Genomic DNA, 113,825 nt, shown 5'->3' on the forward strand with positions numbered 1-113,825 from the left:
TGTGCAGTACCTGTGGGAGCGGGTTTACCCCGCGAAGAGGCCAGTGCCGTTTCAGAGCCTTACACTGGCAAAGGTCGACTCGTTGCGCGCCTGGCTCAAGGCGGCCATCGGGCCGCTGTGCGGCGACAGGGTCATGGCCTGCGGGATCGGCATCATGGCCACCTGTTGCGCGGTATTGGAACCCACACGCTCGTCACGCGGCGGAATGCCGAAATACTCGCGGTAGCACTTGGAGAAGTGCGGGGTCGACACGAAGCCGCATACCGAGGCCACCTCGATGATCGACATCGGCGTCTGCTTCAGCAACTGCCGGGCGCGGATCAGGCGCAGCTTCAGGTAATAGCGCGATGGCGAACAGTGCAGGTACTTCTGGAACAGCCGCTCGAGCTGGCGGCGCGATACCGACACGTACACCGCCAGTTCATCCAGGTCGATCGGCTCTTCGAGGTTGGCCTCCATCAACGCGACGATCTCCTGCAGCTTCGGCTGGTTGGTGCCGAGCATGTGCTTGAGCGGCACGCGCTGGTGGTCCTGTTCGTTGCGAATACGCTCGTAGACGAACATCTCCGAGATCGCCGCCGACAGCTCGCGGCCATGGTCGCGGCTGATCAGGTGCAGCATCATGTCCAGCGGCGCGGTGCCGCCGGAGCTGGTAAAGCGGTTACGGTCCAGGGTGAACAGGCGGGTACTCATGTTCACCCGCGGGTAGGCCTCCTGCATGGCCGCCAGGCATTCCCAGTGCACGCTGCAATCGAAACCGTCAAGCAGGCCGGCGCAAGCCAGTGCCCAGCTGCCGGTGCACACCGCACCCAGGCGGCGCGACTGGCGGGCCTGGGCCTGCAGCCAGGTGACATGCTCACGGGTAACGGTGCGCTGGATGCCGACGCCGCCGCAGACGATGACGGTGTCCATCGGCGGGGCGCTGTGCATGGCCGCGTCCGGGGTGATCTGCAGGCCGTCGCTGGCCCACACCTGGCCGCCATCGACGGTCAGGGTGTGCCAGCGGTACAGCTCGCGACCGGACAGCTGGTTGGCCATGCGCAGCGGCTCTACGGCCGATGCCAGGGAAATCAGGGTGAAATTGTCCAGAAGGAGAAACCCGATGGACTGGGGGGTTGTGCGGTTCTGGGTTGGGTTCCCGGAGGTGTACGACGTCATCGCGATTTCTCCTCACACAAATGCAGGGTGTGTGCCTCAGGCGGGCACTGATTTTCTTGTTATGGCCCCCGGGTTCATGTGCAGGGGGCTTGTTTCCAATATCAACGCAAAGGCCGTGCCTGAAATTGAACGGCCATCCAAAAAAACCTGAAAACGACGCCTTCCTCCGGCAAATCAGGTACTTCGATCGCGTTGACTGGTCTTCGCAAAGCACCGTCCTAGCGCTTCGCATGCAGCAACTGAGCAATTTGGTGACACGCAATGTGCAGGTTGCCCAGAAACGACACTATTGAGTGTCACCGACAATGCTCGTACTGATAGCGACAGCCGACGATTGGTCAGCTCAGGTCACGCACTGAAACAGGGCACGGCGCACTTGAAACGTTCAAGGGCCTCATCGCGGATGACGCTGCTCCTACAGGGAATGCATGACCCTGCAGGAACGGATTCATCCGCGATGAGGCCCTCAAGGGGACTCGACACTCAGCATTCGATGGCGCTGACGGCCAGGCCACCGCGCGAGGTCTCCTTGTATTTGTCGTGCATGTCGGCCCCGGTGTCACGCATGGTGCGGATCACCTGGTCGAGGGAAATGAAGTGCTCGCCGTCACCACGCAAGGCCATCTGCACCGCATTGATGGCTTTCACCGCAGCAATGGCGTTGCGCTCGATGCACGGCACCTGGACCAACCCGCCAACCGGGTCGCAGGTCAGGCCGAGGTTGTGTTCCAGGGCGATTTCGGCGGCGTTTTCCACCTGCGGCGGGGTCGCCCCCAGCACTTCGGCCAGCCCGGCCGCGGCCATGGCACAGGCCGAGCCGACTTCGCCCTGGCAGCCAACCTCGGCACCGGAAATCGACGCGTTCTTCTTGCACAGGATGCCTACCGCAGCCGCGGCGAGGAAGAAGTCGACCACGCTGGATTCGGTTACCGCGTCACTGAAGCGCATGTAGTAATGCAGCACCGCCGGAATGATGCCGGCAGCGCCGTTGGTCGGCGCGGTGACCATGCGCCCACCGGCAGCGTTCTCTTCGTTGACCGCGAGGGCGAACAGGTTGACCCATTCCATGGCGCTCATGGTCGAGCCGATCACGTTGGGCTTGCCGATTTCCTGCAGGCTGCGGTGCAGCTTGGCAGCGCGACGCCGCACATTCAGGCCGCCGGGCAACGTGCCTTCGTACTTCAGGCCATTGTTGACGCACTCCTGCATGGCCTCCCAGAGCTTGTGCAGGCCGGCGCGGATCTCTTCCTCGCTGCGCCAGACCTTCTCGTTGGCCATCATCAATTGCGACACGCTGAGGTCGTTTTGCTTGCACAGGCGCAGCAGCTCGGCGGCGCTGTTGAAGTCGTATGGCAGCTCGGTCTGGTCGGCATCCAGCACGCCACTGGCAGCCTGGGCGGCATCGACCACGAAGCCGCCACCCACCGAGTAGTAGGTGTCGCGGTGCAGCTCGCCCTGCTCGCCTTCGGCAATCAGGGTCATGGCGTTGGGATGGTACGGAAGGTTCTCGTCCAGCAGCAGCATGTCGCGGGCCCAGATGAACTCGATGGGCAGGCGGTTATCCAGCAGCAGCGTGCCGGTTTCCCGCAGGTCGGCGATACGCGGCACGATCTGGGTCGGGTCAATGGCATCAGGCCATTCGCCCATCAGGCCCATGATGGTGGCGTTGTCGGTGCCGTGACCGATGCCGGTGGCCGACAGCGAGCCATACAGGCGCACTTCGATCCGCTTCACACGCTCCAGCTCGCCGCGTTCGCGCAGGCCCTGAACGAACAGGGCGCCGGCACGCATGGGGCCGACGGTGTGGGAGCTGGAAGGCCCGACACCGATCTTGAACAGGTCGAACACGCTGATGGCCATTGTCGAATCACCTCTTGCTGGGCTTGTCTCTGCGCGCCATGCGCAGGGCGGGGCAGCTGCTAGGCTGAAGCAGCAGGCCGCCTTGAATGCACGCATCATCGGGCTTTTGTCGTAGCCCTCGCCGTCTGCAACCGACGTAATTTTGTCCAGCAGCGCCGCACGATTCCGGCCCTCAGCACGCCGTTTTACGGCGGCCTGGTGACGTAAAAATGCGGCCGAGGGGGTGGAAAAATCCATAAGCGACATCGTCTGTACTGGATACGACCCGTTCCGTACTGGTTACGACTCCACCAGTAGGCGATTGCCCAGCGCTGGAGGATTATCGAAAGCGACTCGTAAAGCACGGCCACGCATCCTGCCCTCTGCAGGCCTTGTCGACCGGACACCCAGAATGCCCGGCGACCCACGCGAACCCGAAGACAAAATCCACAGGAGTCCATCCATGAAAGGTTCACTCTCGCTGTTGCTGGCTGCGATGCTGACAGCGCCCGTGCTGGCCCATGCCGCCGAGCCCGAGCAATGTCAGACGGTCAGGTTCTCGGATGTCGGCTGGACCGACATCACGGTCACCACCGCCACCACCAGCGTTGTGCTCGAAGCACTGGGTTACAAGACCCACACCACCATGATCTCGGTACCGGTGACCTACAAGTCGCTGGCCACCGGCAAGGACCTGGATGTGTTTCTCGGCAACTGGATGCCGACCATGGAGAACGACATCAAGCAGTATCGCGACGCCGGCACCGTAGAAACCGTGCGCGCCAACCTGGAGAACGCCAAGTACACCCTGGCAGTGCCCCAGGCGCTGTATGACAAGGGCCTGAAGGATTTCAGCGACATTCCCAAGTTCAAGAAGGAACTCGACAGCAAGATCTACGGCATCGAGCCGGGCAACGATGGCAACCGCACCATCCAGAGCATGATCGACAAGAACGCCTTCGGCCTGAAAGACGCCGGTTTCAAGATCGTGCAGTCCAGCGAGGCCGGCATGCTGTCGCAGGTCGACCGTGCGCAGAAGCGCGGCGAAGCCATCGTGTTCCTCGGTTGGGAACCGCACCCGATGAACACCCGTTTCAAGATGCAGTACCTGACCGGCGGGGACGACTTCTTCGGCCCCGAGTTCGGCAAGGCGACCGTATTGACCAACACCCGCAAGGGCTATGTGCAGGAATGCAGCAACGTTGGCCAGCTGTTGAAGAACCTGTCGTTCGAGCTCAAGGATGAAAGCACCATGATGGGCTATGTCCTGGACGACAAGATGAAACCCGAAGCGGCGGCCAAGAAGTGGCTCAAGGAAAACCCAGCCAAGCTGGATGCCTGGCTGGCCGGTGTGACTACCGTGGACGGCAAACCAGGCCTCGAGGCAGCCAAGGCCAAGCTGACGCAATAACGAAATATGCAATAGCGCTACCCCGGGGCCGGAGCGTGTCTGCCCCGGGTTGAGTTCAATCTATGCAGGTGGAAGCTCGCTATCATGCTTATCGATCAGAAAATACCCCTGGGACAGTACATCGCGTCGTTCGTCGAATGGCTGACCCAGAACGGCGCGAATTATTTCGACGCCATCGCCCAAGGCCTGGAGTTCATGATCCATGGCGTCACCAGTGCCCTGACCTGGTTCAACCCGTTCGTCCTAATCGCCCTGTTCGCCGCCCTGGCGCACCTGATCCAGCGCAAGTGGGCGCTGACCGCATTCGTTGCCCTGTCGTTCCTGCTGATCCTCAACCTGGGTTACTGGCAGGAAACCATGGAAACCCTGGCGCAGGTCACCTTCGCCACGGTGGTGTGCGTGGCCATCGGCGTGCCGCTGGGCATCGTCGCCGCACACAAGCCAATGTTCTACACCGCCATGCGCCCGGTGCTCGACCTGATGCAGACGGTCCCCACCTTCGTCTACCTGATTCCCACCCTGACCCTGTTCGGTCTGGGTGTGGTGCCGGGGCTGATCTCGACGGTGGTGTTCGCCATCGCCGCGCCGATCCGCCTGACCTACCTGGGCATCTGTGATGTACCGCAGGAGCTGATGGACGCCGGCAAGGCGTTTGGCTGCTCGCGCCGCCAGCTGCTAACCCGTATCGAACTGCCGCACGCGATGCCGAGCATCGCCGCCGGCGTAACCCAGTGCATCATGCTGTCGCTGTCGATGGTGGTGATTGCCGCCCTGGTCGGCGCTGACGGCCTGGGCAAACCTGTGGTCAACGCACTGAACACCGCTGATATCTCCCTGGGCTTCGAAGCGGGCCTGGCGATCGTGCTGCTGGCGATCATGCTCGACCGTATCTGCAAGCAACCGGACCTGCCGGCAAGGGGTGAAGCATGAGTATCATTCGATTCGAAGACGTCGACGTCATCTTCTCCAGCAAGCCGCGCGAGGCGCTGGCGCTGCTCGACCAAGGCAAGACCCGCGAGCAGATCCTCAAGGAAACCGGCCTGGTGGTGGGTGTCGAGAAGGCCAACCTGGACATCCAGAAGGGCGAGATCTGCGTACTGATGGGCTTGTCAGGCTCGGGCAAGTCGAGCCTGCTGCGTTGTATCAACGGCCTCAACACTGTCAGCCGCGGCAAGCTGTTCGTCGAACACGAAGGCAAGCACATCGACATTGCCCACTGCACCCCGGCCGAGCTGAAGATGATGCGCACCAAGCGCATTGCCATGGTGTTCCAGAAGTTTGCCCTGATGCCTTGGCTGACAGTGCGCGAGAACATCAGCTTTGGCCTGGAAATGCAGGGCCGGCCTGAGAAGGAACGGCGCAAGCTGGTTGACGAGAAACTCGAACTGGTGGGTCTGGCCCAGTGGCGCAACAAGAAGCCGGACGAACTGTCTGGCGGCATGCAACAGCGCGTGGGCCTGGCCCGGGCGCTGGCGATGGATGCCGACATCCTGCTGATGGACGAACCGTTCTCGGCACTCGACCCGCTGATCCGCCAGGGCCTGCAAGATGAGTTGCTGGGCCTGCAGGCGAAGCTGAGCAAGACCATCGTGTTCGTCAGCCACGACCTGGACGAGGCGTTGAAGCTGGGTAGTCGCATCGCGATCATGAAGGACGGGCGGATCATCCAGTACAGCAAGCCGGAAGAGATCGTGCTGAACCCGGCCGACGAATATGTGCGCACCTTCGTCGCTCATACCAACCCACTGAACGTATTGTGCGGCCGCAGCCTGATGCGCAGCCTGGACAAGTGCAAGCGGGTCAACGGCTCGGTGTGCCTGGACCCGGGCGGCGATTCCTGGCTGGACCTGGGCGAAGGCAACTCGATCAAGCGTGCGCGTCAGGGCCAGAACGGCCTGGAGATGCAGAACTGGGCACCGGGGCAGTCGGTGGAAGGCCTGGGCCGCAAGCCAACCCTGGTGCAGGCGGATATCGGCATGCGTGATGCGCTGCAGATTCGCTACCACACCGGCAACAAGCTGGTGCTGCAGGAAAATGACAAGGTGGTGGGTATTCTCGGCGACAGCGAGCTGTATCACGCGCTGCTGGGCAAGAACCACGGTTGATGGCATTGGGGCCGCCTTGCGGCCCATCGCGGCTAAAGCCGAGCCTGCAGGAGAACAGGTGTTCCTGTAGGCGCGGCTTTAGCCGCGATGGGCTGCAAAGCAGTCCCAATCACTGTTTCAGCGCACCACGATTCCGCGCGAAGCCATGTAGGCCTTGGCTTCCGGCACCGTGTACTCACCAAAGTGGAAGATGCTGGCCGCCAACACCGCACTGGCATGCCCTTCGAGAATGCCGTCAGCCAGGTGCTGCAGGTTACCCACCCCCCCGGACGCGATGACCGGAATACCCAGGGCATCGCTGATCGCGCGGGTGACGCCCAGGTCGAAGCCGTTCTTCATGCCGTCCTGGTCCATGCTGGTCAGCAGGATCTCGCCGGCTCCCAGGCCCTCCATCTTCTTCGCCCACTCCACTGCATCCAGCCCGGTCGGCTTGCGCCCACCGTGGGTGAAGATTTCCCAGCGCGGTGCTTCACCCGGCGCGGAAACTTTCTTGGCATCGATGGCTACGACGATGCACTGCGAACCGAAACGGTCGGCCGCCTCGCCGACGAACTCCGGGTTGAACACTGCGGCCGTATTGATCGAGACCTTGTCGGCACCGGCATTGAGCAGGTTACGGATGTCCTGCACGGTGCGCACGCCACCGCCCACGGTCAGCGGGATGAACACCTGGCTGGCCATGCGTTCGACGGTATGCAAGGTGGTGTCGCGGCCATCGACGCTGGCGGTGATGTCGAGGAAGGTGATTTCGTCGGCACCTTGCTCGTCGTAGCGACGGGCGATTTCCACCGGGTCGCCGGCATCACGGATGTTCTCGAACTTGACGCCCTTGACCACCCGGCCGTTATCCACGTCCAGGCAAGGGATGATGCGCTTGGCCAGTGCCATGGTTCAGTCCTCAGCCTTGGTAGTTGTCGCAGAAGGCCTGGGCCTCGGCAACATCGAGGGTGCCTTCGTAGATGGCACGGCCGGTAATGGCACCGATGATCCCCGGGGCCTTGGCGTCCAGCAGGGCCTGGATGTCGCCCAGGTTGTGGATACCGCCCGAGGCGATCACCGGGATCGAAGTCGCTTCTGCCAGCGCCTTGGTGAAGGGCACGTTGCAGCCCTGCATCATGCCGTCCTTGGCGATGTCGGTGTAGACGATCGCCGAGACGCCATCGGCCTCGAAACGCTTGGCCAGGTCGATGACCTGCACCGAGCTGACTTCGGCCCAGCCGTCGGTGGCGACGAACCCGTCCTTGGCGTCCAGGCCGACGATGACCTTGCCCGGGAAGGCCTTGCACGCTTCGGCGACGAACTCTGGCTGCTTGACCGCCTTGGTGCCGATGATCACGTAGCTGACGCCGGCCTTGACGTAGTGCTCGATGGTTTCCAGCGAGCGGATGCCACCACCGATCTGTATCGGCAGGGTCGGGTAGCGCTTGGCAATGGCGGTAACCACTTCACCATTGACCGGCTGGCCTTCGAAGGCGCCGTTGAGGTCGACCAGGTGCAGGCGGCGGCAGCCACCTTCGACCCACTTGGCGGCCATGCTCACCGGGTCGTCGGAAAATACCGTGGAGTCTTCCATGCGGCCCTGGCGCAGGCGCACGCAGGCACCGTCCTTCAGATCGATAGCGGGGATAATCAGCATCTTGGGAACCTGTCTGTTCTTGGGGTTTCAGGGCTTTTCGAGCGCCCACAGATCGCTTTCGATGCTGTCGAACCGCTCCTTGAGGTGCAGCTGAACATCGGCAATCGCCCTGTTGTAGTAATGGGGTGCAATTTCCTTGCTGAACACATCGAGGACCTCGGCCACCTCGAACGAACCCAGCGTCAACTCGAAACGGTCTTCGAGGAAGCGCTTGAGCGTGTCGAGCGCTGCGCGCTCCTGCTCGGGGGCCAGGGTGACGACCGGGGCCTTGGTCTTCGATCTGCTCATTTACCAGCGCCCGTCCCAGGCGACGAAGTTCTGCAGCAGCTGCAGGCCATGGGTATGGCTCTTCTCCGGGTGGAACTGCACGGCGAAGCGCGAGCCATCGGCCAGCGCCGCAGCAAAGTCGACGCCGTAATGGCCGCGCCCGACCACCTGCGCCGGCTTGCCGGCATCGATGTAGTAACTGTGCACGAAATAGAAGCGCGCACGGTCGGGGATGTCATGCCACAACGGGTGGTGGTTGGTCTGGCCGACCTCGTTCCAGCCCATGTGCGGCACCTTGAGGTGCTCGCCGTCTTCCTTGAGGTCCTTGCCGAAGAAGCGCACCTGGCCGGGGAACAGGCCAATGCAGTCGACACCGTCGTTTTCTTCACTGTGCTCCAGCAGTGCCTGCATGCCTACGCAGATACCCAGGAACGGGCGGTCCTGGCTGACTTCACGCACCAGGCTGTCGAAGCCCAGGCGGCGGATTTCAGCCATGCAGTCGCGAATCGCGCCCACACCGGGGAACACCACGCGATCGGCCTCGCGGATGACTGCGGCATCGCTGGTGACCAGTACCTTGCCGGCCCCTACGTGCTCGAGCGCCTTGGCCACCGAGTGCAGGTTGCCCATGCCATAGTCGATTACGGCTACCGTCTGCATTTACAGGCACCCTTTGGTGGAAGGCATCTGCCCGGCCATGCGCTCGTCGAGGGTGATGGCCATGCGCAGGGCGCGGCCGAAGGCCTTGAACACGGTTTCGATCTGGTGGTGGGTATTGTGGCCACGCAGGTTGTCGATATGCAGGGTCACCAGGGCGTGGTTGACGAAGCCCTGGAAGAATTCCTGGAACAGGTCGACGTCGAAGCCACCGACGGTAGCGCGGGTGTAAGGCACATGCATCTGCAGGCCCGGGCGACCGGAAAAATCGATGACCACGCGCGACAGCGCTTCGTCCAGCGGTACGTAGGCATGGCCGTAGCGGAAGATGCCCTTCTTGTCACCGATGGCCTGGGCAAATGCCATGCCCAGGGTGATACCGACGTCCTCGACGGTATGGTGATCGTCGATATGCAGGTCACCCTTGCACTCGATATCCAGATCAATCAGCCCGTGGCGGGCGATCTGGTCCAGCATGTGTTCAAGGAAAGGCACACCGATATCGAACCGGGCCTTGCCACTGCCATCGAGGTTGATCGAGCACTTGACCTGGGTTTCCAGGGTGTTGCGCTCGACGGACGCCTTACGTTCAACCATCACCAGCTCCGCAAAATCATTGGGCGAAAAGGGCTTCATTATAGGCCCAGAACGCGCCCGCTTGAAACGCGGATGACATATGGCAAGGCAAGGAACTCTGGGGATGGACGGGCCTACAGGTCTATACAACCTGGTACATGGGGCTGCTTTGCAGCCCATCGCGGCGCGAGGCCGCTCCTACACAGGATCGCGCACTCCCGACGCTCACGCGATCCCTTAGGAGCGGCCTTGCGCCGCGAAAGGGGCGCAAGGCGCCCCCAGGCTGGCACATCAATGGAACAGCACAGCCGTCTTCTGCAGGGTCACCCAAACACCCCAAGCCAGCGGCACGACCACCACCGCCCAGGCCAGCAGCACCAGCGGCAGGCTGCCCGGCGCTGCTTTCCACTCCAGCGACTGGACACCATCGGCGCCCTTGTCGTGGCTCAGCGCACGCTCGGCAGCCAGCTCGGCATCGCTCATGAAGTACTTGTCGGCCACCGGGCGCACCAGCGTGTTGCAGACAAAGCCCAGCACCAGCAGGCCGGCCAGGATGTACAGCGTCATGTCATAGGCTGCGGCACGTTCAACCCCGGCGGCCAGTTGGTATTCGCGCAGGTAGGTGATCAGCACCGGCCCCAGCACACCCGCCGCCGCCCAGGCGGTCAGCAGGCGACCGTGAATGGCGCCGACCATCTGCGTGCCGAACAGGTCGGCCAGGTACGCCGGTACGGTGGAGAAGCCACCACCATACATCGACAGGATGATGCAGAACGCCGCCACGAACAGGGCCACGTTACCCAGGTGCCCCATGTTCGGCACCAGGCTGTACAGGCCAACCCCGAGCGCGAAGAACGCGAAGTAGGTGTTCTTGCGGCCAATGTAGTCGGAGAACGAAGCCCAGAAGAACCGCCCACCGATATTGAACAGGCTCAGCAAGCCGGTGAAGCCGGCGGCGATCGCGGCAATTTGCGCCAGCTGGGCGCTGTTTAGTTCGCTGAAGCTCAACCCGTTGCCCAGCAGTTTCCCGGCGAACACTTCCTGCAGCAACGGCGAGGCCATGCCGAGAATGCCGATACCCGCCGAAACATTCAGGCACAGCACCAGCCAGATCAACGCGAATTGTGGAGTTTTCCACGCCACGCTGACATGCACGTGGCGGTCGGTGACCATGGTGTTGCCGGCTTTCTTCAGCGGCGCAGTGAAGCCTTCGGGCTTCCAGCCGGTCGGTGGCACGCGATACGCCAAGGCGCCGGCAGTCATGAACACGAAGTAGATAGCGGCCATGGCCACGAAGCTCTGCCACACCCCCACTTCCTGAGCGTTGCCGAAGTGCCCCATCAGCGCAGTGGCCAGCGGTGCACCGACCATGGCGCCGCCGCCAAAGCCCATGATCGCCATGCCGGTGGCCATGCCGCGTTTGTCCGGGAACCACTTGATCAGGGTCGAGACCGGCGAAATGTAACCCAGCCCAAGGCCGATACCGCCGATTACACCGGAGCCCAGCCACATCAGCCACAGCTGGTGGGTTTTTACGCCCACGGCCGAGATCAGCATGCCGCCACACCAGCACAGCGCCGAGACCAGGCCAGCCTTGCGTGGGCCGGCGTGCTCCAGCCAGCCGCCCAGCACCGCGGCCGAGCAACCGAGGAAGACGAAGAACAAGGTGTAGATCCAGCTCAGCATCGAGATCGGCCAGTCGCATTCGGCGCTGAACATGCGGGCCATGAAGCCCATGTCCGCCGCGCAGGCGACCGGGGCGGTGATGCCGAGGGCTTGCGACAGAGGTAGCCAGAACACCGAGAAGCCATAAGCCATGCCGATGCACAGGTGAATGGCCAGGGCGGCCGGCGGAACCAGCCAACGGTTGAAGCCCGGGCGGGCGATAATGCGCTCCTTCGACAGGAAGCCTGGCGCACTGACCAGGGCCCCCGCCGCGACGGTACTGCTCATGGGATCGAATCCTTCTTATATGGGGAGAGTGCAGCAAAGCGGCGCAAGGGTAGCAGCATCAAGTAGCGTGAAGGCAATCTGATATTGCAATTTTTTGCTCGGCTGAAACGGTCATGCTTGGTAACGGCCACACTTTCGGAACTGACGACGCCCAGGCTGTCGAAAGCCGTATCCTGTGCTTTACACGTAGGAAATGCCCTGTATCTCTTGTCGAATACGCAGGGACAACCACTGCAGCGCTATACTCTGGCGCTTGAATTTCAAACGGACTACAAGGACTCGCCCATGAAAGCGTTCGGCAAAATCCTGGGACTTGGGCTTCTCGGGTTGCTGCTGATCATCGTGGCGCTGGGCTTCGCCCTGACCCACCTCTTCGATCCCAACGACTACAAAGACGAGATTCGCCAGCTGGCTCGCGACAAGGCACACGTCGAGCTCACCCTCAACGGTGATATCGGCTGGAGCCTGTTCCCGTGGCTGGGGCTGGAGCTGCACGAAGCAAGCATCGCCACCTTGAACAAACCCAAGGAGCCGTTCGCCGACCTGCAGATGCTGGGCCTGTCGGTGCGTGTGCTGCCGCTGCTGCGCCGCGAAGTGCAGATGAGCGACGTACGCGTCGAGGGTCTGAACCTGAACCTGGCGCGTGACGAACAGGGCCATGGCAACTGGGAAGACATCGGCAAGCCGTTGCCCGCACAGGACGCCGGCGCGCAAGCCGATGCCCCGGCCCAGGCACCCGCCGAACAGCAACCGGCACCGGCTACCAGCGACGGCCGTGCGGTCAAGCTGGACATCGACAGCCTGACCGTGAACAACGCCCGCGTGCAGTACACCGATGCCAAGACCGGCCACAGCTATAGCGCCGAGAGCATCCAGCTGAGCACCGGCCCGGTCCACGAAGGCGCGAACATTCCGCTCAAGGCCAGCGCCTTCCTCAGCGCCAGCCAGCCGAACATCAAGGCCCGCACCGAACTGGCCGGCGAGCTGCGCTTCGACCGCAAGCTCAAGCGCTACAACTTCGAAGACATGCGCCTGTCGGGCGAAACCTCGGGTGAGCCAACCGGCGGCAAGACTGTAACCTTCGCCGCGCAGGGCCAGTTGCTGGTCGACCTGGGCGCCAATGTCGCTTCGTGGAGCGGCCTGAAAGTCTCGGCCAACCAGCTGCGTGCCCTGGGTGAGCTGAACCTGCGCGACCTGGACAAGACACCCCAGCTGAGCGGCGGCCTGTCTATCGCCCAGTTCGACCTGCGTATGTTCCTCGACAGCATTGGTCGCCCGCTGCCGGCCAGCAACGATCCGGCAGCCTTCTCCAGGCTGGAAATGGTCACCCGCCTGCAAGGCACGCCGCACAGCCTGGCCCTGGAAGACCTGGCCGTGAAGCTGGACGACAGCACCTTCACTGGCCGCGTGGCCATTGAAGACTTCGCCAGGCAGGCCCTGCGCCTGCAGCTCAAAGGCGATACCTTCGACGCCGACCGCTACCTGCCGGCCAAGAGCGAACAGGCCAAGGGCGCTACTGCCGCACGCCAGGCCGAGGTCAAGCAGCAGGAAGCCAGCGCGGTCGCCGGTGCAGGTACCACGCCGCTGCCCAACGCCCCGACCCAGGTTGCCTGGAGCGACGACAAGCTGCTGCCGGTGGACCGCCTGCGCGCCCTCGACTTGCAGGCTGACCTGGCCTTTGGCTCGCTGACCCTGGACAAACTGCCGATCGAAGACGCCCAGCTCAAGGCCGTCGGCCAGGGCGGCCTGCTGACCCTGCAAACCCTGCGCGGTGGCCTGTACAACGGCACGTTCGAGGCCAAGGGTACCGTCGATGTTCGCCCTGCCGTGCCGCAACTGGGCGTGAACACCAACATCCAGCGGGTGCCGGTAGAGCACTTCATCAAGACCGAGGGCAAGGAACAGCAGCCGCCGGTCAAAGGCCTGCTGACCCTGACCAGCGACCTGACCGCCACCGGCAACAGCCAGAAGGCCCTGGTCGATACCCTCAACGGCAACGCCAATTTCGTCATCAACGACGGCGTGCTGGTCAATGCCAACCTGGAACAGCAACTGTGCCAGGCCATTGCCACGCTCAACCGCAAATCGCTGAGCGGCGAACCTCGTGGCAAGGACACCCCCTTCCAGGAACTGCGCGGTAGCCTGGTGGTACGCAATGGGGTCGCCAGCAACCCGGACCTCAAGGCGCGCATCCCGGGCCTCACCGTCAACGGCCAGGGTGACCTCGACCTGCGCGTGCTGGGCATGGACTACAAGGTCGGCGTGGTTGTTGAAGGCGACCAGCGTGCCATGCCTGACCCGGCCTGCCAGGTCAACGAACGCTATGTTGGCGTTGAAGTGCCACTGCGTTGCCGTGGCCCGCTGGAGCTGGGCGCCAAGGCCTGCCGCCTGGACCAGGATGGCATGGGCAAGGTCGCTGCCAAGCTGGCCGGCAACCGCCTGCAGGAAAAGATCGACGAAAAACTCGGAGACAAAGTGAGCCCGGAAGTGAAAGACGCGCTCAAGGGGCTGTTCAAGCGATGACCCCAGAGCAGTTCTCCAGCGCTGTGCTGGATTGGTATGACGAACACGGCCGGCACGACCTGCCCTGGCAGCAGGGCATCACCCCGTACCGGGTGTGGGTGTCGGAGATCATGCTGCAGCAGACCCAGGTCAGCACCGTGCTCAACTACTTCGACCGCTTCATGCAGGCCCTGCCGACCGTGCAGGCCCTGGCCGAGGCGCCGGAGGACGAGGTGCTGCACCTGTGGACCGGCCTGGGCTACTACACCCGCGCGCGCAACCTGCAGAAGGCTGCGAAGATCGTGGTCGCGCAGCATGGTGGCGAATTCCCGCGCAGTGTCGAGCAGCTCACCGAGCTGCCCGGCATCGGTCGCTCTACCGCGGGCGCCATCGCCAGCATCAGCATGGGTATCCGCGCACCGATCCTCGACGGCAACGTGAAACGCGTGCTGGCCCGCTACACTGCCCAGGCCGGCTACCCTGGCGAGCCCAAGGTGGCCAACCAGCTGTGGGCCACGGCCGAGCGCTTTACCCCGCAGCAGCGCGCCAACCACTACACCCAGGCGATGATGGACATGGGCGCCACGCTGTGCACCCGCAGCAAGCCCAGTTGCCTGATCTGCCCACTGCGGCGGGGCTGCGAAGCGCACCTGCACGGCGAACAAACCCGCTACCCGGAACCCAAGCCGCGCAAGGCGCTGCCACAACGGCGCACGCTGATGCCGCTGCTGGCCAACCACGATGGCGCCATCCTGCTTTACCGCCGCCCGTCCAGCGGGCTGTGGGGTGGCTTGTGGAGCCTGCCGGAACTGGACGACATCGGCCAGCTCGACGACCTCGCCTACCAGCACGGCCTGCGCCTGGCCGAAAGCCGCGCCATGGACGGCCTGACCCATACCTTCAGCCACTTCCAGCTGGCGATCGAGCCCTGGCTGGTGCGCGTCGACCCGGTCGGCCAGCACGTGGCCGAGGCCGACTGGCTCTGGTATAACCTCGCCACCCCGCCGCGCCTGGGCCTTGCCGCCCCGGTGAAAAAATTGCTCAAACGCGCGGCCGACGAACTGATTGCAGGAGACGCCCGATGACCCGCACCGTGATGTGCCGCAAGTACAAAGAAGAACTGCCAGGCCTGGACCGCCCGCCCTACCCCGGCGCCAAGGGCCAGGACATCTTCGAACACATCTCGCAGAAGGCATGGGCCGACTGGCAGAAACACCAGACCATGCTGATCAACGAAAAGCGCCTGAACATGATGAACGCCGAGGACCGCAAATTCCTCCAGGGCGAGATGGACAAGTTTTTCGCCGGCGAAGAGTACGCCCAGGCGGAAGGCTACGTACCACCCTCGGAATGACCCCACGGAACGTAAGCGACGGAATTAATTTAAAATTTTTTCAAAAAGTCGTTGACGAGCGGTCTGAAAGTCTATTTAATTCACCTCGTCGCCCAGATAGCTCAGTCGGTAGAGCAGAGGATTGAAAATCCTCGTGTCGGCGGTTCGACTCCGTCTCTGGGCACCACCTTCAGCTTCTGGTGGTTGCAAAGTTACCCGAAGCGACAACAAGAAACCCGCCTGGTGCGGGTTTTTTGTTGTCTGTGTTTTTGCATTGATCCGCATCAAACAGCCACTTTTCGCCCACCTTCATAATCGATGATGGACTTTCGAATCGATTCTGCAAGGACCTCCATGAGCGAAGAATCCCCCCTCCTGCTCCCCGCCCCCAGCGAACCCGTTGCCGCACCAGCCCGCACCCGCCGCCCACGCCAGCGCAAGCCAGAGCCGAGCATCACCCGCGTCAGCCAGCAACCCGCAGCCCTGGAAGTGGCCACAGCACCCAAAGGCAGCAACGAAGACAGCACTTCAGCCCGCCTGCCAGAAAGCTACCCCTACCGCACCCGGCTGCGCCGCCAGGAGTATGAAAAGGCCAAGCACGCGCTGCAGATAGAATTGCTGAAGGTGCAAAGCTGGGTGAAGGAAACCGGCCAGCGCGTGGTGATCCTGTTCGAGGGGCGCGATGCGGCGGGCAAAGGCGGGACCATCAAGCGTTTCATGGAGCACCTCAACCCACGCGGTGCGCGCATCGTGGCCCTGGAGAAGCCTTCAGAGCAGGAAAAAGGCCAGTGGTACTTCCAGCGCTACATCCAGCACTTGCCCACGGCGGGTGAAATGGTGTTCTTCGACCGCTCCTGGTACAACCGCGCCGGGGTCGAGAAGGTGATGGATTTCTGCACGCCACTGCAGTACCTGGAGTTCATGCGCCAGGCGCCGGAGCTGGAGCGCATGCTGTGCAACAGCGGCATCCTGCTGTTCAAGTACTGGTTCTCGGTGAACCGCGAAGAGCAGCTGCGCCGCTTCATTTCGCGCCGGGACGACCCGCTCAAGCACTGGAAGCTGTCACCCATCGACATCAAGTCGCTGGACAAGTGGGAGGACTATACCGCCGCCAAGGAGGCGATGTTCTTCCATACCGATACGGCCGATGCACCATGGACGGTGATCAAGTCCGATGACAAGAAGCGGGCGCGGATCAACTGTATCCGGCACTTCCTGCATTCGCTGGACTATCCAGGCAAAGACCCTCAGGTGGCATACGCACCGGACCCTCTGCTGGTAGGCCGAGCGTCACGCGGCTTCGAAGAAGATGAGACGCCACAGTCGGCAGCCTGAAGCCTGGCCACGCGATCGACAGACACCCGCAGCCTGAAGACAGACTGCGGGTCGAAGCTTATGCGCCCGACATGGAACGAACATTCTCGAACGTGTCTTCGGTCATGTGCCCCATGTAAGAGATGCTGTGTAGCTGAACCTCGCTGCCGTGTTCCTTGCTCTTTTCGATAATTGCCACGATGTCAGCCTTGGTAATTATCTGCTCGTTGCAACTGACGAAACCGGTTGGATAGTAAACGCTACCATCGTCCATGTAGCCGTACAGGGTGACAAGATAAAAGTGCTTCATGATCCTCTCCTCCAGCGCAAACCTGTGCATTGTGCGGATGCCGTATTGGCCTAGCGACACGCTGCCAGCCAACAGGCGCGGCAGCGGGAGAGAACTTACGGAGGGTTCACGCCCGGCATAATCTGGATGCTTATCCCGGACACACCTCACCGAGCTACGTTGCGCCGGAGTGCGGCTTGGGTTTATCGGGCAATTGCGCTTCAATATGCGCAATTTCAGATAACAGGATTCCCCATGGCCACCCCTACCAAGCAACAGAAACGTGCCAAACGCGCTGCCAGCAAGGCCAAACAGAACCGCATGGTGCGCAGTGGCCAGGCGGTAAAGGCCAGCGCCGGTGACAGCGCCAGCGTCGAGCAGGTGTACAACAAGGCCATGGAGTCGGGCAGCTACGACGCGCTGTTCAAGAAGATGAAGGAAGCCCAGGAGGGCGGCCTGGTACCGATGATCTCGGTGTTCCTGGTAGACCCACTGCTGGGCCTGGTGCTCAAGGGGCACAAGGAAGAACACGCCACCGACTATATCGTGCTGGTGTTCAACGCCTACCGTAAGTGGCTGGACGGGGCCGATGAAGAAGCCACCATGGCCTGGCTGGAAAGCGACGAATTCCAGGCAGCCTATGTGGCAGCCTCGGAGCTGGTTGCCAAGCAGCAACAGCAGCAGAAGCAGTTTGGCTGACAGGGCTGTATTACCTGCCCGGTGATAGGGCCGCACCAGGCAATAAAAAAGGCCGCGCCCTGCACAGGACGCGGCCTTTTCATAACAGCCAGCGCGGATCAGTTATCCAGCGCCACCCGCCCGGCAGCTTCACGCTTGCGGTGCACCAGCAAGCCAGCCGCCACCACACCAATGCTCAGCAGCGCGGTCGCGATGATTTCGGCACGGTGGTCTTCACGCAGCGCCATCACCACCAGGATTGCAATGATGAAGGCAATGGTCGCCCAGGTCAGGCCTGGGAACAGCCACATTTTGAAGGTGATCTTCTCGCCACGGGCCTCACGCTGGGCGCGCATGCGCAGCTGTGAAACGGCAATCACCAGGTACACCAGCAGGGCAATGGCACCCGAGCTGGCCAGCAGGAACTCGAACACCTGGGCCGGGGCCACGAAGTTGGCGAACACGCAGAGGAACGCCGCTGCGGTGGACAGCAGTACCGCCACGTGCGGGGTCGCCGACTTGGTGGTGCGCTGGGCGATGGCCGGGGCGTCACCGCGCTTGCTCAGCGAGAACAGCATGCGCGACGAGGTGTACAGCGCCGAGTTCAGGCAGCTGGTGACGGCGATCAGCACGACGATGTCGACGATAAGCTTGGCGTTCGGCACACCGATGAGGCTCAGCACGGTCTGGTAGGAGCCGGTTTCGGCCAGCGCCGGGTCGTTCCACGGCACCAGGGCCACAACGAGGAAGATCGACACCAGGTAGAACAGGCAGATACGCCAGATGACCGAGTTGGTAGCACGGCTGATCTGCTTGCCCGGGTCCTTCGACTCGGCCGCGGCGATGGTGACGATTTCGGTACCCATGAACGAGAACATGGTGGTCAGCATGGCTGCCAGCACCGCGCCAAGGCCATTGGGCATGAAGCCCTGGGTGTCGAACAGGTGGCTGGCACCGCTGACCTGGCTGCTCGGCACGAAGCCGAACAAGGCAGCACAACCCACGGCGATGAAGCCGATGATCGCCAGGACCTTGAGCAGGGCGAACCAGAACTCGAACTCGCCATAGTTCTTCACGCTGCACAGGTTGGTCAGGGTCAGCGCCAGGGTTATGACCAGGGAGAACGCCCACAGGTCAACCGCAGGGAACCAGGCATGCAGGATGGCTGCGGCAGCGTTGGCTTCCAGCGGAATAACCAGCACCCAGAACCACCAGTAAAGCCAGCCGATGGTGAAACCGGCCCAGCGCCCGATGGCGCGGTCGGCATAAGTAGAGAACGAACCGGTGTCAGGCGAGGCGACCGCCATTTCACCCAACATGCGCATGACCAGCACAACCAGCGTGCCCGCGGCAGCATAAGCCAGCAGCACGGCAGGGCCGGCAGCGGCAATGGCGTGGCCGGAGCCAACGAAGAGGCCGGCACCGATCACGCCAGCGATGGACAGCATGGTCACATGCCGTTGTTTGAGCCCCTGAGCGAGGTCATTGGAATTGTTACCGCTCATAAAACTACCTTTGTAAGGAGGTGGACCACGCCGACTGCGGGTGTAAAGCGCACCAAGGGTTGACCTGGGCGTCGCTGCAATCGGCGGTTTCCTGCTGGCAATAAGCGCGCCATGTGCTGAAAGCATTCGTCAGAAAGCCCGGGAGGCCTTTCCACACGCGGTTCGGAGGGCTTTCGGCCAAGAGCTGACCGAAAGGGCATCAAACTGTCGGATTACTGAAATACCCACTTACAAACGCACCAAAGGTGCTCCTCGGTAACACCTTTGCACCGATGCAAAGCAAAAAAGTGCAACCTATGGGTACAACCCCATACCGTGCGAAGGCCTCCGCAGGCGAACCCGTTTTCTCGGGATCTGCTACCTTGTCAGTCCGGAACTACCCGCGAATGGTCTAAAACCGCTTCCATGAGCCGGCCAAAGCTGGCACCATCGCGCCTTTTTTCATCAAGGCTCTGGTGCTGGGCGAGACCTTCGCGGACATCCGCGCGACGTTGCGCTGCAGCGATGCGACAAACTGCCCCACCAGCGCCCCGAGCACCTGGCGCCCCTGTTGGCCGCCGCGATACCGCTATGCTAGCTTGGCGCTCGCCAGGAAGGCCGCCAACAGCTGGGAACGCACCCGAACACAATGAGGACCGCACATGGCTCAGGCCACGCCCGCGCTGGAAATCCGCAACCTGCACAAACGCTACGGCGAGCAGGAAATTCTCAAGGGCATTTCGCTGACCGCACGCGACGGTGACGTGATCTCCATCCTGGGGTCGTCCGGCTCCGGCAAGTCCACCCTGCTGCGCTGCATCAACCTGCTCGAGAACCCGCACCAGGGCGAAATCCTGGTCGCCGGTGAAGCGCTCAGGCTTAAGGCCGCCAAGAACGGTGACCTGGTCGCCGCCGACAATCGCCAGATCAACCGCCTGCGCAGCGAGATCGGCTTCGTCTTCCAGAACTTCAACCTGTGGCCGCACATGTCGATCCTCGACAACATCATCGAGGCGCCCCGCCGCGTACTTGGCCAGAGCAAGGCCGAGGCCATCGAAGCCGCCGAAGCACTGCTGAACAAGGTCGGCATCTACGACAAGCGCCACAGTTACCCCGCCCAGCTTTCCGGTGGCCAGCAACAGCGTGCCGCCATTGCCCGTACCCTGGCCATGAAGCCCAAGGTCATCCTGTTCGACGAGCCAACTTCGGCACTCGATCCGGAAATGGTCCAGGAAGTGCTAAACGTTATCCGCGCATTGGCCGAAGAAGGCCGTACCATGCTGCTGGTCACGCACGAGATGAGCTTTGCCCGGCATGTGTCCAGTGAAGTCGTCTTCCTGCACCAGGGCCTGGTCGAAGAGCAGGGATCGCCGCAGCAGGTGTTCGAGAACCCGACCTCGGCGCGTTGCAAGCAATTCATGTCCAGCCACCGTTAACGGAGCAATACATGCACACTTACAAGAAGTTTCTCCTGGCAGCTGCTGCCACGCTGGTGATGTCGGCCAACGCCATGGCCGCAGAAAAACTGCGCATGGGTATCGAGGCCGCTTACCCACCGTTCAACAACAAGGATGCCAGCGGTAACGTGGTCGGCTTCGACAAGGACATCGGCGACGCCCTGTGCGCCAAGATGAAAGTCGAATGCTCGGTCGTCACCTCGGACTGGGACGGCATCATCCCGGCGCTGAATGCCAAGAAGTTCGACTTCCTGGTGTCGTCGCTGTCGATCACTGACGAGCGCAAGCAGGCAGTGGACTTCACCGACCCGTACTACTCCAACAAGCTGCAGTTCATCGCGCCGAAGAACGTCGACTTCAAGACCGACAAGGCCTCGCTCAAGGGCAAGGTGATCGGCACCCAGCGCGCCACCCTGGCCGGCACCTGGCTGGAAGACAACTACGGCGATGACGTAGAGATCAAGCTGTATGACACCCAGGAAAACGCCTACCTCGACCTGGTCTCCGGCCGCATCGACGGTATCCTCGCCGACAAGTACGTGCAGTACGAGTGGCTGAAGAGCAAGGACGGCATGAACTTCGAGTTCAAGGGCGAGCCGGTGATGGACAGCGACAAGATCGGCATTGCCGTGCGCAAGGGCGACGACAAGCTGCGCAACGACCTGAACAAAGCCCTGGCAGAAATCAAGGCCGACGGTACGTACAAGAAGATCAACGACAAGTACTTCCCGTTCAGCATCGAATGACCCGCCCTGACTGGCGCGCCCTTGCGGCGCGCCAGTCCCTAGAATGACCTGCCCATGAATATCGACCTGCACGGATTCGGTCCGGCCATGATGGCCGGTACCCTGATGACCGTAAAACTGGCGCTTTGCGCCTTGCTGCTGGGCCTGGTGCTGGGCCTGCTCGGCGCCCTGGCCAAGACTTCCTCGGTCAAGCCTTTGCAATGGCTTGGCGGCTTCTATTCGACCCTGGTACGCGGCGTGCCCGAACTGCTGTGGGTCCTGCTTATCTACTTCGGCACCGTAGGCTTGATGAATGCCCTCGGTGAAGCCCTGAACATGCCGGGCCTGGAGCTCAGCGCCTTCGCGGCGGGGGTGATTGCCCTGGGCCTGTGCTTCGGCGCCTACGCCACCGAAGTGTTCCGTGGCGCCATCCTGGCAATCCCCAAGGGCCACCGTGAGGCCGGCCTGGCGCTGGGCCTGTCCAAGGGCCGCATCCTGTCGCGGATCATCCTGCCGCAGATGTGGCGCATCGCCCTGCCAGGCCTTGGCAACCTGTTCATGATCCTGATGAAGGACACTGCACTGGTGTCGGTGATCGGCCTGGAAGAAATCATGCGCCACGCGCAAATCGGCGTGACCGTGACCAAGGAGCCATTCACCTTCTACATGGTCGCCGCCTGCATCTACCTGAGCCTGACCATCATTGCCATGACCGGCATGCACTTCATGGAAAAACGCGCCGCTCGCGGCTTTGCGAGGGCCGTGCAATGAACTGGGAAGTGATCATCAAATGGCTGCCCCGCCTGGCCCAGGGTGCGACCCTGACCCTGGAGCTGGTAGCCATCGCCGTGGTGGCCGGGCTGATCCTGGCCATCCCGCTGGGCATCGCCCGCTCCTCGCGCCACTGGTACGTGCGCGCCGTGCCGTTCAGCTACATCTTCTTCTTCCGCGGTACGCCGCTGCTGGTGCAGCTGTTCCTGGTCTACTACGGCCTGGCGCAATTCGACGTGGTGCGTTCGAGTTCGCTGTGGCCCTACCTGCGCGATCCGTTCTGGTGCACGGTGCTGACCATGACCCTGCACACCGCCGCCTATATCGCCGAGATCCTGCGCGGTGCGCTGCAGTCGATCCCCAAGGGCGAAATCGAGGCGGCACGCGCACTGGGCATGTCGCGTGGCAAGACGCTGTTCTACATCATGCTGCCGCGCGCCGCGCGTATCGGCCTGCCGGCGTACAGCAACGAAGTGATCCTGATGCTCAAGGCCAGCGCGCTGGCCAGTACCGTGACCTTGCTGGAACTGACCGGCATGGCCCGTACCATCATTGCCCGGACCTACCTGCCGGTAGAGATCTTCTTTGCCGCCGGGGTGTTCTACCTGGTGATCTCGTTCGTGCTGGTACAGGGCTTCAAGCTGCTGGAGCGCTGGCTGCGTGTGGATGCCTGCCAAGGGCGCTGACATCTCCTGGCCTTCTTCGCGGGCGTGCCCGCGAAGAAGCCCTCAAACCCACCGCACATCCTTGCCATGCCAAGCCACCTCCACAGCCAGCACCTGAGCACCCGTTTCCAGGCCCTCGACCAGTTCCTGATCGAGCACCAGCGGCTGTGGAAACCCCGTCCCTTCAGCACCCTGCAGCTGGACTGGGAAACCGCATATCCCGAGCTTGCCGCCCACCTGCGCCAATGCTCCCTGGCAGACGCCGAAAGCGAAAGCACCGCCGCGAGCTTACCCGCCCCATTCCCACAGCTGGCCCGGCAAGCCCAACAGCTCTCTACCCTCGGCAACCTCCCGGCCACCGACCTTCGCCCCGCCGCCCACCGCCTCGACGTCGCCGTTCCCGGCCGCAAATGGCAGCAGATCGAAGCCTTCGCCAGCCACCTGAGCTTCCGCGCGCAGCCGCGCCACTGGCTGGACTGGTGCGCCGGCAAAGGCCACCTCGGCCGCCGCCTGCTGCAACCCGGCCAGCACCTGACCTGTCTGGAATACGACGCCGCCCTGGTCGCCGCCGGCCAGGCCCTGAGTGCGCACCATCATTTGCCGGCGCAGCACCTGCAGCAGGATGTGATGGCCGAGGACAGCGCCCGCCACCTGGCAGACGACAAAACCGTGGTCGCCCTGCACGCCTGTGGCGACTTGCATGTACACCTGATACAGCTGGCCAGCCAGCAAGGCTGCCGGCAACTGGCCGTGGCCCCTTGCTGCTACAACCGCATTGCAGCGCAACAGTACCAGGCGTTATCCACAGCCGCGCAAGCGTCCAGCCTGCAGCTGTCGCTGGATGACCTGGGCCTGCCGCTGAGCGAAACCGTCACCGCAGGCGCCCGCGTCCGGCGCCAGCGCGACGCCTCCATGGCCCGGCGCCTGGGTTTCGACCTGCTGCAACGCCAGCAACGCCAGAGCGCCGATTACCTACCGACGCCTTCGTTGCCTGTGGCCTGGCTGGAAAAGCCTTTCGAGCAATACTGCCGCGACCTGGCCGAGCTCAAGCAACTGCAACTGACCGGCAACCCGGACTGGGCAGCCTTGGAAGCAGCCGGCTGGCAACGCCTGGCCGAGGTCCGTAACCTGGAGCGCGTGCGCAACCTGTTTCGTCGGCCGCTGGAGCTGTGGCTGGTACTGGATCGCGCCCTGTTTCTGGAAGAACGCGGCTATAACGTGCAACTGGGCCTGTTCTGCGACTACCCGCTGACCCCACGCAACCTGCTGATCCTCGCCGAACGCGACCGTTAGCCGCAGTACAACCTGTGGATAACTCTGTGCACAAGCTTTTGATTAGCTGTTGGATCCAAGCGCTATTTCAAGCGGCCGACTTATTCCGCCCGGTACTTCAAGCCCAGTAAAAACAGGCGTTTGCGCAAAGACCGACGGCGTATCGATCCGGCATGCGTTTCGCGCAAGCCATCAATGCCACTTGTGCATAAACATTTGTTGTGGTTGGCACGAGGGGCGTTGTCTGCTCAATGCGCCTTGTTTTTGGCAATCTCGACATCGTTCATCAGCGCCTTGGCGATGCCGCACAAATAGTCGGCTGCACCGAGGAATTTGTGGTCATCTTCCATATCCCCCTCGCGCACCAGGTGCTTGATGTAGCCCCATCCACCGGGATACCGGGCTCGACGCGTAGCAGGTTGAGGGACGGGTTACCGGCTGCGAGGAAGGTTTCCACGCCGGCGGTGGTAACGGGTTCAATGATGGCTTTCTTCATGGCATAAATCCTTATTCGGGGAAGGCACTGCCATAAATCTTTCTCACGGATTTGGGTGGCAGCCGTACGCGGGGTGAGAAACCGGTCGAATAAGGAAGCCCGGCCAGACCGAAGTCTGCCCGCGTACGGCCACCATAGATGGGTAGCGCTTATTCGAGTCGGGTTCTCACACCCGGTCGCCAGAGCGACCCGAAAACGGTATCCGTGAGCCATTTCCCCGACAACAGCGATACTTCAGCGGCGCGCGTAGGATAGGTCCGAAGCACCCAAACCTTGAAGCATCTGGCCCCAAGTTCAGAATTGTCTGATCCCTGTCTCCAGTGCGGCGCGGCACCTTTGGGAACGCGATAACCCGCGAAGAGCCCTGGCCAGGCCACACAAGGCTAATGCTCGACCACCGCAACGGTGTATCATTCGCCCCCCAAATCATTAAAAAGTGACGTCGCGCGCTGCCCGCCAGCCCCGCGACCTTCTGGCGTTGCGCCAGAACCGACAATGGACTAACGGACTCGACCATCGTGACCCAGACCAAGCCCCTCGCCCTGTTGTGCCTCACCCTGGCCCTGAGCGCCTGCGCCAGCAGCACCCCGCCCCAACCCCGCAGCAGCCTGGGCTGGAACCATCCTGGCATGCAACTGGGCGGCGACAACGGCCTGCCCCTGCGCACCGAGAGCCCTTGCCGCAAGCGTGGCTGCGACAACGACAAGCTGTTCTTCAACCCGGGCAAAACCGAGCCAAGCGTCACCACCATCCACCGCGGCTGGTAGGAAAATTCTTCTTTCAGACCGGTAACTTAGGTCATTTGCGAACAATCGCAAGGAAGTGGTTTACAGGCGCCAACCGATCGTTATAATGACGCCCCACTGCCGGTATAGCTCAGATGGTAGAGCAACTGACTTGTAATCAGTAGGTCCCGGGTTCGATTCCTGGTGCCGGCACCATACGCAGTATCAAAGAAGGCTCACCGAAAGGTGGGCCTTTTTTGTTTTAAGTACACTCCGCTCGCTCCCTCCCCAGACTTGACCCCAGTCAAGCCCGCTCCAGACAAATGACTTAGCCTGAAGCCAGCCCCTCATCAAGGCAGCTCACCATGGCCAAGAAATTCCCCACAAATCCCAGCCACCCCGAACGCATCTGCTGGGGCTGCGACCTCTACTGCCCAGCCAAGGCACTGGCCTGCGGCAACGGCGCGAGCCGGACCATGCACCCCGCAGAACTGTTCGGCGAAGACTGGGACAGTTTCGATAACCAACTCGAAAAACCGATCGACCGCGAGCAGGGCACAGCCCCCAAGCACTGACAACACGTGCACAACATCGACGCCCGCCCAGGCCAGAGCCATGACAACCATGCAACAGTCTTTTACCGATTCCCCAGGTTTTCCCTAACCCTGCTTTGCCTATCCTAGGCCGGGTCATCCTGCCTGTGATGGACCCATGAAAAATTCCCTAACCAGCCGCTACGCCTGCCTCGCATTCTGCCTACTATTCACCCTCGCCAGCCTGCCGTTGCTACACACGCACACCTGGCTATGGCCCATCACGCTGATCACCACCTTGCTCAGCCTGGTCGGCCTCAACGACCTGCGCCAGAGCCACCATGCCGTGCGCCGCAACTACCCGATCCTGGGCAACATCCGCTACCTGATCGAAACCATCCGCCCGGAAATCCGCCAGTACCTGATCGAGGGCGACGACGACAAGCTGCCGTTTTCCCGCGCTCAGCGCTCGCTGGTCTACGCCCGGGCCAAGAACGAAAGCGCCGAGAAGGCCTTTGGCACGCTCAACGACGCCTACAAGCCCGGCTTCGAGTTCATCAGCCATTCCATGTTGCCGGTGAACACGCCGGACCCTGCTTCGTTTCGCATCGCCATCGGCGGGCCGCAATGCCGCCTACCCTATTCTGCATCCATCTTCAACATTTCCGCGATGAGCTTCGGCGCGCTCAGCGCCAACGCCATCGCGGCGCTCAACCGTGGTGCACGCATGGGCCGTTTTGCCCATGACACGGGCGAAGGCAGTATCAGCCCGTACCACCACGAACATGGCGGTGACCTGATCTGGGAAATCGGCAGTGGCTACTTCGGTTGCCGCACCGAGGACGGTCGCTTCGACCCGCAGCGCTTCGCCGAGCAGGCCCGCTCGCCGCAGGTGAAGATGATCGAGGTGAAACTCAGCCAGGGCGCCAAGCCGGGCCATGGCGGCATCCTGCCGGGGCACAAGGTCAGCCGCGAAATCGCCCAGACCCGCGGCGTACGCGAGGGTGAAGATTGCATCTCGCCGGCAGCGCACAGTGCTTTCCGCACGCCGGCCGAATTGCTGCAGTTCATTGCCAGCCTGCGCGAGCTGTCGGGCGGCAAGCCGGTGGGCTTCAAGTTCTGCCTGGGCCACCCATGGGAATTCATGGGTATCGCCAAGGCCATGCTGGCCACCGGCATTACCCCGGACTTCATCGTCGTCGACGGCAAGGAAGGCGGTACCGGCGCGGCGCCGCGCGAGTTCAGCGACAACATGGGCGTACCCATGCGCGAAGGGCTGATGTTCGTGCACAACACCCTGGTCGGCCTGAACCTGCGCTCCAGCATCCGCATTGGCGCGGCGGGCAAGATCGTCAGTGCCTTCGACATCGCCAGTGTGCTGGCTATCGGCGCTGACTGGGTCAACTCCGCGCGCGGCTTCATGTTCGCCATCGGCTGCATCCAGTCGCAGAGCTGCCACACCAACAAGTGCCCGACCGGGGTGGCCACGCAAGACCCGCTGCGCCAGCGGGCACTGGTGGTGCCGGACAAGGCTGAACGGGTTGCCAGCTTCCACCGCAATACCTTGCATGCGTTGGCAGAGATGCTGGCCGCTGCGGGGCTGGAGCACCCTTCGCAGCTCAAACCCAAGCACCTGGCGCGGCGTATCAGCCCAAGTGAAATCGGCTTGTTCTCGGACCTGCACACGTTTCTCAAGCCGGGCGAGTTGCTGGGGGGCTCGATTGAAAGCGAGTTCTATGCGCGGATGTGGCGGATGGCGCGTAGCGACAGTTTTGCGCCGGAGACAGGGGACGGGAAAGTGAAGGTTGCAGGGGTGCGGCGCAGGGAGGTGGAGCCGGCGTAACAGTAGAAGCCTGGGGCTGCAGCGCGGCCCCAGGCTTTGATGATCAGAAGATACTGATCGGGTACTCGACGAATACGCGGACTTCGTTGCCGTCGTCGTTGTAGCCGTTCTGCTGCACGGCGTTGTTGGTACGCACGAACGAGCTACGCAGCTTGATCGACAGGTCCTTGGCCGGGCCGTCCTGCACCACGTAACGGATCTGGTTGAAGATCTCGCGCTCTTTACCTTCGCCGAAGCCCTGCGGGTTGGCGACGTTGCGGGTATTGATGTTGTCACCCACCACGTAGGCCAGCTTGTAGGTCAGGCCCGGAATGCCGTAGGCACCGAAGTCCAGGCCGTAGCCCAGTTGCCAGGAACGCTCGTCTTCGGCGTTGAAGTCGGACCAGTACGAGTTGGCCAGGTAGATGGTCGAACCACCGTCACCCACGCCACCGGCGTTCTGGTACCAGCCGTAGTTGTAGCCGGTGCTGCCGGTGCTGCGCTGGTGGGCGATGGTGAACGAGTGCGCACCGTAGGCGTAGGTGGCGGCCAGGCTCCAGATGGTGTTGGAGTCGCCGTTCAGTTCGGCGCTCTTGACGAACTTGTTGTCGATGTCCGACTTGTAGCCGTTGAAGTCCAGGGTCAGAGACTGATCGCTGGCGATCGGGAAGACATAGTTCAGGCCCAGGTAGTGCTTCTTCATCACGTCTTCGTTGTCGGCGGTGTACAGCGAAGCGGTGAAGTTGTCGGTGAACTTGTAGCTGCCACCAAGCACGTTGATCGACTTCAGGCCACCACCGTCACGGCGCTCGGCGCTTTTGCGCGCTTCCTGGGTGAAGCGGCCAGCGTTCAGTTCCAGGCCCTGGATTTCCTTGGAGGTGATCAGGGTACCGGTGAAGCTTTCTGGCAGCAGGCGGGCGTCGTCGTACTGCAGCACTGGCAGTGCCGGCATCTGGTCACCGTACTTGAGCACGGTGTTGGAGATGCGGAACTTCACTGCAGCGCCACCACGGGCCAGGTTGTGCGGCGAGTTGGCGTTGCCGTTCTGGTCCTTGAAGTCCGAAGGCTTGAAGAAGTCGACACCGGCGCCACCGTTATGGCCCTTGCCGCCGTCGAGACGCACGGCGTACAGGCCGAATGCATCGACGCCGACACCGACGGTGCCCTGGGTGAAACCGGAGGAGAAGTTGGCGATGACGCCCTGGCCCCATTCGATCTGGTCGTCGGTGCCGTGCTTCTTGTCACGATTGATGTAGGCGTTGCGCAGCAGGACGTTGGCGTGGCTGTCCTCGATGAAGCCCTTGCTATCGGCCTGGTCATTGGCCTGTGCCTGGGTCGCGGCGATCATCGCCAGGGCGACCAGGCTGATCCTGGTTTTCAACATGTTGTTTTCCTTGTTCCTAATCAAAAACGCTCTGCAATATGACGCCAGGAACCCACGCCCCTTCGTAGGTTCGACGCTATGCGGATCCAGACTGGAAGGCCTGCCGTTAATCAAACGGCGGCACTGACAGTTGCGTGGCCACGGTGGTGGCCAGCAGGCGTTGGCCGAATCCTAGCCGCGCGCGTTTAGAAATGTCAAAAAATCGTGAAATGAAGGTTGATATAACCAAAATCGACGGCGACTTCAGTGCATTTACGTAGAGGTTTGCGCTATCAGCGGGCAGTTTATCCTGGGCGGAATTGGCTTCCTGACCGAGCGGATAATTCCTGCGCAGCTGGGCAAAAAGCTGCTGCTGGCGGGAAACCCAATGCGAAGGATTTTTTACAAACAGATACACATGTAAGAACAAGTCATTTCGAATAGCCATGCAATAGCAAATAGCAAGCATTACCATCCGCACCTCTTTTTCACTTGCTCGATCCGGATGTGCCCATGCTTGTACCCTGCCGTCTCTCACCCCTGCCCTTTGGCCTGTCGCTGCTGTTCAGCGCCGGCCTGGCCAGTGCTGCCACCACCACCCTGCCGGAATTGTCGGTGACCGCCGATAGCGAGCGCGACAAGGACAACCCCCAGGTCCGCGAGGTAAGCACGGCGACCCGCACGGCGACGCCGCTGCGCTATGTGCCGCAGGCTATCGACGCGGTGAAGACCGCCAATGTGCTGGATTACGGCAGCAATACGCTGGGCAAGGCGCTGGAAGGCATCCCGAATGTCAGCAGTGGTGCGGATACCCGTTTCGACAGCGTGCGTATCCGCGGCTTCGAGGCCAGCAACGATTTCTACCTGGACGGCATCCGCGACGACAGCCAGTACATTCGCGACCTGCATAACATCGAGCGAGTCGAAGTGCTCAAGGGGCCGGCGGCGGTACTGTATGGCCGTGGCAGCCAGGGCGGTATCGTCAACCGGGTCAGCAAGGCGCCGGAGCCCGGCCGCCGCTCGACCCTCGAGGCACAGGCCGGCAGCGAAGACCTGCGCAGCCTGTATGCCGACCTCAGTGCCGACCCCAGCGACACCGTCAGCCTGCGCCTGAACATGGGCAACCAGGACAACAACAGTTTCCGCGACGGCGTCCACGGCAGCCGCCAACTGTTCGCACCGTCGCTCAGTTGGCAGGTCAACCCCGACCTGAACTGGCTGGTGCAATATGAATACAGCCGCTACAACCGCACCCCGGACCGCGGTATCCCCGGGGCCAACGGTCGCCCGGCCAACGTCAGCCGCAGCACTACCTACGGCGACCCGCGCGACTACATTGACGACCATGCCCAGTCGCTGCGCTCGCGCCTGAACTACCAGCTGAACGAAACCTGGCAATTGCGCCATACCTTGGGCCTGTTCAAGCTCGACAGCGAGTTCGACAACACCTATGTCACCAACTATGACGCCAGCACCGACACCCTGACCCGCCAGCGCTGGCAGCAGGACCTGAATACCCGCAACCTGTCCAACAACCTGGAGGCCGAGGGCGATTTCGACACTCTGGGCCTGGAGCACAAGCTGTTGCTGGGCCTGGAGATCGGCAACCAGAAGCGTGACCCCGTGCTGTACAAAGCGCCCGACCGCCAGCTCGATGGCAACCTGGCGTTATGGAGTGACAATCACACCGTGGTCGATAGCCGCGGCCTTTACCTTCAGGACCAGATCCGCCTGAACGATCAGTGGCAGGTCCTTGCCGGTGTACGCTTCGACCAGTTCGAAGTGCAGACCACCGACAAGGATGGACGCCGCGAATCACAGGACAGCAATAGCACCAGCCCACGCCTGGGGGTGGTCTACACACCGTGGCGCGACCATTCGTTCTATGCCTCGTGGAGCAAGACCTTCTCGCCAGTTGGCGGCGGCCTGATCGGCATTACCCCGCAGGCGAAGGGCAACACCAACGACACCAAGCCAGAAGAAACCCGACAGAAAGAAATCGGCGTGAAGAGCGACTGGCTTGACCAGCGCCTGACCACCACCCTGGCCATTTATGAGCTGGAGTTGTACAACCGCCGTACCCGTGACCCGCTGGTGCCGGAAAACATCCTGCTCAGTGGCCTGCAGCGTTCGCGCGGTGTCGAGCTGACCGCCACCGGTAATATCACTGGCAACTGGTATGTGCGCGGCGGCATCGGCCTGCAGGATGCGACCATCGTGAAGGACAACAACGGCCAGCAAGGCAACCGCATCAATGACGTGGCCAAGCGCAACGGCAGCCTGTTCATCACCTGGAAGCCGCAACTGGGCTGGTACGCCGAGACCGGCCTGACGCTGGTGGGCGAGCGCTATGCCGATAACCAGAACACCACGGTGTTACCGGGTTATGGCCGTTGGGATGCGCTGGCGGGGTACCGCGCGCAAGACTGGGATGTGCGAGCGGCGTTGAGCAACATTGCCGACAAGACCTATTACAGCTCGGCAACCAGTGCAGCGCAGATCCAGCTGGGTGACCCGCGCAGCCTGGTGGTGACTGGCAGCTACAGCTTCTGATATCTGGCAAGTTACCGGCCCCTTCACGGCTTCAGCCGCGAAGCGGCCGGTAGAGGTTCAAGCAATCGATCAGTGCCACACCGCCATCAGCGCCTGCATTTCTGCTTCGCTGATCAGCCCTTGGGGATATCGTCCGGCAAGCAGACGTCGTGGGTCGGTCGTCCTGACCCTGATGCTTCCATGGTGTTTCAACCACTTCGCCACAAGCTTGAGCGACTGGTGATCCACTGCCGATGGGCGCGAAGCCGACTCACTTGCTGCGTTCATTTCTACACGTACTCCCTGGCCCATGGACGGCAAATTTACTTATGTATTGTTACAGATCTGATCGCGCGGCCTGGCCGAGCTATCGATCTGGCTATCCCTTTGAAATCAATACAAAACATATGCCAGCACGGCCCACCGGATATCGCCCGGGAATAAAAAAGGCCCGTCAGGTGACGGGCCTCTTCCTTCATGGTGCGGTCAACGCTTTAGCGGCGCCGGCTGCTGCTGGGTCAGGCAGTGGATATTGCCACCGCCCAGCAACAGTTCACGACCGGGGATCATCACCACTTCATGGTCGGGGAAAAGCTTCTCCAGGATCGCCCTGGCCTCGGAATCCGCCGGGTCGTCAAAGCTTGGCGCAATGATGCCACCGTTGACGATCAGGAAGTTGACGTACGAACCGGCCAGACGCACCGACGGGTCACGCTCCTGGCTACCGGCCACGTGATCGACACCGGCGCACTCTTCAGCGGTGGCGAACAGCGGGCCCGGGATCGGCATCTTGTGCACGACGAACTCACGGCCCTTGGCGTCGCGGGTGTTCTTCAGCACCTCCATTGCAGCCTGGCAGCGGGCGTAGTTGGGGTCGTTGGAATCATCGGTCCAGGCCAGTAACACTTCGCCCGGGCGCACGTAACAGCAGAAGTTGTCGACGTGCCCATCGGTCTCGTCGTTATACAGGCCATCCGGCAGCCAGACCACGGTGTCCACCGCCAGATGCTCGCGCAATACCGCTTCGATCTGTTCGCGGCTCAGGTGCGGGTTGCGGTTGCGGTTGAGCAGGCACTCTTCCGTGGTGATCACGGTGCCTTCGCCGTCGACGTGGATCGAACCGCCTTCGAGCACGAAACCTTCGGTGTGGTAGCGCTGGCAGCGCTCCATTTCCAGCACCTTGGCAGCCAGTTCCTCGTCGCGGTTCCACGGCGCATACAGGCCGCCATCGAAGCCACCCCAGGCATTGAAGCCCCAGTCGACCCCGCGTACTTCGCCCCGGTCGTTAATGACGAAGGTCGGGCCGGTGTCGCGTACCCAGGCGTCATCGTTGCTGATTTCGACCACACGGATGTTCGGCTGGTCAAGTTGGCGACGGGCGTTTTCGTACTGGCCAGCGGAAACCGCGACGGTTACCGGCTCGAAACGGGCGATGGCCTTGGCCAGGGTCACATGGGCAGCCTGCGCCGGCTTGCCGCCCAGGCGCCAGTTGTCCGGGCGCTCGGGCCAGACCATCCACACCTGGGTTTGCGGGGCCCACTCGGCGGGCATGTGGAAACCATCGGCACGGGGGGTGGAATTGAGGGTTTTCATGGTTGACCTCTGTGGTGGCGGCCCTGAGCCGGACTGTGCTGGGGCGTCGGCGCATTTATAACCGATATATATCGATATTTAAAGCCGCTACGACGGACTAAAATAGTACGAAAGCAAAAATAACCCGATAACAATCGGCATACACGCAAGCATGCCCAACGTCCGAACGGCCCTGATTTCCACCCTGGCCGATCTGTGAATCCATTGCGGCGCAGGGGGACAAAGCCAGCGCGAACGGCTAGGGTCAATACTTAGCTAACCGGCCAGCGAACCAGCATGAATATCATCCCTACCGCAATCCCCGATGTCCTGATCATCGAGCCGAAGGTTTTCGGTGACAGCCGTGGTTTTTTCTTCGAGGCATTCAACGCCCGTGAGTTCGCTCGCCTGACCGGTGTTACAGCGGAGTTCGTCCAGGACAACCACTCGCGCTCCATCAAAGGGGTGTTGCGCGGCCTGCATTACCAGGTACAGAACACCCAAGGCAAGCTGGTGCGCGTGGTGCAGGGGGAAATCCGCGATGTTGCCCTGGATGTACGCAAAAGCTCGCCCACCTTCGGCCAATGGGTAACGGTGCAGCTGTCAGCCGACAACCATCGCCAGTTGTGGATCCCACCCGGCTTCGCCCATGGCTTTGCAGTGATGAGTGACTCCGCCGAGTTCCTGTACAAGACTACCGATTACTACAACCCGGACGCCGACCGCTGCATCCGCTGGGATGATCCCGACCTGGCGATCGACTGGGGGTTGACCCAGCCACCGGTGCTTTCCGACAAGGACAAAGCTGGCCGGCCATGGGCAGAGGCGGAACTGCTGCCGTAACTAGCGCATAATTGCGTCAGACTTTTCTGGCGCCCTTACGTGATGATCGCAAAACCCACGCCCCCACGCCGTCCCCGCTGGCGCAGCCTGGCCTTGCTGGCCCTGTGCCTGGTCCCGTTACTGTGGCCACTGCATCACCTGGCCGAACGTTATTACCAGCAAGAGCTGGCCTCGCAGAACCGCCAGACGCTCGACCTGTACGTGGCCAACCTGCTCGGAACGCTGCACCGCTACGAGACCTTGCCGCAGATCCTCGGCGACCTGCCGGCGCTGCGCAGCGTACTGGCCGACCCGTTGCGCCTGGAGGCGGTGACCAACGCCAACCGCCTGCTCAAAGGCATCGTCGAGCAGACCGGCGCCGAAGTGATGTACCTGATGGACGTCAACGGCAACACCCTGGCCGCCTCCAACTGGGACAAACGTGACAGCTTCGTCGGGCGCAATTTCGCCTTTCGCCCCTACTTCAATGAAGCCATGGTCGGCCGCCTGGGGCGCTTCTTTGGCCAGGGCACCACATCGGCCAAGCGCGGCTACTTCTTCGCCGCCGCGGTACGTGACCGTGAGCGCATCGTCGGCGTGCTGGTGGTCAAGGTCGACCTCGATCACACCGAAACCCTGTGGGGCCGTACGCCCGAGCAACTGCTGCTGACAGACCACAATGGCGTGGTCATCCTCACCTCACGGCCTGACTGGCGCTTCCGCGCCACCCGCCCGCTGACCGAGGCCGAGCGCCAGGCCATCATCGCCATCCAGCCCTACCCGACCCAGGCCCCGCAACCGCTGGTACTCAACCCGGATGCGTGGATAACCCAGACCCGCGACATCGAAGAAACCGGCTGGCAGGTGAGCATTCTTGCCCCGCGCATGCTGGTCGACCGCTCGGTGCAAACGGTGATGGCCATCGGTGCCGGTACCTTGCTGGTACTGATGCTGCTGGCCGGCCTGGTGATGCAACGGCGCCGCCACTACATCGACCGAATCGACTTCGAGGCCCGTGGCCGGCAGGAACTGGAACAACGCGTGGCCGAGCGCACCGCCGACCTTGAAGGCCTGAACACCCGGCTCAAGCGCGCCGTACTGGAACGCGAGAACGCCCAGCAGGAGGCGGTGCGCGCCCAGGACGAACTGGTACAGGCCGGCAAGCTCTCGGTACTCGGCACGATGTCGGCCAGCATCAGCCATGAACTCAACCAGCCGCTGGCCGCCATCCGCAGCTACGCGGAAAACGCCGAGATCCTGCTCGACCACCAGCGCATCGAGGATGCCCGCGGCAACCTCAAGCTGATCGGCGAGCTGACCGGGCGCATGGCCTCGATCATCGCTCACTTGCGTGCCTTCGCCCGCCGTGACCGCCACGCACCGGAGAGCGTGGCCCTGCAGCCGGCCCTGGATGACGCCCTCGCGCTGCTGGCCAAGCGTCGGCGCGCCATGGCCGTGGAGCTGATTCGCGACCTGCCGGAAGCCACCTTGTGGGTACAGGCCGGCGAGACGCGACTGCGCCAGGTGCTCGGCAACCTGTTGGCCAATGCCCTCGATGCCCTGACCGAAAAGGCCAACCCCCGTCGCCTGTGGCTAAGTGCCGAACAACGCGATGACTGCGTCTACTTGTACATTCGCGACAACGGCCCCGGCTTCAGCCGCCAGGCCCTGGAACACGCCAAGGAGCCATTCTTCACCACCAAGACCCGCACCCAGGGCCTTGGCCTGGGCCTGGCCATCTGCGAAAGCCTGATGCGTGCCCTGGGCGGTGAATTGCTGCTGGCCAACCACCCGGAAGGGGGCGCACTGCTGACCTTGCAGCTGCGTGTGGCCGCGCCTGGCGCTACCTTGCCCAATTCGGAGGACCCCTCGGCATGACCACCGAGACACTCATCGACAGCCAAGCCCAGGTCATCCTGGTCGACGACGATCCGCACCTGCGCCAGGCTCTAAGCCAGACCCTGGACCTGGCCGGGCTCAAGGTGGTCGCGCTGACCGATGCCCAGGGCCTGGCCGAGCGCATCGAAGCCGACTGGCCCGGTGTGGTGGTCAGCGACATCCGCATGCCCGGTATCGATGGCTTGCAGTTGCTGGAACAACTGCATGGCCGCGATAACGAATTGCCGGTGCTGCTGATCACCGGCCACGGCGACGTGCCGCTGGCGGTGCAGGCAATGCGCGCCGGTGCCTACGACTTCCTGGAAAAGCCCTTTGCCAGCGACGCGCTGCTCGACAGCGTGCGCCGCGCCTTGGCCTTGCGCCGCCTGGTGCTGGACAACCGCAGCCTGCGCCTGGCCTTGAGCGACCGCCAGCAACTGGCCACCCGCCTGGTGGGCCATTCGCCGGCTATGCAGCGCCTGCGCGAGCAGATCGGCGCCCTGGCTGGCACCCGCGCCGACGTGCTGATCCTGGGCGAGACCGGCGCGGGCAAGGAGGTTGTTGCTCGCGCCCTGCACGACCTGTCCAGCCGCCGCGATGGCCCGTTCGTGGCGATCAATGCCGGCGCCCTGGCCGAGTCGGTGGTCGAAAGCGAGCTGTTCGGCCATGAGCCCGGTGCCTTCACCGGTGCGCAGAAGCGCCGCATCGGCAAGTTCGAGTTTGCCAACGGCGGCACCCTGTTCCTCGACGAGATCGAGAGCATGAGCCTGGACGTGCAGGTGAAACTGCTGCGCCTGCTGCAGGAACGGGTGGTCGAACGCCTGGGCGGCAACCAGCTGATCCCGCTGGACATCCGCATCATTGCCGCAACCAAGGAAGACCTGCGCCAGTCCGCCGACCAGGGGCGCTTCCGCGCCGACCTGTACTACCGCCTGAACGTGGCGCCGCTGCGTATTCCCCCGCTGCGCGAACGCGGCGATGACATCCTGGTACTGTTCCAGCACTTCGCCGACGCCGCCAGCCAGCGCCATGGCCTGCCCCCGCACGCCCTGCAGCCGGCCCAGCGCGCCATGCTGTTGCGCCACGACTGGCCAGGTAATGTGCGCGAGCTGCAGAACGCCGCCGAACGCTTCGCCCTGGGCCTGGAACTGGCCCTGGATGGCCAGGCACCACCTGCTGCAAAACCCGCTGCGCCCATGCCGGGCGGCAACCTCAGCGAGCAGGTCGAGCAGTTCGAGCGCTCGCTGATCGCCGCCGAACTGGCCCGGCCACACAGCTCCATGCGCAGCCTGGCCGAAGCGCTGGGCATCCCCCGCAAGACCCTCCACGACAAGCTGCGCAAGCATGGCTTGAGCTTTGACGGTGGCAGCGGCGGGCATGACGATCACGAGGACCACCGTTGATGAATAGCGATAGCCAGTATCTACAGGCCGTGCTGCACGGCGACATCCCGCTCACCCGTGAAATGGGCCTGGAAGTGCTCGACTGGCAGCAGCACACCCTGCGCCTGCAATTGCCATTGGCGGCCAACGTCAACCACAAGAGCACCATGTTCGGTGGCAGCCTGTATTGCGCGGCCGTATTGGTGGGCTGGGGCTGGCTGCACCTGCGCCTGCGCGAGCTGGGTATCGATGACGGGCATATCGTCATCCAGGAGGGGCAGATCAGTTATCCGCTGCCGGTGACCGGGGCGGCGGTGGCACGTTGCGCAGCGCCGGACGAGAAAACCTGGGAACGCTTCGTGACGCTATATCAGCGTCGCGGGCGGGCGCGGCTGACGCTGGAAACCACGGTGAGCAATGCCGGGAGTGATGAGCCGGCGGTGAGGTTCAGCGGGCAGTACGTCCTGCACCGCTGAACCACCTGTAGGAGCGGCCTTGTGCCGCGATCGGGCCGCAACGCGGCGCCAGGTTTCAGCTTCGCCGCCTGAATTGCTGGGGCCGCTTTGCGGCCCTTTCGCGGCACAAGGCCGCTCCTACACGATCGTGTACGGCGGTCAGATCAGGCTCAGGAAGGCCTGCCGCCATTGCGCATTGGCCGGTAACGCCAGGAAGTGCGGGTTGAGCAACGACTCCCGTGGCGGGTAGCGGAACGGCAGGCCATCCAGCCCGATCACCTCGCCTCCGGCGCCTTCCACCACCCCCTGGGCCGCCGCCGTGTCCCACTGCGAGGTCGGCGCCAGGCGCGGATAGCAATCGGCGCTACCTTCCGCCAACAGGCAGAACTTCAACGAACTGCCGATGTTGGCCAGCTGCAGTTCACCCAGCGCAGCACCCAGCCCGGCCAACAGCGCTTCCTGCTCGGGGCTGGAATGCCGACGGCTGGCCACCACGGTAAAGCGCTCACCCAGCGGTGGCGCATTGCGTACCTGGATTGGCTCAGCGGCTTCGTCGGCTTGCGCACGCCAGGCGCCCAGCCCACGACCACCGAAGTAGCAGCGCCGGTTGGTTGGCATCGAGACCACGCCAAATACCACCTCGCCGTTTTCCACCAGGGCAATGTTGACGGTGAATTCCTCGCTGCCGGCAATGAACTCCTTGGTGCCATCCAGCGGGTCGACCAGCCACCAGCGCTGCCAGCGCTGGCGCTCGGCCAAAGGGATATCACAGTCTTCTTCCGACAGCAGCGGAATCTGCGGCGCCAGCGCCAGCAGGCCATCGGCAAGCACCCGGTGCGCCGCCAGGTCGGCGGCAGTCACCGGCGAATCGTCCGCCTTGCTGGTCACGGCCACATCGGCGCGCCAGAACGGCAGGATCGCCTCGCCGGCCTTCAGCGCCAGCTTGACCACTTCGTGCATCAGCTGCAGGTCGTTCATGCTTCCAGCAACCCCCGCTGGATCAGCAGGTCACGCGCCAGGTACAGCGCCGCCAGGGCACGGCCCTCGGTGAACTGCGGATGCATGGCCAAGGCCGACAGCTCGCGCAGGTTGACCTTGTCGACCCGCAGCGGCTCCGGCTCGTCGCCCTCCAGGCGCTCCTCGTACAGGTCGCTGGCCAGCACCACCTGGATCTTTTGGCTCATGTAGCCCGGCGACAGCGACAGCTCGGTCAGGTGCTCCAGCTGGCGCGCACCAAAACCGGCCTCTTCCTTGAGCTCCCGGTCGGCCGCGGCCAGCACGTCCTCGCCCGGCTCGATCAGGCCCTTGGGCAACGACAGTTCATATTCATCGGTACCGCCACAGTATTCTTCCACCAGCACGGCGTGCTCGGCGTCGAGCATGGCCACGATCATTACCGCGCCGTAGCCATTGCCACGCCCCACCAGGCGCTCGTAGGTGCGCTCGTTGCCATTGCTGAAACGCAATTGCACGGCTTCGACGCGGAACAGGCGGCTGCTGGCGACGATTTCGCGGCTGAGGACGGTGGGTTTCTGGCGCATGGGGCGGCTCCTTGGCGTGAACGGGTTACTATACCGTGGCTTGCCGACTGAACGAGAATTTCCCATGCCTGTTCTTCCCTGGTCTGCCATCGATACTGTCCTGCTGGACATGGACGGCACCTTGCTCGACCTGCATTACGACAACCGCTTCTGGCTGGACCATCTGCCCCAGCGCTATGCCGAGCTGCATGGGGTAAGCCGGGCCATGGCGGAAATGGAACTGCAACCGCTGTTCGAACGTAATGCCGGTACGCTCAACTGGTATTGCCTGGACTTCTGGAGCCGCGAGCTGCGCCTGCCGATTCGCGAGCTGAAACGGGAAATCGCCGACCTGATCGCCTTGCGCCCGGATGCCGATACATTCCTGGCGGCGATTCGCAAGGCCGGCAAGCGCGTGGTGATGATCACCAATGCGCACCGGGACTCACTGTCGCTGAAGCTGGAGCGAGTGGAGCTGGCGCCGTACTTCGAGCGGCTGATCAGCTCGCATGATTATGGCTACCCGAAGGAGAGCCCGCAGTTCTGGGATGCCTTGCAGGCGGATATCGGCTTTGCACCGGAGCGCAGCCTGTTCATTGATGACACCCTGGCTATCCTGCGCAGTGCGCGGCGGTTTGGTGTGATGCATCTGCTGGCGGTGCGCCAGCCCGATAGCCAGGCGGGGCCACGGGATACCGAAGAATTCGCTGCGGTCGAGGATTACCGGGAGCTGTTGGCAGGCCTGTAAGGGCCTCTTCGCGGTATGCCCGCGAAGAGGCCACTGTCAGTTGCAGAGATCAGTCAGGAATACGCAGCACCTGCCCCGGGTAGATCTTGTCCGGGTGCTTGAGCATCGGTTTGTTGGCGTCGAAGATCTTCTGGTACTTGTTGGGATCGCCATACACCTTCTTTGAAATCGCACTCAGCGTGTCGCCCTTCTCCACAGTCACGAACTTCGCCGCCTGGGCCACCGGCCCGGTCACGGTGATCTGGTCATCCACACTGGCCACACCGCTGATGTTGCCCGCCGCCAGGATGATCTTTTCCTTTTCCTCCTGGCTGGCCACCTCGCCCTTGAGGATGATCTTGTCGCCCTCGACCGTGGCACTGATGTTCGGATTACCCAAGCCGACACTCTCCACGTGCTTCTTCAGCTGTTCTTCGGCATTGGCATTCCCCGGGGTCAGCAGATCGATCAACTTTTCCCCCGCCTCTTTCACAAAGCTGAACAGACTCATGACACTCTCCTTGTTGACGTGAAACCGTTGGACAGTGAAGTCTAGGCGAAGAATCGCCGAGCATGCCGGTGCACCTCATCGACGTGCTCTATCAAGGCATAGACCCTAGCGATTAGACGCCGCCGGCCTGCACGCCTAGGCTTGTGCTATCAGAAAGCTGCCGATAGCTCCGGTGAACAGCCAGCCCCGATGAAAAGCAAGCCTCCGCTCTGCGCGGCCTCGCCCTTGTCCATGCCCGCAGCCAGCAACACCTACGATTACGTCCAGCTCGACGACGCCAGACGCGACAGCACCCCCCTGGCCGAAGAAGTGGCCCTGGCCATCGCCTACAACGGCCTTAACCAGGCGGTCATGCTGGTCAGCCCCACCGACCTGGAAGACTTCGCGGTCGGCTTCAGTGTCGGCAGCGGTATTGTCGAAGGCACTGCCGAAATCTACGACTTGAAACTCTCCGGCAGTGGCTCGGCGATGTATGCCGACCTGGAGATCTCCAGCCGAGCGTTCTGGAACCTGAAAAACCAGCGCCGCCAGCTGGCCGGTACCAGTGGTTGTGGCCTGTGCGGCGTCGAAGCACTGGAACAGGCACTGCCGGAGCTGGCCGAGCTGCCTGGTGCCCCCTTGCCGCCCGCGCAATGGCTGGCCGGGCTGCGTGAACGCATCGATGCTTTCCAACCTCTTGGCCAGCATTGCGGCGCGGTACACGCGGCGCTGTTCATGGACCGCCACGGCGAACTGCTGCTCGGCCGCGAAGACATCGGTCGGCACAACGCCCTCGACAAGCTGATCGGCGCCCTCCTGCGTCAGGGCATCGACAGTCACGGTGGCCTGGCCATCGTCACCAGCCGTTGCAGCCTGGAACTGATCCAGAAGGTGCTGCGCGCCGGTATCCAGACCCTGGTCAGCCTGTCAGCGCCGACCGGCCTTGCCCTGCAATGGGCGCGCAAGCACAACCTCAATCTCATCCATCTGCCCAAGCACAGCGCACCGCGGGTCTACAGCCCCGCGGCGGAGTCGTAACAGTCGTGACCTCGTACCAGCACATCCCGGAAAACGCCCCAGCCTCCCCTCCTCGTTACAAGCCCTACCACGGCCCTGCCGGTGGCTGGGGTGCACTGCGCAGCGTGGCCAAGGCCTGGGTCGGCAGCGATAACGCGCTGAAGAACATTCGCGCACTGCTCAAGACCAACCAGAACGGCGGTTTCGACTGCCCCGGCTGCGCCTGGGGCGACTCGCCGGAAAGCGGTATGGTCAAGTTTTGCGAGAATGGCGCCAAGGCGGTGAACTGGGAAGCGACCAAGCGCCGCGTCGACGCGGCCTTCTTTGCCCGCTACAGCGTCACTTCGCTGCTAGGTCAGAGCGATTACTGGCTTGAATACCAGGGGCGCCTGACCGAACCGATGGTCTACGAAGCCCCCAGCGACCGTTACCTGCCGATCAGCTGGGATGCCGCCTTCGCCATGATCGGGCGCGAACTCAACAAGTTGGCGAGCCCTGACCAGGCCGAGTTCTACACTTCGGGCCGCGCCAGCAACGAAGCGGCGTACCTGTACCAGCTGTTCGTGCGCGCCTACGGCACCAACAACTTCCCCGACTGTTCGAACATGTGCCATGAGGCCAGTGGTGTGGCCCTGGCGCAAAGCGTCGGGGTGGGCAAGGGCACCGTCACCTTCGACGACTTCGAACACGCCGATGCGATCTTCGTCTGGGGCCAGAACCCGGGAACCAACCACCCGCGCATGCTCGACCCGCTGCGCGACGCGGTGAAGCGCGGTGCCCAGGTGGTGTGCGTCAACCCGCTCAAGGAACGTGGCCTGGAACGCTTCCAGCACCCCCAGCACCCGCTGGAAATGCTGACCAACAGCGACCGCCCGACCAACACCGCGTACTTCCGCCCAGCCCTGGGCGGCGACATGGCGATGCTGCGCGGCATGGCCAAGTTCATGCTGCAGTGGGAACGCGAAGCCCAGGCCAAGGGCGAACCGGCGGTGTTCGACCACGCCTTCATCGCCGCGCATGGCCATGGTGTCGACGATTACCTGGCGGTGGTGGACGCCACCCCGTGGCAACACATCCAGGCGCAGTCCGGCCTGCCCTTGGCCGACATCGAACTGGCTGCACGCATGTATTGCCGTGGCAGGCGGGTAATCATGTGCTGGGCAATGGGCATTACCCAGCACCGCCACTCGGTGGCGACCATCCAGGAAATCGTCAACCTGCAACTGTTGCGCGGCAATATCGGCGTGCCAGGCGCGGGCCTGTGCCCGGTGCGTGGGCATAGCAACGTGCAGGGTGACCGCACCATGGGGATCAACGAGCGGCCACCAGTGGCGCTGCTCGACGCCCTGGAAAAGCGCTTTGGCTTCCCCGTACCACGGCAGCATGGCCACAACACCGTCGAGGCGATCCACGCCATGCTCGATGGCCGGGCCAAGGTGTTCATCGGCCTGGGTGGCAACTTCGCCCAGGCGACGCCAGATACCGAGCGCACTGCCCAGGCGCTGCGCAACTGCGAGCTGACCGTGCACATCAGCACCAAGCTCAACCGCAGCCACCTGATGCATGGCAAGCAGGCGCTGATCCTGCCGTGCCTGGGGCGTACCGACATCGACCTGCAGGCCGATGGGCCACAGGCGGTAACCGTGGAGGACTCGTTCAGCATGGTCCACGCCTCCAATGGCCAGCTGAAACCGCTGTCGCCGCAGATGCGCTCGGAACCGGCGGTTGTCGCCGGTATCGCCGCCGCGACCCTGGGCAAGACCCCCGTGGACTGGCATTGGCTGGTGGCCGATTACGACCGCATCCGCGACCTGATTGCCGATACCATTACCGGCTTCAGCGGTTTCAACCAGCGCCTGCGCCAACCGGGCGGTTTCTACCTGGGTAACAGCGCCGCCAGCCGCGAGTGGAAAACCAGTACCAGCCGGGCCAACTTCAAGGCCAACCTGCTGCCCGACACACTGCTCGACGAGCGTGTACGCGCCAGCGGCCAACAGCCCGACCTGATCCTGCAATCGATGCGCTCGCACGATCAGTACAACACCACCATCTACGGCCTGGACGACCGCTACCGCGGTGTGCGCGGCCAGCGCGAGGTATTGTTCGCCAACGAAGCCGATATCCTCCGCCTGGGCTTCCAGCCAGGACAGAAGGTCGACATCGTGTCGTTGTGGAGTGATGGGCATGTGCGCCGGGTGCAGGGCTTCACCCTGCTGGCCTTTGACATCCCGGCCGGCCAGGCGGCGGCGTACTACCCAGAGGTGAACCCACTGGTGCCGCTGGAGAGCGTTGGTGATGGCAGCTACACGCCAACCTCGAAGTTCATTGCCATCAAACTGGAACGGTCGCAGAGCGACGGGCGTATTCTGTAGGAAATGTGTTGGCCTGTTCACGGGCGCGCCCGCGGAGAAGCCAGAAGCCCCCACCGGCAAAAACGAAAAAAGCCCTGTTCCAGTGCGGTTCAGGGCTTTGTCATAAAAGTCTCAGACAGTGAAAAATAGATAAAGTTTCACAGTAAATACAGCAACTTAGAGAATTGTGTACAACTCGTGTTACTCGTCGGATTTCCATTGCAAGGCATGCTTGTAAGCCTCAAATTCGCCTCGTCATCCCTATGAGGCTCTCTTGATGAAGAAGTACTCCTCGATATTGTTGTTGTCTTTCAGCTTGCTCAGCGGCGTTGCCATGGCAGGCGGCACCACCGAGGCCGGCATTGGCGGCGCATTGGGTGGGGTACTGGGCTCTGTCGTGGGCAACTCCATCGGCGGTAGCACAGGCGGCGCCATTGGTGCGGGTCTGGGTGGCGCAGCGGGTGGCGCCCTGGGCGCTGACAAACGCCAGCGTGGCGAAGCCGCAATCGGCGGCGCGCTGGGCGCTGCAGGTGGTAACGTAGTCGGTCGCTCGGTAGGCGGCACTACTGGTAGCTACATTGGCGCGGCAGCCGGCGGTGGTGCCGGTGGCGCACTGGGTAACTACCTGGGCAAGGAAGCAGACGAAGATGATTACCGCGATGGCCGCCGCTACCGTCGTGGCTATGATGACGACCGCCGTCACTGGGACCGTGGCCACCACTACGGCCACCGCAAGCACAAGCGCCACTGGCGCGACTAAAGCCTGGGGCCCTGCCCCGGCATTAAAAGCCCCGCCCCTGCCAGCGGGGCTTTTTCATGCCTGCTGTTCCAGCATGACGCCGGACAGGATCACCTGTAGCGTCTCTGGCAACGCTACAGGCCGGCCACTGGCGCGTTCGATGAACACCTGCACCACCGTCCCTGCCGCACAGGCCTCGGGCTCGCCCGGACGGAACAGCGCCAGGCGGTACTCCACCGTACTGCCAACCTGGCGCGTCACTCCCAACCCGACTTCCAGTACATCCGGAAAGCCCGGCAACGCATAGTAGTCCGCTGCGGAACTGACCACGAAAGTTGCCAGTTCGCCGTCGCGCAGATCCAGTTCGGCCTGTTCGACGAGGAAGGCCTGGATCGCGGTCTCGAAGAAGCCGTGCACGGTGGCGCCGGCGATGTGGCCGTTGACATCGTTGTCCTGCGGGCGGGTGAGGATGGGGTGGAAGTGGAAGAAGGCAGTGCGCTGAGGGGATTCGGTCATCTGGCTGGCTCTTGTCTTCGCGATGGATGCTGACAGTGAAACAGAAAAACCTGATTTGCGCTGCTTGTGCGGGCTTTTGGTAGTGGCGCGTGGCAGTCGGGAAGAACAAAAAAGCCGCCCCGAAGGGCGGCTTTTCGTTGCAACCGGCTGCAGCTTACAGCTGCGGACCAGCGGCCTTGATAGCGTCGGATACGTCGAACTTCTTGAAGTTCTCGATGAACAGCTTGGCCAAGCCCTTGGCAGCCTCGTCGTAGGCAGCCTTGTCAGCCCAGTTGGTGCGCGGGTTGAGCAGTTCGGTTTCAACGCCCGGAACAGCCTTCGGCACGTCCAGGTTGATGATGTCCAGGTGCTCGGTTTCGGCACCGACCAGTGCGCCGCTCTGGATCGCAGCGATCACCGCACGGGTAGTCGGGATGCTGAAGCGCTTGCCAACACCGTAGCCACCGCCGGTCCAGCCGGTGTTGACCAGGTAGACCTTGGAGTTGAAGCCGTTGATACGCTTGATCAGCAGCTCGGCGTATTCGCCAGCCGGGCGCGGGAAGAACGGTGCGCCGAAGCAGGTAGAGAAGGTCGACTTGATGCCGCCACCCGAACCCATTTCAGTGGAACCGACCAGCGCGGTGTAGCCGGACAGGAAGTGGTAGGCCGCCTGCTCGTTGTTCAGGATCGACACCGGCGGCAGAACACCGGTCAGGTCGCAGGTCAGGAAGATGACTGCGTTCGGCTCGCCACCCAGGTTCGCTTCGGAACGCTTGGCAACGTGCTCCAGCGGGTAGGCCGCACGGCTGTTCTGGGTCAGGCTGACATCGGTGTAGTCGGCGTGCTTGTTGGCGTCGAGAACGACGTTTTCCAGCACTGCACCATGCTTGATGGCTTTCCAGATGACCGGCTCGTTCTTCTCGGACAGGTCGATGCACTTGGCGTAGCAACCACCTTCCATGTTGAACACCACGCCCTCGCCCCAGCCGTGCTCGTCGTCACCGATCAGGTAACGGCTTTCGTCGGCCGACAGGGTGGTCTTGCCGGTGCCGGACAGGCCGAAGAACAGGGTCACGTCGCCAGCTTCGCCGATGTTGGCAGCGCAGTGCATCGGCAGCACGTCGGCAGCCGGCAGCAGGAAGTTCTGCACCGAGAACATGGCTTTCTTCATTTCGCCGGCGTAACGCATGCCAGCGATCAGCACCTTCTTCTGGGCGAAATTGATGATCACGCAACCGTCGGAGTTGGTACCGTCACGCTCAGGTTCGCAGACGAAGTTGGCGACGTTGAGGATCTGCCACTCGCCGCGGCCAGCCGGGTTGTACTGCTCCGGATTGATGAACAGGCAACGACCGAACAGGTTCTGCCAGGCGGTCTGGGTGGTCATCTTCACCGGCAGGTAGTGCTCGGCAGCCGCCCCTACGTGAACGTAGGAAACGAAGTGATCCTGGGCATTGTTGAACGCCTCGACGCGGTCCCACAGGGCATCGAACTTGTCGGCCGGGAACTTGCGGTTGATCGGGCCCCAGGCAATGGCGTCCTGGGTGGAAGGTTCTTCGACGATGAAACGATCAGCCGGCGAACGGCCAGTACGGTGACCAGTCTCCACGACCAGTGCGCCAGTATCGGCTAGTACGCCTTCACCGCGTTGCAGCGCTTCTTTTACCAGCTCATCGACACTCAGGTCGGTGTACACGGTGTTGTTGGCTTGCGTCATGAGATACCCCATCCGGCCCGAGGCCGAGTGCTCCAAACGTTTTGTAGTTGTCTCGAAAAAACTACTACAGCGAAAAAAGTGGCCGGATTATGCCAGAAACGCCCAAAAAAAGTAGGCCCCTCCTGTCAGAACTGCGCTTTTGCGCAATTCGGCAGGAGATTATCCTGTAGTTAAACGTTTCAGTGACGAGTTTCTGAGGCCGTGTCCGTGCCGCCACCGGCAAACAATTGCGCCACGTCACTGGCGTCGAAGAAATAGCGCTCGTTGCAGAACTGGCAATCGATCTCGACCTGCCCGCCGCACTCTTCCACCAACGCCTTGGCGTCTTGCTCGCCCAGACTGACCAGCGCATTGCCGGAACGTTCACGAGAGCAGCTGCAATTGAAGCGCAGCGGCTGGATGTCGAACAGGCGCACAGCATCTTCGTGGTACAGGCGGTGCAACAGGGTTTCGTTGTCCAGCGCCCATTCCTCGGCCTTGAGCGTCGAGGCCAGGGCCACCACGTGCTGCCAGCTTTCTTCACGCTCTTCGTCGTCGGGCTGGCGATCACGCGGCAGTTGCTGCAGCAGCAGGCCACGGGCCTTGCCGCCATCGGCATGCAGCCAGAAACGGGTATTGAGCTGTTGCGACTGCACGAAATAATTGGTGAAGCATTCCGACAGGCTGGCGCCATCGAGGTCGACGGTGCCCTGGTAGCGCTGGCCCTTGAGCGGGTCGATGGTCAGGGTCAGGTGGCCGTCTGGCATCAGCTGCGACAGGGTCGCGGTAGCCGGGATCTGGTCCGCTTCGTAGCGGGCCATGCCGCGGATGTCGCGGTTTCCGGAGCATTCGACCATCAGCAGCGGGATCGGCCCCTCCGACCGTGCCTGCAGCACCAGCAGGCCATCGAACTTCAGCGCCCCGACCAACAACGCAGTGGCGGCCATCAGCTCACCGAGCAGAGTCTGTACCGGCTGCGGGTAGTCATGACGTGCCAGCACCGCGGCGTAGCTGTCATCGAGAGACACCCACTCGCCGCGCACGTCGCGCTCGTCGAAGATGAAACGTTGGGTGAAATCGGTATCAGGCAATTCGCTCATAGGTTTTGGCTATCTGAAAATAATGACAAAATGGTTACAAGGGTTGTCGAAACACCAGCGAAAACCCCGTTATAGAGCGCTGCAGGTGCGCTCAGCTTCCTGTTTGCAATAGAGGCATTTTATGGACAATCCACCACTGTTCCAAGCAAGGTGGTCTTTCGGGCCATTGGCAGCCTGCACGCTGCTTCCCATCGCTCTACTGTGTTTCTGGTTATGGCCCGTTGGCCAGATCCTGTGCCTGACTTTCGACGAATGGCTGTTCCACAGCCTGAATGCACCGCTGGCCGATAACCCCACCTGGCGCTACATCTGGACGCTCGGTAGCCTGCGTCCGTTCGACATCGTCGTTGGCCTGATCCTGCTGGCAGTGCTGATTCGTGGCGACTGGGTATTCAAGGCAGCGCAGGTTCGCCAGGCCTTTTTCGGCTTTCTGGTAACGCTGATCCTTTTAGTGGTGATTCGCGCGCTGTTTTCCAAGTGGGTAAACGCAATGGGCTGGCAACACGATAGCCCGTCGATGGTATTCGACAACGTCGTGCACCTGAGCGATTACTACCCGGACCTGGAAAAGGCCTGGGAGCTGAAGGACCGCTCCAGCAACAGTTTCCCTGGCGACCACGCCTCGGTGCTATTGATCTGGGCGCTGTTCATGAGCGTGTTCAGCCGCCGCCTGCTGCAGTACCTGGTGATCTGGGGGTTGGCGCTGCTGTTCATGCTGCCGCGTCTGGTAGCTGGCGCCCACTGGGGGCAGGACGACTACATCGGCGGGCTGCTGATGGCGCTGCTGGCGTTGGGCTGGAGCTGCTTCACACCGCTGGCGGCCAAAGGTAGCGCATTGTTGGTGCGCTGGACGGGGCCATTGTTCTCGATCGCGGGCAAGTTACCGTTGGTCGGCCGCCTGGCGGTTATCCGCTAGCCCCTGGGGCCGCAAAGCGGCCCCTTTCAATCGAAACTGCCATGCAATTGGTGAATCTGCCGCCGCTGCTTCTTGGTCGGCCGACCATCGGTCGTCACCCCCATTGCTCCTGCCTTGCGCATTTCTGCCGCCTGCTCACGCCGGCGCACGCTGTCTTCGGTTTCCTCGTACAAGGTCTGCGCCTCCGGCGCCCCTCGCCGCACCACCGACAGTGCTTTCACCACCACCGTGCGCTCATCGAACCCAGTGCGCAGCACGAACTCGTCGCCCACCCGCGGCTCCTTGCCCGGCTTGCAGCGCTCACCCCGGCAATGCACCTTGCCGCTCTCGATCGCCGCCTTGGCCAGTGCGCGGGTCTTGTAGAAGCGTGCTGCCCACAGCCATTTGTCCAGGCGCACCTTGTCGTCGTCTTCGGCTTTTTGTGCCATCCCGTTACCTCGAACGCTGTGTTTCATCGAACTGTACTACCGTAACGAGCGGATGCAAAAAATCCCCGCCGTGCTTACAGTTCAACACCTCATCAGCAGGGTGCGTTTCGTGAAGACATTTGACCATTTGACTGTGATCGGCCTGCGCGAGTGGGTAGCCCTGCCCGACCTCGGCGTGGCCGGATTGCGCGCCAAGATCGACACCGGCGCCAGCACCTCCAGCCTGCATGCCACCGAAATCGAAGCGTTCGAGCGCGACGGCCAGCCCTGGGTCCGCTTCACCGCACACCTGGGCTCGGTGGTGCAGTTGCGCCATCGCCGCTGCGAGGCACCGCTGGTGACCATGAAGACCATCAAGAGCTCCAACGGCCAGGCCCAGACCCGCTATGTCATTCGCACGTCACTGGCATTGGGCGATGGTGTGTGGGAGGTGGAGTTCACCCTGGCCTGCCGCAAAAACATGCGTTACCGCCTGCTGCTGGGCTCCAAGGCACTGATCCACGGCCAGCTGGTGGTCAACCCCGGGCTGAAATACGTACAAGACAAACCGGCCTTCCCGGCCACCCTTTCCCCTGTCACAGGTGCTGCATGAAGATCGCTGTGCTGTCGCGCAATCCGCGTCTGTATTCCACCCGCCGCCTGGTCGAAGCCGGAACCCAGCGGGGCCACGAAATGGTGGTGATCGATACCCTGCGGGCCTACATGAACATTGCCAGCCACAAGCCGCAGATCCATTACCGCGGCAAGCCGCTGGAAGGTTTCGATGCGGTGATCCCGCGTATCGGCGCCTCGGTGACCTTCTATGGCTGCGCAGTGCTGCGCCAGTTCGAGATGATGGGCGTGTATCCGCTCAACGAGTCGGTGGCAATTGCCCGCTCGCGGGACAAGTTGCGCTCACTGCAGCTGCTATCGCGGCGTGGCATCGGCCTGCCGATTACCGGCTTCGCCCACTCGCCAGACGATATCCCCGACCTGATCCAGATGGTCAACGGCGCTCCGCTGGTGATCAAGGTGCTGGAAGGCACCCAGGGCATCGGCGTTGTGCTGTGCGAAACCACCAAGGCGGCGGAGTCGGTGATCGAGGCGTTCATGGGCCTGAAGCAGAACATCATGGTGCAGGAATACATCAAGGAGGCAGGCGGCGCGGACATCCGCTGCTTCGTGGTCGGCGACAAGGTCATCGCCTCGATGAAACGCCAGGCCAAGCCCGGCGAGTTCCGCTCCAACCTGCACCGTGGCGGGGTGGCCAGCCTGATCAAGATCACGCCGGAAGAACGCATGACCGCCATTCGCGCGGCCAAGGTGATGGGCTTGAGCGTGGCGGGTGTGGATATCCTGCGTTCCAACCATGGGCCGCTGGTAATGGAGGTGAACTCGTCACCGGGGCTGGAGGGCATAGAGGTGACCACCGGCAAGAACGTGGCGGCGATGATCATCGAGCATCTGGAGAAGAATGGCGGGCCTAATCAGACCCGGACCAAGGGCAAGGGTTGAGATTCCGGGGCTGCTTTGCAGCCCCGATAGTCACACGGCATTACGCGGCAGCAACAGTCCCAATGGCAACCTTACCCGCGCCTCGATCCCGCCCCCGGAGCGGTTGCGCAGCTCAACATTGCCGCCATGCTGCGCCGCGATCCGCTTGACGATCGCCAGCCCCAGCCCGGTGCCCTTGCCGCCGCGAGCCCGGTCACCACGAATAAACGGATTGAAGATGGTTTCAAGCTCCGACTCGTCGATCCCGGTGCCGCGGTCCAGCACGCTCAGCACCACGTATGGCGCGCTCTCGTCGCCCGACACATAGGCCGCCACCTCGACCCCCTTGCCGGCATGGTGCAAGGCGTTGCCGATCAGGTTGCCCAGCATGCGCTTGAGCGAAACCCGCCGCAGCGGAAACGGCGGAATCGGCTCCAGGCACAGGCGCACGCGTTCTTCCGGCTGGTTGTAAGGCGCCACCACCTCACGTACCAGGTCGGCCAGGTCAACCTCTTCGAGCGGCTCGTCACGGCCATCGCGAATGAAGGCGAGGAACTGATCGAGGATCGCATCCATGTCCTCGATGTCACGGACCATGTCGTCGCTCAGTTCGCTGTCGCTGTTCAACAATGACAGCGACAGGCGCAGGCGCGTAAGCGGTGTGCGCAGGTCGTGGGAAACTCCGGCAAGCATCAGCTCGCGCTCGCGCCCGGCCTGCTCGACATCCTCGGCCATCTGGTTGAAGGCCTTGTACACCTCGGTCATCTCGCTGGGCGTATCGCTGATCGGCAAGCGCACGCTGCGCCCCTGGCCCAGCAGGCGTGCGGCGAACACCAGGCGCTTGAGCGGCTGGTTCAGCTGGCGCACGAAGATCCAGGCCGAGGCGGTGGACAGCAGGCCGATGGCCAGGAACCAGCCCAGCACGTTCCAGATCTTCTGCCCCCGCAACGGGTGCGGGTACAGCGGCACTTTCAGCCAGCCGGGGCCCAGGCTGGGTGCGTTGACCCACAACGCCGGTGGCGCGTGAATACGCAGGCGCACCTCGGTGTCATCGCCCAGCTCGGCCTGCATCTGCCGCTGATAGATCTCACTGTAGGGCCAGTGTTGTTCGCCCTCAGGCACCCCAGAGCCGGTAACCCGGATAAGGCCTGCCGCTTCGGCGATCTTGTCGCGGTTTTCTTCGTCGGCAGCCCAGTAGGCACGCAAGGTCAGCGCGACACCGTGGCTGTACTGACGGTCGACCAGCACGTCCTCGTTCATCAACAGGTAGACCAGGGTCAGGGCCTTGGAGAACAGGACGACGATCAGCACCAGCCACAGCGTGCGGGCGAAGAAGCTTTGCGGAAACCACAGCGGTGTTTTCATCAATGGCGAGGGATCATTTGCCGGCGTTCCCGTCCGGCACGAACACGTAGCCCACACCCCAGACAGTCTGGATATAGCGCGGCTTGGACGGGTCCGGCTCGATCATGCGGCGCAGGCGCGAAATCTGCACGTCGATGGAACGCTCCAGCGCATCCCATTCGCGGCCACGGGCCAGGTTCATCAGCTTGTCGCGGGTCAGCGGCTCGCGTGCGTGCATGACCAGCGCCTTGAGCACGGCGAACTCACCGGTGGTCAGCATGTGCACCTCGTCGCCACGCTTGAGCTCGCGGGTGGCCAGCGACAGCTCGTAGTCGCCGAAGGTGACCGACTCGTCTTCACTGCCCGGCGCCCCTGGCACACTCGGGGCCTGGCGGCGCAGCACGGCCTTGACCCGGGCCATCAGTTCGTCCGGGTTGAACGGCTTGCCGAGGTAGTCGTCGGCGCCCAGTTCCAGGCCCTTGATGCGGCTGAGCTCGTCGCCCTTGGCGGTAAGCATGATGATCGGGATCTGGTTGTTCTGCTGGCGCAGGCGCTTGCATGCCGACAGGCCATCTTCACCGGGCAGCATCAAGTCGAGCACCACCAGGTTGAACACCTCGCGCTGCAACAAGCGGTCCATCTGCTCGGTATTGGGCACCGCACGGGCACGGTAGCCCTTGCTGGCGAAGAAACGTTCCAGCAGGCTGCTCAGCCCCGGGTCGTCATCGACGATGAGAATCTTTTCACCTTCAGCGGTGTTTGGCGTGCCGGTCATGAATTACTCCTCTGGTATCGCCGCGCATTATGGCGTAGCCATTGCTGCACGTTGCGTGAGCATTGTTAGCAGATTTTTCCCCCGGCGCCAGTTCCGGCTGGCCGGGCGCCATCACCGCAAGGCGTTTGCGATGGGTATAATGCGCGGCTTTCATCCAGCGCCGCCGGGCGAAAGGCCCACAGGCGGCGACCCCCGTATTCATAATGTCAGGTGGTTTACATGGACAGCATCAACAGCCGTATCGCCGAGGAACTGGGCGTACGCCCCCAGCAGGTCGAGGCGGCCGTGGGCCTGTTGGACGAAGGCTCGACCGTGCCCTTCATCGCCCGTTACCGCAAGGAAGTGACCGGTAGCCTGGACGATACCCAGCTGCGCCATCTGGAAGAGCGCCTGCGCTACCTGCGCGAACTCGACGAGCGCCGCGCCAGCATCCTGGCCAGCATCGAGGAGCAGGGCAAGTTGACCGCGGAACTGGCTCGCGAGATCAAGCTGGCCGACACCAAGACCCGCCTCGAGGACCTGTACCTGCCGTACAAGCAGAAGCGCCGCACCAAGGGCCAGATCGCCCTGGAGGCGGGCCTCGGCGAGCTGGCCGATGGCCTGTTCAACAACCCCGACCTGGCCCCGGAAAGCGAAGCCGCACGCTTCGTCAACGTCGACAAAGGCGTGGCCGATGTCAAGGCCGCACTGGAAGGCGCCAAGTACATCCTCATGGAGCGCTTCGCCGAAGACGCCGCCCTGCTCGACAAGCTGCGCAGCTTTCTCAAGCAGGAAGCGGTGCTCAGCGCCCGCGTGGTGCCGGGCAAGGAAGAGGAAGGTGCCAAGTTCCGCGATTATTTCGCCCACGACGAACTGCTGCGCAACGCGCCGTCGCACCGTGCCCTGGCGATCTTCCGTGGGCGCAACGAGGGCGTGCTGAGCGCGTCGCTCAAGGTTGGCGAAGAACTGCCCGGCACCATGCACCCATGCGAGCTGATGATCGCTAACTATGTCGGCATCGAGAACCGCGATCGCCCGGCCGACAAGTGGCTCGGCGAGGTGGTGCGCTGGACCTGGAAGGTCAAGCTGTACACCCACCTGGAAACCGACCTGTTCGGCGAGCTGCGCGACAACGCCGAAGGCGAGGCGATCAATGTCTTCGCCCACAACCTGCACGACCTGCTGCTGGCCGCCCCGGCCGGCCCGCGCGCTACTCTGGGCTTCGACCCGGGCCTGCGCACCGGCTGCAAGATCGCCGTGGTCGATGCCACCGGCAAGCTGCTGGACCACACCACGGTCTACCCGCACGCACCGAAGAACGACTGGGACCGCACCATTTCCATCATGGCCGCGCTGTGCGCCAAGCACTCGGTGGAGTTGATCGCCATCGGCAACGGCACCGCCAGCCGCGAAAGCGACAAGCTGGTCGCCGAGCTGGTCAAGAAGTATCCAGCGTTGAAGATCACCAAGGTCATGGTCTCAGAGGCCGGTGCTTCGGTGTACTCCGCATCGGAACTGGCCGCCCGCGAATTCCCGGACCTCGACGTGTCGATCCGTGGCGCCGTATCCATCGCCCGCCGCCTGCAGGACCCGCTGGCCGAGCTGGTGAAGATCGACCCGAAATCCATCGGCGTCGGTCAGTACCAGCACGATGTGTCTCAGGTGAAGCTGGCACGTGGCCTGGACGCCGTGGTCGAGGACTGCGTGAACGCCGTGGGTGTCGACGTCAACACCGCCTCGGTGGCGCTGCTGACCCGTATTTCCGGCCTCAACGCCACCTTGGCGCAGAACATCGTCGCGCACCGCGATGCCAACGGGCCGTTTGCAACCCGCGCGGCGCTGAAGAAGGTCAGCCGCCTGGGTGAGAAAACCTTCGAGCAGGCCGCCGGCTTCCTCCGCGTGATGAACGGCGACAACCCGCTGGACGCCTCCGCGGTGCACCCCGAAGCCTACCCGCTGGTGCAGCGCATTGCTGCCGATACCGGCCGCGACATTCGTTCGCTGATCGGTGACAGCAGCTTCCTCAAGCGCCTGGACCCAAAGCAATTCACCGATGAAACCTTCGGCCTGCCAACCGTCACCGACATCCTGCAGGAACTGGACAAGCCTGGCCGTGACCCGCGTCCCGAATTCAAGACCGCCACCTTCCAGGACGGCGTCGAAGACCTCAAGGACCTGGAGCCGGGCATGATTCTCGAAGGCGTGGTGACCAACGTCACCAATTTCGGCGCCTTCGTCGACATTGGTGTACACCAGGACGGCCTGGTGCACATCTCGGCGCTGTCGGAGAAATTCGTCAAGGACCCGCGTGAGGCGGTCAAGGCCGGCGACGTGGTCAAGGTAAAAGTCATGGAAGTGGACATCCCGCGCAAGCGCGTCGGCCTGTCCATGCGCATGAGTGACACCCCGGGCGAGAAGGTCGAAGGCAACCGCGGCGGCAACCGTGGCGCGGGCGCCAACCGCCAGCAGCAGGCGCCGCGCCAACGTGAAGCCGCCACTGCCGCCCCGGCCAACAATGCCATGGCCGCGCTGTTCGCCAACGCCAAGCAGTTGAAGAAGAAGTGATGGACGTACCCGGCGAATACGTCGAAAGCGCCTTCAGCCAGCTACTCGGTTGCCGCCTGCAACACCTGGACACAGGTGTTGCCAAGGTAGCCCTGGCACTCGGGCCGCATTTGCGCAACCGTGGCCGGAAGCTGCACGGCGGGGCCATCTTCAGCCTGGTGGACATTGCCATGGGCCTGGCTTGCTCGGCCAGCCATGGCTTTGACCAGCAAAGCGTGACCATCGAGTGCAAGATCAACTACATGCGCGCCGTCAGTGACGGCGAAGTGCTGTGCACCGCCCGCGTGCTGCATGCCGGGCGGCGCACCCTGGTGGTCGACGCCGACGTAGTCCAGGGCGACAAACTGGTGGCGAAAGCGCAAGGAACCTTCGCGGTTCTCTAGCCCACCAAGCGGAATGTGCGGTATTTTCAGCAGTGCGCTGGCACTGCTGGAACCGCGTAAACCAGGCGACAACGCCAGTTCCTTTCTTCCTACCCTTGTAGACCGTTATCTCTACCCCCATATTGGGGCGACTGACGCGTGAAGGAATACATCTTGAGCGACCTCCTCAACCGCCGCCTGAGCCTGCTCGGCGCCAATCTCCCCCTGCTCAAGCAGTGCCTGCACGGTATTGAGCGCGAATGCCTGCGTGTGACCGACGAAGGTCGCCTGGCCCAGACCCCGCATCCGCAAGCACTGGGGTCGGCGCTGACCAACGAGCAGATCACCACCGATTATTCCGAGTCGCTGCTGGAGTTCATCACCCCGGCCCTGCCCGACCCGGCCAAGGTGCTCGAAAGCCTCGAAGAGACCCACCGTTTCGTCTACAGCAAGCTGGGCGACGAATACCTGTGGAGCCCATCGATGCCGTGCACGCTGCCGGCCGAGGAAGACATCCCGATCGCCGAATACGGCAGCTCCAATATTGGCAAGCTCAAGCACGTCTACCGCAAGGGCCTGGCCCTGCGCTACGGCCGCACCATGCAGTGCATCGCCGGCATCCATTACAACTTCTCGCTGCCTGAGACCCTGTGGCCGCTGCTGCGCAGCGCCGAGGGCAGCAGCGAGAGCGACCGCGACTACCAGTCGTCGGCATACATCGCGCTGATCCGCAATTTCCGCCGCTACAGCTGGCTGTTGATGTACCTGTTCGGCGCCTCGCCCGCCCTGGATAAAGGCTTCCTGCGAGGCCGCCCACATCAGCTCGAAGAGTTCGACGCCGAAACCCTGTACCTGCCCTATGCCACCAGCCTGCGCATGAGCGACCTGGGCTACCAGAGCAATGCCCAGGCCGGCCTCACTCCGTGCTACAACAACCTGGCCAGCTATACCGACAGCCTGCGCAAGGCGGTCGGCACGCCCTACCCGCCCTACGTTGAAATCGGCACACATGTGGACGGCGAGTGGGTGCAACTGAACACCAACATCCTGCAGATTGAAAACGAGTACTACTCGAACATCCGCCCCAAGCGCGTCACCTACACCGGCGAGCGACCAATTCAGGCCCTGACCTCGCGCGGCGTGCAGTATGTGGAAGTGCGCTGCCTGGACATCAACCCGTTCCTGCCGGTGGGCATCGACCTGACCGAGGCGCGCTTCCTCGATGCGTTTCTGCTGTTCTGTGCCCTGGAAGACAGCCCGCAACTGGATAACGGCGAATGCGGCCAGTGCACCAGCAACTTCCTGACCGTGGTCAAGGAAGGCCGTCGCCCTGGCTTGGTACTGCGGCGCGATGGCCAGCCGATCGGCCTGAAGGACTGGGCCAGCGAGCTGATCGGGCGCATTCGCCAGTTGGCCGACCTGCTCGACCAGGCACATGGCGGCGACAAACACGCCAAGGCCCTGGAGGCGCAGCAGGCGAAGGTCGACGATGCCTCGCTGACCCCATCGGCCCAGGTGCTGGCGCGCATGACCGAGCACAACGAAAGCTTCGTCCAGTTCGCCTTGCGCCAGAGCCGTATCCACGCCGAGACCTTCCGCGAGCAACCGCTGCCGGTCGAGCGCCAGCAGGCCTTCGAAACCCTCGCCCGCGACTCGCTGGCCGAGCAGTCGCGCCTGGAGCAGCAAGAGGTCGGCGACTTCGACCTGTTCGTCGGCGCCTACCAGGCCAGCATCCTGGCGATCAGCAACTGATGACCCGCACGGCCACCCCGCGCAAGCCGCGCGCCAGCAGCCAGGCCAGGATCGAGGCGATCCTGGCAGCTGCACGCGAGCTGCTGGCCGAACAAGGGGTGGCAGCACTGTCGATCTACAGCGTGGCCGAGCGCGCCCAGATCCCGCCATCGTCGGTGTATCACTTCTTCGCCAGCGTGCCAGCGTTGCTGGAAGCGTTGACCGCCGACGTGCACCGCGCATTTCGCGAAGCCTTGAGCGCCCCGATCGACAGCCGCGCTTTCACCACCTGGCATCAGCTGTCGCGGCTGATCGAACAGCGCATGCTCGATATCTACAACGAGGATGCTGCGGCGCGTCAGTTGATCCTCGCACAGCATGGTCTGAGCGAAGTGGTGCAAGCCGACCGCCAACACGACATGGAGCTGGGCGAACTGATGCACAGCCTGTTCGACCGGCATTTTCAGCTGCCGACAATGCCGAGCGATGTAGATGTCTTCGCCCTGGCCATGGAACTGAGCGATCGCGTCTACGCCCGCTCGATGCAACTGTTCGAACAGATTACGCCACGCATGGCAGAAGAAGGGATGCGTGTGTTCGAAGCCTATATGTCGCTCTACCTACCGCCTTTCCTGCCGCTGCGCCGCACCGCCTGAGCCAATATACATCTACCGCCCGGCACACCCCCACGATCCTTTCAATGAGGCTCCAGCGCTCGCGCATCCTCATTGAGATCACCGTTCATGCAAACGTCAGAAAGCAGCCAGGCGGACATCGTCAAGGCACTGCCCCTCAGCGACATAGCCGTCATCGCCCAACAATTGGCCGGCAAAAGCAATCTACTCGTGGCCGCTCGGCAAACGCAGAAGCAAAGCGCCGAGCAACTGCGCAGCCTTTTCAGCCAAGCACCCACACTGCGCCACACCCTGCACAGCGCGCTGCAAGCGCACCTGCCGGTAGACCCCTACCAGTGCGGCCTGCACGACGGCAACCATCAAGTAACCATGCTGACCTTCGCCGCTCGGCTGATGGCCAGCCCGGTGTTCGCCAACCCTTTCACCACCTGGTCCACATGGGGTTTCGACAATTCTCCGGCACACGCCAGATGGACAGTCGCGGACTGGACATACCACCTGACGCCGATCGTGAACGCAGCAAGACTGCATGCTAGCGACGGTTACTGGGCAGGGCGAATGCCGGGTACAGCCGTCTCGCGGCAAAAGCATGCATGCGACCTGCTGCGTCAACATTTTTCCAGTAGCGTGGATATCGCATTCGGTATCGGCGAGCTGGACAGCCAAGATTGGCAGCAAGGCAAACAGCCTGAACTGTGCCATGCACAGGTGGAATGGCGCTTTCCAAGCGGGCGTAGGCTTATCAGCACCGCAGCACTGTCGATCTGTCCCCAGCCCAGCGATACACGCTGGTTGATCTACAGGCCCAGCGCCCCGAACACCGTGCTGTCGTTCGATAACCTTGAAAGCATGCGCGACTGGATCTTCCTGAACCGTTCCTGGTTCTGGTCGGATCCCGGCTTGCCGATTTCAACCGGCACGCGCGACAACGTTATTGTCACGAGGCTGCACGACGACGGCTTCAACGCGGCAATAGCGGAACAGCTGCTGCGGTTCCAGGAGGTTTCCGACCACCATCTGCTGCAGGCCTGCAAGCAAAGCGAAACCGCCCCACTGGACTGGAGCGACTTACAGCATTGGGAAGCCGAGCGTAGCGCGATCATACAAGCCTCTCTGTCTGCCACAGTCGAAGCCACCCTCGACGCGGTGATCGCAGCCGATATCGCACTTGCCGACGAAGAAGTCCACTTTGCCTGTCTGGAAGACCATACACCGATAGGCTGGCGCAACCAGTGTGTCGAGCACCAGGCAACACTGCTGGAACAGTATCTGGATGGGCAAGTTGAACCCGCTTCGGCCAAAGTAACGCTGTTGCGGGAAGGCCAGACCGCGTTGGACTTGCTGCAGGATTCGCTGGACACCTTGCTGCTAGAGCTTCCCGACCAGGTGACTGACGCCGAGCTGCTGGCAAGCAATGGTGAGCAAACCCGTGCAGAGCAGATCGCCCAAGGGTTATCCCAGGCCTTGCTGAAGGAGGCACGGCTGCAGAATGCGTTAGGCGACCTTTCAGCTACCCAACTGGACTGGGTCGAACAGCTCGTCGACAGGCCGGTGCCGAGCCTGCAACGCCATGTGCAGGTCAGTACCCTGGAACTGGTCGCCGGCGCCCATACGTGGCAGTTGCGGGGTTACATGACGTTCCGCGCCATGCTCATGGAAGACGAAGAACCCGAGGATGATACGCTGCTGTTGTACCGGCCCGGGCAATCTGGCGGCCTGATGGCCTTCAGGAATGAGGCGGAGCTCACCAGGCGCCTGCTGACAACCCTCCATGGCGCGTGGCCCGACGCCCTGCTCGAGTCTGCCCTGCCAACCGATACCTCACAGCTCTTCGAGGTGCTGGCCAACTCGCCAACGGTAACGCTCAGGTACCCGCCTGTCGTTACCCACTTCATGCAGCATTGCGTGCAATCCATCATCAGCGCACTCCCTGCCAATGCTACCAGGGAGCAGACCAGACGGCGCCTGTGCGTCAGTGAAAACCGCGCCAGGACCCGCGCCCTGGCACGCTTCGTAGAACAGAACCGCAGCAGCTATATCCAGCCGCGACTGACACCCTTGCAGCATCTTGGCAAAGAGCAGCTGACCGAACTGGCCAGCCAGGTCGGCACGCTGGAACGCTCTCTACAAGCCTCGGGCGAATTGCTCAAACTGAGCCTGCCACCGCGCCAGCAATTCGCGAGGTTCATGTTGCAGCAACACCTGCGCAGCGAATTCGACCTTCAGACAGTACCGCAGATTTCCCTCGACATCGCCGACAGCGTCACCACGAAAATGATTGTGACCGGCCAATCGGCACTGGGCGGGGCCGGGTCGAGAGAGGTAGCCGTATTCAGCGAGGCGCGCAGTGAGGTTCTCCTGGAATCATTCATGCTGAGGGCACTGGATGATGATGGGCGCCTGCGACTGGGCGACGCCACGGTCAAGTTCGAGCCGGCAAACAACCCACGTCTGCAGAGTGCGATTACCCCGGCCTACATCGCCAACCTGATCGAGCAGATGGACCTCGCGGGCAGCTATGAAAAACGTATCATCAACGCATATCTGGGGTTTGCCGAAGAGTCGCCTTGGCAGGTGCAGTGGCGCCAGGAAACCTACCGTACCCCGTACCAACATCGCTTGCGACTGCTGGTGCTTTCCAGGCCGACCAGCCTTGACGCCAATGGCCAGCGACTGTTGGAACAGTTCTGCCAGGAACAGGCCGATACCGTGACAGCCAGAACGATCGCCTATCATTCGGTGATGCTCAGACCTGGCGTGGCAGCAGACGGCTCAAGCGACAGTGTGGAGCTTTCTGCCATCTATGTCATAAAAGGCGCTACGGGTCCTGTGCTGCTGTATATGCCGGATGCCCCCAATGGCAAGGTCATCAGCCAGTACACAAGCTCCGACGAGGCTTGCCAGGCCCTGCAAACCATGGCACTGGACAACGAGATGGCCCGCTTTCTGGCGACCCGGTCCCTGTCTGGCGACCCCGACCACCATGAAAGCTACATCAATACTGCACTGCAAAAGAACTTCAGAGGCTTCATCGGGATTGGTCTGGCGCGCTCGGAATCGCTGCCGACGCATGAGTCTCACCTGGACATGGGCGAGCGCATCCGCGAACACCGCGCCACCTCACGCAGCCAGGCCGACCTGGCGCTGAGTGCAACCGACACCTTCGATCATTATTTTTTCAAAGGCTTGAAACTGGCGCTCAGCTTCTTGCCGGGCATGGGCACGGCCATCGCGCTATACGATGGCTGGCAGGCGGCGAATGCGGCCGTCTGGGCCTTCGAGACGGGCAATGTGGACGAGGGCCTTCAACACCTGACCAGCCTGCTGCAATCATTGACCGATGCCATCCTCACGCTCGCGCCCTTGGCCTCCACCGTTGCCAGACCTGTGCCGGCGGCGCGCCTGTTGACCCAGCAGCGCCAACGCGCTGGCGGCCTTCGACCTGTGGCCAGTATGCGCAAGATGCCCCCCAACCCATTCGCCGGTTATGAGGTGGAGTTGCCGACCGGCCCAATGGTGCGCTCCACGCACCCGCAAGGCGCGGGGGTATTTCAACATGTAGAAACCCGACAACATTACATTGCGCGGAACAACGTATGGCACGCGGTCGAGTGGGACCCGACAAACGCTACCTGGCGTCTCACCCCTCAGGGTATTCGCGCCTACCGTCAAGCAGTGCGGCTGAGTGATCAGGGTATATGGGACACCCCTGGCAGGTTGAGCGGCCTTCTGGTCGACAACGGCCTGGCGGGTGGCGGCGGTGCACTCACTACCCTCTACAACCATGGCGTAGCGTACTGGCGCATGGTGCTTCGGCGACAACCTCCACGGCTGACCGGCATGGCGCTCGCACATGACATCAACGACGAACTGAAACGCATCGTCATACGCCAACGTGCCAAGGAGGCGGCCTACAACACAGCCAAACGCCAGGCTGGCGAAGGCGTACAACTGACCGCTGCGCAAAAGGCAGAGATCGTCAAGGCACGCAAACAACTGAGCGATGAACTGCAACGCAATATCGAATTCAACTCGCGCAGCATTGCCCGCCTCAGAGAGCATCGGGCAACGTTGAGCAGGGCGGACTACACCCGGTTCACTGCACTGTGCGAGGAGAACATCAGCGAAATGATCGTGCTCGAGATGCATCTGGTGTCCGACCGATTCATCATGGCCACGAACCAGGTACGGTTGGCCATCAATGCAATCCAGGCCCTGCCTGGGCCCACAGCCCCCACCGCACTGGTAATGCGCCTGACACAGGACTCGCTGATGGCAAACCGGGAAATGATCGCTACCTTGCGAGAGGTAGAGCATTTGGCCGTCCGCCATCACGCCAGACGCAATGTCTTGCAGGGCAGCGCACTGGCCAAGTACCTGCGGAAAGTGGACCAAACGGGTTTGCGGCTTGATGTGGCCAATGCCCAACTGGTTCAGGCTTCTATTCTCTCCTCGACACTGTTCAAGACAAGCGCCGTCGAGCATTCGCAAATGAACGCATTCATGGCGCATTTCCATGAACAAGGTGTTGCGTTGCGCAGCACTCTCTACAGTCACCTGCAGATGCCCAATGCCGGTCTCACCCGAGGCCAGGAACGCATTTTCCTGACCAGCGCGCAAAGCCATTACAAGCGTTTTCTGAACCATGTCACGGCATGGGAAGACAACTTCCAGGACTTGCTGTCACCCAGTGAGACCGAGGCTCTCCGCCAGTTGCTACGGCAGTTTGTCGAGGAAATCGAAAATACCCTCGGCAACGCCAACGCAGCCCGGCCCCGCCCGACCGCTCAACCCGGCCGTGGCACCAGCCGACCGCGCTTGTTCGAAACAGTGGACGGGCCACTGATCGGGGAACAGTTCGTGGAACGCGGGCAGACGCGCATGCGCATCAACCAGCCTAACTCCGATCAGCCCCATACTGTCTATGCCATGAACGAGGCAGGTCGCTGGCAAATAGCCGCGCCACAACGCGCAGCGCCTGCCCAGTCGATGTCGAGCCTGGTAAAAGCTGCCACTGCTCGCCTGGACGACGTCCCGAGACAGCAGGCCAGGCTACGCCAGTACCAGACGCCGCAAGCGCTGCCTGTCGATCTGGAAGACATCGCCGAAGGGCACGCGCAGCAGCTGCGCTTCATCGCCGCCAGTATTCGCGAGAAAGCAGGCAACGCAATGACCGCCGGGCAAACCGCCTTGACGCAGAGCCTGGAAGCCGCCGCCGAGCAGATGCAGACGCTTGGCCGCCAGTTGCGCATCGCCCAGACCAAGGCGACCAGCAAGCCTACCGTGGGTTACCTGCAATACCTGCTTGACCAGCAGGAAGTGGAAATTGCCTGGTCGCGTACCTTGAGCCCGAAGCTGGACCGCAAGGGCAGACCGATCGAGTATTTGGAGGAATACAGCATCCTCGATCGGAGCACCCGGCAGGTATTGTGGTATGCGCACTTCCACTTCCGGCAGAAACCGGCACAAGGCTTCACACGGTTGGAAGCAGGTCACCTGAAACTGGCGAGCGAACGCGACCTGGGCGATGGCGCGTGGCGAGGCAGCATGACCGAGACGCAAGCCACCACGCTTTTTGGTGGCCTGCGGCCGGCCAGTTGATCCTGCGTCATCACCTGGTCTGCCTGACAGACCAGGTGATGACCGCTTACAGCTTGGCGATAGACACTTCGGTCGACTTCACGAAGGCAATGACTTCACTGCCCACTTGCAACTCAAGCTCGCGTACGGAGCGGGTGGTGATGACCGAGGTCACGATACCCGAGGCGGTCTGCACGTCGATTTCCGACAGTACCGGGCCTTCGAGGATTTCTTTCACGGTGCCTTTGAACTGGTTGCGAACGTTGATGGCTTTGATGGTCATGCTGTAATTCCTTCTCTTGGTTTCTGGGGTTCAGTGCGCCCAACGCAGTTGCGTGGGCAAAGGGGCGACAGGATCCGGCTCGGGCGCAGCGCCCGGAGCCGACAGAACACGGTTGAGCACCTCGCTCTCCAGCGCGGCCAGGCGGTGCGAGCCACGCGCCCGGGGCCGTGCCAGGTCGACAGTGAGGTCGAGCCCGACCTCGCCGTCCTCGATCAGGATCACCCGGTCAGCCACGGCTACCGCCTCGCTGACGTCGTGGGTGACCAGCAGCACGGTGAAGCCGTGCTGCCGCCACAGGCGTTCGATCAGTTGCTGCATCTCGATACGGGTCAGTGCATCCAGTGCGCCGAGCGGCTCGTCCAGCAGCAGCAGGCGCGGCTGGTGGATCAGCGCCCGGGCCAGGGCCACGCGTTGCTTCTGGCCACCGGAGAGCGCTGCCGGCCATTCGTTGGCGCGGTCGGCCAGGCCAACGGCTTCCAGGGCTTCCAGCGCACGCGGGCGCCAATCGCCGGACAGACCCAGGCCGACGTTGTCGATCACCTTCTTCCACGGCAGCAGGCGCGCGTCCTGGAACATCAGGCGGGTTTCTTCGCGGGCCTCCTCCAACGGGGCGGCGCCAGCCAGCAGCTGTCCTGCCGAGGGCTGGTCGAGGCCGGCCAGCAAGCGTAGCAAGGTGCTCTTGCCACAACCGCTGCGACCGACAATGGCGACAAACTGGCCAGCCGGGATATGCAGCTCGATGCCCTTGAGCACTTCGCGCTGGCCGAAGGTCTTGCGCAGGCCGCTGGAAGCCAGCGGGATGCCACGCAACAGGCGTGGCGGCTGTTCCTTGAGCACAGTCATGCGCCCCCCTTCTTGGCCACTTGATAGGCCGGGTGCCAGCGCAACCACACGCGCTCCAGGCCCCGCGCGGCAAGGTCGGCAAGCTTGCCAAGCACGGCGTACAGAACGATGGCCAGTACCACCACGTCGGTTTGCAGGAATTCCCGGGCGTTCATCGCCAGGTAACCAATACCGGCGTTGGCCGATATGGTTTCGGCAACGATCAGAGTCAGCCACATGAAGCCGAGAGCGAAACGCACGCCGACCAGGATCGATGGCAAGGCACCCGGCAGGATCACCTGGCGGAACAGGCTGAAGCCGGACAGGCCATAGCTGCGCGCCATCTCCACCAGAGCCGGGTCGACGTTGCGGATGCCGTGGTAGGTGTTCAGGTAGATCGGAAACAGCGTGCCCAGCGCGACCAGGAAGACCTTCGCCGACTCGTCGATACCGAACCAGAGAATCACCAGCGGGATCAGCGCCAGGTGCGGCACGTTGCGGATCATCTGCACCGAGCTGTCGAGCAAGCGTTCGCCCCAGTTCGACAAGCCGGTGATGAAGCCCAGTACCAGGCCGATGCTGCCGCCGATGACGAAGCCCAGCCCGGCCCGCCAGCCACTGATGGCCAGGTGAGACCAGATCTCGCCGCTGCGCACCAGCTCCACGCCTGCGTTGACCACGGCGCTGGGCGCCGGCAGGATGCGCGTCGACAGCCAGCCGGCGCTGACCGCCAGTTGCCAGGCGGCCAACAGCAGTACCGGCAGCGCCCAAGGCGCCAGGCGCTGGCCAAGGCTATTGGAAGTTGCACGACTCATGGCCTGGCCCTCAGCTTTGCGCAACGGACTTGGGCAGGATGTCGTTGGCCACCATCTCGCCGAACGGGCTCACGTAGCCGCCAGCACTGGCTTGCTCCGGGCGCTGCACATCCAGGTGCGGGAACAGCAGCTCGGCCACCCGGTACGACTCTTCCAGGTGCGGGTAACCGGAGAAGATGAAGGTGTCGATGCCCAGCGCGGCGTATTCGTTGACCCGCGCCGCAACGGTCGGGCCGTCCCCCACCAGCGCGGTACCGGCACCGCCACGCACCAGGCCGACGCCGGCCCACAGGTTGGGGCTGACCTCCAGCTTGTCGCGGTTGCCGTTGTGCAGCGCCGCCATGCGCTGCTGGCCGACCGAATCGAAGCGCGCCAGCGAGGCCTGGGCGCGGGCGATGGTGTCGTCGTCCAGGTGCGAGATCAGCTTGTCGGCGGCGGCCCAGGCTTCTTCGTTGGTTTCCCGCACGATTACGTGCAGGCGGATGCCAAAGCGCACTTCGCGGCCCTGGGCAGCGGCTTTCTCACGCACCTGGGCGATTTTTTCCGCGACCGCGCTGGGCGGCTCGCCCCAGGTGAGGTACAGCTCTACCTGCTCGGCAGCCAGGTCCTGGGCGGCTTCGGAGGAGCCGCCGAAATACAGTGGCGGGCGTGGTTGCTGGATCGGCGGGTACAACAGCTTGGCACCCTTCACCTGGATATGCTTGCCATCGTAGTCGACCACCTCGCCTTCCAGCACCTTGCGCCAGATACGAGTGAATTCCACGGACGCCTCATAGCGCTCCTGGTGGTTCAGGTGCAGGCCGTCCCCGGCCAGTTCGTCCGGGTCACCGCCGGTCACCAGGTTGAACAGCGCGCGTCCATTGGACAGCCGGTCGAGGGTGGCCGCCTGGCGAGCCGCCACGGTCGGCGAAATGATGCCGGGGCGCAGGGCGACCAGGAATTTCAGGCGCTGGGTCACCGGGATCAGCGACGCGGCAACCAGCCAGGAGTCCTCGCAGGAACGCCCGGTAGGGATCAGTACGCCACCGAAACCGAGGCGGTCGGCCGCCTGGGCGATCTGCTGCAGGTAGCCGTGGTCGACAGCGCGGGCGCCATCAGCGGTGCCCAGGTACTTACCGTCACCATGCGTGGGCAGAAACCAGAAAATGTTCAGGCTCATTGGAGTTGTCTCCTCAAGGGGGGCTCAGCCAGGGCAAGGCCCCGGCGCGGCAAGTCAATCAAGGCGCACTGGCGACCTTGGCCGGGGGTGTCCAGATCACGTCCTTGATGCTCAGTGGTTTGGGAATCAGCTTCAGGGCCTGAAACGTGTCAGCGATCTTCTGTTGCGCAGCCACCACTTCCGGGGTGAGCGCTGCGGCGCCATAGCCCTGGCGCTTGACCGAGGTCAGGGTGATATCGGCAGGCAGGCCAAGCAGTGGTGCAACCTGCTCGGTCACTTGCTGCGGGTTGGCCTGGGACCACTGGCCCACCGCACGAACTTCTTCGATCAGGGTGTTGATCACCGCCGGGTGCTGGGTCGCATAGCTACGGGTGGCAAGATAGAACTGGTGGTTATCGACCAGGCCCTTGCCGTCGCGCAGGGTGCGTGCTTGCAGCTGTTGTTCGGCCGCGGCCTGGTAGGGATCCCAGATCACCCAGGCATCGACGCTGCCGCGCTCGAAGGCCGCGCGAGCATCGGCCGGTGGCAGATAGACGGGCTGGATGTCGGTGTACCTGAGGCCTGCGTCTTCCAGGGCGCGGACCAGCAGGTAATGCACGTTGGAGCCCTTGTTGAGGGCGACTTTCTTGCCCTTGAGATCGTTGATCGACTGTACCGGCGACCCCTTCGGCACCAGGATCGCCTCGCTGTGCGGTGCTGGCGGCTCATAGGCGACGTACAGCAGGTCGGCACCAGCGGCCTGGGCGAACACTGGCGGTGTTTCGCCAGTGACGCCGAAATCGATGGAGCCGACATTCAGCCCTTCAAGCAGCTGCGGGCCGCCGGGGAACTCGGTCCACTGCACCTGCACGCCCTGCTCGGCCAGACGCTTCTCCAACGTGCCTTTGGCCTTGAGCAGCACCAAGGTGCCGTATTTCTGATAACCGATACGCAGGCTCTCGGCCTGGGCTTGGGTAATGGCGCCGAAGGACACAGCCGCCGCAAACAGGGCGACCAGACCGCGACGCAAGAAGACTGTGCGCATGGCGCTCTCCTGTGCGATGGGGTTCGGGTTGCACCTGCTTGCCTCGTTGTCGGGCGAGTAAGGTGGTCAAGCAAGTGAAGCCGGTCAGATGCTCCAGCGAGCGCTGATCAGGCGTTCTTTCAGCACGCCGGGGGCTACAGGGCGTGGCCGGCGGGCCAGGGCGACGTGGAAGGTCTCCAGCGATTCCTGCAGGCGTTCTTCCAGCGCCGGTAGCAGCTGCGCGGGCTTGCTGCCGTCTGCGTAGGCGACTTGGCTGTCGTCGGCGAAGATCCCTTGCAGGGTCTCCTGCGCCTTGAGTGCCGACAGCACAGGTTTCAGTGCGTAATCCACCGCCAGCATGTGGGCGATACTGCCGCCGGTGGCGATCGGCAACACGATCTTGTGGGCCAGGGCCCGTTCAGGCAGCAGGTCGAGCAAGGTTTTCAGGGCGCCGGCGAAGGAGGCCTTGTACACCGGGGTGGCAACGATCAGGCCATCAGCCTGGGCTACCAGCTGCAGGAAATGCTGCACCTGCGGGCTGTCGAAACGGGCATGCAGCAGGTCTTCTGCGGGGAAGTCTCGTACCTGGAACGTTACCACTTCGATACCACGATCCTGCAGCCACAGGCGCGAACGCTCCAGCAGCACGCCGGAGCGTGAACGTGTACTGGGACTACCACCGATTGAGACGACCAACATTGCAGCGTTTCCTTGTCTGGGTTGGAAGTGACATTACCAGCGCATTCATATATCTAGAAATCATATTTTTTCATTTATTTATTCCATTTGATTTTTTAATCCTGACGGCCTGCGAAAAACCGAGGCAATTTCTACAGGCATAAAAAAGGGCCGTCGAAACGGCCCGAATATCCCTGCTATGGCTAAGAGCAATGCAACGAGGAATCCTTCAGCGATTAGGCTGCGGGGTCAGCCGCAGGTAGGGCTTGACCGCCCGGTAACCTTTGGGGAAGCGCTGCCTGATCTCTTCTTCGTCCTTCAATGAAGGCACGATCACCACGTCGTCACCGTCCTGCCAGTTGCCTGGCGTCGCCACCTTGTGGTTGTCGGTCAGTTGCAGCGAGTCGATCACCCGCAGGATTTCATTGAAGTTGCGCCCGGTACTGGCCGGGTAGGTGATCGTCAGGCGTACCTTCTTGTTCGGGTCGATAACGAACAGCGAGCGCACGGTCAGGGTGTCGCTGGCATTCGGATGGATCAGGTCGTACAGATCGGACACCTTGCGGTCGGCGTCAGCGATGATCGGGAAGTTGACCACGGTGTTCTGGGTCTCGTTGATATCCTCGATCCAGCGCTGGTGCGAGTCGACAGGATCGACCGACAAGGCGATGGCCTTGACCCCGCGCTTGGCGAATTCGTCCTTGAGCTTGGCAGTCAGACCCAGCTCGGTAGTGCACACCGGGGTGAAGTCCGCCGGGTGCGAGAACAGCACGCCCCAGCTATTGCCCAGCCACTCGTGGAAGCGAATCCTGCCGTCGCTGGAATCCTGTTCGAAATCGGGGGCGATATCGCCGAGTTTGAGGCTCATGGGCTGCGGCTCCTGTGCTGGGTTCTGTAGCGTGTGGGTTCAATGTGCCTGCGCCGGAATAAAAATAAAAAGAATAAATAACGATTTATTTATAACTGAAAAGCACATTAATGCGCAGACACAAAAAAGCCTCGCACTAGGCGAGGCTTCTTGTTTGGCTACGGCTTACAGGAAATTGTAAGTGTAGTTCACGATGAAGCGGGTCTGGTCTTTGTCCGCAGCGCTTTCGCCGCTACCACGGTAGACGCCCTGACGCAGGCTGAAGCCCAGGCCTTTGAGGGTGCCTTGTTGCAGGGTGTAGTCGACGCGCGCGTCACGTTCCCATTCGTTATAGGTGCCATCACCAGACCTGTTGCGTACGTCGTCACCACGCAGATAGGCCACCGAAGCCTTGAGGCCAGGCACACCCAGAGCCGCGAAGTCATAGGAGTACTGACCGAAGGTGGTGTTTTCGCCAGCGCGGGCGAACTGGTTGATCATGCTGTCGGTGAACAGGTAGAAGCTCGAGCCACCGTTGCCTTCCAGCGAAGAGGTGGCGCCGTCCTTGCGTACGCTACCTTGGTTCAGCCAGACGAAACCACCGTCATCCCCCACCTGCTGGTGGCCGAGCATCAGCGCGTGGCCACCCAGGGTGTAGGTGAACATGGCGCTCCAGGTCTTGTTGTCGACTTCACCGGTGTTCTTCGCGAAGCCACCATTGTTGTCGAAGGCGTACCCGGTCTGGCCGTTCTTGCCATCGCTGCTGCTGTCGAAGTAGCGCAGATCAGTCTTGAACGACTGGTTGTCGGCAATCTTGAAGACATGAGTAGCACCCAGGAAGTGCTGCTTGTAGAAGTCTTCCAGGTTCGAGTAGTAGTACTGCAGGGTCAGGTCAGGGGTGAGCTTGTAGTCACCACCGGCGAACTGGAACTTGTTGCTGTCACGGAAGGCGCCAGAAACGGAAAGACCGGTCCGGTTGCTCGAAGCACGGCCCATCGCGTGGGTCAGCTGACCTGCGTTGACGGTCAGGTTGTCGATTTCCTTCGACTGCAAGGTGCCGCCCTCGAAGGTTTGCGGCAGCAGGCGGCCATCGTTGGACACCAGGATCGGCAGGTTAGGCGCCAGGGCGCTACCGTAGTGAACTTCTGTCTTGGAGAAGCGAGCCTTCGCGTTACCACCAATGCGCGCCCAGTCGTGGACTGCCGAACCATCCGAGTCGCTTGGGAAGAAGGTGTTGTTGGCATCCGGGCGGCTACCACGGCCACCGTCCAGGTGAATGCCCCACAATGCTTGAACGTCAACACCAAAGCCTACGGTGCCTTCGGTGAAGCCAGACAGATAGTCAAGCTTGAAGCCCTGTCCGCTTTCCTTCTGGTCGATGCCGCTTTCGCGATTGTCATCGTTGAAGTACATGGTGCGCGAGCTGAGCGACAGTTTGCTGTCTTCAACGAAACCGGCAGCGCCTGCTTGTTGGGCGAGAACCCCCAATGCCACGGCCAGGGCCAGGCTGGACTTGTACATATTTTGCTCCTCTACGTTCTAATTCTTGTGTATCTCTGGCGGCGGGATCTGCTGCCCCGCTCACCGTGGATTGGCGATTTAGTCCCAAAGCGTGACCATTAAGTCAATCGTTTCTAAACGTTTCGCGACTTTGGTCTAAGACGCCACCTGCGCTACAGGATAATGACAATCCTATAAATCCAAAATGACCGTTTTATGAATTGGTAAGATTTTTCTGGAATATGTTAGGAACTGTTACTGGCTTTTATTGTAAAAACCAAGCGACTCATAACCATAGGTTATTTGCAAACGTTTGCTCATAACCTAATTCCATATCGTTCTAACGAGTCGGAAAAGGCTAGCAGCACTTCCGGGTTGTGCCATTGGCTGTGGTCATATCCGATCGAGCCCAAAGCGGTGCGCCTACAGGTTAAAGCGATTGGCTCCTAAGCTAATGCAAAAAAGTTATTTATTTTACTTTTCTTAGATCATTTAGCCTTCTCGCCATCCAACACCCGATGGCTGACGAGAGGTTCACCATGATTCCGCACGCTCCGCTGCGTCTGTTTGCCGCCCTGACCCTCGCCAGCGCCAGCTGGTTGGCCCAGGCTGCCGACCTGACCGTGGCCTACCAGACCACCGTCGACCCCGCCAAAGTCGCGCAGGTTGATGGCAGTTATGAAAAAGCCAGCAAGGCCAGCATCGACTGGCGCAAGTTCGACAACGGCGCCGACGTCATCACCGCAGTAGCCAGTGGCGATGTACAGATCGGTTACCTGGGCTCCAGCCCGCTGGCCGCTGCCGCTACCCGCAAGCTGCCGGTCGAGACCTTCCTGATCGCCACGCAGATTGGCGCCGGTGAGGCCCTGGTCGCCCGCGACGGTATCAACACTCCGCAAGACCTGGTCGGCAAGAAAGTCGCCGTGCCGTTCGTTTCCACCGGCCACTACAGCCTGCTGGCGGCCCTGAAAAGCTGGAACATCGACCCGGCCAAAGTACAGATTCTCAACCTCGCACCGCCAGCGATCATTGCTGCCTGGAAGCGTGGTGACATCGACGCTACCTATGTATGGGACCCGGCCCTGGGCGTGGCCAAGGAAAACGGCAAGATATTGATCACCTCGGGTGAGCTGGCCGAGAAAGGCGCGCCGACCTTCGACGCATGGATCGTGCGCAAGGACTTCGCCGCCAAACACCCGGACGTGGTCAAGGCCTTCGCCAAGGTCACCCTCGACGCCTACGCCGACTACCGCAAGGATCCCAAAGCCTGGCTCGCCAACCCGGGCAACGTCGCCAAGCTGGCCAAGCTCTCCGGCGCCAAGCCTACCGATATCCCGGTACTGCTGCAGGGCAACGTCTACCCGCTGGCGGCCGACCAGGCCAGTGCGCTGGGCACGCCGACCACCCAGGCGCTGACCGACACGGCCACCTTCCTCAAGCAGCAAGGCAAGGTCGACGCGGTACTGCCGGATTACTCGCCCTACGTCAGCGCCCAGTACCTGCCCAACTAAGCCTGTAGAAACCGACCGGAGCCTGCCATGGCCTTGCTCGAGCTGGAGCGCATCAGCGCACAGTACCCCGGCGCCACTACCCCGGTGCTGGCCGATATCAACCTGACCTTGGGGCCGCGCCAGTTGCTGGTGGCCCTGGGGCCTTCCGGCAGCGGCAAGACCTCGCTGCTGAACCTGATCGCCGGCTTCGTCGCCCCCAGCGGCGGGCGCATCACGCTGGACGGCGTACCGGTTCAGGGCCCCGGGGCCGAGCGCGGTGTAGTGTTCCAGGATGATGCCCTGCTGCCCTGGCAGAACGTGTTGGCCAATGTCGCCTTCGGCCTGGAACTGGCCGGCATGCCCCGCGCCGAGCGCGAAGCCAGAGCCCGCGAAATGCTGGCCCTGGTTGACCTCGAGGGTTATGGCGAGCGGCGCATCTGGCAATTGTCCGGCGGCCAGAAACAGCGCGTGGGCCTGGCCCGGGCGCTGGCAGCCGACCCTCGGGTACTGCTGATGGACGAGCCGTTCGGCGCGCTCGATGCCTTTACCCGTGAGCAGATGCAGGAGTTGCTGCTGCAGGTGTGGCAACGCACGGCCAAGCCGGTGTTCCTGATTACCCATGACATCGAAGAAGCGGTGTTCCTGGCCAGCGAGCTGGTGCTGCTGGCCCCCAACCCGGGGCGTGTGGTGGAACGCCTGCAACTGGATTTCGGCCAGCGTCATGCCGCCGGCGAACCGGCCCGGGCGATCAAGTCCGACCCCACCTTCATCGAAACCCGCGAGCATGTGCTGGCCCGGGTGTTCTCGCAACGGCAAAGCCTGCAGGAGCGCGCATGAGCAGTCTGGACCTGCCGGTCATCGGCAAACGCAACGCCGGCCCCCGGCCAACCGCCAGGCTGCGCAGCCCCTTGGCCACCCGCTGGATCAGCACGCTGACCCTGGCCAGCCTGCTGCTGGCCTGGTGGCTGGTGACCGCAGCCGGCTGGATCGAGCCGCTGTTCCTCCCCGCGCCCGCCGATATCGTGGCCAGGGCTTGGACCTTGCTGACCCAGGGTTACATGGATGCCAGCCTGTGGCAGCACCTGGGTGCCAGCCTGGGGCGCATCGGCGTAGCCCTGCTGGCCGCCACCCTCACGGCCATTCCGGTGGGCATCGCCATCGGCTACAACCGCGTGGCCCGTGGCATTCTCGACCCGTTGATCGAGTTCTACCGGCCGATCCCGCCGCTGGCCTACCTGCCGCTGATCGTGATCTGGTGCGGCATCGGCGAGCTGTCGAAGGTGCTGCTGATCTACCTGGCGATCTTCGCGCCCATCGCCATCGCCACAGCCACCGGCGTGCGCACGGTCGACCCGGCCAAAATGCGGGCGGCACAGTCGCTTGGAGCGACCAGGGCCCAGCTGATCCGCCATGTGATCCTGCCCAGCGCCTTGCCGGACATCCTCACCGGCCTGCGTATCGGCCTCGGAGTCGGCTGGTCGACCCTGGTGGCCGCCGAGCTGATCGCGGCCACCAGTGGCCTGGGCTTCATGGTGCAGTCGGCAGCACAGTTCCTGGTAACCGATGTGGTGGTGCTTGGCATCCTGCTGATCGCCCTGATCGCCTTCGCCCTGGAAATGGGCTTGCGCGCCCTGCAACGCAAGCTGGTGCCTTGGCACGGGCAAAGCCACTGAACCCTGTTGACCACGCCAGCAGCCTGGCTGCCTGACGAAGAGACCGACATGAGCCTGACCATTACTCCACTCAGCCCGGCGCTCGGCGCCCAGATCAGCGGCGTGGACCTCAGCCGCGACATCAGCACCGAACAGCGCGACGCCATCGAACAGGCGCTGTTGCAACACCAGGTGCTGTTCTTCCGCAACCAACCGATCACCCCGCAGCAGCAGGCACGCTTTGCTGCCTGCTTCGGAGACCTGCACATCCACCCGATCTATCCCAATGTGCCGGAAACCCCGCAGGTGCTGATCCTCGACACGGCGGTCACCGATGTGCGCGACAATGCCGTGTGGCACACCGACGTGACCTTCCTGCCGACCCCGGCCCTGGGAGCAGTCCTCAGTGCCAAGCAGCTGCCGGCGTATGGTGGCGATACCCTGTGGGCCAGCGGGATCGCGGCCTTCGAAGCCTTGTCGGCGCCCTTGCGCACGTTGCTCGACGGGCTCAGCGCTACCCATGACTTCACCAAGTCGTTCCCGCTGGAGCGCTTTGGTACCACGCCAGAGGACCTGGCGCGCTGGGAGGCCACGCGGCGCAACAACCCACCTTTGTCACACCCGGTGGTGCGCACGCATCCAGTGAGCGGGCGCAAGGCGCTGTTCGTCAATGAAGGGTTCACCACGCGGATCAATGAGCTGAGCGAACTGGAAAGCGAAGCGCTGTTGAAGCTGCTGTTCGCCCATGCCACGCGGCCGGAGTTCAGTATCCGCTGGCGCTGGCAGGAGAATGATGTGGCGTTCTGGGACAACCGGGTAACGCAGCACTTTGCCGTGGATGACTACCGGCCGAACCGGCGGGTGATGCATCGGGCGACCATCCTTGGGGATGTGCCTTTCTGACACCGCCCCGGGGAGGCTTGGGCCTCCTTTCGTGACACAAGGCCGCGTCTGCAGGAGTCGCATACCTCTGCAGGCGCAGCCTTGTCGGGATGGGCCGCACGGCGGCCCCCAGCGGGTTACCTGACCAGATGCAGGAACTGCATGTGCCGTTCGTACTGGTCGAGGATGTCGTTGATGATCTGCTCCCTGCTATAGCCCACCAGGTCATAGTTCTGGCTGCCTTCGCTCAGGTGCACCTCCGCCCGGTAGTAACGGCGGTTCTTCAACTCCTGCGTGCCCAGCCCACCGAGGGCGAACGATGGCGTGAAGTAGCCACGCATCTGCACCTGGTAGATGAACGGCTGCTCCTCGCCATGGCCAATCTTCAGGCTGACGTTGTCATGGCTCGGGTCGTCCTGGGTAATCAGCACCAGGCCCTTCTGCTCGAACACCTCGCGCACATCGGCAATTGCCGGGCGCACCACGTCGTCCATGAAGCGGTACACCTCGTCGCGCGACGGGAAATGCACCGCCTGGCTCAGGCGTTGACGCCAGCCACCGCGCCCGCGACGTGAATGCGCGAACGGGGCCAGTGAGTGCATCTGCGCGATCTGCCGTTGCGACTCCAGGTAGAACGCCTTGTGCAGCCCCCACATCATGCACAGCAAGATCAGCGAGAACGGCAACGAGGTCAGCACCACAGCGGACTTCAGCGAATCGATGCTGCCGGCGAACAGCAGTGCACTGGTGATCAGCGCCGTCATTGCGCCCCAGAAGATACGCAGCCAGTTCGGTCCGTCCTCGTCGGCATCACCTCCTGTCGCCGACAAGGTCGACAGCACCACGGTGCCCGAGTCGGCGGAGGTAACGAAGAACACGAAGCTGATGAACACCGTCACGGCAATCACCGCCTTGCTCCAGGGGTAGGTTTCCAGCAGCAGGTACAGGCTCATCGCCGGGTTATCCAGTGCCGACTGGCCCAGCGCGCTCATGCCGTGGTTGATCACCTGGTCCAAGGCGCTGTTGCCGAAGATCGACATCCACGCCAGGGTGAAGCCCAGCGGAATCAGCAGCACGCCGAAGACAAATTCGCGAATCGTACGGCCGCGGGAGATACGGGCGATGAACAGCCCCACGAACGGTGCCCATGCAATCCACCAGGCCCAGTAGAACACGGTCCAGCCGCCCAGCCAGCCGCTGTTCTCGCCGTAGGCATACACATCGAAGCTCTTGCGTGGCAAGGCACCGAGATAATCGCCAAGGTTCTGGATCAGCGTGTTGAACAGGTGTTGGGTAGGGCCGGCGAACAGCACGAAGAGCAACAGCGCGCAGGCCAGGAACAGGTTGATGTCGCTCATCACCCGCACGCCCTTCTCCACCCCGGCAACGGCCACGGCGACCGCCGCGCCCATCATCAGGACGATCAACAGCACTTGCACCCACTGGCTGTGGCTGATGCCGAACAGATAGTCGAGGCCGGCATTCAGGTGCAGCACGCCAAAGCCCATGTCGGCGCCCAGGCCGAACACCGTGGCAATGATGCCGAAACCGTCCACCGCGTAGCCGATCGGCCCATTGATGCGCTTGCCGATCAGCGGGTACAACGCCGAACGCAAGGCCAGCGGCAGGTTGTGCCGGTAAGCGAAGTAGGCCAGGGCCATGCCGACGAAGGCGAACACGCCCCAGCCATGCAGGCCCCAGTGCAGGAACAGGATCTGCATGGCCTGGCGCCCGGCCTCGGCGGTAGCCGCCTCGCCCTGGGGCGGCTGCAGCATGTGTGTCAGCGGCTCGGACACGCAGAAGAAGAACAGGGTGATGCTGATACCGGCGGCGAACAGCATGCCGGCCCACGACAGATAGCTGAACTCGGGCTCGTCGTGGTCGGCACCGAGCTTGATCTTGCCGTAGCCGGACAAGGCGGTGACCACCACGAAGACCAGGTACAGCGTCATCGCCAGCATGTAGTACCAGCCGACGGTGTTGGCCGCCCAGTTCTGCGCCGCCAGCAACCAGTCGCCGGCACTGCGCGGGTTGGCAATGACCACCAGGCCGAAGAGCAGGATGAAACTTGCCGCGAAATAGAACACCGGGGGGTTCATGCGGATCTTGCCATTGGCAAGGGATGGGATCGGTGCACTCATGGGCGGCGCACCTCGTCGAATGACGTAAGGTTCGGAATGAACGGGTTCAGCAAAGGAATCCTCCTGTTGAACACCGGCAGCGGACCAGCGTTTTTCATTGAACAAGCGTTCAAGTTAAACATGGATCGGATTTCAATGCGAATCAGGGCGCTGGCTGGCGCCCTCCCTGGCCGGCCTCTTCGCGGGGCTTGGCGACGAGGAGGCCGGTACGGATATCAGTTCTTGTCCTGGCAATCCAGCTGCAGATTGGCCTGGGTAATGTTGCTGTCGGCCGGCACGCTGCGGGTCAGCCAGACATTGCCACCGATGGTCGAACCTTTGCCGATGGTGATCCGCCCCAGAACCGTGGCGCCAGCATAGATGACCACATCGTCTTCGACGATCGGGTGACGCGGCAGGCCTTTGTGCAGGGTCCCCGACTCGTCGCTGGGGAAGCGCTTGGCTCCCAGGGTCACGGCCTGGTAGATACGCACGCGCTCGCCGATGATCGCGGTTTCGCCAATCACCACACCCGTACCGTGGTCGATGAAGAAGCTCGGGCCGATCTGTGCCCCGGGATGAATGTCGATGCCCGTGGCCGAATGCGCCAGCTCCGAGCTGATCCGCGCCAGCAGTGGCAAGCCGGCCTGGTACAGGTGGTGCGCCAGACGGTGGTGAATGATCGCCAGGATGCCGGGGTAGCACAGCAGCACTTCATCGACGCTGCGCGCCGCCGGGTCACCGTGGTAAGCGGCCAGCACGTCGGTATCGAGCAGCACGCGCAGGCCCGGCAAGGCGGCGGCAAAGCCCTGGACCAGGCGCAGCGCATGGGCATCAACGCCGTCCAGCTCGGCCTTGTTTTGCCGTGCGGCGTAGCGCAGCTCGAGGCGAGCCTGGACCAGCAAGGCGGTCAACGCGGCATCCAGGGTATGGCCTACGTAGAAGTCTTCACTTTCTTCGCGCAGGTCGACAGGGCCAAGGCGCATGGGGAACAGCGCGCCGCACAGTTGTTCGAGAATCTGCCGCATGGCCTCGCGCGAAGGCAACTCACGCCCGCCTTGCTCGCCACTGCTGCGGCCATTGCGGGCGCGCCATTGTTCACGGGCGCCGCGCAGACCGGCGACGATGCTCTGCAGCTGCCAGTGCCCGGATGAAGGTTGTTCGCTCACGGTTTTCTCCTGCCTGAGTAGGCCAGACTCATTTTTATTTGGCTGACCCGCGAAAGGGCCGGGCCTGCGTACATGCAATCCACTCTACGGCAAAACCATCCCTTGGAAAAAACAACGCTTTATTCCATCCTGCACTAAGTCAGGCATAAGCAGCGATGACGGGGGGCGGATACTCACCTACCCTCAATGCAGTCGGGACTGACAAAAACACAAAAGGAAATAATAAAATAATTTTTTAGTATTTCCTGGCCTAAGTGGCCATCCCTATAGTCGCCACCCACCACTGATCACAAGCGCGGGGCTCCCACATGTCGAAATTCGCCAAACCGCTACTCAACGCCAGCCTGGCTCTCCTGCTGGGTGCAGGCCTGTTCAGCCAGGCCTTTGCCGGCGAGCAGCTCAAGACTATCCAGGAAAAAGGCGTGATCAACGTCGGCCTGGAAGGCACCTACCCACCGTTCAGCTTCCAGGACGAGAACGGCAAGCTCACCGGCTTCGAAGTCGAGCTGTCCGAACTGCTGGCCAAGGAGCTCGGAGTCAAGGCCAAGGTGCAGCCGACCAAGTGGGACGGCATCCTCGCCGCCCTGGAGTCCAAGCGCCTGGATGTGGTGATCAACCAGGTGACCATTTCCGAAGAGCGCAAGAAGAAGTACGACTTCTCCGAGCCCTACACCATCTCCGGCATCCAGGCGCTGATCCTGAAGAAGAAGGCCGAGCAGCTGAACATCCACAAGGCCGCCGACCTGGCCGGCAAGAAGGTTGGCGTAGGCCTGGGCACCAACTACGAGCAGTGGGTGAAACAGGACGTGCCGCAAGCCGATGTGCGCACCTATGAAGACGACCCAAGCAAGTTCGCCGACCTGCGTAACGGCCGTATCGATGCCATCCTGATCGACCGCCTGGCCGCGCTGGAATATGCCCAGAAAGCCAAGGACACCCAGCTGGCCGGCGATGCCTTCTCGCGCCTGGAAAGCGGCGTGGCACTGCGCAAGGGCGAGCCGGAACTGCTGGCGGCAATCAACAAGGCACTGGACAAGCTCAAGGCTGACGGCACGCTGGCCAAGCTGTCCGAGAAGTACTTCGGTGCCGATGTCACCAAATGATCGCTGAAAGCCTGCAACTCGTTGTCGATTCTGCGCCCTTCCTGCTGAAGGGCGCGGGTTATACCGTGCTGCTCAGCGTCGGGGGCATGTTCTTCGGCCTGCTGCTGGGGTTTGCCCTGGCGCTGATGCGGCTGTCGAAGGTCCTGCCATTGAACTGGCTGGCCCGGGTCTATGTGTCGTTCTTCCGCGGCACACCACTGCTGGTGCAGCTGTTCGTGATCTATTTCGGCATGCCGCAGATCGGCATCGAACTGGACCCGATCCCGGCCTCGCTGATCGGTCTGTCGCTGAACATGGCGGCCTACATCTGCGAAATCCTGCGCGCGGCGATCTCCTCGATCGACCGCGGCCAGTGGGAAGCCGCCGCCAGCATCGGCATGACCCGCGTCCAGGCCATGCGTCGGGCCATCCTGCCGCAAGCCTTGCGCACCGCCTTGCCACCGTTGGGCAACAGCTTCATCTCGCTGGTCAAGGACACCGCCCTGGCGGCGACCATCCAGGTGCCCGAGCTGTTCCGTCAGGCCCAGCTGATTACCGCACGCACCTTCGAAGTGTTCACCATGTACGTGGCGGTCGCGGTCATCTACTGGGTGCTGTGCAGCATCCTCGCGCACTTCCAGAACCGCATGGAAGCGCGCGTCAACCAGCATGACCAGGAGCATTGAGCATGATTGAAGTCAAAGGCCTGACCAAGCGGTTCAAGGGCCAGACCGTGCTCAACGGTATTGATCTGGCCGTGCAGCCGGGCGAAGTGGTGGCGATCATCGGCCCCAGCGGCTCTGGCAAGACCACTTTCCTGCGCTGCCTGAACCTGCTGGAAACCCCCGATGCCGGGCAGATCCAGATCGGCGACATCAGCATCGACGCCAACCGCCCGCTGGGTGGCCAGCAAGGCGCGATCCGCCGCCTGCGCCAGCAGGCCGGGTTCGTATTCCAGAACTTCAACCTGTTCCCCCACCGCACTGCCCTGGAAAACGTCATCGAAGGCCCGGTGATCGTCAAGAAGACGCCTCGCGAGCAGGCCATCGAACTGGGCCGGCGCCTGTTGGCCAAGGTCGGCCTGGCAGGCAAGGAAGACGCCTATCCACGGCGCCTGTCCGGTGGCCAGCAGCAACGGGTGGCCATCGCCCGCGCCCTGGCCATGGAACCGGAGGTGATCCTGTTCGACGAACCGACCTCGGCGCTCGACCCGGAGCTGGTGGGTGAAGTGCTGGCGACCATCCGCGGCCTGGCCGAGGAGCGACGCACCATGATCATCGTGACCCACGAGATGAGCTTTGCCCGGGACGTGGCGAACCGGGTGATTTTCTTCGACAAGGGAGTGATCGTGGAACAGGGCGAGGCCAAGGCGCTGTTCGCGGCGCCGAAGGAAGAACGTACCCGGCAATTCCTGCGCAAGTTCCTCGGGACTGCGGCTTCCGAGTAAGCCTGTGCCGGCCTCGCGGGCGCGCCCGCGAGGCCGGCACATCCGCAACAAATCCCTTCTTCTATACATATTCCAAAGAGTTAGTTCATAAAGTTTTTATAAAGCATTAGGGTATATGAACCGGACCACCGGACCAGCACACATCCGTCGCGACCAGCTACAGCGACATAACCAATTTGTGAGGTCAGGAATGGTCAGGATCACAATCACCCCAGTGCGCAACGCCAGGGCATTGAGTGCAGCCAAGGAGCGGCACTGATGTCCAGCCAAGCCAATACCCGATTCCACAGCGATCTCGACAGCTCGCCGGTGCTGCTGCCAGCCAAGGTGCTGCGCAACGACGCCGAAGCCTTGCAAGCGGCCCGCGAACTGGCCGAGGTTGCCCGTGAGCAGGCCGCCCGCCGCGACCAGCAACGCAAACTGCCATGGGCCGAGATCGAGCTGTTCACCCGCAGTGGCCTGGGCAGCATCAGCGTCCCCAAAGCCTTCGGCGGCCCCGAGGTGTCATTCGAGACCATCGCCGAAGTATTCCGCCTGATCAGCGCCGCCGATCCGGCCCTGGGGCAGATCCCGCAGAACCAGTTCGGCATCCTGCAACTGCTGCGCCTGACAGGAACCGAAGCGCAGCAGGCGGCGATCTACCGCAGCGTGCTCGACGGCTGGCGTATCGGCAATGCCGGCCCTGAGCGCGGCACCAAAGATACCCTCACACTCAGGGCCAGGCTTACCCGGGCCGGCGACGGCTATCGCATCAGCGGCGAAAAGTTCTATTCCACGGGTGCTCTGTTCGCCCACTGGGTGGCGGTCAAGGCGCTGGACGACGAAGGCCGCCAGCGCCTGGCGTTCGTCCGCCGTGGCAGCCCCGGGCTGCGCATCGTCGATGACTGGTCCGGGTTCGGCCAGCGCACTACCGCCAGCGGCACCGTACTGCTCGACCAGGTGCCGGTGGATGCCGAGCTGGTGATCGACAATTGGCGCCAGCGCGACATCCCCAATACCCAGGGTGCAGCTTCGCAGCTGATCCAGGCGGCCATCGATGCCGGTATTGCCGAAGCGGCGATCAATGAAGCGATCACATTCGTCCGCGAGAAGTCCCGCCCATGGGTCGACGCCAATGTCGAGCGTGCCAGTGACGATCCGTATGTGATTGCCGACGTCGGTCGCCTGAAGCTCGAACTGCATGCCGCCGAAGCGTTGCTGCGCAAGGCTGCGCGGGTTCTCGACGAAGTCAACGCCGCGCCGATCGACGCCGCAAGCGCGGCGCGGGCCTCGATCGCGGTGGCCGAGGCCAAGGTGCTGACCACCGAAATCGCCCTGCAGGCCAGCGAGAAGCTGTTCGAGCTGGCCGGCAGCCGCGCCACGCTTGCCGAGTTCAACCTCGACCGCCATTGGCGCAACGCCCGGGTGCACACCCTGCATGACCCGGTGCGCTGGAAGTACCACGCGGTGGGCGCTTACCACCTCAACGGCACGCTGCCTGCGCGGCATTCCTGGATCTGATTTTTTGGCTTTGGGGCCGCTTTGCAGCCCATCGCGACACCAGCCCGCTCTTGCACAGGCCCCGTGTGCGCACCCTGTGGGGCCGGCCTTGCTCGCGATGGGCCGCAGCGGCCCCAATAGCCCGGAGAACACCATGACCACAACCATCATTACCAACGATGGCCACGCCCTGGCCGTCGCCGAAGACATCGCCCGGCAACTGCGCCGCGACAGCGCCCAGCGCGACCGTGAACGCCGCCTGCCGCACGCCGAGCTGGAGCTGTTCACCCGCTCCGGGCTGTGGGCGATCAGCGTGCCCAAGGCCTTCGGCGGTGCCGGCGTGTCCAATGTCACCCTGGCCAAGGTCATCGCCCGCATCGCCCAGGCCGACGGCTCGCTCGGGCAGATCCCGCAGAACCACTTCTACGCCCTGGAAGTGCTGCGGGTGAACGGCTCGCCCGAACAGCAGCAGCGCCTGTATGGCGAAGTACTGGCTGGCCGTCGCTTCGGCAACGCCCTGGCCGAACTGGGCACCAAGACCGCCAACGACCGTACCACCCGCCTGAGCCGTGACGGAGACGGTTTCCGCATCAATGGCCGCAAGTTCTACGCCACCGGGGCCATCTACGCCCAGCGTATTCCCACCTCGGTGGTCGACGAGCACGGCGTGCAGCACCTGGCGTTCGTTCCGGCCGACAGCCAGGGCCTGCAGGTGATCGACGACTGGAGCGGTTTCGGCCAGCGCACCACCGGCAGCGGCTCGGTTGTGTTCGACAACGTCTATGTCAGCGCCGCCGACGTGGTGCCGTTCCAGAGCGCCTTCGAGCGCCCCACCCCGGTTGGCCCGCTAGCGCAGATTCTTCATGCCGCGATCGACACCGGTATTGCCCGCGCCGCCTATGCAGACGCCTTGCAGTTCGTGCGCAGCCGTAGCCGGCCGTGGGTCGACTCCGGCCTGGACAAGGCCAGCGATGATCCGTTGACGCTGAAAAGCTTCGGTCAGCTGGCGATCCGTCTGCACGCCGCCGAAGCCCTGCTGGAGCGTGCCGGCGAGTACCTGGACCGCGCCCGCGACGACAGCACCGCCGCCAAGGTTGCCGCTGCTTCCATCGCCGTGGCCGAAGCCCGCGCCATCAGCACCGAGATAGCCCTGGCAGCCGGCACGACGCTGTTCGAACTGAGCGGCAGCCAGGCCACCCTGGCCGAACACAACCTCGATCGCCACTGGCGCAACGCCCGCGTGCACACCCTGCATGACCCGGTACGCTGGAAATACCACGCCATCGGCAATTACTACCTCAACGATGCCAACCCGCCACGTCGGGGGACCATCTGATGGCCAGGCAGATCCTGCTCAATGCCTTCAACATGAACTGCATCGGGCACATCAACCACGGCCTGTGGACCCACCCACGGGACACTTCGACCCAGTACAAGACCCTGGACTACTGGACCGACCTGGCGCAGCTGCTGGAACGCGGCCTGTTCGACGGGCTGTTCCTTGCCGATATCGTCGGCACCTACGATATCTATGGCCAGTCGCTGGATGTCACCCTGAAGGAGTCGATCCAGCTGCCGGTCAACGACCCGCTGCTGCTGGTTTCGGCCATGGCCGCCGTCACCCGCCACCTGGGGTTCGGCCTTACCGCCAACCTCACCTACGAGGCGCCGTACCTGTTCGCCCGGCGCCTTTCCACCCTGGACCACCTGAGCAATGGCCGGGTGGGCTGGAACATCGTCACCGGCTACCTCGACAGTGCCGCCCGGGCCATGGGCCTGGCCCAGCAACCCGAACATGACCGCCGCTACGACCAGGCCGACGAATACCTGCAGATACTGTACAAACTGCTGGAGGGTAGCTGGGCCGACGATGCGGTGGTCGCCGACCGCCAGCAGCGCATCTACGCGCGGCCCGACAAGGTGCGCAAGGTCCGCCATCAAGGCGAGTTCTACCAGGTCGAGGGCTACCACCTGAGCGAACCGTCGCCGCAGCGCACGCCGGTGCTGTTCCAGGCCGGCAGCTCACCGCGAGGCCTGGCCTTCGCCGGCAATCATGCCGAATGCGTGTTCATCAGTGGCCAGGACAAAGCCGCCACCCGCGCCCAGGTCGACAAGGTGCGTGCCGCCGCCCAGGCCGCTGGGCGCGACGCGCAAGCGGTCAAGGTGTTCATGGGCATCACGGTGATCGTCGCGGCCACCGAGCAACAGGCCCAGGCCAGGCACGCCGAGTACCTGCAACATGCCAGTGCAGAGGCCGGGGTCGCGCATTTCGCAGCCTCCACCGGTATCGACTTTGCCGCCTTCGAGTTGGATGAACCGATCGCCTTCCGCCAGGGCAACGCCATCCAGTCCGCCACGCGCCAGTTGCAGGACAACGCCTGGACCCGACGTCGCCTGTTGCAGCAGCACGCCCTGGGTGGTCGCTACGTGACCCTGGTTGGCGCGCCGGAGCAAGTGGCCGAGCAACTGATCGCCTGGATCGATGAAACCGGCCTGGACGGCTTCAACCTGACCCGCACCGTCACCCCGGAAAGCTTCGAGGACTTCATCGACCTGGTCATCCCACAACTGCAGCAGCGTGGCCGCTACAAGACCGCCTACGCCGAAGGCACATTGCGCGAAAAGCTGTTCCAGGCCGACCACCCGTACCTGCCCGCCGACCATCCTGGCTCGGCTTACCGCTTTGCCTCTACCCCTACCACGACTGGAGCCCTGCACCATGCTTGAGAAACTGTTCCGGCCCGTCGCGGCCATCGCCGTCAGCCTCGGCCTGTGCGCCAGCGCCCTGGCCGCCGAACCGCTGAAGATCGGTACCACTGCCGCCTTCGCCATACCACTGGAAGCGGCCGTGGAAGAAGCACACAAACAAGGCCTGGAAGTGAAGCTGATCGAGTTCAGCGACTGGATCGCGCCGAATGTCAGCCTCAATAGCGGCGACATCGACGTGAACTATTTCCAGCACATCCCGTTCCTGGAGAACGCCAAGGCTGCCGCAGGTTTCAACCTGGTGCCCTACGCCTCCGGCATCATCAACAATGTCGGCCTGTACTCGAAAAAGTACAAAAGCTTCGCCGACCTGCCCGAAGGCGCCAGCGTGGCCATCGCCAACGACCCGATCAACAGCGGCCGTGGCCTGCAGCTGCTGGCCAAGGCTGGCCTGATCAGCCTCAAGCCGGGAGTGGGCTACAAAGCCACCGAGGCCGACATCGTCGCCAACCCGAAGAACCTGAAGATCCTCCAGGTCGAGGCGGTACAACTGGTACGAGCCTATGACGACGCCGATCTGGTGCAGGGCTACCCGGCATATATCCGCCTGGCGAACAGCTTCGACGCTGGCTCGGCGCTGCTGTTCGACGGCCTGGAGAACAAGGAATACGTCATCCAGTTCGTCATTCGCCCGCAAAGCAAGGACGACCCGCGCCTGGCCAGGTTCGTCGACATCTACCAGCATTCGCCAGCGGTGCGCGCGGCCCTCGACAAGGCCCACGGCAAGCTTTACCAGGCCGGCTGGGAGGGCTGACATGAGCCAGGCCAGCGCGCTCCGGGCGCCCACCACACAATCACTACCAGCGACGGCCAAGGAACAGGCCCTGCGCCCGGAGGTCAATCAGGCCCACGTGCGCTTCATCGGCCTGGGCAAGACCTACCCGGGCCAGGCGCAACCGGCCTTGCGCGGCATCGATCTGAATATCCGCCATGGCGAGATCTTCGGCATCATCGGCCGCAGTGGTGCCGGCAAGTCATCGCTGCTGCGTACTATCAACCGGCTGGAACAGCCCAGCCAGGGCCGGGTACTGATCGACCAGGTGGACATCGCGCCTTTTCACCAAGACCAGCTGGTAGCCCTGCGTCGGCGTATCGGCATGATCTTCCAGCACTTCAACCTGATGTCGGCCAAGACCGTGTGGCAGAACGTCGAGCTGCCACTGAAGGTGGCCGGCGTAGCCAAGGCCGAGCGCCAACGCAAAGTGCGTGAACTGCTGGAACTGGTAGGCCTGCAGGAAAAACACCACGTGTACCCGGCGCAGCTGTCCGGCGGGCAGAAGCAGCGGGTCGGCATCGCCCGGGCGCTGGTGCATGACCCCGAGATCCTGCTGTGCGACGAGGCCACCTCAGCGCTGGACCCGGAAACCACCACGTCGATCCTCGAGCTGCTGCGCGATATCAACCAGCGCCTGGGCCTGACCATTGTGCTGATCACTCACGAGATGGCAGTGATCCGCGACATCTGCCACCGGGTGGTGGTACTCGAGCGCGGTGAAGTGATCGAGCAGGGCGAAGTCTGGCGGGTATTCGGCGCCCCGCGCCACGAGGTCACCCGGACCCTGCTCGCGCCTTTGCAGGCCAGGCTGCCTGCGGCGTTGCAGGCCAGCCTGCAAGCGACTCCGGCGAGCCACGACAGTGCCGTGGTGTTGAAGCTGACTGTGCTCGGCGAGCCGGAACTGTCGGCCCTGTTCAATGACCTGGGCGGCCGCGTGCGCCTGCTGCAGGGTGGCGTGGAAATCATCGGCGAGCATGCCCTGGGGCAGCTGATCCTGTCGGTGCAGCACTCGCCGCACGTCCCACATCAATTGCTGGAACGCGCCCGCCGCTGGGCCGAGGACGTGGAGGTACTAGGCCATGTGGTTTGATCGCCTGCTCGAAGGCTTGCTCGATACGTTGTTGATGGTCGGCGTGTCGTCGTTGATCGCCCTGCTGGCAGGGGTGCCGATGGCAGTATTGCTGGTAACCAGCGACAAGGGCGGGATCTTCCAGGCCCCCGTGCTGAACCGGGTGCTCGGCGCTTTCGTCAACCTGTTCCGCTCGATCCCGTTCCTGATCCTGATGGTCGCGCTGATCCCCTTCACCCGCCTGGTGGTAGGCACTACCTACGGCGTGTGGGCGGCAGTGGTACCGCTGACCATTGCCGCCACGCCGTTCTTCGCACGGATTGCCGAGGTCAGCCTGCGCGAAGTCGACCATGGCCTGGTCGAAGCGGCGCAGGCCATGGGTTGTCGGCGTTGGCACATCGTCTGGCATGTGTTGTTGCCCGAGGCACTGCCGGGAATCGTGGGGGGGTTCACCATTACCTTGGTGACGCTGATCAACTCTTCGGCCATGGCCGGCGCGATCGGCGCCGGGGGCCTGGGGGATATTGCCTACCGCTATGGTTACCAGCGTTTCGACAGCCAGATCATGCTGACCGTGATTGCCATGCTGGTGGCGCTGGTGGCATTGATCCAGCTGGGTGGGGACCGCCTGGCGAAGGGCTTGAACAAGCGCTGAAGTGCCAAGCGTGATAGCTGTGGCGCCTGGGATATCGAGCGCCGCGCAGGCGGCGCTCGATCTCAAATGCGCTGAAGACCTACAGCCAAGGTAAATCCGCAGCCGGCACCGGCCGCCCGAACCAGTACCCCTGCCCCAGCTGACACCGCTCCTGAAGCAGGAAGCTGGCCTGCTCGGCCTGCTCGATACCCTCGGCATGCACCTGCATGCCCATGCTGCGAGCCAGGGCGATGATCACCCGGACGATCGCGATATCGTCCTCGTCCTGCGGCAACCCGGCGACAAAGCCTTGATCGATCTTTAGCTTCTGCACCGGCAGACGCTTCAGCCGCAGCAGTGATGAATACCCGGTACCGAAGTCGTCGATGGCCAGGGTCACGCCCAGCTCACGCAGGCGATGCAATTGCTCCAGCGCCACCTCCGGGTCCTCCATCACCGCGCTCTCGGTCACCTCCAGCTCCAGCAAGGCCGGGGCCAGGCCGGTTTCGTGCAGCACCTCGGCCACCTGCTGGTACAGCTCATGCTGGCCAAACAGACGGCTGGAAATGTTCACCGCCACGAACGCCAGCTGCCGGCCCTGACCTTGCCATTGCACCATCTGCCGACATGCCTGGCGCAGCACCCAGGCGTCGATCTCGGCGATCAGCCCGGTGCGCTCGGCAATCGGGATGAACTCGCCCGGCGGCACCAGGCCGCGCTGCGGGTGCTGCCAGCGCACCAGTGCTTCGACCCCGACCGGGCGGCCGCTCGCCAGGTCGTGTACCGGCTGGTAGAACACCCGTAACTCGTCCTGCTCCAGCGCCCGGCGCAGTTCACCTGCAGTTTCGACCCGGTGCTGGGCGTGGGCGGTCAGCTCTTCGGTGTACAGCGCATAGCAGGCCCGCCCGTTGCTCTTGGCCTTGTACAAGGCCGAGTCGGCGTTTCGCAGCAATTGCTCGGCACTCAGGGCGTCGCTGGGGAACAGGCTGATACCCGCGCTGACACTGATGAACAGGCGATGCCCCTCGAACAGGAACGGCTCGCGCATGCGCTCGATGATGCCCTGTGCCAGCTTGCCGGCCTGGCCGACCTGCTGGCAGTTCTCGGCCAGCACCCCGAACTCGTCGCCCCCCAGTCGCGCCAGGGTCACGCCGCTGCCCAGCACCTCGCCGAGGCGCTCGCCCACCAGCTTGAGCAACTGGTCGCCAATGGTGTGGCCAAGGCCGTCGTTGATGCTCTGGAAATGGTCGAGGTCCAGCAACAGCAGGGCACAGCCGCGCTTGTTGGCCTGAGCTGCGGTCAGGGCCTGCCCGACCCGGTCGGTGAACAGCAGGCGGTTGGGCAGGCCGGTCAGCGGGTCGTGGTGGGCCAGGTAGGCCAGCTCCTGTTCCGAATGCTTGATCGCGCTGATGTCGCTGAACACCGCCACGTAGTGGCTGAGTTCACCTTCGTCGTCGTGAATGGCGCAGATGGTCTGCCATTGCGGGTAGATTTCGCCGCTCTTGCGCCGGTTCCAGATTTCGCCGCTCCACTCGCCCCTATCCGCCAGGGTGGCGTAGATCTGCTGATAGAACGCCAGGCCATGGCGGCCCGACTTGAACTTGTTCGGACGCTGGCCGATGACCTCATCCTGCTGGTAGCCGGTAATGCGCATGAAGGCCCGGTTGACGTGCACTATCAGGCCCTGGCGGTCGGTCACCAGCACGCCTTCCAGGGTACTGTCGAACACGGCGGCAGCCATGCGTAGCCGCTCGCGGTCTTCGCAACGCAAACGCGCGCCACGGCCGATGAAGTTGAGCAGGCGCACCCGCGACACATAAATCAGCAAGGCACTGAACAGTACCCAGACCACCACGTTGATCTGTCGCCCCACGGTCTGTGCCAGTGGGTCGTCGGTCATGCTCTGCAGCACCACCTCGGCGAGCGTCAGCCAGAGGACCGATAGCACCACATACAGCGCAGCCATGCGCAAGGCGTCGCGAACGGAAACAGACATGTCGGGTGCGATAGCCCATCAGAAAGGAAGGGGCATTATAAAGGCTGAAACATGTCGTGACTTCCTATCTGAACGGTTGACTGGCTTTATTTCCTCACCAAGGGATAATCACCCCCTTCCCCCTGCATTTCGAGGGTATCTGCACCTATGTGGTACAACGGCCTGCTCGACTTGTCGGCCTGGCAACTGGTCGGCATCACCTTGCTGATGACCCATGTGACCATTGTCAGCGTCACGGTCTACCTGCACCGCTACTCCGCGCACCGAGCCCTGGAGCTCAACGGCGTGCTAAAGCACTTCTTCCGTTTCTGGCTGTGGCTGACCACGGCCCAGAACACCCGCGAATGGACCGCCGTGCACCGCAAGCACCACGCCAAGTGCGAAACCCCCGAAGACCCGCACAGCCCGGTGTACAAGGGCCTGGGCACGGTGTTGCGCAAGGGCGCCGAGCTGTACCGGGAAGAGGCGCGCAACCCGGAAACCCTGCGCATCTACGGCAAGAACTGCCCGGACGACTGGATCGAGCGCAACCTCTACTCGCGCTACAAGCTGGGCGGCATCGCGCTGATGGCGGTAATCGACCTGCTGCTGTTCGGCACCATCGGCATCACCATCTGGGCGGTGCAGATGATGTGGATCCCGTTCTGGGCCGCCGGGGTGGTCAACGGCCTGGGCCATGCCCTTGGCTACCGCAACTTCGAATGCCGCGATGCCGCCACCAACCTGGTGCCATGGGGCATCCTCATCGGTGGCGAGGAGTTGCACAACAATCACCACACCTATCCCAACTCGGCCAAGCTGTCGGTCAGGCGCTGGGAGTTCGACATGGGCTGGGCGTGGATCCGCCTGTTCTGCCTGCTGCGCCTGGCCAAGGTCCAACGCGTGGCGCCCATCGCCCACCGGGTGGCCGGCAAGGCCAGCCTGGACATGGATACTGCCATGGCGATCCTCAACAACCGCTTCCAGATCATGGCCCAATACCGCAAGCTGGTGATCGGCCCGCTGGTCAAGCAGGAACTGGCCCGCGTCGATGCCTCGGTGCGCCACCATTTCCGCCGCGCCAAGCGCCTGCTGTCGCGCGAGACCAGCCTGCTGCAGGACCGTCACCATGTACGTATCGAGTCGATGCTCGCACACAGCCAGGCGCTGAAGACCATCTACGAAAAACGCCTGGCGTTGCAGCAAATCTGGGCGCGCACCAGCGCCAATGGCCACGACATGCTGGCCGCCATGAAAGACTGGGTCCACGAGGCCGAAACCAGCGGTATCCATGCCTTGCGCGACTTCGCGGCGCAACTCAAGACCTACTCGCTGCGCCCGACCGGCGCCTGACCACCGTTGATCGGCACGCCCTCCTGGCAGGGCGTGCCGCCCGGAACTTCCCCCCGTCGCTTCCACTCGAATCTGGCACATCGCCCCGCGTGGCGGGCCGGATGCTGGCCGCACGCTTTCACGTCGAGACCTGCTTCGTGCACATGGCCAAGAACATTCCAACGACACTGCCCGGCACCCAACCTCCCGAGGCCGCCCAGACCTTGCTTGCGCTGCTTCACGCCCAAGGCGAGGTTGCTCGCCTGAGCGAGCGTGAGCAGTTGTTCAGCGCGCTGCTCGACAGCGTCAATGCGGTACTGTGGGCCTTCGACTGGGAAACCCGTCAGGTGCTGTACGTCAGCCCCGCCTATGAACGCATCTTCGGCCGCCCCGCCAGCCTGGTACTGGCCGACTACAACGAGTGGCGCGACAGCATCTATCCCGACGACCTGGAATTCGCCGAACGCAGTCTGGCCCAGGTGCTGGTCAAGGGCTCGGTAGAAGACCGCGAGTACCGCATCCTGAACGCCGATGGCCAGGTGCGCTGGCTGAGTGACAAGTGCTACATCAACCAGCAACGCGATGGTGACCGGGTAATCATCGTCGGCATTGCCGAGGACATCACCGAAAAGAAGCAACTCGAAGGCGAACTGCAGCGGTTGGCCACTACCGACGTGCTGACCCAGAGCAGCAACCGCCGGCATTTCTTCGAATGCGCCCAGCAGGCCTTCGATAGCGCACGCGACGAAGGCACGCCGCTGGCTTTCCTGCTGCTGGACATCGACGACTTCAAGCGCATCAACGACAGTTACGGCCATCAGGAAGGCGACCAGGTGTTGCAACGCATCGCCGACAGCGGCAAGGCCGTGCTACGCCGTGGTGACCTGTTCGGGCGCATTGGTGGTGAGGAATTCGCGGCGGTGTTCCCTGGCTGCAACGCCCTGGTGGCCGAGCAGATTGCCGAACGTTTGCAGCGGCATATCCAGCGTTTGAGTTTCAGCCATGGCGAGCAGACCTACGGCGTGACGGTGAGCCAGGGGGTGACCGCATTGACCGATGAAGATGTGGCGCTGGACAGCCTGTATGCGCGAGCCGACGCGGCGATGTACCAGGCCAAGCGCCAGGGCAAGAACCAGATCGTGCGCGCCTGAGCCGTGGCGCCGCTTGGCGGCTCCTGAACCTCAGCTGGAGCCCTCAGCCGTCGGCGGCTGTTCCTGCGCCTTCGCCTCCGGGTTCTCCGCCTTGCGCAACCGGCTCAGCTCCGGCAGGCCAACCTTCAGCAAACGCGCCGTCTTGCTGTCGGCCACCTTGTCCAGCCCCAGCCCGGCCGGCAGCCGCGCCAACTGCCCAGCCAGGTTCATGGCCAGGATCTCCCGCGAATACACCCCGCCACCCAGCTGGTAGATGGCCGCAATCAGCTCGCGCAATGCCAATGGCAACCGCCAGCGGGTGCGCAGCGCCGAGCCGAACGCAGCTCCAAACTCGTCGAGCGACCGCTGCACCTGGCCCTCATCCAGCTCGCCCCCAGCCAGCCGCCACTCCTGCAGGCAACGAAGCACTGCCAGGTCGCCCAGGCAATGCAGCAAACCTGCGCAGTAGCAACGCCCTTCGTCCAGTTCGAGCATACGTGCCAAGGTACGGCCATATTCGGCAGCATGCAGCGAAAGGTTCCAATACCGAGCTGCATGCTTCGTCAGCAACGGGTCGCTGAGGCGGGCACTGCGTTTCAGAGTCATCCCCAGGACCAGGTTCATGCTCTGTGTGCTGCCAAGCTTGTTCAAGGCCTGCAACAACGTCTGCACCGGTGCTTCCCGGTGCAGCGCAGCGCTGTTGGCCGCAGCGATCAGAACGGCGGTGATCTGCGGGTCGTCATGCAGCTCCTCTTCAAGCACTTTCAGGTTCAGGCCTTGTGGGTTGAGCGCGCGCTTGAGCGCCGCCTGCACATCGGCCATCAGCGGCCCGCCATCGGCGCTGGCGCGACGTTGCTCAAGGTACGCCGGCAGGCTGGCACCCGCCTGCAAGGCTGGCGGCGGGCAGGCGACCTCTTCGTCAACGGAGAGCAACAGCTCTTCCAGGCGCTTGCGCAAATTGTCCAGGTTCAGCGGTTTGCTCAGGTATGCGGTCGGATGCAGGGGCAGGACCTCATGCACGCTTGCGCTGTCACTGCGGTTGCTCATGAGGATGAACGGCAACCCCGGCCCCCTGGCGCGGACCTTGCGCAACAGGTCGAGGCCATCGACACCGGCCAGTTCACGCGCGGCGATGATCAGGTCGGGCTTGCTCGAGAGCGCGCTCAGCGCCTGCTCGCCATCGGCGCACACCTGCAGGCGGGCATCGCAGCGCACGCTAAGCAGCATTTCGCTGAGCATGTCGCGTACCCAGGGGTCACCTTCGACGATCAGTACACTGGGTGGGGAGGGGTGCGCAGCGTTCATCGCCAAAACTCCTGAAAATCCCTGATTCAGTCCTTGCAGCTTGCCAAGCGAGTCCTGCCCACAACGATAGCGCCACCGTGGACGTTGCGGGCATAAAAAAACCCGCCGAAGCGGGTTTTTTCTGCAGCGCGTCACATCAGGCGATTTCAGCGAAGCACTCTTCGATGATGGCCAGGCCCTTGTCCAGCAGCGCGTCTTCGGCGGTCAGCGGAACCAGGATCCGCAGGACATTGCCGTAGGTGCCGCAGGACAGCAGGATCAGGCCCTTCTCGCGGGCCTTGGCCACAACCTGGCCAACAGCGGCAGCGTTTGGCGTGTGAGTGCCTTTCTCGAAGACTTCCACAGCGACCATCGAGCCCAGACCACGCACGTCGCCGATGATCGGGTACTTCTTCTGGATTTCGCGCAGGCCAGTGGTCAGGCGCTCACCGACAGCCTTGCTGCGGTCCAGCAGTTTCTCTTCTTCGAACACTTCGATCACGGCCAAGGCGGCAGCGCAAGCGATCGGCGAACCGGCATAGGTACCGCCCAGGCCGCCTGGGGCGATGGCGTCCATGTACTCGGCCTTGCCGCACACACCGGCCAGCGGGAAGCCGCCAGCGATGGATTTGGCGAAGGTGGTCAGGTCAGGCGCCACGCCCATCTGTTCCATGGCGAAGAAGGTGCCAGTACGGCCAGCACCAGTCTGTACTTCGTCGGCGATCAGCAGGATGCCGTGCTGGTCGCACAGGGCGCGCAGGCGCTGCATCAGCTCTTTCGGCGCTGGCAGGAAGCCGCCTTCGCCTTGTACCGGCTCGAGGATGATCGCGGCGATGTCGCGCGGCTCGGCGTCGTTCTTGAAGATGCGCTCGACCGAGGCGATGGCGTCGTCAACGCTGATACCGTGCAGTTCGCTGGGGAACAGGGCACGGAAGATGCCGCCCGGCATCAGGCCCATGCCAGCGGAGTACGGCACGACCTTGCCGGTCAGGCCCAGGGTCATCATGGTGCGGCCGTGGTAGCCGCCGGTGAAGGCGATGACGCCAGCGCGGCCGGTAGCGGCACGGGCGATCTTGACGGCGTTTTCCACCGCTTCGGAGCCCGTGGTGACCAGCAGGGTCTTCTTGTCGAAGTTGCCCGGGACCAGCTTGTTGATCTTCTCGCACAGCGCTACGTAGGGTTCGTAGGCCAGCACCTGGAAGCAGGTGTGGCTGACCTTGGTCAGCTGCTCTTGCACGGCCGCAACCACTTTCGGGTGCAGGTGGCCAGTGTTGAGTACTGCGATGCCGCCGGCGAAGTCGATCAGTTCGCGGCCTTCAACGTCGATCACGGTCGAGTTCTTCGCGGTATCGACGAAGATCGGGTGGATCTGGCCAACGCCACGTGGGACGGCGGCGACACGACGTTGCATCAAGGATTCGTTGGTCTTGCTCATAATGCCCTCATTGCGCCGTTCTGAATGGCGCTTTTATTCGGGGGTGGCTGGATGCGCTAGCGAACAGTATTCGTTGATCGACTGCCGTGAACGTCCGGGCCACCAGGTACTGCGATGTCAAAAAGGCCAGCGAGACGTCGCTCTCGCGCCCCGCTGGCAGAGGTAAAACCGTTACCGTGCGATCAGATGCTGATGCACAGGTATTTGATTTCGAGGTAGTCCTCGATACCGTACTTGGAACCTTCGCGGCCCAGGCCGGAGGCCTTGATGCCACCGAACGGTGCCACTTCGTTGGAAATCAGGCCGGTGTTGATACCCACCATGCCGTATTCCAGCGCTTCGGCAACACGGAACACACGGCTCATGTCGCGCGCATAGAAGTACGAGGCCAGGCCGAACTCGGTGTCGTTGGACATGGCGATGACTTCGGCCTCGTCCTTGAAGCGGAACAGCGGCGCCAGCGGGCCGAAGGTTTCTTCCTTGGCGACGGCAGCGGTCTTCGGTACGTCGACCAGGATGGTCGGCTCGAAGAAGTTGCCTTCGATGATCTTGCCACCGGCCAGCACCTTGGCGCCCTTGCCGACGGCGTCTTCGATGTGCTCCTGGACCTTGGCCACAGCCTTGCCGTCGATCAACGGGCCGGTGGTGGTGCCTTCTTCCAGGCCGTTACCGATCTTCAGCTTGGCAACAGCGGCGGCCAGCTTCTGGGCGAACGCGTCGTAGACGCCGTCCTGCACGTAGATACGGTTGGCGCAAACGCAGGTCTGGCCGTTGTTGCGGTACTTGGAAATGATCGCGCCCTCGACCGCCTTGTCCAGGTCGGCGTCGTCGAACACGATGAACGGGGCATTACCACCCAGCTCCAGGGAAACCTTCTTGATGTCCTTGGCGCATTCTTCCATCAGCTGGCGACCGATTTCGGTCGAGCCGGTGAACGACAGCTTGCGCACCAGGGAGTTGCTGGTCAGCTCGCCACCCACTTCGCCGGCGCTGCCGGTAACCACGCTCAGCACGCCAGCCGGGATGCCGGCACGGTGGGCCAGTTCGACCAGGGCCAGGGCGGAGTAAGGGGTCTGCGAGGCCGGCTTGAGCACCATGGTGCAGCCAGCGGCCAGGGCCGGGCCGGCTTTACGGGTGATCATGGCGGCCGGGAAGTTCCACGGGGTGATAGCCGCGGTAACACCGATTGGCTGCTTGATGACGATCAGGCGCTTGTCTGGCTGGTGGCCAGGGATGGTGTCGCCGTAGACGCGCTTGGCTTCTTCGGCGAACCACTCGATGAACGAGGCAGCATAGGCGATTTCGCCCTTGGCTTCGGCCAGCGGCTTGCCTTGTTCGGTGGTCATCAGGCGCGCCAGGTCGTCCTGGTTCTCGATCATCAGTTCGAACCAGCGACGCAGCTTGGCCGAGCGCTCTTTGGCGGTCAGGGCACGCCAGGCAGGCAGCGCCTTGTCGGCGGCTTCGATGGCGCGGCGGGTTTCCGCAGTGCCCATCTTCGGCACGGTACCGATGACTTCACCGGTGGCCGGGTTGGTCACCTTGATGGTCTGGCCGTTGTCCGCATCCAGCCACTCACCATTGATGTAGGCTTGCTGGCGGAACAACTGAGCGTCTTTGAGCTGCATGTCGGCTTCCCGAATTGTTGATTGTTGAAAAGCGCCCAAGGCAGGGCATCGAGCGTTTGAAATCTCAAACGAATGCTAAGCGGCTGCTGGGGTGTTGGACAATAGGCTGTTCGAAAAAAAGAACGAATGGTTGAACAGCCTGTCCGAAATGGTCGTTAGAGGTTAGACCATCGAGCGGAAGGAAATGTGAAAGCCGGAGGGCCTTGCCGTGACATTGTCGGCGCATGAGGGATCGAGCGCCGCGCGGGCGGCGCTCGATTTACGCATCCACGCACATCCACGTCAGACCCATAAAGCTCAGAACGCCTTGGCCAGATCGATCACCAGCGCCCGGTAACCGACGGAACCCGGCTGCCGGCTGTGTACCTTGAGCTCCACCAGCACTTCCTGAGTTCCTCGACGTACTTCGTTGAGCACTGTGGTGGTCAGCTTCTCGGGCGTGAGGAAATTCACCGAAGCCGAGTAGATGAACTGGGTGTCAGTCTCCGGCCGGTAAGCCACCACCGAGGTCACCGGGCTGTACCACTCGTCGCCGCGCGCCTTGCCGTACTCCCACAGCTGCTCGACGGTGCCCCTGGACTCGTCGATGCGGTACTCCACCGCCCGGCTGTAGTTACCCGACAGCCTGGTTGGCGCAAAGCCCCGGCCCCAGCCATTGTCGAACACGGTCAGCGTGCCTTTGCCGGTCAGCCAGGCGGTGTGCTGCGTCCACGACCAGTCGAAGCCTTCGGTCGCGACTGGGGTGAGTACTTTCTTGCGCAGGCGCTCAGGCCATCCCTGGGGCGAGGCGAGGATCCACTTCACTTGCTTGTCGCGGCCAATCTTGACCACGCCCTGATGACGCGCTGAAACGATGATGCTGTCGTCATCGGCGTCGTAATCGATGGCATTGACGTGCGCCCAGTTGCGCCCGGTCCCAACCCCCGGGATGTCGCCAAATGGCAAGTCGCCTTCGGCCAGCTCGTTGGCCAGCCGCTCGTCCTGCTTCTGCACGCCTTGCGGCAACTGGAGCGCTGCCTTGCCCAGGGTTTCGAGGAGGTCACCACGGTACGGGTCGAGGATCTGGTTGAGGTCCCAGAAGTCCAGCACGTCACCGGCTTCGTTGACTTCGATGATGTGGTCGCGGATCGAACGCACGCGCTTGCCATCAGGCCGGCGGTAGTCGCTGGTGCCCACCCGCAGCAGGTAGGTGCCGTTGGCTGTCTCGCGGATTTCGTGTGAGAAGTCGGCGAACTTGTCGGGGAGGCTGCGTTGCCAGATGCGCCGGCCCAGCAGGTCGTACTTGGAATAGGTCTGGCCCTGGCCCCAGATCAGCTTGCCGTCGCGGGTCTGCTGGAAGCCCATGGTGCCGCCCAGCCCATCACGGCGGTTGGAGTCGTGGATCTGCTCGATGTCCAGGTACCAGCGCACGTCACCGTTACTGTCGGCGATCCAGTTGTTGCCCACCTGGTCCCATTCCGCCGCGCCGCCCAAGGCATTCCACTTGAAGGCGCGTCCACCAGGGATGTCACCGAGCAGGTGGTTGAACAGGTACAGACGCTTTTCGAACCCTGGCGCCACCTTGATCGGCTCCACTTCCGGCAATGCTGCGGTCTGCTTCGCCACCACCGGCAAGCGTACCGCCGGGGCGTAGATCTGGTAGTGCTCGCGAATACGTTCGCCATCGAGCTTGTAAGTCACTTCTACCTGGTTGACGTGATCCGGGTACAGGCCGAATACCGGGATACCGCCATAGGTCCACAACGATCGGTCGGACACCTCGTAGGCGATGTCCACGCCGCGTTCACCGCGCCCCAGCACGCGCACATGGGCGGCACTCAGGCTCCGCCCGCCGTCGCGGATGATCGCGGTCAGCGGCGCCAGGCGGTACGGGTTGACCACCACGTCGCCGAGCAGCGCCTCGTCAGGTTCGGGCACCTTGGCAGTCAGGCAGGCGCCTTCAGGCAACGCGGGGGTTTCGGTCTTGGCATTCATGGCAAAGCTCCTTGTGCTCAGAAGTCGTAACGGGCGGTGGCACCAAACGTGCGCGGGGTACCGAGCACCCCGGCGTAGCCACCGTTGGCGGAGTTCCACAGGCTGGTGAAGTAGGTCTTGTCGCCGGCGTTCTTTACCCACAGCGACAGGTCGACCACGCCATCGCCCTGGTCCAGGCGCACACCGGCGGAAAGGTTGACCAGTGCATAGCTGGGGATCTGGCCGAAATCGGAATCATCGATGGTGCCAACCGCCTTCGAGCGGAAGGCGTAGCTGGCAGTGACGTACGGCTCGACATGGTCGGTGGCCTGCCACTTGTACTGGGTGTTGAGGTTGGCGATGTACTTGGAGGCACCCACCACCTGGTGGCCTGAAAGGTCGCAGGTGGCGGTGGCATTGGCCAGGCTGACCTCGGGTGGGCATGGCGCGTCCTCATACTCGGTGTAGCGCACGTCGTTCCACGAGCCGTTGAAGTTGACCGTGAGCCCACGAAGCGGCAACGCCGTGGCTTCGAACTCCAGGCCACGCGAACGCACGCTGCCGGCGTTGGCCAGGTACTGCACGCGGTTGACCTGGTCGTAGACGTTGGCCTGGTAGCCATGCACTTCGGCCCAGAACAGGTTGGCATTGAGTTGCAGGCGATCGTCGAACAGCGTGCTTTTCAAGCCGACCTCGGCGTTGTTGACCCGCTCGGTGCCAACCAGCAGGGAATCGGTGCCCAGCCGTGGCGCTGCACCAACGGTCAGGTTGATACCCCCGGACTTCTCGCCGTGGGTCAGGGTCGCGTAGCCCAGCAATTGCTCGTTGAAGCGGTAGCTCAGGCCAAGCAGGCCAGAGGGGCTGAAGCTGTACTGGTTGAGGTCGCCCGAGTCATAAGCCCCTACCCTGGCCTGGCGCGCGGCAGCGGCAGCACCGGTCACGGCTGCGCCGCCGGCCGGTGCATCACGTGTCACCCAGGCACTCTTTTCTTCATAGGTACCGCGGACGCCGGCGGTGAAGTCCAGGCGCTCGGTGATGTGCCAGGTGCCTTGGGCAAACAAGGCGTAACTGTCGGTATCGATGTGGCCGTTGCCGATGGTGTCGACATTGGCCAGGGCCCCGGCCGGAGTGATGTTCCAGATATCCGCCTGCGGCCCGTAGTAGGTGAAGGACTTGTTGTCCAGGTCCTGCTTGAAGTAATAGGCGCCCAGCACGTAGTCGAAGGCACCACCGGTGGGCGAAGCCAGGCGGATTTCCTGGGAATACTGTTTGTCACGCACCGACACCCCGGCACTGTAGAACACCGGTACATCGAGGCCGTCGTCGTTGCGCGGCGTGAAGTCCCACCAACGGTAGGCAGTGATCGAGGTCAGGGTGAAGTCGTTGGGCAGGGTCCAGTTGGCCTCGACCGAGGTACCGCCCTGGAACACCGTCACCTGCTGGTCGGCGTCGAAATTGACCTTGCGATCCTTGCCCGATACCAGTGTCGCGCCCGCCTGCGCGGCCAGGCTTTCGTAGCGGTTGACGCCATTGATAGTCGGCCCGGCGCTGTACAGGCTGAGGATGCCGTTGTCCGAATCTTCTTCGTTGTACTCGCCGATCCAGCGCAGGTTGAAGGTGTCGCTGGGCTGGAACAGCAACTGGGTACGAAAGCCCTGGCGCTTGCCGCCGTTGAGGTCTTCGCCGTCATGGACGTTCTTCACGTAACCGTCGTCTTCAGTCCGGTAGGCGCTGATGCGCCCGGCCAGGGTTTCGCTGATCGGCCCCGAGAAGCTGCCCTGGGTCTGCAGGTAGCCGTCTTCGCCTATGGATTGCTGGAGGCTGCCCTCGCGATGGAAGGTCGGCTTGCGCGTGGTGATGTTGAGCACGCCGGCCGTGGTGTTCTTGCCGAACAGCGTGCCTTGCGGGCCACGCAGCACCTCCAGTTGCTCGACGTCGAGCAGGTCGAACACCGCCATGCCCGGGCGGCCGAGATAGACGTTATCGAGGTAGATGCCGACGCTGCCCTCCAGGCCGTCACTGGCCGGGTTGTTGCCCAGGCCACGGATCGAAATGCTCGACTGGCGCGCATGTACATAGGCGACGTTGGTACTGGGCACCAGCTGTTGCAGATCTTGCACGCGGTAGATGCGCTGGGTTTCCAGGGTTTCGCTGTCGAGCACACTGATCGGCGCGGGTACGCTCTGCGCGGTTTCTTCGCGACGGCGGGCATTGACCGTGACAGTGCCGAGCTTGGCCTCCTGCTCGAGTGCGGGGGTGGCAGTAACCGGCTCTTCTGCGAAGCTGCCGCTGGACGCCGCCAGCAACACGCCGGCGGCCAGGGGTTGCAAGGTGAAACGCGACGCGCGCGCAGGCCAACGGGAAAATCGGGACATGCAAATGCTCCTTGAGGCGAGGCCCTGGCGAGCATTTCCGTTGGCGGAACCGAATCGCGGTCAATCGGGCTTATATTCTTTTAAGAAATATAAATATTTTGAATTCATATTTTGTGGAATAAGTAACGCCCTTTATAAGGGGGCTAACCCTTGTCAGCAATTGCATTCGACCGAAAGTTTCAATGTAAAAAATGCATATCGATCTCCGTCAGTTGCGCCACTACATTGCCCTCGTCGAGCACCGCAGCTTCGTCGCTGCGGCGGCTGCGGTTAACCTCTCGCAGTCGGCGTTCAGCCGAAGCATCCAGACCCTGGAACACAACATCGGCTGCCGCCTGGTCGACCGGGCCAGCAAGGAACTGGCACCGACCCGCCAGGGCCTGCTGGTGCTGGAGCATTCGCGGCGGCTGGTGCATGGCGCGCATAACCTGGTCAACGAGATTCACCAGTTCAACGGCGCCACCACAGGTGTAGTGCGTTTCGGTTCCGGCCCGGCGCCAGCCGGGGACCTGGTGCCGCGCGCAGTGGCGCGCTTCGTCGCCGAGTACCCGGCGGCGCGCACCTGTTTCCAGGTGGATAACTGGCAGGCACTGAACCGCAAGCTGGTAGCCGAGGAGATCGAGTTCTTCGTTGCCGACACCCGCCAGTTCGAGTCCGACCCGGACTACCAGGTACACAAGCTGACGCCACAGCGCTGGCACTTCTGCTGCCGCACCGGGCACCCGCTGACCGAGCGAGATAGCGTGCGGCCCCGGGACCTGTTCGACTACCCGCTGGCTACCACCTTGCGCCCGCCGAATATTCGCAAGATTCTCAGCGACCTCAGCGGGCGACAGGATTTCCTGCCGTCAGTGGAGTGCGAGCATGGTTATGCGCTGCTGAACGTGGTGATGCATTCGAACACCATCGGCATTGCCTGCAATGCCAATCTGCGGCCGTATCAGCGCGAGGGCGGGTTGGTAGCGTTGCAACTGGCCGGGCTCAAGCCGGAGCAGGACGAGGCGTTCTATACCCGTTATGGCGTGGTGAGCCGAGTGGGGTATGGCTTGTCGCCCTTGGCGCAGGGGCTGGTCAGGCACTTGATTACCTGTGATACCGAACTGTAGGTCGCTCTCAATCAGCGGCAAGCCGGCTTCAGCCCGATAGCGTTGGCGCTATTCCCGTGGGAGCCGGCCTGCCGACGAAAGGGCCGCAAAGCGGCCCCGGCGACATCAGCCTTTACGCGTAGTCCGACTCAATTGGCCATCGACACTCACCGGCACCTCGCCGGCGAGAGTGACCCGGCGTACCACCCTCGGCTGGGTGCCGTAATCGTCCACCGCATAATGCTGCGTCGCCCGGTTGTCCCAGATTGCCACGTCCCCCGCCTGCCAGCGCCAGCGTACGGTGTTCTCCAGGCGTGTCACATGCCCTTGCAGCAACGCGAACAGGTGCTGCGAATCGGCCAGCGAATATCCCTTGATGCGCTTCACGAAATGCCCCAGCTGCAACACCCGCTCGCCACTGATCGGGTGCACGCGGACCACCGGGTGCTCGGTCTCGTAAACGGTAGAAGTGAACACCTTGCGATAACGCTCGAGCTTGGCCGGGTCCACGTCGGGCTTTACCGTGGCATAGTCATATTCGTTGCTGTGCACCGCCCACAGCTTGTCGGCGAGTTCGCGCAGCGGCTCCGGCAGTTCCTGATAGGCAGCGGCGGTGTTGGCCCACACCGTGTCACCGCCCGAGGCAGGCGCCACCACGCTGCGCAGGATCGAGGCCTTGGGGTAGGCGTCGACGAAAGTCACGTCGGTGTGCCAGGAATTGGCCCGCTGGCCTTCGGCACCATCGAGCTGCAACAGGTAGCTGGTACCGTCGACCACCGGCACGGTGGGGTGGGCAACCGGCTCGCCGAGCAACTTGGCAAAGGCTTCCTGGCTCTGGTCATCCAGCTGGGTCTGGCCGCGGAAGAAGATCACCTTGTGCTTCACAAGGGCGGCCTGGATGGCATCAACGGTGGCGGCATCAAGGTCGGCAGACAATTGCACGCCACGGATTTCGGCACCGATGCGGCCGGCAACCGGATGGAGGTCGAGTTGGAGGGATTGTGGCGCGGTGGCCAGTGCAGCGTTGCTCATGGTCTAGGTCCTTGCAGTCATGGTCGGGGGTGAGAATTCAGCGGGCGGCCTGCACGGCCTGCTGCTGTTTCAGGGCAGCATCGAGAAAGCGTGGCTCGATCCATTCGGCTACCTGGAAACCACGGCGGATCAGACGTTCCTTGGCGGCCAGATCAACGCCTTGCTGCAACTGGCCAACGAAGTCGGCGTCCAGCCGTGGGTCGAAGTAATGGGCGAGGTCTTCCTGGGCAAGGTCATCACGCAGGATGCTGCGCGGCCAGTTGGCATTGGCGGCCACCAGCTCGACATAGGCCTCGCGGTTGTGCTCGTCACGCAGCCAGCTACTGGCCTGCTGCTGGGCGTTGACCAGGCGCTGGACCAGCTCCGGGTATTGGCGGATGAAATCGCCCGTGCCCAACAGCACTGCCTGGGTACTCCCGGCGCCTTGCAGATCACGGGAGCTGATCGGCAGCTCGACCAGCCCGCGTTCACGTAACGACAGCAGGCTGGAAAGGCCCCAGGTGGCGTCGACCTGCCTGGCGGCCAATGCCGCGTTGGCGGCGTTGAAGTCCAGGTTGATCACTTTCAGGTCGCGCTCGGTCAGGCCCTGGCTGGCCAGGGCGCTGGCGAACGACAGCTGATTGGCGGTGCCGCGGAACACCGCCACGCGCTTACCCTTGAGGTCGTGCAGGGTCTTGATGCCGGAACCGGGTACCACGCCCAGGTAGCTCTTCACGCCACGCACGCCAGCCGACAGCACATGGGTGTCCAGGCCATTGGCTTTGCCGACGATCGCGGCCAGATCGCCCAGGTAGGCGAAATCGGCCTGGCCGTTGGCCAAGGCCTCGTTGATGACAGGGCCCGCCCCTTTGAAGAAGTGCCAGTCGACGCGGATGCCGTCCTTGGCGAACTCTTTCTCCAGCAGCTGCTGGTCACGCAGTACATCGACCACGCCGCCAGCGCTGGGCTTGCTACCCGCGCTCAGGTCGGGCACGGCGATGCGAATGCTTTCGGGCTTGGCAGGCTCAGCCGCGTGGGTACCGAGGGTAAAAGCCAGCCCAAGGGCGGTGGCCAGGTGGCGTAATGGGATTTTCATGACAAGGCTCCTTGGCAGGCTGCCAGCGGCGATGGCCGGCGCTTGGGCCAGAAGCTAGGCAGGTCTGGTTAGAACCTACAAAGACAAAAACTTCATTTTTAACTAACTGAATTGCATAAAGCAGGCGTTGTGCGGGTCTGCCGGTCGCTTGCGCAAAGCGCATGGAAAATATGAGGAAAACGCAACGGGTAGGGGCTTCCGAACGCCTGTGTCACATGCTCTTATCTCTTGAAGGTCGCTTGTTGGATTTTTTAATTCCATAAGTGAATAAATTAACAACGCTTCGAGAGATGCCCATGAATGGAGTTCTGAGCAGAGGTCGAGGTTGGCTTCTGGGGCCGTTGCGCGGCCGTATCGCGATACAAGGCCGCTCCAGCAAAGGCCTCGCCTACCTGGCGCCTGCGATGGTTGTTTTGCTGTGGGTGGCAGCCACCCGGCAGCACTGGATGAGCGAGCAGATCCTGCCGGGGCCGACGCTGGTGTGGCAGAGCGCGTTGGAGTTTGGCTCCGGCGAACTCTGGGGGCACCTGTGGATAAGCCTGCAACGACTGTTCTGCGGATTGGCTGTCGGCATTGCCAGCGGGTTGCTGCTGGGGGTTTGGCTGGGTGCTTCGCGACAAGCGCAGACGCTGGTGCTGCCAACCTTCGTCGCGCTGGCCCAGATCCCTACCCTGGCCTGGATTCCGTTGTTCATGCTGTTCTTCGGCATCGGCGAGTTGCTCAAGTTGGTCGTGCTGGTGAAGGCCGTGGTCGTCCCGGTCACCTTGCACACCTTGGTCGGTGTGCGCGATGCCCAGCCCAAACTGCGCGAGGCCGCTGCTGCCCTGCGCCTGCCCCGTCACCTGTTGTTCCGGCGCCTGTTGTTGCCAGCCGCCCTGCCGGCCTTTCTCACCGGTGTGCGACTGGCCCTGGCCACTGGCTGGACTTCGCTGCTGGCAGTCGAACTGCTGGCGTCCAGCGAAGGTATTGGCTACCTCATGGTGTGGGGACGGCAACTGTTCATGCTCGACCTGGTGCTGCTGTGCATCCTGGTGATCGGCCTGGTTGGCGCCATGCTGGAGCGCGGTTTTTCGGCTGTGGAAAAACGCCTGCTGTACTGGCCGCAAACGGCCACTGGCGAACAACAGCGCGGGCCGCTGCCGCGTGGCTGGCAAAGCCTGCTGCTGCCGCTGGCGTTGCTGGTGCTGTGGCAGGCCAGCAACAGCCTTGGCTGGGTTGACCCGAACATCCTGACGTCACCGCTTGAGGTGTTGCACGCCCTGCTGGCCGGCCTGGCCGATGGTTCGCTGCCGCAAGCTCTGCTGCTGAGCCTGCAGCGCACCCTGACCGGCCTGCTGATGGGGGGCGGCGCTGGTTTGCTGGCCGGTTTGCTGCTGGGATTGTCCCGCCCTGCCGAGCGCATCTTCGGGCCCAGCCTGTCGGCGTTGCGCCAGGTGGCGCTGTTTGCCTGGGTACCTCTGCTGACCGCCTGGTTCGGCCTGGGCGAGGCAGCCAAGCACGTGTTTGTCGGCATGGCCGCGTTCTTCCCGCTGCTGATAGCCACCCAACGTGGTATCGCCAGCCTTTCGCCGCAGCTGGGCGAAGCCGCCCGCACCCTGCGCCTGAACCTTTGGCAACGCTTGCGCCTGCTGGTGCTGCCCGGCGCGGCCCCGGCGATTTTCGCCGGCCTGCGCCTGTCGCTTATCTACGCCTGGCTGGGCACCATCGGCGCTGAATATTTCATGCCCTCGGACGGGGGCATCGCCAGCCTGATGATCGGTGCCCAGCAACTGTTCCGCATGGACCAGGTGATGGGCGCAATGCTGCTGATCGGCCTGGTCGGTGCGCTGCTGGGCACCCTTGGACAACGTTTCGAGTCGCGCGCCACGCGCTGGAGAACCGCATGAACGCCTTCAACACCTCGCACCTGCACGCAGCCAACCAGCCCGACGCCACGCCGCCCTTGGTCAGCTTCGAGGGGGTCGGCAAGGTATTCAGTGTCGATGGCCAACCGTTCGAGGCGATCCGCAACTTCAACCTGTCGATCAACCAGGGCGAATTCATCGCCATCGTCGGCGCCTCGGGCTGTGGCAAGTCCACCCTGCTGCGCCTGCTGGTGGGGCTGGATACCGACTACAGCGGCAGCATCCGAGTCGACGGCCAGGCGGTCAGCGGCATCGATGGCGAACGCGGCATCGTGTTCCAGGAACATCGGCTGTTTCCGTGGCTGAGCGTGGAGCAGAACATTGCCCTGGGGCTGGTCAACGAAGCGCTTACCCAGGGTGAGCGCGCCCGGCGTGTGCACGAGTTCGTACAGCTGGTGGGCCTGGTCGGCTTCGAAGCGGCTTACCCGCACCAGCTGTCCGGCGGTATGGCCCAGCGCGTGGCGATTGCCCGCGGCCTGGTGGCCAGCCCACGCATTCTGCTGCTCGACGAGCCGTTCGGCGCGCTGGATGCCCTGACCCGCCAGCAACTGCAGGACGAGCTGTTGGCCATTCGCGAGCGGGCCGGTATCACCATTCTGCTGGTCACCCATGACGCCGAGGAAGCCACCTACCTGGCCGACCGGGTCGTGGTACTGGAACCACGCCCGGGGCGGATCAAATCGGTAGTAGAGGTCGGCCTGCCGCACCCGCGCTTGCGCTCCGGCGTGGCCCTGCACAGCCTGCGCGAAAAAGTACTGCATCAGATCACCGGCGACGGTGGCCAGCTGCCGCCGCCAACGCCCCGGGTAGAAGGGTTGCGGCCAGAGCTGATCGCGCTCTAGGCTCAGTCCGCAGCCGCGATCATGGGCGGCACTGGCCTCACCGGCTGTGACCCAGGCGAGGCTGTGGCCGAAGGCATCGGCCTCCATCCCGCGCCGCCATTCACCCCAGGCTGCGCAAGTACGCCCAGGGGTAGATGCCGCGTTCGTGGCCATCGCTGAACAGCAGTTGCACGCCATAACCCTGCGGCTCGATGCGCTCCACCCGCACATCATCTGGCACCAGGCTGATGCCTCCGCGCAAACGCGCGGCGCGGCATTGCGAACAGGGACAGGCGCCGCGCAAACGGCGATGGCTGATGGCCTGCTCGGCGCCCGGCCAGCGCACGATCAGCTGCCGCGCCTCGCGCTGGTTGCAGATTGCGCAGGGGCTGTCCATCAAACCACACCGCGCAACTGCGCCTGGGCAATGCGCACCGCCTTGCGCACTTCCGGGTCACTGTCGTGCTCGGCTGCCTGCAACGCCGCCAGGGCACGACCCTGGCCCAGTTCACCCAGCGCCAGCGCAGCTTCCTTGCGCAGGTTGGCCACGGCATGGCCAAGCAGGTCTGCCAGGGCATCCAGCGCCTCGGCATGACGCAGTCGGCCCAACGCACGGGCGGCACGCAAGCGCACTTGCCAGAAGCCATCGCCCAGCGCAGCCTCAAGCGCCGGGCCGGCCTGGGAGTAGCCCACCTTGCCCAGTGTGGTCGCCGCCTCCTCGCGCACCTGCCAGGCCGGGTCATGCAATGCGCCTAACAACGTTGGCAACACCTGCGCATCACGGGCCAAGCCCAGCGCGCCAATGGCCGCGCGCCGCACCTCGGTATCAGGCTCATGCCCGGCCAACTCGGCCAGTGCTGGCAGTGCAGGCTCATGCTTGAGCCACCCGAGGATCCCGACAGCCTCGCGGCGCACGGCAGCGTCCGGGTCAGTCAGCGCCAGCAATGCCGGGACCGCTGCGTCTTCCAGGCGTATTTCACGCAACGCACGCAAGGCGCTGGCGCGGACAAACGGGTCAGCATGGCTGGCCCATGGCAGGATCAACCGCCCGGCGGCGGCGCTCTTCAGCTCGCCAAGGCTCTGCGCCGCGGCAAGGCGCACCGTCTCTGCGCTGTCGGCCAGCGCGGCACACAGAGCCTGCACCACCTGCGGCTGTTCCCAGGCTTCAAGCAGGCGCGCCGCCTCGGCGCGCACCTCATCTGCGCTATCGACCAGCAGCGCATCGGTGAGCCACGGCAGGGCTTCTGGGACCTCAAGGTCGGCCAGCGCGATCAAGGCAATATGGCGCACGCCCGGGTCGGCAGCCTCCAGGCGCGGCAGCAGTTCGAGAATGTCGGGATTATCGGTGCTTGTTCGAGTCATAGCGCGATCCGTAGCGGCGGGTGGTCGTTGGCTGGCAAGCCCAGCGGGGTCAGGCGCGGCAATTCGCGCCCATCTTCGTGGCGCAACAGGGCCAGGCAGTGACGCTTCAAGTGGGTGAATTCAGGGCTGGTCAGCAGGCTGGTGCGGCGCGGGCGCGGGAAGTCCAGACGCAGGTCCTCGATGAAACGCCCGGGGCGTGGGCTCATCACCAGGATGCGGTCGGCCAGGAACAGCGCCTCGTCGATGTCATGGGTGACGAACACCACCGTGGTACGGATGCGCGCCCAGATGTCCAGCAGCAGCTCCTGCATGCGCGACCGGGTTTGCGCGTCGAGCGCACCGAACGGCTCGTCCATCAGCAGCAGCCGCGGGCGGTTGATCAGTACCCGGGCAATCTCGGCCCGTTGTTGCATGCCCCCCGACAGTTGGCTGGGCCAACGCCCGGCAAACTCGGCCAGGCCCACCAGTTGCAGCAATTCAGCCGCCTTTCGATGGCGTTCGGCCTTGCCCAGGCCTTGCATCTTCAGGCCAAAGGCGACGTTGTCGAGGACGTTGCGCCAGGGCAGCAGGGTGTGCTGCTGGAACACCATGCCACGCTGTGGCGAAGGCCCGGAGATGGGCTGGCCGTCCAGGCTCAACCGGCCAGTACTGGGTATCAGGTGCCCGGCCAGCGCGCCAAGCAAGGTCGACTTGCCACAACCGGAAGGCCCGAGAATGCAGACGAATTCGCCAGCTTCCACCGCCAGATCCACACATTGCACCGCCTCGAACGCCTCGCGGCCCTGCCCCAGACGGATCGATAGCGCATGCCCGTCGACCCGCCCGGGCTGGTGATAACGGTTCATCAGCCGGCCCTCCCGGTGCGATACCAAGGGGTGACAAACGCCCCAAGGCACTTGACCAGGGCGCTGCTGCCCATGCCGAGCACACCGATCAGCAGCATGCCGACGATGATGTCCGGGTAGTTCTGCAAGGTGTACGACTCCCAGGTGTAGTAGCCGATGCCAAACTGCCCGGAAATCATTTCGGCAGTGACCAGGCAGAACCACGAGGTGCCCATGCCGATGGCCAGCCCGGTGAAGATGCTCGGCAGCGCGCCGGGCAGTACCACTTCGCGCAGAATCGCCCCACGCCCGGCACCCAGGCTGCGCGCCGACGCGACCAGGCGCCGGTCGACGGCCTCGACGCCATGCACGGTATTGAGCAGGATCGGGAACAGCGCGCCAGTGAAGGTGATGAACACCATCGACAGTTCCGCCGAAGGGAACATCAGGATCGCCAGCGGGATCCACGCCACCGCAGGAATCGGCCGCAGCACTTCGAGCGGTGGCAGCAGAGTGTCTTCGGCCCATCGGGAGCGACCGATCAGCAGCCCCAGGGTCACCCCCAGCAGCACCGCAGCGGCATACCCGACCAGCACCCGCGTCAGGCTGCTGGTGAGATGAGCCAGCAGCGCGCTGGAGGCGAGCAACTGCCAGCCTGCTTCGAGCACTGCCCCGGGCGCCGGGACATAAGTGAACGTCAACAGGCCAAGGTCAAGTTTCACGCTGGCTGCCAGCTGCCAGAACAGCAGGCAGGCCAGCAGCGAAACCAGGCGCAACGGCCAGCGCTTGAGATCGTGGATCATGCTCATGCCTCCCGATCAGCGCTGGGCGACCAGCTTCTGGTTGGCGCTGACGAAGTCCAGCGCCTCACCGCCATGGACCTTGGCGTACTGCTCGGCCTGGTCCTTGAGCAGGAACGCCGTCAGTTCGCCCTTGCCGTTGCGCACGAACCAGGCCTGATTGGCCAGCAACTTGATACCACTGTCTGCAGCCTGGGCGTAGATGGCGCGAACATCCTTGCCTTCCTGCTCAAGCTGGGCCAGGTCGCCAAGGGCGGCTTCCGGCGAAGCGTAATGGCGGACCTTGGCTTCACCGCGCACCCAGATCTGCGCCAAGCGGCTGAAGTCGGTGATCGGCTTGCCGGTGAGCGCATCGTTGGCCACGAGCGGCAGTGGCTCGTAGTTGTGCAGTGCCTTGTCGTAGTCCAGGCCGGCCTGGCTGAAGGCAGCACGGATGTAGCGGTCATCGATGAAGCTGGCGGTGTCCAGGCCGCGGTTGGTCTTCTTCAGCAGCTTGAGGGTTTCGATCGACGTTGCTACGGCGTTGCGGTACTCAGGCTTCCAGGTCAGGTCGCGGGTCTGCAGGCCAAGTGGGCCATGGAACAGGTAGTTGACCTCGGCTTCGATGCCGGTGACCTGCTCGATCAACTCGCTGTACTTCTCCGGCTCGGCGGCAATCAGGCGGTCAGCCTCAAGGCTGGCGCGCAGGTAGGCGGTAACCACCTCGGGGTATTGCTGCGCATAGTCGGCATCGACCAGGGCGCCGTGCAGGGTCGGGGCATTCGCCTGGGCGCCATCGTAGATCTTGCGTGCGAAGCCGCGGTTGGGAAACAGTTCGGCGAACGGCACGAAGTCGGCATGCGCATCGATGCGGTTGCTGCGCAATGCAGAGCCGGCTATTTCCGGGGCCTGGGCAATGATGCGCAGGTCCTTCTGCGGGTCCCAGCCCTGTGCCGCAACGGCGCGCAGCAACATGCCGTGGGCGGTGGAGGCGAACGGCACGGAAATGGTCTTGCCCTTGAGCTCGCCCAGCGACTGCACGGCTGACGACGCCGGCACGACAATGCCGTTGCCGCTGCCATGCACGCTGCCCGACAGTACGCTGATGAACAGGCTGCGCTTGCCGGCCTCCAAGTGGGCGACACCATTGAACGAGCCGGGAAAGTCAGCCATGGCACCGAAATCCAGTTTGCCGGCGACCATTTCGTTGGTCAGTGGTGCCCCGCTGGTGAAGTTCTTCCATTCGATCTGGTACTTGGCATCCTTGTACTTGCCGTCGTGCGGCAGGTACTTGTCGAGCAGGCCCAGTTCGCGAATCAGCAGCCCGCCGGTAGCGCAGTTGATGGTGGTGTCCTGGGTGCCGATGGCGATGCGGATGGTTTCGGCGCTGGCATGCAGGCCGGCGAACGCCAGCGCGAGGCCGGCCACAGTTGCTACAAGGCGCATGGGTGTCTCCCCTCGAATCGTTTTGAGTTCTGGCATCGTCTCCGCCACCGGGCTTGGGTGGTGGGAAACGAGGGGCATTGCAGGTGGGCGTCCGGGGGTATTCCGGATGGCTGGGTTGCCTGGCTGGCTCAGCGCAGCAGGTAGGGAATATCGACCTTGACCGCGCCGGTGGGGCAGTCCTTCTCGCAGGGCATGCAGTACCAGCATTCGTCGAAGGCCATGTACGCCTTTTGCGTCGCCGGGTTGATGGCCAGCAAGTCCATGGGGCAAACCTCGACGCACACCGTGCAGCCTTTTTCGGCAATGCACTTGTCTTCATCGATGGTCACCGGCGCACTGCTGCGGAAGAAAATATCCTGTGGCTGATAAGCCATTTCACGGGGTCCTCGGGGCCGTTGGCCCTCGTTTCTACGGAGGTTTGCACCTTCTCTATGGGCGCGGGCTGGCGCGCGATCAGGCGACGCAGTGCGTGGCAGCTTCACCGATGTTGGTGGGCAAGCCCGCTTCCACGTCGGCCTTGACTCGCAAGCGGTCGTAGGCGGCCTGCTCTTCAGCATCCACGGCAATCAGGTACGGCTCGACCGCTTTCCTGAAGCTGGTCATTTCACCGTTACCGCCCTTTTTCAGGTGGCAATGGCAGAACCATTCGCCATCGTTGCGTTCGGGGAAGTCCACCCGGTGGTGATAAAGGCCCCAGCGACTTTCCTCGCGGAACAGGGAGGCCCGGGCAGCCATTTCGGCGCAGTCTCGAATAACCGAGACCTCCATCGCACGCATCAACTCATGCGGGTTGCTGGCTTTCATCTGCGCCAGGTCGCGCTCGATTTCGGCGAAGCGCGCCAGGCCGATCTCCATCTTCCTGGTCACCTTCGGCGGCTGCAGGTAATCGTTGACCATGCGCCGCAGCTTGTACTCGACCTGGGCCGGCGGCAGGCCATGTTCGCGCTGCAGGGGGGCGAATACCCGCGCCCGCTCACGTTCGACCTGCGCCATATCGACCTCGGCCAACTCGCGCCCGGCCACAAACTTTGCGGCATTCACCCCGGCAAACCAGCCATAGGTGAAAGCACCGAGCATGTAGTTATGCGGCACTGCGGCCATGTCGCCGGCGGCATACAGGCCCTTGACGCTGGTCTCGGCCTTTTCGTTGACCCACACTCCCGATGCCGAATGCCCGGAACAGAAGCCGATCTCGGAGATGTGCATTTCAACCATGTGCTGGCGGTAGTCAGTGCCGCGCCCGGCATGGAACTGGCCACGGCTGGGGCGCTCGTTGCTGTGCAGGATGTCTTCGATGGTCTGGATGGTCTCCTCGGCCAGGTGGTCGAGCTTGAGGAACACCGGGCCGTTGCCACCTTCGAGTTCCTGGTGAAACTCCCACATCATCTGCCCGCTCCAGTAATCGCACTCGATGAAGCGCTCGCCCTTGCTATTGGCGGTATAGCCACCCAGCGGGCCGGTGACATAGGCACAGGCCGGGCCGTTGTAGTCCTTGATCAACGGGTTGATCTGGAAGCACTCGAGGTTGGCCAGCTCGGCGCCGGCATGGTAAGCCATGGCGTAACCGTCACCCGCGTTGGTCGGGTTCTCGTAGGTCCCCATCAGGTAGCCGGACGACGGCAACCCCAGGCGCCCGGCGGCCCCGCAGGCGAGAATCACCGCCTTGGCCCGCACCACGCGGAACTCGCCGCTGCGGCAGTCGAAGCCGAGGACACCCGCCGCCGCCCCTTCGCCATCGAGCAACACACGGGTGCAGACCATGCGGTTGCTGATCTCCACCCGGGCGCGCTTGAGCTGGCGGTACAGTACCTTCTTGATATCGTGCCCTTCGGGCATCGGCAGCACGTAGGCGCCCATGTGGTGAACCTTCTTCACCGCGTAGTCACCGGTTTCGTCCTTCTCGAACTTCACGCCCCAGCGGTCGAGCTGCTCGATGGTCTGGAAACTGTGGGTCGCGTAGGCATAGACCGTGGCCTGGTTGACGATGCCGTCATTGGCCACGGTGATTTCCTTGGTGTATTGCTCGGGGGTGGCGTGGCCGGGAATGATGGCGTTGTTCAGGCCATCCATACCCATGCTGATGGCACCGCTGCGCTTGACGTTGGCTTTGTCCAGCAGCAGCACGCGCAAGTGCTTGTCTTGCTCCTTGGCCTTGATCGCCGCCATCGGCCCGGCAGTGCCACCGCCGATGACGATGATGTCGTAGTCCTGGGTCTGGATACTCATGCCTTGCTCCCCTTCTGGCGGTCGATGCGCAGGCGGTACTGGAAGGCATCGCCGCGGTAATACAGGTGTTCGAAGTCCAGGGGTGTGCCATCGGCGGCGTGGGTCAGACGCTCGATACGCATGATTGGCGAACCCTCTTCCACCTCCAGCGCCTGGGTCAGGTCGCTGTCGGCCAGCACCGCATCGATCGCCAGGTCGGCGTGGCCGAGCGCGATGCCGCAGTCGTTTTCCAGCAGCAGGAAAATGTCACGGGTGACCAGATCGGCCTTTTCCAGTTTTTCGCCAACGGCCTTGGGCAACCAGGTCAGTTCCAGGGACACTGGCTCGCGGTTGATCAGCCGCACGCGGTGGATCTCGGTGACCAGGCTGCCTTCCTCGACCTGCAGGCGCGCCGCCACCATGGCACTGGCGGGCACATGACGGAAGCTGCGCAGGCGGTTGATCACTTCGTAACCCATCTGCGTCAACGACTCGCCCAGGCCCTGCAGTGTGCTGACGTTCTGGAACGCCTTGGGCTTGGCGACGAAGGTGCCTTTACCGTGGATCTTGAAGATCAGCCCTTCTTTCTGCAGGTCGCCGAGCGCCTGACGCACGGTAATGCGGCTGACATTGAACGCCTTGCCCAGCTCGCTTTCGGAGGGCATGCGGCTGTGCGACGGATAGGTGCCGTCAAGGATGCGCTCGCGCAGCAGTTCCTTTAACTGGGTATAGAGCGGTACCGGGGACAGGGGAAGCAATTCGGCCATGGGTCTCTTCGCTGATCGATGACTTGTTATAACAAGTTGTGACCAGAGCCTAGAGGGTATAAGACTCGACAGGCAAATACTGATATCGCATATGGTTAGATGGATTTGCAGTGGCTTGCGCCGGCGTGTCTGGCCCCTCCGGCCTGAAG

The 113,825-nt window shown here is 63.0% G+C and carries 99 protein-coding genes, 2 tRNA genes and 2 pseudogenes; 53 read left to right on the top strand and 50 right to left on the bottom strand.

The genetic code is table 11. The features are described 5' to 3' along the window. Positions 1–51 precede the first annotated feature (51 nt). A complete protein-coding gene (locus B4L76_RS22395; RefSeq protein ID WP_296235274.1) occupies positions 52–1,158 on the bottom strand; it encodes a GlxA family transcriptional regulator in 1,107 nt (368 codons plus the stop codon). 483 nt (positions 1,159–1,641) lie between these two features. Further along, positions 1,642–3,018, bottom strand: coding sequence for an L-serine ammonia-lyase (locus B4L76_RS22400; protein ID WP_296235275.1), 1,377 nt, complete (start codon positions 3,016–3,018; stop codon positions 1,642–1,644). A 442-nt stretch (positions 3,019–3,460) separates the two neighbouring features. Between B4L76_RS22400 and B4L76_RS22405 the strand changes: the two genes are divergently transcribed. The 3 genes from B4L76_RS22405 (at position 3,461) to choV (ending at position 6,513) form a co-directional block, all read left to right on the top strand. Further along, entirely contained in the window at positions 3,461–4,408 is a 948-nt protein-coding gene (locus B4L76_RS22405) for a choline ABC transporter substrate-binding protein (RefSeq protein WP_296235276.1), read from the top strand. Positions 4,409–4,489: 81 nt separating this feature from the next. Beyond that, positions 4,490–5,338, top strand: a complete 849-nt coding sequence (choW, locus tag B4L76_RS22410; protein ID WP_225780782.1) for a choline ABC transporter permease subunit — start codon at positions 4,490–4,492, stop codon at positions 5,336–5,338. Beyond that, positions 5,335–6,513 carry a choline ABC transporter ATP-binding protein gene (gene choV / locus B4L76_RS22415; RefSeq protein ID WP_296235277.1) on the top strand — a complete coding sequence of 393 codons (1,179 nt, stop codon included), beginning with the start codon at positions 5,335–5,337 and terminating at the stop codon, positions 6,511–6,513. The genes choW and choV overlap by 4 nt, the downstream gene beginning before the upstream one ends. A gap of 117 nt (positions 6,514–6,630) precedes the next feature. On the opposite strand, the gene hisF is transcribed toward choV, so the two are convergent. From hisF to B4L76_RS22445, 6 genes are all read right to left on the bottom strand, one after another. Beyond that, entirely contained in the window at positions 6,631–7,401 is a 771-nt protein-coding gene (gene hisF / locus B4L76_RS22420) for an imidazole glycerol phosphate synthase subunit HisF (protein WP_200627245.1), read from the bottom strand. 10 nt (positions 7,402–7,411) lie between these two features. Then, positions 7,412–8,149, bottom strand: coding sequence for a 1-(5-phosphoribosyl)-5-[(5-phosphoribosylamino)methylideneamino]imidazole-4-carboxamide isomerase (gene hisA / locus B4L76_RS22425; RefSeq protein WP_296235278.1), 738 nt, complete (start codon positions 8,147–8,149; stop codon positions 7,412–7,414). Between the two features lie 27 nt (positions 8,150–8,176). Then, a complete protein-coding gene (locus tag B4L76_RS22430) occupies positions 8,177–8,437 on the bottom strand; it encodes a DUF2164 domain-containing protein (protein ID WP_296235279.1) in 261 nt (86 codons plus the stop codon). Continuing rightward, entirely contained in the window at positions 8,438–9,076 is a 639-nt protein-coding gene (hisH, locus tag B4L76_RS22435; RefSeq protein WP_170027853.1) for an imidazole glycerol phosphate synthase subunit HisH, read from the bottom strand. Further along, positions 9,077–9,670: an imidazoleglycerol-phosphate dehydratase HisB gene (gene hisB / locus B4L76_RS22440; protein WP_087501952.1), complete on the bottom strand. Its 594-nt coding sequence runs from the start codon at positions 9,668–9,670 to the stop codon at positions 9,077–9,079. A 270-nt stretch (positions 9,671–9,940) separates the two neighbouring features. Beyond that, positions 9,941–11,602 (bottom strand): OFA family MFS transporter, encoded by a 1,662-nt coding sequence (locus B4L76_RS22445; RefSeq protein ID WP_296235280.1) that lies wholly within the window; start codon positions 11,600–11,602, stop codon positions 9,941–9,943. A gap of 285 nt (positions 11,603–11,887) precedes the next feature. Here B4L76_RS22445 and B4L76_RS22450 point away from each other — a divergent pair, with 285 nt between their 5' ends. The 5 genes from B4L76_RS22450 to ppk2 all read left to right on the top strand — a co-directional run bounded on the left by B4L76_RS22450 (position 11,888) and on the right by ppk2 (position 16,772). Then, positions 11,888–14,125, top strand: a complete 2,238-nt coding sequence (locus tag B4L76_RS22450; protein ID WP_296235281.1) for an AsmA family protein — start codon at positions 11,888–11,890, stop codon at positions 14,123–14,125. Further along, entirely contained in the window at positions 14,122–15,189 is a 1,068-nt protein-coding gene (mutY, locus tag B4L76_RS22455; RefSeq protein WP_296235282.1) for an A/G-specific adenine glycosylase, read from the top strand. Before B4L76_RS22450 ends, mutY begins: the two co-directional genes overlap by 4 nt. Then, a complete protein-coding gene (locus B4L76_RS22460) occupies positions 15,186–15,458 on the top strand; it encodes an oxidative damage protection protein (protein WP_296235283.1) in 273 nt (90 codons plus the stop codon). The genes mutY and B4L76_RS22460 overlap by 4 nt, the downstream gene beginning before the upstream one ends. 90 nt (positions 15,459–15,548) lie before the next feature. Further along, positions 15,549–15,624, top strand: a tRNA-Phe gene (locus B4L76_RS22465). Between the two features lie 167 nt (positions 15,625–15,791). After that, on the top strand, positions 15,792–16,772 hold the full coding sequence (ppk2, locus tag B4L76_RS22470; protein ID WP_296235284.1) for a polyphosphate kinase 2: 981 nt from the start codon (positions 15,792–15,794) through the stop codon (positions 16,770–16,772). A 58-nt stretch (positions 16,773–16,830) separates the two neighbouring features. Here the strand turns inward: ppk2 and B4L76_RS22475 are convergent, their stop codons facing one another. Continuing rightward, positions 16,831–17,061: a hypothetical protein gene (locus B4L76_RS22475; protein ID WP_296235285.1), complete on the bottom strand. Its 231-nt coding sequence runs from the start codon at positions 17,059–17,061 to the stop codon at positions 16,831–16,833. Positions 17,062–17,295: 234 nt separating this feature from the next. On the opposite strand from B4L76_RS22475, the gene B4L76_RS22480 reads away from it, so the two are divergent. Then, positions 17,296–17,739, top strand: a complete 444-nt coding sequence (locus B4L76_RS22480; RefSeq protein ID WP_296235286.1) for a hypothetical protein — start codon at positions 17,296–17,298, stop codon at positions 17,737–17,739. Positions 17,740–17,837: 98 nt separating this feature from the next. Here B4L76_RS22480 and gabP read toward each other — a convergent pair whose 3' ends face one another. Further along, positions 17,838–19,223 (bottom strand): GABA permease, encoded by a 1,386-nt coding sequence (gene gabP, locus B4L76_RS22485; RefSeq protein ID WP_296235287.1) that lies wholly within the window; start codon positions 19,221–19,223, stop codon positions 17,838–17,840. A gap of 641 nt (positions 19,224–19,864) precedes the next feature. Here gabP and B4L76_RS22490 point away from each other — a divergent pair. The 5 genes from B4L76_RS22490 (at position 19,865) to B4L76_RS22510 (ending at position 24,113) form a co-directional block, all read left to right on the top strand. After that, positions 19,865–20,638 (top strand): ABC transporter ATP-binding protein, encoded by a 774-nt coding sequence (locus B4L76_RS22490; protein ID WP_296235288.1) that lies wholly within the window; start codon positions 19,865–19,867, stop codon positions 20,636–20,638. An 11-nt stretch (positions 20,639–20,649) separates the two neighbouring features. Beyond that, positions 20,650–21,405 carry an ABC transporter substrate-binding protein gene (locus B4L76_RS22495; protein ID WP_296235289.1) on the top strand — a complete coding sequence of 252 codons (756 nt, stop codon included), beginning with the start codon at positions 20,650–20,652 and terminating at the stop codon, positions 21,403–21,405. Positions 21,406–21,459: 54 nt separating this feature from the next. Next, on the top strand, positions 21,460–22,155 hold the full coding sequence (locus B4L76_RS22500; RefSeq protein ID WP_296235290.1) for an ABC transporter permease: 696 nt from the start codon (positions 21,460–21,462) through the stop codon (positions 22,153–22,155). Further along, positions 22,152–22,841, top strand: a complete 690-nt coding sequence (locus tag B4L76_RS22505) for an ABC transporter permease (RefSeq protein ID WP_170027845.1) — start codon at positions 22,152–22,154, stop codon at positions 22,839–22,841. The genes B4L76_RS22500 and B4L76_RS22505 overlap by 4 nt, the downstream gene beginning before the upstream one ends. A 66-nt stretch (positions 22,842–22,907) precedes the next feature. Beyond that, entirely contained in the window at positions 22,908–24,113 is a 1,206-nt protein-coding gene (locus B4L76_RS22510; protein WP_296235291.1) for a methyltransferase, read from the top strand. Between the two features lie 227 nt (positions 24,114–24,340). Here the strand turns inward: B4L76_RS22510 and B4L76_RS22515 are convergent. Beyond that, a pseudogene (locus tag B4L76_RS22515) lies at positions 24,341–24,588 on the bottom strand (DUF3077 domain-containing protein). A 518-nt stretch (positions 24,589–25,106) separates the two neighbouring features. Here B4L76_RS22515 and B4L76_RS22520 point away from each other — a divergent pair. From B4L76_RS22520 to B4L76_RS22535, 4 genes are all read left to right on the top strand, one after another. Next, a complete protein-coding gene (locus B4L76_RS22520) occupies positions 25,107–25,355 on the top strand; it encodes a hypothetical protein (RefSeq protein ID WP_296235292.1) in 249 nt (82 codons plus the stop codon). Between the two features lie 98 nt (positions 25,356–25,453). Then, positions 25,454–25,529: transfer RNA gene (locus B4L76_RS22525), tRNA-Thr, on the top strand. A 149-nt stretch (positions 25,530–25,678) separates the two neighbouring features. Continuing rightward, entirely contained in the window at positions 25,679–25,888 is a 210-nt protein-coding gene (locus B4L76_RS22530) for a DUF3079 domain-containing protein (protein ID WP_170027838.1), read from the top strand. Positions 25,889–26,024: 136 nt separating this feature from the next. Next, positions 26,025–27,689 carry an FMN-binding glutamate synthase family protein gene (locus tag B4L76_RS22535; RefSeq protein WP_296235293.1) on the top strand — a complete coding sequence of 555 codons (1,665 nt, stop codon included), beginning with the start codon at positions 26,025–26,027 and terminating at the stop codon, positions 27,687–27,689. Between the two features lie 43 nt (positions 27,690–27,732). On the opposite strand, the gene B4L76_RS22540 is transcribed toward B4L76_RS22535, so the two are convergent. Continuing rightward, positions 27,733–29,052 (bottom strand): OprD family porin, encoded by a 1,320-nt coding sequence (locus B4L76_RS22540; protein WP_296235294.1) that lies wholly within the window; start codon positions 29,050–29,052, stop codon positions 27,733–27,735. 106 nt (positions 29,053–29,158) lie between these two features. Beyond that, entirely contained in the window at positions 29,159–29,506 is a 348-nt protein-coding gene (locus B4L76_RS22545) for a hypothetical protein (protein WP_296235295.1), read from the bottom strand. 38 nt (positions 29,507–29,544) lie between these two features. Here B4L76_RS22545 and B4L76_RS22550 point away from each other — a divergent pair, with 38 nt between their 5' ends. Beyond that, positions 29,545–31,584, top strand: a complete 2,040-nt coding sequence (locus B4L76_RS22550; RefSeq protein WP_296235296.1) for a TonB-dependent receptor — start codon at positions 29,545–29,547, stop codon at positions 31,582–31,584. A 69-nt stretch (positions 31,585–31,653) separates the two neighbouring features. On the opposite strand, the gene B4L76_RS22555 is transcribed toward B4L76_RS22550, so the two are convergent. Both B4L76_RS22555 and aguA read right to left on the bottom strand, forming a co-directional pair. Next, complete coding sequence (locus tag B4L76_RS22555; RefSeq protein WP_296235297.1) at positions 31,654–31,851, bottom strand: hypothetical protein; 198 nt, start codon at positions 31,849–31,851, stop codon at positions 31,654–31,656. A 198-nt stretch (positions 31,852–32,049) separates the two neighbouring features. Then, entirely contained in the window at positions 32,050–33,156 is a 1,107-nt protein-coding gene (aguA, locus tag B4L76_RS22560; RefSeq protein ID WP_296235298.1) for an agmatine deiminase, read from the bottom strand. A 276-nt stretch (positions 33,157–33,432) separates the two neighbouring features. Between aguA and rfbC the strand changes: the two genes are divergently transcribed. Genes rfbC through B4L76_RS22580 form a run of 4 tightly spaced genes read left to right on the top strand, consistent with a single transcriptional unit; the run spans position 33,433 to position 37,693 of the window. Then, entirely contained in the window at positions 33,433–33,978 is a 546-nt protein-coding gene (gene rfbC, locus B4L76_RS22565; protein WP_296235299.1) for a dTDP-4-dehydrorhamnose 3,5-epimerase, read from the top strand. A 42-nt stretch (positions 33,979–34,020) separates the two neighbouring features. Next, positions 34,021–35,835, top strand: coding sequence for a sensor histidine kinase (locus B4L76_RS22570; protein WP_296235300.1), 1,815 nt, complete (start codon positions 34,021–34,023; stop codon positions 35,833–35,835). Beyond that, the gene (locus B4L76_RS22575) at positions 35,832–37,238 is read left to right on the top strand and encodes a sigma-54-dependent transcriptional regulator (RefSeq protein WP_296235301.1); all 1,407 of its coding nucleotides are present in this window, start codon (positions 35,832–35,834) and stop codon (positions 37,236–37,238) included. Before B4L76_RS22570 ends, B4L76_RS22575 begins: the two co-directional genes overlap by 4 nt. Beyond that, entirely contained in the window at positions 37,238–37,693 is a 456-nt protein-coding gene (locus B4L76_RS22580) for a YiiD C-terminal domain-containing protein (protein WP_296235302.1), read from the top strand. Before B4L76_RS22575 ends, B4L76_RS22580 begins: the two co-directional genes overlap by 1 nt. Positions 37,694–37,831: 138 nt before the next feature. Here B4L76_RS22580 and cysQ read toward each other — a convergent pair whose 3' ends face one another. Both cysQ and nudE read right to left on the bottom strand, forming a co-directional pair. Beyond that, positions 37,832–38,650, bottom strand: coding sequence for a 3'(2'),5'-bisphosphate nucleotidase CysQ (cysQ, locus tag B4L76_RS22585; RefSeq protein WP_296235303.1), 819 nt, complete (start codon positions 38,648–38,650; stop codon positions 37,832–37,834). Beyond that, complete coding sequence (nudE, locus tag B4L76_RS22590; protein ID WP_296235304.1) at positions 38,647–39,213, bottom strand: ADP compounds hydrolase NudE; 567 nt, start codon at positions 39,211–39,213, stop codon at positions 38,647–38,649. The genes cysQ and nudE overlap by 4 nt, the downstream gene beginning before the upstream one ends. 64 nt (positions 39,214–39,277) lie before the next feature. On the opposite strand from nudE, the gene yrfG reads away from it, so the two are divergent. Further along, positions 39,278–39,940: a GMP/IMP nucleotidase gene (gene yrfG / locus B4L76_RS22595; RefSeq protein WP_296235305.1), complete on the top strand. Its 663-nt coding sequence runs from the start codon at positions 39,278–39,280 to the stop codon at positions 39,938–39,940. Between the two features lie 49 nt (positions 39,941–39,989). On the opposite strand, the gene lysM is transcribed toward yrfG, so the two are convergent. Continuing rightward, positions 39,990–40,430, bottom strand: a complete 441-nt coding sequence (gene lysM / locus B4L76_RS22600; RefSeq protein ID WP_296235306.1) for a peptidoglycan-binding protein LysM — start codon at positions 40,428–40,430, stop codon at positions 39,990–39,992. 189 nt (positions 40,431–40,619) lie between these two features. Here lysM and fdhD point away from each other — a divergent pair, with 189 nt between their 5' ends. The 3 genes from fdhD (at position 40,620) to B4L76_RS22615 (ending at position 44,537) form a co-directional block, all read left to right on the top strand. After that, on the top strand, positions 40,620–41,447 hold the full coding sequence (gene fdhD, locus B4L76_RS22605) for a formate dehydrogenase accessory sulfurtransferase FdhD (protein ID WP_296235307.1): 828 nt from the start codon (positions 40,620–40,622) through the stop codon (positions 41,445–41,447). Positions 41,448–41,452: 5 nt separating this feature from the next. Next, positions 41,453–43,798, top strand: a complete 2,346-nt coding sequence (locus tag B4L76_RS22610; RefSeq protein WP_296235308.1) for an FdhF/YdeP family oxidoreductase — start codon at positions 41,453–41,455, stop codon at positions 43,796–43,798. Positions 43,799–44,054: 256 nt separating this feature from the next. Next, positions 44,055–44,537: a glycine zipper domain-containing protein gene (locus tag B4L76_RS22615; protein ID WP_003255803.1), complete on the top strand. Its 483-nt coding sequence runs from the start codon at positions 44,055–44,057 to the stop codon at positions 44,535–44,537. Positions 44,538–44,591: 54 nt separating this feature from the next. Here the strand turns inward: B4L76_RS22615 and B4L76_RS22620 are convergent, their stop codons facing one another. From B4L76_RS22620 to hslO, 3 genes are all read right to left on the bottom strand, one after another. Beyond that, entirely contained in the window at positions 44,592–45,032 is a 441-nt protein-coding gene (locus B4L76_RS22620; RefSeq protein WP_296235309.1) for an acyl-CoA thioesterase, read from the bottom strand. 154 nt (positions 45,033–45,186) lie between these two features. Continuing rightward, a complete protein-coding gene (locus B4L76_RS22625) occupies positions 45,187–46,728 on the bottom strand; it encodes a phosphoenolpyruvate carboxykinase (protein WP_170027823.1) in 1,542 nt (513 codons plus the stop codon). Between the two features lie 179 nt (positions 46,729–46,907). Next, a complete protein-coding gene (gene hslO / locus B4L76_RS22630) occupies positions 46,908–47,807 on the bottom strand; it encodes an Hsp33 family molecular chaperone HslO (protein ID WP_296235310.1) in 900 nt (299 codons plus the stop codon). Between the two features lie 121 nt (positions 47,808–47,928). On the opposite strand from hslO, the gene B4L76_RS22635 reads away from it, so the two are divergent. Beyond that, positions 47,929–48,723 carry a phosphatase PAP2 family protein gene (locus tag B4L76_RS22635; protein WP_296235311.1) on the top strand — a complete coding sequence of 265 codons (795 nt, stop codon included), beginning with the start codon at positions 47,929–47,931 and terminating at the stop codon, positions 48,721–48,723. Positions 48,724–48,749: 26 nt separating this feature from the next. On the opposite strand, the gene B4L76_RS22640 is transcribed toward B4L76_RS22635, so the two are convergent. Then, a complete protein-coding gene (locus tag B4L76_RS22640) occupies positions 48,750–49,151 on the bottom strand; it encodes an RNA-binding S4 domain-containing protein (protein ID WP_296235312.1) in 402 nt (133 codons plus the stop codon). Positions 49,152–49,260: 109 nt separating this feature from the next. On the opposite strand from B4L76_RS22640, the gene B4L76_RS22645 reads away from it, so the two are divergent. Both B4L76_RS22645 and rimK read left to right on the top strand, forming a co-directional pair. After that, positions 49,261–49,743, top strand: a complete 483-nt coding sequence (locus B4L76_RS22645) for an ATP-dependent zinc protease (RefSeq protein ID WP_296235313.1) — start codon at positions 49,261–49,263, stop codon at positions 49,741–49,743. Further along, a complete protein-coding gene (rimK, locus tag B4L76_RS22650; RefSeq protein WP_013970455.1) occupies positions 49,740–50,645 on the top strand; it encodes a 30S ribosomal protein S6--L-glutamate ligase in 906 nt (301 codons plus the stop codon). Before B4L76_RS22645 ends, rimK begins: the two co-directional genes overlap by 4 nt. Before the next feature lie 30 nt (positions 50,646–50,675). Here rimK and B4L76_RS22655 read toward each other — a convergent pair whose 3' ends face one another. Then, complete coding sequence (locus tag B4L76_RS22655; protein ID WP_296235314.1) at positions 50,676–51,989, bottom strand: ATP-binding protein; 1,314 nt, start codon at positions 51,987–51,989, stop codon at positions 50,676–50,678. Between the two features lie 13 nt (positions 51,990–52,002). After that, entirely contained in the window at positions 52,003–52,743 is a 741-nt protein-coding gene (ompR, locus tag B4L76_RS22660) for a two-component system response regulator OmpR (protein ID WP_170027818.1), read from the bottom strand. Positions 52,744–52,962: 219 nt separating this feature from the next. Between ompR and B4L76_RS22665 the strand changes: the two genes are divergently transcribed. From B4L76_RS22665 to B4L76_RS22685, 5 genes are all read left to right on the top strand, one after another. Continuing rightward, the gene (locus B4L76_RS22665; RefSeq protein WP_296235315.1) at positions 52,963–55,287 is read left to right on the top strand and encodes a Tex family protein; all 2,325 of its coding nucleotides are present in this window, start codon (positions 52,963–52,965) and stop codon (positions 55,285–55,287) included. Continuing rightward, complete coding sequence (locus B4L76_RS22670) at positions 55,287–55,670, top strand: PaaI family thioesterase (protein WP_296235316.1); 384 nt, start codon at positions 55,287–55,289, stop codon at positions 55,668–55,670. Before B4L76_RS22665 ends, B4L76_RS22670 begins: the two co-directional genes overlap by 1 nt. Before the next feature lie 153 nt (positions 55,671–55,823). Next, on the top strand, positions 55,824–57,401 hold the full coding sequence (gshA, locus tag B4L76_RS22675; protein ID WP_296235317.1) for a glutamate--cysteine ligase: 1,578 nt from the start codon (positions 55,824–55,826) through the stop codon (positions 57,399–57,401). Continuing rightward, complete coding sequence (locus B4L76_RS22680) at positions 57,401–58,036, top strand: TetR/AcrR family transcriptional regulator (protein ID WP_296235318.1); 636 nt, start codon at positions 57,401–57,403, stop codon at positions 58,034–58,036. Before gshA ends, B4L76_RS22680 begins: the two co-directional genes overlap by 1 nt. An 87-nt stretch (positions 58,037–58,123) precedes the next feature. Continuing rightward, a complete protein-coding gene (locus B4L76_RS22685) occupies positions 58,124–63,616 on the top strand; it encodes a dermonecrotic toxin domain-containing protein (protein WP_296235319.1) in 5,493 nt (1,830 codons plus the stop codon). A 46-nt stretch (positions 63,617–63,662) separates the two neighbouring features. Here B4L76_RS22685 and B4L76_RS22690 read toward each other — a convergent pair whose 3' ends face one another. The 8 genes and pseudogenes from B4L76_RS22690 to B4L76_RS22725 form a co-directional block, all read right to left on the bottom strand. Then, the gene (locus B4L76_RS22690; RefSeq protein WP_003255829.1) at positions 63,663–63,878 is read right to left on the bottom strand and encodes a TOBE domain-containing protein; all 216 of its coding nucleotides are present in this window, start codon (positions 63,876–63,878) and stop codon (positions 63,663–63,665) included. Between the two features lie 30 nt (positions 63,879–63,908). Continuing rightward, positions 63,909–64,746: pseudogene (ssuB, locus tag B4L76_RS22695) on the bottom strand (aliphatic sulfonates ABC transporter ATP-binding protein). Further along, positions 64,718–65,515, bottom strand: a complete 798-nt coding sequence (gene ssuC, locus B4L76_RS22700) for an aliphatic sulfonate ABC transporter permease SsuC (RefSeq protein WP_296235321.1) — start codon at positions 65,513–65,515, stop codon at positions 64,718–64,720. Before ssuC ends, ssuB begins: the two are co-directional and overlap by 29 nt. 10 nt (positions 65,516–65,525) lie before the next feature. Then, the gene (gene ssuD, locus B4L76_RS22705; RefSeq protein ID WP_296235322.1) at positions 65,526–66,674 is read right to left on the bottom strand and encodes an FMNH2-dependent alkanesulfonate monooxygenase; all 1,149 of its coding nucleotides are present in this window, start codon (positions 66,672–66,674) and stop codon (positions 65,526–65,528) included. Positions 66,675–66,732: 58 nt separating this feature from the next. Next, positions 66,733–67,698, bottom strand: coding sequence for a sulfonate ABC transporter substrate-binding protein (locus B4L76_RS22710; protein ID WP_296235323.1), 966 nt, complete (start codon positions 67,696–67,698; stop codon positions 66,733–66,735). An 84-nt stretch (positions 67,699–67,782) separates the two neighbouring features. Beyond that, positions 67,783–68,376: an NADPH-dependent FMN reductase gene (gene ssuE / locus B4L76_RS22715; protein WP_296235324.1), complete on the bottom strand. Its 594-nt coding sequence runs from the start codon at positions 68,374–68,376 to the stop codon at positions 67,783–67,785. A 208-nt stretch (positions 68,377–68,584) separates the two neighbouring features. After that, the gene (locus B4L76_RS22720) at positions 68,585–69,223 is read right to left on the bottom strand and encodes a peroxiredoxin (protein ID WP_296235325.1); all 639 of its coding nucleotides are present in this window, start codon (positions 69,221–69,223) and stop codon (positions 68,585–68,587) included. A 165-nt stretch (positions 69,224–69,388) separates the two neighbouring features. Then, complete coding sequence (locus B4L76_RS22725; protein WP_296235326.1) at positions 69,389–70,723, bottom strand: OprD family porin; 1,335 nt, start codon at positions 70,721–70,723, stop codon at positions 69,389–69,391. A gap of 518 nt (positions 70,724–71,241) precedes the next feature. Between B4L76_RS22725 and tauA the strand changes: the two genes are divergently transcribed. The 4 genes from tauA to tauD are packed head-to-tail and all read left to right on the top strand — an operon-like array spanning position 71,242 to position 74,747. Further along, a complete protein-coding gene (gene tauA, locus B4L76_RS22730; RefSeq protein ID WP_296235327.1) occupies positions 71,242–72,213 on the top strand; it encodes a taurine ABC transporter substrate-binding protein in 972 nt (323 codons plus the stop codon). Positions 72,214–72,240: 27 nt separating this feature from the next. Then, a complete protein-coding gene (gene tauB / locus B4L76_RS22735; RefSeq protein ID WP_296235328.1) occupies positions 72,241–73,029 on the top strand; it encodes a taurine ABC transporter ATP-binding subunit in 789 nt (262 codons plus the stop codon). Next, entirely contained in the window at positions 73,026–73,865 is an 840-nt protein-coding gene (tauC, locus tag B4L76_RS22740; protein WP_296235329.1) for a taurine ABC transporter permease TauC, read from the top strand. The genes tauB and tauC overlap by 4 nt, the downstream gene beginning before the upstream one ends. Positions 73,866–73,913: 48 nt before the next feature. Further along, a complete protein-coding gene (gene tauD, locus B4L76_RS22745; protein ID WP_296235330.1) occupies positions 73,914–74,747 on the top strand; it encodes a taurine dioxygenase in 834 nt (277 codons plus the stop codon). Positions 74,748–74,863: 116 nt separating this feature from the next. On the opposite strand, the gene betT is transcribed toward tauD, so the two are convergent. After that, positions 74,864–76,825, bottom strand: a complete 1,962-nt coding sequence (gene betT, locus B4L76_RS22750; RefSeq protein WP_296235392.1) for a choline transporter BetT — start codon at positions 76,823–76,825, stop codon at positions 74,864–74,866. Positions 76,826–77,082: 257 nt separating this feature from the next. Continuing rightward, positions 77,083–78,015 carry a serine O-acetyltransferase EpsC gene (gene epsC / locus B4L76_RS22755; protein WP_296235331.1) on the bottom strand — a complete coding sequence of 311 codons (933 nt, stop codon included), beginning with the start codon at positions 78,013–78,015 and terminating at the stop codon, positions 77,083–77,085. A gap of 308 nt (positions 78,016–78,323) precedes the next feature. On the opposite strand from epsC, the gene tcyJ reads away from it, so the two are divergent. From tcyJ to B4L76_RS22800, 9 genes are all read left to right on the top strand, one after another. After that, complete coding sequence (gene tcyJ / locus B4L76_RS22760) at positions 78,324–79,118, top strand: cystine ABC transporter substrate-binding protein (RefSeq protein WP_296235332.1); 795 nt, start codon at positions 78,324–78,326, stop codon at positions 79,116–79,118. After that, positions 79,115–79,783, top strand: coding sequence for a cystine ABC transporter permease (gene tcyL, locus B4L76_RS22765; RefSeq protein ID WP_296235333.1), 669 nt, complete (start codon positions 79,115–79,117; stop codon positions 79,781–79,783). Before tcyJ ends, tcyL begins: the two co-directional genes overlap by 4 nt. A 2-nt stretch (positions 79,784–79,785) precedes the next feature. Next, a complete protein-coding gene (gene tcyN / locus B4L76_RS22770) occupies positions 79,786–80,544 on the top strand; it encodes an L-cystine ABC transporter ATP-binding protein TcyN (protein ID WP_296235334.1) in 759 nt (252 codons plus the stop codon). Positions 80,545–80,802: 258 nt separating this feature from the next. Beyond that, entirely contained in the window at positions 80,803–82,044 is a 1,242-nt protein-coding gene (locus B4L76_RS22775) for an SfnB family sulfur acquisition oxidoreductase (RefSeq protein WP_296235335.1), read from the top strand. A 133-nt stretch (positions 82,045–82,177) separates the two neighbouring features. Further along, a complete protein-coding gene (locus tag B4L76_RS22780; RefSeq protein ID WP_296235336.1) occupies positions 82,178–83,359 on the top strand; it encodes an SfnB family sulfur acquisition oxidoreductase in 1,182 nt (393 codons plus the stop codon). Beyond that, positions 83,359–84,750, top strand: a complete 1,392-nt coding sequence (locus B4L76_RS22785) for an LLM class flavin-dependent oxidoreductase (RefSeq protein ID WP_296235337.1) — start codon at positions 83,359–83,361, stop codon at positions 84,748–84,750. Before B4L76_RS22780 ends, B4L76_RS22785 begins: the two co-directional genes overlap by 1 nt. Further along, positions 84,743–85,543 (top strand): MetQ/NlpA family ABC transporter substrate-binding protein, encoded by an 801-nt coding sequence (locus B4L76_RS22790; protein WP_296235338.1) that lies wholly within the window; start codon positions 84,743–84,745, stop codon positions 85,541–85,543. The genes B4L76_RS22785 and B4L76_RS22790 overlap by 8 nt, the downstream gene beginning before the upstream one ends. A 1-nt stretch (position 85,544) precedes the next feature. After that, positions 85,545–86,654 carry a methionine ABC transporter ATP-binding protein gene (locus B4L76_RS22795; protein ID WP_296235339.1) on the top strand — a complete coding sequence of 370 codons (1,110 nt, stop codon included), beginning with the start codon at positions 85,545–85,547 and terminating at the stop codon, positions 86,652–86,654. Further along, the gene (locus B4L76_RS22800) at positions 86,644–87,288 is read left to right on the top strand and encodes a methionine ABC transporter permease (RefSeq protein ID WP_170027793.1); all 645 of its coding nucleotides are present in this window, start codon (positions 86,644–86,646) and stop codon (positions 87,286–87,288) included. Before B4L76_RS22795 ends, B4L76_RS22800 begins: the two co-directional genes overlap by 11 nt. Before the next feature lie 79 nt (positions 87,289–87,367). Here the strand turns inward: B4L76_RS22800 and dibA are convergent, their stop codons facing one another. Beyond that, positions 87,368–89,263: a phosphodiesterase DibA gene (dibA, locus tag B4L76_RS22805; RefSeq protein ID WP_296235340.1), complete on the bottom strand. Its 1,896-nt coding sequence runs from the start codon at positions 89,261–89,263 to the stop codon at positions 87,368–87,370. Between the two features lie 147 nt (positions 89,264–89,410). On the opposite strand from dibA, the gene desA reads away from it, so the two are divergent. Both desA and B4L76_RS22815 read left to right on the top strand, forming a co-directional pair. Further along, entirely contained in the window at positions 89,411–90,595 is a 1,185-nt protein-coding gene (gene desA / locus B4L76_RS22810; protein WP_296235341.1) for a delta-9 fatty acid desaturase DesA, read from the top strand. Positions 90,596–90,696: 101 nt separating this feature from the next. Further along, a complete protein-coding gene (locus B4L76_RS22815) occupies positions 90,697–91,725 on the top strand; it encodes a GGDEF domain-containing protein (RefSeq protein ID WP_296235342.1) in 1,029 nt (342 codons plus the stop codon). A 30-nt stretch (positions 91,726–91,755) separates the two neighbouring features. Here B4L76_RS22815 and B4L76_RS22820 read toward each other — a convergent pair whose 3' ends face one another. From B4L76_RS22820 to B4L76_RS22840, 5 genes are all read right to left on the bottom strand, one after another. Further along, positions 91,756–93,009 carry a response regulator gene (locus B4L76_RS22820; RefSeq protein WP_296235343.1) on the bottom strand — a complete coding sequence of 418 codons (1,254 nt, stop codon included), beginning with the start codon at positions 93,007–93,009 and terminating at the stop codon, positions 91,756–91,758. Positions 93,010–93,145: 136 nt separating this feature from the next. After that, positions 93,146–94,423 carry a 4-aminobutyrate--2-oxoglutarate transaminase gene (gene gabT, locus B4L76_RS22825; protein WP_225779984.1) on the bottom strand — a complete coding sequence of 426 codons (1,278 nt, stop codon included), beginning with the start codon at positions 94,421–94,423 and terminating at the stop codon, positions 93,146–93,148. Between the two features lie 182 nt (positions 94,424–94,605). Next, entirely contained in the window at positions 94,606–96,048 is a 1,443-nt protein-coding gene (gene gabD / locus B4L76_RS22830) for an NADP-dependent succinate-semialdehyde dehydrogenase (protein ID WP_170027787.1), read from the bottom strand. A gap of 297 nt (positions 96,049–96,345) precedes the next feature. After that, positions 96,346–98,022, bottom strand: coding sequence for an aryl-sulfate sulfotransferase (locus tag B4L76_RS22835; protein ID WP_296235344.1), 1,677 nt, complete (start codon positions 98,020–98,022; stop codon positions 96,346–96,348). Positions 98,023–98,039: 17 nt separating this feature from the next. Beyond that, positions 98,040–100,376 carry a TonB-dependent receptor gene (locus B4L76_RS22840; protein WP_296235345.1) on the bottom strand — a complete coding sequence of 779 codons (2,337 nt, stop codon included), beginning with the start codon at positions 100,374–100,376 and terminating at the stop codon, positions 98,040–98,042. 191 nt (positions 100,377–100,567) lie between these two features. Between B4L76_RS22840 and B4L76_RS22845 the strand changes: the two genes are divergently transcribed. Further along, positions 100,568–101,482 (top strand): LysR family transcriptional regulator, encoded by a 915-nt coding sequence (locus B4L76_RS22845; protein WP_296235346.1) that lies wholly within the window; start codon positions 100,568–100,570, stop codon positions 101,480–101,482. A gap of 105 nt (positions 101,483–101,587) precedes the next feature. Here B4L76_RS22845 and B4L76_RS22850 read toward each other — a convergent pair whose 3' ends face one another. Next, positions 101,588–102,493: a TauD/TfdA dioxygenase family protein gene (locus B4L76_RS22850; protein ID WP_296235347.1), complete on the bottom strand. Its 906-nt coding sequence runs from the start codon at positions 102,491–102,493 to the stop codon at positions 101,588–101,590. Between the two features lie 37 nt (positions 102,494–102,530). Next, the gene (locus tag B4L76_RS22855) at positions 102,531–103,568 is read right to left on the bottom strand and encodes an ABC transporter substrate-binding protein (RefSeq protein ID WP_296235348.1); all 1,038 of its coding nucleotides are present in this window, start codon (positions 103,566–103,568) and stop codon (positions 102,531–102,533) included. A 404-nt stretch (positions 103,569–103,972) separates the two neighbouring features. On the opposite strand from B4L76_RS22855, the gene B4L76_RS22860 reads away from it, so the two are divergent. Together B4L76_RS22860 and B4L76_RS22865 are read left to right on the top strand one after the other, a co-directional pair. Continuing rightward, complete coding sequence (locus tag B4L76_RS22860; RefSeq protein WP_414707271.1) at positions 103,973–105,454, top strand: ABC transporter permease; 1,482 nt, start codon at positions 103,973–103,975, stop codon at positions 105,452–105,454. Further along, positions 105,451–106,314: an ABC transporter ATP-binding protein gene (locus tag B4L76_RS22865; RefSeq protein WP_296235350.1), complete on the top strand. Its 864-nt coding sequence runs from the start codon at positions 105,451–105,453 to the stop codon at positions 106,312–106,314. Before B4L76_RS22860 ends, B4L76_RS22865 begins: the two co-directional genes overlap by 4 nt. 100 nt (positions 106,315–106,414) lie before the next feature. Here the strand turns inward: B4L76_RS22865 and B4L76_RS22870 are convergent, their stop codons facing one another. The 8 genes from B4L76_RS22870 to B4L76_RS22905 all read right to left on the bottom strand — a co-directional run bounded on the left by B4L76_RS22870 (position 106,415) and on the right by B4L76_RS22905 (position 113,676). Next, positions 106,415–106,690 carry a DUF971 domain-containing protein gene (locus B4L76_RS22870; protein ID WP_296235351.1) on the bottom strand — a complete coding sequence of 92 codons (276 nt, stop codon included), beginning with the start codon at positions 106,688–106,690 and terminating at the stop codon, positions 106,415–106,417. Further along, the gene (locus tag B4L76_RS22875; protein ID WP_296235352.1) at positions 106,690–107,655 is read right to left on the bottom strand and encodes a HEAT repeat domain-containing protein; all 966 of its coding nucleotides are present in this window, start codon (positions 107,653–107,655) and stop codon (positions 106,690–106,692) included. The genes B4L76_RS22870 and B4L76_RS22875 overlap by 1 nt, the downstream gene beginning before the upstream one ends. Further along, complete coding sequence (locus B4L76_RS22880) at positions 107,652–108,500, bottom strand: ABC transporter ATP-binding protein (protein ID WP_296235353.1); 849 nt, start codon at positions 108,498–108,500, stop codon at positions 107,652–107,654. The genes B4L76_RS22875 and B4L76_RS22880 overlap by 4 nt, the downstream gene beginning before the upstream one ends. Further along, positions 108,500–109,282: an ABC transporter permease gene (locus B4L76_RS22885; protein ID WP_296235354.1), complete on the bottom strand. Its 783-nt coding sequence runs from the start codon at positions 109,280–109,282 to the stop codon at positions 108,500–108,502. Before B4L76_RS22885 ends, B4L76_RS22880 begins: the two co-directional genes overlap by 1 nt. A 15-nt stretch (positions 109,283–109,297) precedes the next feature. Beyond that, positions 109,298–110,704 (bottom strand): ABC transporter substrate-binding protein, encoded by a 1,407-nt coding sequence (locus tag B4L76_RS22890; protein ID WP_296235355.1) that lies wholly within the window; start codon positions 110,702–110,704, stop codon positions 109,298–109,300. A 128-nt stretch (positions 110,705–110,832) separates the two neighbouring features. After that, positions 110,833–111,078 carry a 4Fe-4S dicluster domain-containing protein gene (locus tag B4L76_RS22895; RefSeq protein WP_011531611.1) on the bottom strand — a complete coding sequence of 82 codons (246 nt, stop codon included), beginning with the start codon at positions 111,076–111,078 and terminating at the stop codon, positions 110,833–110,835. A 79-nt stretch (positions 111,079–111,157) separates the two neighbouring features. After that, positions 111,158–112,930 carry a fumarate reductase/succinate dehydrogenase flavoprotein subunit gene (locus tag B4L76_RS22900; protein ID WP_296235356.1) on the bottom strand — a complete coding sequence of 591 codons (1,773 nt, stop codon included), beginning with the start codon at positions 112,928–112,930 and terminating at the stop codon, positions 111,158–111,160. Further along, a complete protein-coding gene (locus tag B4L76_RS22905) occupies positions 112,927–113,676 on the bottom strand; it encodes a GntR family transcriptional regulator (protein WP_296235357.1) in 750 nt (249 codons plus the stop codon). Before B4L76_RS22905 ends, B4L76_RS22900 begins: the two co-directional genes overlap by 4 nt. Between the last annotated feature and the right edge of the window lie 149 nt (positions 113,677–113,825).

The organism is Pseudomonas sp. UBA4617 (assembly GCF_002386445.1).
Lineage (GTDB): Bacteria > Pseudomonadota > Gammaproteobacteria > Pseudomonadales > Pseudomonadaceae > Aquipseudomonas.

What these genes read in the sequence shown, in the direction of transcription:
- B4L76_RS22395 (WP_296235274.1), bottom strand. Translation starts at nt 1,158, where the DNA reads ATGACGTCGTACACCTCCGGGAACCCAACCCAGAACCGCACAACCCCC.
- B4L76_RS22400 (WP_296235275.1), bottom strand. Translation starts at nt 3,018, where the DNA reads ATGGCCATCAGCGTGTTCGACCTGTTCAAGATCGGTGTCGGGCCTTCC.
- B4L76_RS22405 (WP_296235276.1), top strand. Translation starts at nt 3,461, where the DNA reads ATGAAAGGTTCACTCTCGCTGTTGCTGGCTGCGATGCTGACAGCGCCC.
- choV (WP_296235277.1), top strand. Translation starts at nt 5,335, where the DNA reads ATGAGTATCATTCGATTCGAAGACGTCGACGTCATCTTCTCCAGCAAG.
- hisF (WP_200627245.1), bottom strand. Translation starts at nt 7,401, where the DNA reads ATGGCACTGGCCAAGCGCATCATCCCTTGCCTGGACGTGGATAACGGC.
- hisA (WP_296235278.1), bottom strand. Translation starts at nt 8,149, where the DNA reads ATGCTGATTATCCCCGCTATCGATCTGAAGGACGGTGCCTGCGTGCGC.
- B4L76_RS22430 (WP_296235279.1), bottom strand. Translation starts at nt 8,437, where the DNA reads ATGAGCAGATCGAAGACCAAGGCCCCGGTCGTCACCCTGGCCCCCGAG.
- hisH (WP_170027853.1), bottom strand. Translation starts at nt 9,076, where the DNA reads ATGCAGACGGTAGCCGTAATCGACTATGGCATGGGCAACCTGCACTCG.
- hisB (WP_087501952.1), bottom strand. Translation starts at nt 9,670, where the DNA reads ATGGTTGAACGTAAGGCGTCCGTCGAGCGCAACACCCTGGAAACCCAG.
- B4L76_RS22445 (WP_296235280.1), bottom strand. Translation starts at nt 11,602, where the DNA reads ATGAGCAGTACCGTCGCGGCGGGGGCCCTGGTCAGTGCGCCAGGCTTC.
- B4L76_RS22450 (WP_296235281.1), top strand. Translation starts at nt 11,888, where the DNA reads ATGAAAGCGTTCGGCAAAATCCTGGGACTTGGGCTTCTCGGGTTGCTG.
- mutY (WP_296235282.1), top strand. Translation starts at nt 14,122, where the DNA reads ATGACCCCAGAGCAGTTCTCCAGCGCTGTGCTGGATTGGTATGACGAA.
- B4L76_RS22460 (WP_296235283.1), top strand. Translation starts at nt 15,186, where the DNA reads ATGACCCGCACCGTGATGTGCCGCAAGTACAAAGAAGAACTGCCAGGC.
- ppk2 (WP_296235284.1), top strand. Translation starts at nt 15,792, where the DNA reads ATGAGCGAAGAATCCCCCCTCCTGCTCCCCGCCCCCAGCGAACCCGTT.
- B4L76_RS22475 (WP_296235285.1), bottom strand. Translation starts at nt 17,061, where the DNA reads ATGAAGCACTTTTATCTTGTCACCCTGTACGGCTACATGGACGATGGT.
- B4L76_RS22480 (WP_296235286.1), top strand. Translation starts at nt 17,296, where the DNA reads ATGGCCACCCCTACCAAGCAACAGAAACGTGCCAAACGCGCTGCCAGC.
- gabP (WP_296235287.1), bottom strand. Translation starts at nt 19,223, where the DNA reads ATGAGCGGTAACAATTCCAATGACCTCGCTCAGGGGCTCAAACAACGG.
- B4L76_RS22490 (WP_296235288.1), top strand. Translation starts at nt 19,865, where the DNA reads ATGGCTCAGGCCACGCCCGCGCTGGAAATCCGCAACCTGCACAAACGC.
- B4L76_RS22495 (WP_296235289.1), top strand. Translation starts at nt 20,650, where the DNA reads ATGCACACTTACAAGAAGTTTCTCCTGGCAGCTGCTGCCACGCTGGTG.
- B4L76_RS22500 (WP_296235290.1), top strand. Translation starts at nt 21,460, where the DNA reads ATGAATATCGACCTGCACGGATTCGGTCCGGCCATGATGGCCGGTACC.
- B4L76_RS22505 (WP_170027845.1), top strand. Translation starts at nt 22,152, where the DNA reads ATGAACTGGGAAGTGATCATCAAATGGCTGCCCCGCCTGGCCCAGGGT.
- B4L76_RS22510 (WP_296235291.1), top strand. Translation starts at nt 22,908, where the DNA reads ATGCCAAGCCACCTCCACAGCCAGCACCTGAGCACCCGTTTCCAGGCC.
- B4L76_RS22530 (WP_170027838.1), top strand. Translation starts at nt 25,679, where the DNA reads ATGGCCAAGAAATTCCCCACAAATCCCAGCCACCCCGAACGCATCTGC.
- B4L76_RS22535 (WP_296235293.1), top strand. Translation starts at nt 26,025, where the DNA reads ATGAAAAATTCCCTAACCAGCCGCTACGCCTGCCTCGCATTCTGCCTA.
- B4L76_RS22540 (WP_296235294.1), bottom strand. Translation starts at nt 29,052, where the DNA reads ATGTTGAAAACCAGGATCAGCCTGGTCGCCCTGGCGATGATCGCCGCG.
- B4L76_RS22545 (WP_296235295.1), bottom strand. Translation starts at nt 29,506, where the DNA reads ATGGTAATGCTTGCTATTTGCTATTGCATGGCTATTCGAAATGACTTG.
- B4L76_RS22550 (WP_296235296.1), top strand. Translation starts at nt 29,545, where the DNA reads ATGCTTGTACCCTGCCGTCTCTCACCCCTGCCCTTTGGCCTGTCGCTG.
- B4L76_RS22555 (WP_296235297.1), bottom strand. Translation starts at nt 31,851, where the DNA reads ATGAACGCAGCAAGTGAGTCGGCTTCGCGCCCATCGGCAGTGGATCAC.
- aguA (WP_296235298.1), bottom strand. Translation starts at nt 33,156, where the DNA reads ATGAAAACCCTCAATTCCACCCCCCGTGCCGATGGTTTCCACATGCCC.
- rfbC (WP_296235299.1), top strand. Translation starts at nt 33,433, where the DNA reads ATGAATATCATCCCTACCGCAATCCCCGATGTCCTGATCATCGAGCCG.
- B4L76_RS22570 (WP_296235300.1), top strand. Translation starts at nt 34,021, where the DNA reads ATGATCGCAAAACCCACGCCCCCACGCCGTCCCCGCTGGCGCAGCCTG.
- B4L76_RS22575 (WP_296235301.1), top strand. Translation starts at nt 35,832, where the DNA reads ATGACCACCGAGACACTCATCGACAGCCAAGCCCAGGTCATCCTGGTC.
- B4L76_RS22580 (WP_296235302.1), top strand. Translation starts at nt 37,238, where the DNA reads ATGAATAGCGATAGCCAGTATCTACAGGCCGTGCTGCACGGCGACATC.
- cysQ (WP_296235303.1), bottom strand. Translation starts at nt 38,650, where the DNA reads ATGAACGACCTGCAGCTGATGCACGAAGTGGTCAAGCTGGCGCTGAAG.
- nudE (WP_296235304.1), bottom strand. Translation starts at nt 39,213, where the DNA reads ATGCGCCAGAAACCCACCGTCCTCAGCCGCGAAATCGTCGCCAGCAGC.
- yrfG (WP_296235305.1), top strand. Translation starts at nt 39,278, where the DNA reads ATGCCTGTTCTTCCCTGGTCTGCCATCGATACTGTCCTGCTGGACATG.
- lysM (WP_296235306.1), bottom strand. Translation starts at nt 40,430, where the DNA reads ATGAGTCTGTTCAGCTTTGTGAAAGAGGCGGGGGAAAAGTTGATCGAT.
- fdhD (WP_296235307.1), top strand. Translation starts at nt 40,620, where the DNA reads ATGAAAAGCAAGCCTCCGCTCTGCGCGGCCTCGCCCTTGTCCATGCCC.
- B4L76_RS22615 (WP_003255803.1), top strand. Translation starts at nt 44,055, where the DNA reads ATGAAGAAGTACTCCTCGATATTGTTGTTGTCTTTCAGCTTGCTCAGC.
- B4L76_RS22620 (WP_296235309.1), bottom strand. Translation starts at nt 45,032, where the DNA reads ATGACCGAATCCCCTCAGCGCACTGCCTTCTTCCACTTCCACCCCATC.
- B4L76_RS22625 (WP_170027823.1), bottom strand. Translation starts at nt 46,728, where the DNA reads ATGACGCAAGCCAACAACACCGTGTACACCGACCTGAGTGTCGATGAG.
- hslO (WP_296235310.1), bottom strand. Translation starts at nt 47,807, where the DNA reads ATGAGCGAATTGCCTGATACCGATTTCACCCAACGTTTCATCTTCGAC.
- B4L76_RS22635 (WP_296235311.1), top strand. Translation starts at nt 47,929, where the DNA reads ATGGACAATCCACCACTGTTCCAAGCAAGGTGGTCTTTCGGGCCATTG.
- B4L76_RS22640 (WP_296235312.1), bottom strand. Translation starts at nt 49,151, where the DNA reads ATGGCACAAAAAGCCGAAGACGACGACAAGGTGCGCCTGGACAAATGG.
- rimK (WP_013970455.1), top strand. Translation starts at nt 49,740, where the DNA reads ATGAAGATCGCTGTGCTGTCGCGCAATCCGCGTCTGTATTCCACCCGC.
- B4L76_RS22655 (WP_296235314.1), bottom strand. Translation starts at nt 51,989, where the DNA reads ATGAAAACACCGCTGTGGTTTCCGCAAAGCTTCTTCGCCCGCACGCTG.
- ompR (WP_170027818.1), bottom strand. Translation starts at nt 52,743, where the DNA reads ATGACCGGCACGCCAAACACCGCTGAAGGTGAAAAGATTCTCATCGTC.
- B4L76_RS22665 (WP_296235315.1), top strand. Translation starts at nt 52,963, where the DNA reads ATGGACAGCATCAACAGCCGTATCGCCGAGGAACTGGGCGTACGCCCC.
- B4L76_RS22670 (WP_296235316.1), top strand. Translation starts at nt 55,287, where the DNA reads ATGGACGTACCCGGCGAATACGTCGAAAGCGCCTTCAGCCAGCTACTC.
- B4L76_RS22680 (WP_296235318.1), top strand. Translation starts at nt 57,401, where the DNA reads ATGACCCGCACGGCCACCCCGCGCAAGCCGCGCGCCAGCAGCCAGGCC.
- B4L76_RS22685 (WP_296235319.1), top strand. Translation starts at nt 58,124, where the DNA reads ATGCAAACGTCAGAAAGCAGCCAGGCGGACATCGTCAAGGCACTGCCC.
- B4L76_RS22690 (WP_003255829.1), bottom strand. Translation starts at nt 63,878, where the DNA reads ATGACCATCAAAGCCATCAACGTTCGCAACCAGTTCAAAGGCACCGTG.
- ssuC (WP_296235321.1), bottom strand. Translation starts at nt 65,515, where the DNA reads ATGAGTCGTGCAACTTCCAATAGCCTTGGCCAGCGCCTGGCGCCTTGG.
- ssuD (WP_296235322.1), bottom strand. Translation starts at nt 66,674, where the DNA reads ATGAGCCTGAACATTTTCTGGTTTCTGCCCACGCATGGTGACGGTAAG.
- B4L76_RS22710 (WP_296235323.1), bottom strand. Translation starts at nt 67,698, where the DNA reads ATGCGCACAGTCTTCTTGCGTCGCGGTCTGGTCGCCCTGTTTGCGGCG.
- ssuE (WP_296235324.1), bottom strand. Translation starts at nt 68,376, where the DNA reads ATGTTGGTCGTCTCAATCGGTGGTAGTCCCAGTACACGTTCACGCTCC.
- B4L76_RS22720 (WP_296235325.1), bottom strand. Translation starts at nt 69,223, where the DNA reads ATGAGCCTCAAACTCGGCGATATCGCCCCCGATTTCGAACAGGATTCC.
- B4L76_RS22725 (WP_296235326.1), bottom strand. Translation starts at nt 70,723, where the DNA reads ATGTACAAGTCCAGCCTGGCCCTGGCCGTGGCATTGGGGGTTCTCGCC.
- tauA (WP_296235327.1), top strand. Translation starts at nt 71,242, where the DNA reads ATGATTCCGCACGCTCCGCTGCGTCTGTTTGCCGCCCTGACCCTCGCC.
- tauB (WP_296235328.1), top strand. Translation starts at nt 72,241, where the DNA reads ATGGCCTTGCTCGAGCTGGAGCGCATCAGCGCACAGTACCCCGGCGCC.
- tauC (WP_296235329.1), top strand. Translation starts at nt 73,026, where the DNA reads ATGAGCAGTCTGGACCTGCCGGTCATCGGCAAACGCAACGCCGGCCCC.
- tauD (WP_296235330.1), top strand. Translation starts at nt 73,914, where the DNA reads ATGAGCCTGACCATTACTCCACTCAGCCCGGCGCTCGGCGCCCAGATC.
- betT (WP_296235392.1), bottom strand. Translation starts at nt 76,825, where the DNA reads ATGAACCCCCCGGTGTTCTATTTCGCGGCAAGTTTCATCCTGCTCTTC.
- tcyJ (WP_296235332.1), top strand. Translation starts at nt 78,324, where the DNA reads ATGTCGAAATTCGCCAAACCGCTACTCAACGCCAGCCTGGCTCTCCTG.
- tcyL (WP_296235333.1), top strand. Translation starts at nt 79,115, where the DNA reads ATGATCGCTGAAAGCCTGCAACTCGTTGTCGATTCTGCGCCCTTCCTG.
- tcyN (WP_296235334.1), top strand. Translation starts at nt 79,786, where the DNA reads ATGATTGAAGTCAAAGGCCTGACCAAGCGGTTCAAGGGCCAGACCGTG.
- B4L76_RS22775 (WP_296235335.1), top strand. Translation starts at nt 80,803, where the DNA reads ATGTCCAGCCAAGCCAATACCCGATTCCACAGCGATCTCGACAGCTCG.
- B4L76_RS22780 (WP_296235336.1), top strand. Translation starts at nt 82,178, where the DNA reads ATGACCACAACCATCATTACCAACGATGGCCACGCCCTGGCCGTCGCC.
- B4L76_RS22785 (WP_296235337.1), top strand. Translation starts at nt 83,359, where the DNA reads ATGGCCAGGCAGATCCTGCTCAATGCCTTCAACATGAACTGCATCGGG.
- B4L76_RS22790 (WP_296235338.1), top strand. Translation starts at nt 84,743, where the DNA reads ATGCTTGAGAAACTGTTCCGGCCCGTCGCGGCCATCGCCGTCAGCCTC.
- B4L76_RS22795 (WP_296235339.1), top strand. Translation starts at nt 85,545, where the DNA reads ATGAGCCAGGCCAGCGCGCTCCGGGCGCCCACCACACAATCACTACCA.
- B4L76_RS22800 (WP_170027793.1), top strand. Translation starts at nt 86,644, where the DNA reads ATGTGGTTTGATCGCCTGCTCGAAGGCTTGCTCGATACGTTGTTGATG.
- dibA (WP_296235340.1), bottom strand. Translation starts at nt 89,263, where the DNA reads ATGTCTGTTTCCGTTCGCGACGCCTTGCGCATGGCTGCGCTGTATGTG.
- desA (WP_296235341.1), top strand. Translation starts at nt 89,411, where the DNA reads ATGTGGTACAACGGCCTGCTCGACTTGTCGGCCTGGCAACTGGTCGGC.
- B4L76_RS22815 (WP_296235342.1), top strand. Translation starts at nt 90,697, where the DNA reads ATGCTGGCCGCACGCTTTCACGTCGAGACCTGCTTCGTGCACATGGCC.
- B4L76_RS22820 (WP_296235343.1), bottom strand. Translation starts at nt 93,009, where the DNA reads ATGAACGCTGCGCACCCCTCCCCACCCAGTGTACTGATCGTCGAAGGT.
- gabT (WP_225779984.1), bottom strand. Translation starts at nt 94,423, where the DNA reads ATGAGCAAGACCAACGAATCCTTGATGCAACGTCGTGTCGCCGCCGTC.
- gabD (WP_170027787.1), bottom strand. Translation starts at nt 96,048, where the DNA reads ATGCAGCTCAAAGACGCTCAGTTGTTCCGCCAGCAAGCCTACATCAAT.
- B4L76_RS22835 (WP_296235344.1), bottom strand. Translation starts at nt 98,022, where the DNA reads ATGAATGCCAAGACCGAAACCCCCGCGTTGCCTGAAGGCGCCTGCCTG.
- B4L76_RS22840 (WP_296235345.1), bottom strand. Translation starts at nt 100,376, where the DNA reads ATGTCCCGATTTTCCCGTTGGCCTGCGCGCGCGTCGCGTTTCACCTTG.
- B4L76_RS22845 (WP_296235346.1), top strand. Translation starts at nt 100,568, where the DNA reads ATGCATATCGATCTCCGTCAGTTGCGCCACTACATTGCCCTCGTCGAG.
- B4L76_RS22850 (WP_296235347.1), bottom strand. Translation starts at nt 102,493, where the DNA reads ATGAGCAACGCTGCACTGGCCACCGCGCCACAATCCCTCCAACTCGAC.
- B4L76_RS22855 (WP_296235348.1), bottom strand. Translation starts at nt 103,568, where the DNA reads ATGAAAATCCCATTACGCCACCTGGCCACCGCCCTTGGGCTGGCTTTT.
- B4L76_RS22860 (WP_414707271.1), top strand. Translation starts at nt 103,973, where the DNA reads ATGGTTGTTTTGCTGTGGGTGGCAGCCACCCGGCAGCACTGGATGAGC.
- B4L76_RS22865 (WP_296235350.1), top strand. Translation starts at nt 105,451, where the DNA reads ATGAACGCCTTCAACACCTCGCACCTGCACGCAGCCAACCAGCCCGAC.
- B4L76_RS22870 (WP_296235351.1), bottom strand. Translation starts at nt 106,690, where the DNA reads ATGGACAGCCCCTGCGCAATCTGCAACCAGCGCGAGGCGCGGCAGCTG.
- B4L76_RS22875 (WP_296235352.1), bottom strand. Translation starts at nt 107,655, where the DNA reads ATGACTCGAACAAGCACCGATAATCCCGACATTCTCGAACTGCTGCCG.
- B4L76_RS22880 (WP_296235353.1), bottom strand. Translation starts at nt 108,500, where the DNA reads ATGAACCGTTATCACCAGCCCGGGCGGGTCGACGGGCATGCGCTATCG.
- B4L76_RS22885 (WP_296235354.1), bottom strand. Translation starts at nt 109,282, where the DNA reads ATGATCCACGATCTCAAGCGCTGGCCGTTGCGCCTGGTTTCGCTGCTG.
- B4L76_RS22890 (WP_296235355.1), bottom strand. Translation starts at nt 110,704, where the DNA reads ATGCGCCTTGTAGCAACTGTGGCCGGCCTCGCGCTGGCGTTCGCCGGC.
- B4L76_RS22895 (WP_011531611.1), bottom strand. Translation starts at nt 111,078, where the DNA reads ATGGCTTATCAGCCACAGGATATTTTCTTCCGCAGCAGTGCGCCGGTG.
- B4L76_RS22900 (WP_296235356.1), bottom strand. Translation starts at nt 112,930, where the DNA reads ATGAGTATCCAGACCCAGGACTACGACATCATCGTCATCGGCGGTGGC.
- B4L76_RS22905 (WP_296235357.1), bottom strand. Translation starts at nt 113,676, where the DNA reads ATGGCCGAATTGCTTCCCCTGTCCCCGGTACCGCTCTATACCCAGTTA.